Raw genomic sequence first — 115,343 nt, 5'->3', positions numbered from 1 at the left:
GCCGCGCGGCCAGCTGGGTCGCGGTCAGCGAATTGCCGCCTCGGGCGAAGAAATCGTCGTCCAGGCCCACGCCGCCGTCGAGTCCGAGCACCTCCGCGACCGTGTGCGCCACCGCCCGCTCGGTCTCGGTACGCGGCGCACGGAACGGAGCAGCGCGAAACTCGGGCTGCGGCAATGCTCTACGGTCCAGCTTTCCGACCGGGGTCAGGGGCAGCTCGTCGAGCGCCAGCACGCAGCTCGGCACCATGTACGCGGCGAGCGAGCGCGCGGCATGAGCCAGCAGGTCGGCGGCGTCGATCGTGTGGCCCGCGGCCGCGACCACATAGGCGACCAGCGATACCGCACCCGAGGCATCGGTGTGGCCGACGGTGACGGCCGTGCGCACCGTCTCGTGCGCCGCGAGCACGGCGTCGATCTCACCGAGTTCGATGCGCAGGCCGCGCACCTTCACCTGGTGGTCGGAACGCCCGACATAGCGCAGTGCGCCGGATCCGGTCCAGCGCACCAGGTCACCGGTCCGGTACAGCCGTCCACCCGCGGGACCGTAAGGGTCGGCGACGAACCGCGCGGCCGAAAGCCCTGGTCGCGCATGGTATCCCCGGGCCAGGCCTGGACCGCGCAGGTACAGCTCGCCGGTGACGCCGACCGGCACGGGCCGCAACCTGCCGTCCAGCACCACCGCCGACATGCCGTGGATCGGCGTGCCCAGGTCGAGCGGGTCGCCGGGCCGCAGCGCGGCGCTGATCGTCGCGATGACGGTGGTCTCGGTCGGGCCGTAGGTGTTGTAGAACGACCGGCCGGGGGCCCAGCGGCGCACCGTGTCCGGGCCGTAGGACTCGCCGCCGACGGTGAGTTGCCGTAAACAGTCCAGCTCGGCCGGGTCGAGCGTGGGCAGGACGGCCGGGGTGAGGAACGCGTGCGTCACCCGCTGGTCACGGATGAGCGCGGTGAGTTCCGCGCCGCCGTAGACGCCAGGGGGCGCGATCACCAACGCCGCGCCCGCGGACAGAGCCAGCAGCAGTTCCAGCATGGACGCGTCGAAGCTGGGCGAGGCCACGTGCAGCACGCGCGCGTCCGCGGTGACCAAGTGCCGGTCCCGCTGGGCGAGGGCCACTCCGGCGAGGCCACCGTGCGTGGCGACCACGCCCTTGGGCGTCCCGGTCGAGCCGGAGGTGTAGATCATCCAGGCCGGGTTCGCGCACCGCACGGGACGGACGAGTTCGGCGGGGTCGATCGGCGCGGTGCTGTTGCGGCGCATCCGCGCGGCCGTGGACGGGGCGTCCAGCACCAGCCAGTCGACGTCACCGGGCAGCGCCGCGCGGCAGGTGGCGATCGTCAGGCCCAGCGCCGCACCGGAATCGGTCAGCATGTGCGCGATCCGCTCGGCCGGATAGGTCGGGTCGACCGGAACGAACGCGGCGCCGGTCTTGGCCACCGCCCACACCGCGAGCACGGAGGTGATCGAGCGCGGCGCCGCGACGGCCACCACGTCCTCCGCGCCGAGACCGTGGCCGATGAGCATGCGCGCCAGCCGCGACGACTGCTCGTCCAGCATCCGGTAGGTCAGCTGCCGTTCGCCGCCGACCAGTGCGACCGCGCCGGGGTCGAACGCGACGGCGGCGGCCATCAGTTCGGCCAGCGTGCGCGGCGGCACCGGCGCGTCGCCCCGGCGGCCGAGCAGGTCGGCGCGTTCGGCGGGGGCGAGTAGATCGGCGGCGGCGATCGGCGCGTCCGGTCGCGAGATGAGCGTGCCGAGCAGCCTGCCGAAGCGGCGCAGCAGAGCGCGCGCGGTGGCGGCGTCGAAGAGGTCTGTGGCGTAGTCCAGTTCGACGGCGAGGTGGCCGTCGGCGTCGGGCTCGGCGGCGACGGTGAATTGCAGGTCGAAACGCGCCACCTGTTCGTCGAACGCGACGGCGGTGAGTTCGAGACCGGGCACGGTGAAGGCGTCGGCGGCGGCGTTCAGGTAGCTCAGCGCCACGGTGAACAGCGGATGCCGATCCTGGGAACGCTCGACGCCGAGTTCGTCGACCACCCGATCGAACGGCACGCTCGCGTGCTCGAACGCCGTGAGATCGACGGCCCTGATCCGGGCGAGCAGGTCGGTGAAGGACTCGTCGGCGTGCACTTCGGCGCGCAGCACCACGGTGTTGACGAACATGCCGACCAGGTCGTCCATGGCCGCCGCGCCGCGTCCGGCCACCGGGGTGCCGATCGGGACGTCGCCGGAACCCGACAACCGGGACAGCAGGACGGCGAGAGCGGCGTGCACCACCATGAACGGCGTCGCGTCGTGGCGCAGCGCCAGTTCACGGACCCGCGCCGCGATCCCGTCGCCGATCCTGGCCCGCACGCTCGCGCCGCGCTTGCTCGCGACGGCGGGACGCGAACGGTCGGCGGGCAGCTCCAGCTCGCCCGGCAGATCGCGCAGCGTCTCGGCCCAATACGAGAGCTGTTGCGCGGCAGTGGTTTCCAGCTGGGCGTCCTGCCACAGGGAGTAGTCGGCGTACTGGGCGGCGAGCGCGGGCCAGACCGGTTCGGCGCCGAGGACGCGGGAGAGATAGGCCGTCAGCAGATCGCGCAGCAACGGGCTCATCGAATAACCGTCGGCCGCGATGTGGTGCACCACCGCGACCAGCACGTGGCTGGTGGCGTGCTCCCGCAGCAGCGCCGCGCGCACCGGAACGGCGGCGGTGACGTCGAAACCGGCGTCGAGGAACTCGGCGATCCGGTCGTCGGCGGCGCGACCGTCCAGCGCTTCGACCGTCAAGCGCACCGCAGCGCCGTCCGCGGGCAGGATCACCTGATGACCCGCGCCGGTCGCGTCGGCCGGATACACCGTGCGCAAGGTCTCGTGCCTGGCCACGACGTCGGCGAACGCGGCGATCATGGCGTCGGTGTTCAGCTCGCCCTCGATGCGCAGCGCGACCGGGATGTTGTGCGCGGCGGACGCCGGATCGAGCCGGTTGAGGAACCACATGCCACGCTGGACCGGCGCGAGCGGAATCCGTTCCGGTCGCGGTCCGGCGACCAAGGGCACCACCTGTTCGGTCGCGGCGGCCTCCGCGGTGAGCAGCGCGGCCAGCGCGCCTACCGTCGGCGCTTCGAACAGCAGCCGCACCGGGACGCGGCGACCGAGCCGGTCGGCCAGCCGGGCCGCGACCCGGGTGGCGCTGAGCGAGTTGCCGCCGAGGGCGAAGAAGTGGTCGTCGACGCCGATCGGCCCAGCGCCCAGCGCCGTTTCGAAGGCCTCGACCACTACGCGCTCGGCCAGGGTGACGGGGGCGAGATAGGCGGCGCGGTCGAAAACCGGATCCGGCAACGCTTTCCGGTCCAGTTTGCCGGAGGCGTTGAGCGGGAAGGCGTCGAGCGTGACCAGAGCCGAGGGGAGCATGTACGACGGCAGCGTGCGCGCGGCGGCGCGCAGCACCTCGGCATCCGCAGGCACCGTGCCCGGCTCGGTGGTGATGTAACCGACCAGGTGATCGTCGCCGGTGACGGTGGTGACCACCCGGGCCGCCGCCTGCGCCACCCCGGGGGCGGCCGCGAGCGCGGCCTCGATCTCGCCGAGCTCGACGCGCTGGCCGCGGAACTTCACCTGGAAGTCGGTGCGGCCCAGGTACACCAATTCGGCGGTGTTCCCTCGGGTCTCCCAGCGCACCAGGTCGCCGGTGCGGTACATCCGCAGCCCCGGCGCGCCGAACGGATCGGCCACGAACCGGTCCGCGGTGAGGTCCGGCCTGCCGTGATAGCCGCGCGCGAGCTGGACGCCCGCGAGATACAGTTCGCCCGCGACGCCGGGCAGCGTCGGGCGCAGCCGCGAATCCAGCACGTAGACCCGGCTGTTCCATTCCGGATTGCCGATCGGCAGCGCGGTGCGGTCGCTCTCGCCCGTCACATCGCGGTGGGTGATGCTCACCGCCGCTTCGGTGGGGCCGTACAAGTTGTGCACCCGTGCGGCGCTCACCGCGCCGAATGCCCGCACGGTCTCGGCGGGCAGCGCCTCGCCGATCACGAACACCGTGTGCAGCGACGCGAGTGCGGCGCCGCGCCCTGCGGCGGCGACGTGCCCGGCGAAGACGCTCAGCATCGACGGCACGAAATCGGTGACGGTGACTTGCCTTTCGGCGATCACGCCGGTGAGATAGGCCGGGTCGCGATGGCCGTCCGGAGCCGCAAGCACGAGGGTGGCGCCGACCCGCAGCGGCAGGAAGTAGCCCCACAGCGACACGTCGAACGTGGTCGCCGTCTTCTGCAGGTAGACGTCCTCGGCGGTGAGACCGTACCGCGACTGCATCCAGGTCATCTGGTTGACGATCGCGGCGTGCGACACGCTGACGCCCTTGGGTTTCCCGGTGGAGCCGCTGGTGAAGATCACGTACGCCGGGCTGCCCGGGTGGATCGGCGCGCGACGTTCGTCGGCCGCGATCGGGTCGTCGGCGTAACCGTCCAGCGCGACGGCGTCGACCAGGACGGTGGCGACGGAATCGCCGACGTCGATCCGGTCGGCCGCCGTAGTGAGCACGGCCACGGGCGCGGCGGTGTCGAGGATGTGGGCGATGCGCCGCGCGGGGTGGTCCGGGTCGATCGGCACATACGCCCCGCCCGCCTTGAGCACCGCGTACATCGCGACCACCAGCTCCGGTGAGCGCCGGATCGCCAGCGCCACCAGCGCTTCCGGGCCGACGCCCGCCGCGATCAGGTGGCGGGCCAGCCGGTTGGCGCGCCGGTCCAGCTCGCCGTAGGCCACGGTGACGGGAGGCATCGCGCTGTCGGGCACGAACACCAGCGCGGGGTCGTCGGGCGTCGCGGCGGCCTGCGCCTCGAATTCGTCGAGCAGCAGTTCGTCGGCCAGGGCGGTGTGCGTGGAGTCGTTCCACTCGGTGACCACGCGGCGCAATTCGCCCGCGCCGAACAGGTCGATGTCGCCGACCACCTGTTCCGGGTCGGCGGTCACCGCGGCGAGCAGACGGGTGAAGCGCAAGCCGAACGTCGCCACGGTGTCGGCGTCGAACAGGTCGGTGGCGTAGGTGAAGCGCAGCGCGTCACCCGTGACGGTGAGCTGGAGGTCGAACGGCGTTGTCTCGTAGTCGAAGTCGTGCTCCGCCACGGCGACGCCTGCCATGTCCAGGGTGACCGGCCCGAGGTTCTGGAAGAACAGCGCGATCTGGAACAGCGGGTGCCTGGCCTGCGAACGCGGCGGGTCGAGCAGCTCGACCAGGCGCTCGAACGGCACGTCGGCATGGGCGAAGGCGTCCAGGTCGCGCTCGCGCACCCGGCGCAGCACGGCGGCGAAGGTGTCCGAGCCGGGAACCTGCGCGCGCAGCACCAGGGTATTGACGAACATGCCGACCAACTCGTCCAGCGCCGCGTCACCGCGGCCCGCGACGGGCGCGCCGATCGCGATGTCCTCCGTGCCGGACAGCCTGGCCAGCAGGGTGGCCAGCGCGGCGTGCACGACCATGAACGGTGTGGCCTCGTAGCGCGCGGCCGCCTCGGCGATGCCCGCGCCTATCTCCTGCGGGAGAGCGACGGTCGTGCTCGCCGCCATGTGCGAGGCGACGGCGGGGCGCGGCCGGTCGGCGGGCAGGTCGAGCTGGGCGGGCAGAGCCCGCAGCGTCTCGCGCCAGTACGCGAGCTGGCGTGCGGCCACCGAGTCCGGGTCGTCCTCGGCGCCGAGCACCTCGCGCTGCCAGAGCGCGTAGTCGGCGTATTGCAGGTCGAGTTCGGTCCAGACCGGGGCGGTGCGCGTCGCGCGAGCCGCGTAGGCGGCGGCGAGATCGCGGGCCAGCGGGCCCATCGAGAAGCCGTCGGCCGCGATGTGGTGCACCACCAGCGCCAGCAGGTGGTCGCGATCGGACCGGGTCACCAGGCCGACGCGCAGCGGCACTTCGGCGGTCAGGTCGAACGGGGCGGCGACGAACTCCCGCAGCGCGCCCGTCGCTTCCAGCATTCGGATGACGGGTACCTGATCGACGTCGAGGATGCGCTGGTACCCGACGCCCTCGTGGTCGGGGTACACGGTGCGCAGCGTTTCGTGCCTGCCGACCACGTCAGCGACGGCGGCGGCGAGGGTGTCCGGGTCCAGGTAGCCGGTGAGGCGGACCACCACCGCGATGTTGTGCACGGTTTCGGCGGGATCGAAGCGGTTGAGGAACCACATCCGCTGCTGCGCGGGCGAGAGCGGGATGCGCTCCGGGCGCGGCCGGGGCGCGAGCGCCGGTTTGGCGCCCGTCCCCGCGAGCCGTTCGGCCCGCGCGGCCAGCGCGGTCACGGTCGGCGCCTCGAACAGCAGGCGCACCGGGATCTCGGCGTCCAGTTCGGCGCCCAGCCGGGCGGCGACCTGGGTCGCGAGCAGCGAGTTTCCGCCGAGGGCGAAGAAATCGTCGTCCGCCCCCACGCGCTCGACGCCGAGCAGAGCCGCGACGATCCCCGCGACGGTCGCCTCGGTCCGAGTGGCCGGAGCTCGGTACCCCACGGTCGCGAACTGCGGCGCGGGCAGCGCGGCGCGGTCCAGCTTGCCGGAGGCGTTGACCGGGAACCGCTCGAGCAGGACGAACGAGGTGGGCACCATATACGCGGGCAGTTCGGCGCTCAGTGCGGCCCGCACGTCCTCGATGTCGATCGGGTGGCGGCCCGAGGCAACCAGGTAGGCGACCAGCTGATCGCCCAACCGCTCGTCCGAACGGACCAGCACCACCGCCTGGGCAACCGCGTCCAGCGCCGACAGCGCCGACTCGATCTCGCCCGGCTCGATGCGCAGACCGCGCAGCTTCACCTGGAAGTCCGTGCGACCGAGATACTCCAGCTCACCCTTGCCGGTCCAGGAGACGAGGTCGCCGGTGCGGTACATCCGCGCCCCGGCGGGTCCGTACGGGTTGGCCACGAACCGGTCGGCGGTCAACTCCGGGCGCGCCACGTAACCCTGGGCCAGCTGTGCACCGGCGAGGTACAGCTCTCCCGGAACGCCGACCGGGACCGGCCGCATCCGGGCGTCCAGCACCAGCAGGCGGGTGTTGGCCACCGGTCTGCCGATCGGCACGGACACCAGGTCCTGATCGGTCACCTCGTGATAGGTGACGTCGACGGCGGCCTCGGTAGGGCCGTACAGGTTGTGCACCCGCGCTCCGATCACCTCTCGCGCCCGCTGCGCGGCAACCGCGGGCAATGCCTCGCCCGATGCGAAGACGTTGCGCAGCGTAATGCACTTTTCTGTGCGCGGATCCGCCAGGAAAACCGCCAGCATGGCGGGTACGAAGTGCACCGTCGTGACGCGTTGCTCGACGATCAGGCGGGCCAGATAGGCGGGGTCGCGATGCCCATCTGGACGTGCGACCACCAGGCGAGCGCCGAAAGCCAAGGGCCAGAAAAATTCCCAGACCGAGACGTCGAAGGTGGCGGGGGTCTTCTGCAGCACCACATCGTCCGTGACCAGCGGATAGGCCGACTGCATCCAGGTGAGGCGATTCACGATCGCCGCGTGGGTGACGGCCACGCCCTTCGGGCGACCGGTCGATCCTGAGGTGAAGATCACATACGCGGTGTGGCCAGGGGCGGGCGCACCGAGCCGGTCTCCGGCGGTGAGCGGATCGGCGGAGTATCGGGTCAGGTCGAGCCGGTCGACGCGGACCTGCCGCGCCGCGCCCGCGTCCAGGTCGAGGCCCGAGGTGAGCACGCACACCGGCCGGGCGGTCGACAGCACGTACTCCAGCCGCTCGGCCGGATGGTCGGGGTCGAGCGGGACGTACGCGCCGCCCGCGAGGGTGACCGCGTAGATGCCGACCACCAGATCCAGCGACCGTCGCATGCCGAGCGCGACCGGCGCGTCCGGGCCGACGCCCTGACCGACCAGCCAGCGCGCCAGCCGCCGCGCCAGCGCGGCGAACTCGGCGTAGGACAGGGTGCGCCCATCGACCGTGACCGCAGGCGCGTCCGGGGTCCTCGCGACCTGCGCCTCGAACAACGAGATCAGCGTGGCGGCCGGGTCGACGGGGACGGCGGTGTCGTTCCAGCGGTCGAGCACCAGTGCCCGTTCCGCGTCGTCCAGGATTTCGAGGTCGCCGACCCGCACCGAGGGATCGGCCACCGCGGCCCGCAGCACGCGCGTGAAGCGCGCCCCGAACGTCTCGACGGTGGCTCGGTCGAACAGGTCCGTGGCATACCGCAGCACGCCGCGCAGCGCGTAACCGGTCGCGACGCGGTGTTCGGTCAGTTCCACCGCCAGGTCGAACTGCGCGACGCGGTTGTCCAGCGGATAGGCCGTCACCGTCAGGCCGGGCAGGCGCAGCACGGTGTCGTCGCGCTGTTCGAAGGCGAGCAGTGTCTGCACCAGCGGCGAATGAGACTGCGAGCGAATCGGGTTCAGCTCCTCGACCAAGCGCTCGAACGGCAGGTCGGCGTGGGCGAAGGCCCGCACGTCGACCTCCCGGACGCGGCCGAGAAATGCGGCGAACGACGCGTCCGGCGTGATCGGCGTGCGCAGCACGAGGGTGTTGACGAACATGCCGACCAAGTCGTCCAGCGCTTGTTCGCCCCGTCCCGCGACGGGGGTGCCGATGGCGACGTCGCCGACTCCGGCGAGCCGGGCGAGCAGCGCGGCGTAGGCGGCGTGCAACACCATGAACATCGAGACGCCGTGCCGCCGGGCGAGTTCCGCGATCGAGCCGGTGAGGTCGGCGGGAATCGCGAACTCGACGGTGGCGCCGCGACCCGAGGCCACCGCCGGGCGAGGACGGTCGGCGGGCATTTCCAGCGCCGGGGCGAGTCCGTCGAGTTCCGAGCGCCAGTAGGCGATCTGGTTCGACAGCGGCGAGTCCGGATCATCCGCGGAGCCGAGGGCCTCGCGCTGCCAGAGGGTGAAGTCCGCGTACTGCACGGGCAGCGGCGGCCACGACGGCCGCTCCCCCGCGACGCGCGCGGTATAGGCCGTCATGAGGTCGCGGGCCAGCGGTGCGGTGGAGACGCCGTCGGCGGCGATGTGATGGACCACCACGGCCAGCACATGTTCTTCGGGCGCGACGCGGAACAGGCCCGCCCGCACCGGGATACGACTGCGCAGGTCGAAGCTCTCGCCGATCGACGCGAGCACCGCGTCCCGCAGGTTCGGCTCGGTCACCTCGATCGGATGCAGTGGCAGTTCGGGCACATCCGCGCCGGTGCGGACGACTTGGGCGGGGCCGTCCGCGTCGGCGGGGAAGACGGTGCGCAGCGATTCGTGCCGATCGATCACATCGCGCACGGCCGCGCGCAATGCCGCGAGGTCCAACGCGCCGGTGAGCCGGATGGTGATCGGGATGTGATAGACCGCCGAATCCGGAACGAGCCGGTGCAGCAGCCACATCCGGGTCTGCGCCAGGGACAACGGGATCCGCTCCGGCCGTTCGCGGGGAACGAGCGCGGGCCGGGTGACGTCCGGCCGTTCCGATCCCGCCACTCGCAGCGCGAGTCCGGCCACGGTCGGCGCTTCGAACACCTCCCGCACCGTCAGCGCGCACCCGAAGGCCGCGTTGACCCGGGCGACCAGCCGCATGGCCAGCAGCGAGTTGCCGCCGCGGGCGAAGAAGTCGTCGTCCGCGCCGATCCGCTCCGCGCCGGTCAGGTCGGCGACCAGGGTGGCGAGCACCGCCTCGGTCCCCTCCCGCGGTGCGCGGAAGTCTTCCGTGGCGCCGGTGAGCTCGACGGCGGGCAGCGCCGACCGATCGAGCTTGCCGACAGTGGTCAGTGGCATCTGGTCGAGCACGACGATGTGGGCGGGCACCATGTACGCGGGCAGTTGTGCCCGCGCCTCGTCGAGCACCGCATCGGGCGTCGGGTCGGCTCCGGTGACGTAACCGACCAGGCATTCCTGTCCCGCGTTGTCGCGAGCCACGAGCACCGCCGCGTTGGTCACGCCGGTCGCGGCGGCGAGGACGGACTCGATCTCGCCCAGCTCGATCCGCTGGCCGCGCAGCTTGACCTGCAAATCGTTGCGGCCCAGATACACCAGATCGCCGTCGCGGTTCCAGCGCACCAGGTCGCCGGTCCGGTACATCATGCGGCCGGGCACGCCGAACGGATCGGCGACGAACCGCTCGGCGGTCAGTCCGGGGCGGGCGTGATAGCCGCGCGCCAGCTGGTCGCCCGCGAGATACAGCTCGCCCGTGACGCCGATCGGCACCGGGCGCAACCCGTCGTCCAGCACATAGGCCCTGGTGTTCCAGCACGGACGGCCGATGGCGACGTCCCGCCCGGATTCGGCGTCGCTGTCGGTGAATTCGTGGTAGATCGCCGAAATCGCCGCCTCGGTCGGGCCGTAGGCGTTGTGCACCGCGCCGTCGAAGCTGCCGCGCAGCGCGGCGAGCAAGTCCGGGGTGAGCGCCTCGCCTCCGCAGTGCAGATGCCGGAACGACCGCAGCGCGTCGCCCATGCCCTCGCCGATCAGCGCGGCCAGCACCGAGGGCACGTACTCCGCGATGGTGATCCGGTGTTCGCGCAGCAGATCCGCGAAGTAGGCCAGGTCCAGGTGCCCGCCGGGCCGGGCGATCACCAGCGGCGCGCCGACGGCGATCGGCAGGAAGCATTCCCACACCGACACGTCGAAGGTCAGCGGGGCCCGTTGCAGGATGCGGTCGGACGCCGTGACCTGGTAACGGAATTCCAGCCAGCGCAGCTGGTTCATGATCGCGCGGTGGGTCACCGCGACGCCCTTCGGCCGCCCCGTGGAGCCGGAGGTGAACAGCACGTAGGCCGTGTTGTCCTGGCGCAGCGCGGTGATCCGCTCGGCGTCGGCCACCGGTCCGTCGGCGAAGTCATCGAGGTCGAGAGCGTCGAGCTCGAGCACGGGGACGCCGTCGAGCGGGCGCAGCGTCACGTCACCGGCGGTCAGCACCAACCGGGGCTCCGCGCTCGCGACGACCTGCGCCAGGCGTTCGGCCGGGTGCGCCGGATCGATCGGCAGATACGCCGCGCCCGCGCGCACGATCGCGTACATCGCCACGAGCATGTCGATCGAGCGCGCCGCGGCCAGGCCGACGATGTCCTCCGGGCCCACACCTGTCCGGATCAGCTTGCGGGCCAGACGGTTCACGCGAGAGGCGAACTCCGCGTAGGTCACCGCTTCGTTCTCACAACGCACGCCGACACGGTCGGGCGTGGCCGCGACGCGGGCGGTGAGCAGGTCGTCCAGCGTCTCGGCGGGCAACGGGTGCGCGGTGGCGTTGCGATCCGACAGCAGCAGGCCGCGTTCGGCCACCGACATCAGCTCGACCGTGCCGACCCTGGTGCGGGCGTCGCGCACCATGGCGCGCAGCACACGGTCGAAGGCGGCGAGGAACCCGGCGGCGGTCGGTTCGTCGAACAGGTCCAGCGCGTAGTGCAGGTGCACGTCGATGCCGTCGGGCGCGCCGTCGGCGGTGTAGCGGTCGGTCAGCGTCCAGTCCAGGTCGAGCTGGATCGGCGCCGCGCCGATCTCCAGCGCCGCGATGGCCAGCCGGTGCAGCCGGAACTCCGGCGCGGTCTGGTTCTGCAAGGTCAGCGCGACCTGGTACAGCGGAGCGTGCGCCTGTGAGCGAACCGGGTTCACCACCTCGACCAACTGCTCGAACGGCACCGCGGCATGATCGAAGGCGGCCAGGTCGGCCGCGCGCACGGACGCCAGCAACTCGGCCAGAGTCGCGTCCGGGCGAACCTCGGTGCGCAGCACCAGCGTGTTGACGAACATGCCGACCAGCTCGTCCAGCGCTTCCTCGCCGCGCCCGGCGACCGGCGCGCCGATCACGACGTCCTGGCCCGCGCCGTAACGGCTCAACAGCACGGCCAGCGCGGTGTGCAGCACCATGAACGGGGTCGCCCGGTGCGCGGCGGCCAGTTCCTGGATCTGTTCGTGCAGGGCGGCGTCCAGCCGTCCGGTCAGCGCGCCGCCCCGGTTGGTGGCGACCGCGGGGCGGGGCCGGTCGGACGGGAGTGTCAGCACCTCCGGCAGCCCGGCCAGCCGGTCGGTCCAGTAGGACAGCTGGCGTGCCAGCACCGAGGCCGGGTCGGCGGCGGAACCCAGCGCGGTGCGCTGCCAGATCGCGAAGTCGGCGTACTGCACCGGCAACGCTCCCGGCGCGGGAGCCGTGTCCGCGCACCGCGCGACGTAAGCGTTGGCCAAATCCCGGGTGAGCGGCGCGAACGACCAACCGTCCGCGGCGATGTGGTGCACGACGAACAGCAGGACGTGCACCTGGTGGCTGCCTGCCGCGGCGTCGTCCTCCACGCGCAGCAGGCGCACGCGCAGCGGGACCTCGGCGGTCACGTCGAACCCGGCTCGCGCGGCGGCGGCGACGAGTTCGGGCACCTGCGGCGCGGGAACCGGCCGTGCGACCAGCTCGACCAGCTTCGTCCCCGCGGGCAGCACCAGCTGCGTCGCACCGCCGTCCTGCTCGGGATAGATCGTGCGCAAGGTTTCGTGCCGGGCGATCACGTCGGCGATCGCCGCCTCCAGAGCGGGCACGTTCAGCGCTCCGGTGAGGCGCAGCGCGAACGGGATGTTGTACGCGCCGCTGGTGGTGTCGAACCGGTTCAGGAACCACATGCGCTGCTGGGCGATCGACAACGGGATCGACCGGCCGCGCTCCTGCGGCGTGAGCGGCGGCAGCGCGACGGGCCCGATCTCGGCCGGAGCGTCGACCGTGATCCGCCGCGCCAGCGCCCGCACCGTGGGCGCGTCGAAGATCGTGCGCACCGCCACTTCCCCGCCGGTGGCTTTGCCAAGCCGCGCGGCGAGCTGGGTGGCACTGAGCGAATTGCCGCCCAGGGCGAAGAAATCGTCCTCGGCGCCGACCTCGTCCACCCCGAGCAGAGCCGAGAACGTCTCGGCGACGAGTTCTTCCGCCGCACCGCTCGGCGCCTCGAACACCATGCCGGCGATCACGGGCGCGGGCAGCGCCGATCGGTCCAGCTTCCCGGACGCGTTCACCGGGAACCGGTCCAGCACCACGAACGCCTGCGGCACCATGTAGCCAGGAAGCCGTTGGGCCACCGCGTCACGCACCGCCGCGATCTCGACCGGTCCGTCCGTCACCAAGTAGGCGACCAGGCGCTCGCCCACGCCGCGATCGTCCCGGACCAGCGCGGCGGCCTGCGTCACGGCGGGCGTCGCGAGCAGCACCGACTCGATCTCGCCGAGTTCGACGCGCAAGCCGCGGATCTTGACCTGGAAGTCGGTGCGGCCGAGGAACTCCAGCTCTCCCGAAGCGTTCCACCGCACCGAGTCGCCGGTGCGGTACATCCGTTCACCGGGCGGGCCGAACGGGTCGGCGACGAACCGGTCGCCGGTGCGGCCGGGGCGGTCCAGATAGCCGCGCGCCAGTTGCACGCCCGCGAGATACAACTCCCCCGGCACACCCGCGGGCACCGGCCGCAGTCGCGCGTCGAGCACATACGTTCTGGTGTTCCAGATCGGTTCGCCCATCGGCACGGTCTCGAAGTCGGTGTCACGCACCTCGTGGAAGGTCACCTCCACCGCGGCCTCCGTGGGGCCGTAGCCGTTGTGCACCCGCGCGCCGGTGAGTTCGCGCATCCGCTGGGCCACGCCGACGGGTAGCGCCTCGCCGGAGCAGAACACCTCACGCAGCGTCGGCACCTCGAACTCGCCCGCGACGAAGACGGCCAGCATGGACGGCACGAAGTGCGCCGCGGTGACGCCCTCGGCGCGGATGAGGCGGGCCAGATACGCCGGGTCGCGATGCCCGTCCGGCCGCGCCAGCACCATGCGCGCGCCGACCTGCAACGGCCAGAAGAACTCCGGCACAGAGACGTCGAAGGTGGCGGGCGTCTTCTGCAACAGCACATCGCCCGGCCCGAGCGCGGCGTACGCGGACTGCATCCAGCACAACCGGTTCACGATGCCGCGGTGGCTCATCGCGACACCCTTCGGCTTGCCCGTGGAGCCCGAGGTGAACAGCACGTAGGCGGTGTTCGCCGGGCGCAGCGGAGCGCGCCGGTCGGCGTCGGTGAGCGGGGTGTCCGGGTAACCGGACAGGTCCAGCCGGTCGATCCGCGTCTCGGGCACGCCGCAGCTCAGGTCCGCGCCTGCGGTCAGTACGCACACCGGCGCGGCGGTGGCCAGGATGTGGGCGGTGCGTTCGGCGGGGTGGTCGGGATCGAGTGGCACGTATCCGCCGCCCGCGACGGTGACCGCGTACATGCCCACCACCAGGTCGAGGGATCGGCGCATACCGAGCGCGACCAGCGTTTCCGGGCCGACGCCCTGTGCTACGAGCCACCGCGCCAGCCGGTTGACCCGCCCGGCGAATTCCGAATAAGTAAGCGTCGCGGAGCGACTCGTTGAGGGGTGGTGGTCGGGTGACGGGTGGGCCAGCGTCGCAGAGCTACCCGCCGAGGGGTGGTCGGGTGACGGGTGGGCCGGCGCCGCAGAGCTACCCGCCGAGGAGTCGTGGCCGGGCAATAGCTGAGGCAGGACAGCGGAGCCACCCGCTGAGAGGTCCTGGTCGGGTGACGGGTGGGCCGGCGCCGCAGAGCCAGTCGCTGAGGAGCTGTGGTCCGGCGACGGGTAGGCCCGCGTCGTCTCCTCGAAGGTGACCGCGGGCGCGTCCGGTGTGCGTTCGACTTGCGCGGCGAACAGGGAGGCGAGCGTGTCGGATTCGGGGAACGGGCGGTCGGTGGCATTCCACACCCGCAACACCCGTGTGCGTTCGGCGTCCGAAAGCAGTTCGATGTCACCGATCCGCGCACCGGCGTCGACCGCGACGGCGGCGAGCATCCGCTGGAAGCGGTCGGCGAACGACTCGACGGTCGCGGCGTCGAACAGATCGGTCGCGTAGCGCAGGGTGCCCGACAGTCCCGCCGAATCCGCGCGCTCCGCCACCACCAGGTGCAGGTCGAATTTCGCTCCGTTGTCGGGGATCTCGACCGGGTGCACCGACAGCCACGGCACCTCCACGGCTTTCCCGCCGAATGCGGGCGTCGCGGTCTCGAAGCTGAACATCACCTGGAACAGCGGATGCGCGCCCGCGGAGCGATCCACCGCCATGACGTCCACCAGGCGCTCGAATGGCAGGTCGGCGTTGGCGAACGCGGCCAGATCGGCCTCGCGCACCTCGCTCAGCAGCGCGGCGAACGAGGCGTCGGCGGCTACTCGGGTGCGCAACGCCAGGGTGTTGACGAACATGCCGACGAGTGCGTCCAGCGCCCGCTCCCCGCGTCCGCCGACGGGCGAGCCGATCACGATGTCGGCGCTGCCGCTCAACCGGGCCAGGGTGGCGGCGAAGGCCGCGTGCAGCGTCATGAACAACGTCGCGCCGCCGCGCCGGGCCAGCGCGCGCAAGCCGGCGACGACCTCGGGCTCGATCACGAAATCGACGCCCGCTCCCTCGTGCGAGGGGATCGCGGGCCGTGGATGATCGACCGGGAGGGGCAGTTGCGCCGGCGCGCCGGTCAGCACGTCGCGCCAGAAGCGCAGCTGCTGGTAGGCGAGATCACCGGGGACGTCCTCGGCGCCGAGCAGGTCCCGATGCCAGAGGCTGTAGTCGGCGTACTGCACTGCCAGCGGCTCCCAGTCCGGCCGCCGCCCGGTCAGGCGCGCGAGGTAGGCCCCGACCAGGTCGGTGACCAGCGGGACCATCGACAAGGCGTCGGCGGCGATGTGGTGCACGACGAACACCAGCACGTATTCGTCGCCGGTGACGCCGCGCGCCTCGTCGACCCGCTCCACCGCGAGCAGCGCGACCCGGCACGGCAACTCGGCGGTCACGTCGAACCCGGCGCCGACGATGCCTGCCACGGCATCCTCCAGTGCGGAGCGGTCGATCGGCACCGGATGCAGGCTCAGGCCGATGTCGGTGGCGTCGCGAACGGATTGGCAGGGGCCGTCGTCGGTTTCGGGGAAGGTGGTGCGCAGCGTCTCGTGCCGGGCGAGCACGTCGAGTACGGCGCGCTCCAGCGCCGTCACGTCGAGGCGGCCGGTCAGCCGCAGCACGATCGGCAGGTTGTAGACGCTGTCGGCGCCGTCCTGGCTCTCGACGCGGTTGAGGAACCACAGGCGCTGCTGCGCGGGCGAGAGCGGCACCCGCTCGGGCCGTGGACGGCGGACCAGCGGGAGTCGCGGCGCCCCGGCGGCGCCGAGCCGCTCCACGGCGGCGGCGAAACCCTCCACCGTGGGCGCGTCGAACAGCGCGCGCACCGGAACGCGTACTCCCATCGCCTCACCCGTGCGGGCGCTGACCTGGGTGGCGTCCAACGAGCTGCCGCCGAGAGCGAAGAAGTCGTCGTCCAGCCCGGCCCGCTCGACCCGCAGCACTTCCGCGAACACCGCGGCGACCAGACGTTGCGCGGCGCTCACCGGCGGACGGAAGCGCTCGGCCGCGAGCACCGGGATCGGCAGGGCGGCGCGATCGAGCTTGCCGCTGGTGTTGCGGGGGAATTCGTTCAGCTCGACCACTGCGGTCGGCACCAGGTAGCTGGGAAGACGCTGAGCGACAGATGATTTCACGCTGTCGAGATCGAGCGTCGCGCCGGGCGCTGCGATCACGTAGCCCGCCAGGAACTCCCCCGCCGGTCCGGTGACCAGCCGCGCCGCGGCCTGGCCGACCCCGGCCGCCGCCAGCAGCGCTGTCTCGATTTCGGCGAGTTCGACGCGCCGGCCGCGGAACTTCACCTGGAAGTCGCTGCGGCCCAGATAGATCAGCTCGCCGTCGCGGCTCCAGCGCACCAGGTCGCCGGTGCGGTACATGCGGGCGCCCGGCGCGCCGAAGGGATTGGCGACGAAACGATCGGCGGTGAGGTCGACGCGGCCGTGGTAGCCGCGCGCCAGCTGCGCTCCCGCCAGGTACAGCTCGCCCTGCACGCCGATCGGCGCGGGCCGCAACCGTCCGTCCAACACGTAGACCTGCGAGTTCCACTCCGGCTCGCCGATCGGCACTTGCGGCGAGTTCACCTCGGTGACCTCGCGGTTGGTGATGGACACTGCCGCCTCGGTGGGGCCGTAGAGGTTGTGCAGGCCCGCGTCGCACACCTGCCGGAAGGCGGCGACGGTCTCCGGCGGCAGCGCCTCGCCGATGACGAACACGTCGCGCAGCGAGTCGAGTTCGCCCGGCGCGGCGTGCGCGGCGAACACCGCGAGCATCGATGGCACGAAGTCGGTGAGCGTGACGCCGTGGCGGGCGACGGTCTCGGCGAGATAGCGCGGATCGCGATGTCCGTCCGGTGCGGCCAGCAGCACGGTCGCGCCCGCTCGTAGCGGTAGGAAGTAGCCCCACAGCGAGACGTCGAAGGTGCTCGCGGTCTTCTGCAGGTAGACATCGCCGGTGCGCGGACGGTACTCCGCGTGCATCCAGGCCAGCTGGTTGGCGATGGCCTGATGACTGACCGCCACGCCCTTCGGCTTTCCGGTGGACCCGGAAGTGAAGATCACGTAGGCGGGATGCTGCGGGTGCAGCGCGCCGTGGCGTTCGCGGTCGCCGATCTTGCCGGAGGAGTAGGCGGAGAGATCGAGTTCATCCAGGTGATACACCGGAACGGAAACCTGCGCGGCGGCGCGGAAACCGCTATCGCTCGTGGTCAAAACGGCATGCGGTCGCGCGGTGTCGAGGATGTGGCCGATGCGTTCGGCGGGATGTCCTGGGTCCACCGGGACGTACGCGCCGCCCGCCCGCGCCACCGCGTACATGGCGACGACCAGTTCCACCGAGCGCGGCAGGGCCAGCACGACCAGCGCTTCCGGGCCGACGCCGAGCCCGATCAGCATCCTGGCCAGCCGGTCGGCGCGGTCGGACAGCTCGGCGTAGGTCAGCCGCTCGCCGTCGGTGACCACCGCGACGGCATCCGGGGTACGGCGCACCTGCGCGTCGAAACCCTCGTGCAGGAACCGATCGGGCACTCGGTGCCCGCTGGCGTTCCAGCTCGCGGTGACGTAGTCCAGCTCGCCCGCGTCGAGCAGCGGGAGATCCCCGACCGGTGCGTCCGGGTCGTCCACCGCCGCACGCAACAGCCGGACGAACTTCGCGGCGAACTCCCGCACCGTCGCGGCGTCGAACAGGTCGGTGGCGTAGGTGAATTCGGCGCGGTAGCTGTCGGCGGCTTCGGACACCGTGAGCTGGAGGTCGAACTTCGCGAAACCGGAGTCGAAGTCGACCTGCTCGGTGTCGAGACCGGGCATGGTCAGCGCGATCGGCCCGATGTTCTGCATGAACAGCGCGACCTGGAACAGCGGATGCCAGGCGGCCGAACGCGGCGGGTTCAGCGCCTCCACCAACTGCTCGAACGGGATGTCGGCGTGCGCGAAGGCGCGCAGGTCGCGGTCGGCGGCGTGCGCCACCAAGTCGGCGAAACCGCGCGCGGCGTCCACTTCGGTGCGCAGCACGAGGGTGTTGACGAACATGCCGACCAGGTCGTCGAGCACGGCCTCGCCCCGGCCCGCGACCGGTGTGCCGATAGTGATGTCCGCGGTGCCGGACAACCGGGCCAGCAGGGCGGCCAGCGCCGCGTGCAGCACCATGAACGGCGTCGCGCGAACGCGCGCGGCGATCGCCTCGACGCCGGAGCGCAGCGCGGCGTCGACGGCGAACTCGTAGGTGGCGCCCTGGTACGAGGGCGCGGGCGGACGCGGCCGATCGGCGGGCAGATCCAATTGCGCGGGCAGCTCGGCCAATTCGGCGCGCCAGAAGGCGAGCTGGCGCGCCGCCACGGAATCCGCGTCGGTCTCCGCACCGAGGACCCGTTGCTGCCACAGCGCGTAGTCCGCGTACTGCACGGCCAGCGGAGTCCACTCCGGCCCGCGGCCGTCGCGCCGCGCGGCATAGGCCGTGGCCAGGTCGCGCATCAGGGGCACGAACGAGACGCCGTCGGCCGCGATGTGGTGGACGACGAGCACGAGCGTGTGGTCCTCGGGTTCGCAGCGCAGCAGGCGCACCCGCACCGGGATCTCCTCCGCCACGTCGAAGCCCTGGCTCGCCGCCTGGAGGATCGCCGCGGCCAACCGCTCCCGCGGCACTTCGGCGGGCGTCAGGTCGAACACCGCGTGTACGCGTCGCACCGATTGCGCAGGCCCGTCGGCGGTCTGCGGATACACGGTGCGTAGCACTTCGTGCCTGGCCACCAGATCGGTGATCGCCGCCGACAGCGCGGCGACGTCCAGCGGGCCGCGCAGGCGCAGCGCCACCGGAATGTTGTCCACGGCGGCGGCGCCCAGCTCGCGGGCCTGATCGGTGTCGGCGCCGAATCGGTTGAGGAACCACATGCGCCGCTGCGCGGGCGAGAGCGGAACATGCTCCGGGCGCGGACCGGCCACCAGCGGCGGACGCGCCGCGGCCGGGCGCGCCGACGCGACCACCGCGGCCACGGTGGGACGATCGAAGAAATCGCGCACGTCCACGGTCGCGCCGATGGCCGCGGCGATCCGGGCGATGGCTCGGGTGGCGAGCAGCGAATTGCCGCCCAGCGCGAAGAAGTCGTCGTCCGCGCCCACGCGCGGCACGTCCAGCAGTTCGGCGAAAATCCCGGCGACCGCCGTCTCCGCCTCGGTCTCCGGCGCCCGATAAGCCGTTGTCCCGGAATCGAATTTCGGCTCAGGAAGCGCTCTGCGGTCCAGCTTGCCGTTGGCGTTCAACGGCATCGCCGCCAGCGCGACGAGCAGCGTCGGCACCATGTACTCGGGCAGCTCGCGGCGGACGGAATCCAGTACCTCGGCGGTCTCGACTGCGTCGCCGACCACGTAGCCGACCAGATGATCGCCGCTCGCGTGCCGGTGCAGCACCACGGCGGCCTGGGTGACGCGCGGGTGGCGCAGCAGCGCCGCCTCGATTTCGCCGAGTTCGATCCGCAGGCCGCGCAACTTCACCTGGAAGTCCGTGCGGCCCAGATACTCCAGCTCCTCCGGCCCGCCCTCCACCCCGGGCGCCCAGCGCACCAGGTCGCCGGTGCGGTACATCCGCTCCCCGGCCGGTCCCTCGGGGTTCGCCACGAATCGCTCGGCGGTCAGCCCTGGCCGGGCGACATAACCGCGGGCCAATTGCACGCCTGCCAGGTACAGCTCGCCGACGACGCCGCGCGCCACCGGACGCAGGCTGTCGTCGAGCACCAGCAATTCGGTGTCGTCGGCGGCGACGCCGATCGGCACGCCCGCCACGTCCGCGCCGGTCACCTCGTGCGCGGTCACGTCGACCGCCGCCTCGGTGGGCCCGTACAGGTTGTGCAGCGTCGCCCCGCAGACGTCGCGGAAGGCCGCGGCGGTGGCGGCCGCAAGCGCCTCACCCGAGGCGAAGACCAGCCGCAGCGAGTCCACCGCGACCGACTCGGCGACGAAGACCGCGAGCATGGACGGCACGAAATGCGCCACCGTGACCCCATTTTCGGCGATCACACGCGCCAAGTACGCCGGGTCCCGATGACCGTCCGGCTCCGCGACGACCAGCCGGGCGCCGACCTGCAACGGCCAGAAGAACTCCCACACCGACACGTCGAAGGTGAACGGCGTCTTCTGCAACACCACGTCGTCGGCGCGCAGCCGGTACATCCGTTGCCGCCACCGCAGATTCGCCACGATCGCGCGGTGCGACACGGCGACGCCCTTCGGCCTGCCGGTCGAGCCGGACGTGAAGATCACGTAGGCGAGGTCGTCGGCCGACCGGGCGACCGCGGGCGCTTCCGGCGTGGGCGAGCCCGCGAATTCGTCGATCCGCAGCGTCGCGACCGCACCGCCGAAGTCGGGCTCGTCACGCGTGGTGGTCAGCACGAGCACCGGCTCGGCGACCGCGAGCACGTAGCCGATGCGGTCGGCCGGATGGTCCGGGTCGATCGGCAGGTACGCGCCGCCCGCCCGCAGGATCGCGTACATGCCGACCAGCAGGTCGATCGAGCGCCGCACGGCCAAGCCCACCAGCGAGTTCCGCCGCACGCCGAGTTCGACCAAGTGGTGGGCCAGCGCGTTGACCCGGCCGTCGAATTCGGCGTAGGTGAGGGTGATTCCCGCGTATTCGACGGCGATCGCGTTCGGAGTCCGCCACACCTGCTCCTCGAACAGGCTCACCAATGTCTCGACCGGCGCGATGGTGGTCGCCGGAAGATCCGGCGCGGCCGCGAGCGCGTCGACGAGCAGCGCGTCCAGCACCGCGCCGAGCGCGCCGTCACCGGATTCCAGCAGCGCGGGCAGTCGACCGGAGACCACCACCGGAACCAGCGCCTCCGCGCCCACCCCCGCGCCCATGGCTTCGGACAGGGCCGCGAGTTCGTCGGCCAGCGCCGCGTAGGTGACGGTGAGCTCTCCGTGCCGCAACGCCACGCGCTGCGGGTCCAGCCCGGCAACAATCGCGATGAGACCGGGCAGGTCGTCGATGCCGTAGCCGCGGCGCACGGCGTCTGCGTGGGTCATCAGCGGTTTCCTTCCGAATCGAGGGCCGCCGCCGAGTCGGCGAGCAGCGCCTCGGCGGTGGCGGGCAGGGTCCGCAGCAAAGCCGCCAGACCGCTGCCGCCGAGTGCGGCGAGCAGGCCGGGAACCAACCCGGCGAGCGAGACATGGATCAGGGCTTCGGGTTTGGCCGCCGGGCCCATCGCCTTCGCGACGGACGCGAGCTTCGCGTCGAGCTCGCCGAAGGAGACCAGCCGATCGCCGTGCTCGAACGCGGTGGCGGCGGGGACGGCCCGGGCCGCCCGGGCGATCAGCGCGGGCAGGTCCGCCACCGACGCGGTGGGCCGGGGCAGCCGTTCGGCCGCGGAACGGATGTCGATCGCGCGTAGGGCTACCGCCGGATCCGCGGCCACCGCCTCAAGCACCCGCAGCAAGCGGTCACCGAAGGCATGCGCTGTCGGTTCGTCGAAGAGGTCGGTCGCGTAGCCGACGCGCAGCTCCATACCGGCGCGCGCACCGTCGGCGGCGAACCGCTCCAGCACGGTCACCTGGAGGTCGAACTTCGCCTCCGCCGACGTCAGGTCGATCGCCTCGACCGCGAGGCCGGGCAGTTCCACCTCCGCCCGCGGCAAGTTCTGGAAGGTGAGCAGTACTTGGCACAGCGGCGCGTACGAGCCGGAACGGGTGACGCCCAGCGCCTCGACCACCTGATCGAACGGGACGTCGGCGTGCGAGAACGCCGCCAGATCCCGCCGGGTGACCTGGCGCAGCAGCTCGCCGAAACTCGCACGGGGATCGACCTCGGTGCGCAACGCCACGGTGTTGACGAACATGCCGACCAGCTCGTCCAGCTCGCGGACACCGCGCCCGGCGACCGGCACGCCGACCGTGACGTCCGCCGCGCCGGACAGTTTCGCCAGCAGCACCGCGAGCGCGCTGTGCACCAGGGTGAACAGTGTGCCGCCGTGTTCGCGGGCCAGTCGCTCCAGGCGGACGGTGCGCTCGGCGTCGATCTCCCGGGTAACGCTTGCCCCCTGCATGCTTCGCCTGGCCGGTCGCGGTCGATCGGTGGGCAGGGCGAGCAGTTCCGGCGCACCGGTCAATTCGGTGCGCCAGAAGGCGAGTTGGCGCGCCAGCAGGCTGTCGGGGTCCGCGCCGTCGCCGAGCAGCTCGTGCTGCCAGGCGCTGTAGTCGCGGTAACGGATCGCGGGCGGGGCCGAGTCCGGCGCGTGTCCGGTGGATCTGGCCAGGTAGGCGCGCACCAGATCGGCGGTCAACGGCGCGATCGAGTATCCATCCGCACCGATGTGGTGCAGCACGACCACCAAGACGTGTTCGTCGGCGGCGGGGGTGAACAGGGCGGCGCGCACCGGCGGCGCGGAAGCGAGACCGAAGGCGGGGGCCACGAATTCCGCGATCTGCCTGTCCATTTCCGCTCGGCCCACCGGAATCGGTGTCAGGTCGACCGGCGACGCGAGCACCACCTCCTGGACCGGTCCGTCCTCGGTGTCCGGGTACCTGGTGCGCAGCGTCTCGTGCCGGTCGAGCACATCGCCGAGCGCCGCCGCCAGCGCCGCCACATCCAGCCGGCCGCGCAGCCGCAGCGCCGTGGGAATGTGATAGGCCGACGAGTCCGGTGCGAGCCGGTCGAGCACCCAGATGCGCTGCTGCGCGGGCGCGAGCGGCACCGGCCCGGCATCGGCGCGACGGACCAAAGCGGGCCGGGCCACGCCGCGCTCGGTGGCCGCGATGCGTTCTGCGAGTGCGGCGGGCGTCGGGGCTTCGAACACCGCGGCCACCGCGACATGGCCGCCGAGTGCCGCGCCGAGCCGGGCCGCGAGCCGGGTGGCCATCAGGGAGTTGCCGCCCCTGGCGAAGAAGTCGTCGTCGACGCTCACCGCGTCCACGCCGACGACCTCTGCGAACGCGTCCGCGACCAGGCGCTCCAACGCACCGGACGGCGCGCGGAAGGCCGCCTCGGCGAACGGCGGCTCGGGCAGCGCCGAACGATCGATCTTGCCGTTGGCCGTGAGCGGCAGCGCCGACAGCACGACGACGGCGGCAGGCGTCATGTATCCGGGCAGTCGCGCGGCCACAACGGCGCGCAGCGACACGGCCAGGTCGGCGTACGCGACCGGATCCGCCTCCGGCACTGCGGCATACGCTATGAGCCGTGTTCCCGCGCGGTCGTCGGCCTTCGCCACCGCGACGGCCGCGGCCACCCCGGGTTGCCGCAGCAGCGCGGCCTCCACCTCGCCGAGCTCGATGCGGAAGCCGCCGATCTGCACCTGGAAGTCGGCGCGCTCGAGGTATTCCAGGGTGCCGTCGGGACGCCAGCGCACGATGTCGCCGGTGCGGTACATCCGCTCGCCGGCCGCCGCACCGAGTTCCACCGCGAACGGATCGGCCACGAAGCGGTCGGCGGTCAGCGCCGGACGGCGCTGATAGCCGCGCGCCAGCTGCGCTCCCGCGAGGTACAGCTCGCCGGGCACTCCGATCGGCGCGGGCCGCAACCGCCCGTCCAACACGTAGACCCGGCTGTTCCAGGCGGGCGACCCGATCGGGACGGTGTGCTCCGGCTGAGTGTCGAGCGCGAACGCGGTGATCGACACCGCCGCCTCCGTGGGGCCGTAGAGGTTGTCCAGCGCGGTCGTGCCGCTATGGCGGCACAGGAAGTCCACGGCCGTGGCCGACGGCAGCGCCTCGCCGATGGCCAGCACGTGGCGCAGCGTTTCCGGCAGCGCGCCACCCGGCTCGGCCGCCAGCAGCATGCCGATCAGGGCAGGCACCGCGTGCAGCACGGTGACGCCGTGGCGGCGCAGCAGCGCGCGCAGCAGGTCCGGGTCACGTTCGGCGCCGGGCGCGGTGACGATCAGCGACCCGCCGGTGACCAGCGCGGACCAGAACTCCCACACCGACAGATCGAAGGTCGCGGGCGTCTTCAACAGCACGCGATCGTTCGCGCCGAGGCCGTATCTGTCCGCCAGCCAGGCGAGTTGGTTGACGATCGCGGCGTGCGGCACCGTCACGCCCTTGGGCACGCCCGTGGAGCCGGAGGTGAAGACGACGTACGCCGGATGCTCGGGACGCAGCGGACCAATCCGGTCCGCGTCGGTGATCGGCGTCGCGGCCAGCCCGGCGACGTCGAGCCGATCGATTTCCATGACAACGCAGTCGGTTTCGAACGGGAACCCGTCGCGCGAGGTGGTCAGGACCACGACCGGCGCCGCGGTGGCCACGATGTGGGCGATCCGCTCGGCCGGATGATCCGGATCGATGGGCACATAGGCGCCGCCCGCCCGCACCACGGCGTACATCGCGACGACCAGTTCGAGCGAGCGGCGCATCGCCAGCACGACCGTCGACTCCGGTCCGACACCGGACGCGATGAGCCTGCGCGCCAACCGGTTCACCCGCCTGTCGAACTCGGCGTAGCGCAGCTCTTCGCCGGTCGCCGCGTCCACCAGCGCGACCGCACCTGGGCTGTGCGCGGTCTGCGCGTCGATCAGATCCGCCAGCGTGGCCCGCGGGACCGGCCGCCGGGTCCGGTTCCATTCGGCGAGCACCTGCGATCGGTCGGTCCCGAGCAGGTCGATGTCACCCACCGGCAGATCCGGCCGCGCCGCGATCGTTTCCAGCACCCGGCGCAGTTGGGCGGCGAACCGGAACGCGGTCGCGCGCTCGAACAGATCGGTGGCGTAGCCGAGGGACAGCTCGATGCCGTCGGGCGCGCCCTCGGCGTCGTAGGCGTCCACCGCGAACAGGTGCAGGTCGAATTGCGCTACCCCGTTGTCGAACTCGAATTCGCGAATCTCGAGTTCGGGCAGCCGCAGCTGTCTGCGCTCATGGTTCTGGAACGAGTAGCCGACCTGGAACAGCGGGTGGCGTGCGGTGGAGCGCACCGGGTTGAGCACTTCCACCAGACGTTCGAACGGCACGGTCGCGTGTTCCAGCGCCGCCAGGTCGGCGGCCCGCGCCCGGGCCAGCAGTCCGGCGAACGATTCGCCGCCGTCGACACCGACGCGCAGGACGAGAGTGTTGACGAACATCCCGATAACGTCGTCCAGTTCGGCGGCGCCGCGTCCGGCCACCGGCGTGCCGATCGCGATGTCTCCTGCGCCCGACCACCGCGCGAGCAGCACGGCGAACGCGGTGTGCACCACCATGAACAGCGTCGCGCCATGCCGTCGGCCGAGGGCGGCCAGATCCGCGTGCAGCCGCGCGCCGATCGTGAGCGGAACCTTGTCCCCGCGCAGGGTCTGCCTCGCGGGGCGGGGGCGGTCGGTCGGCAGCGCCAGCTGATCCGGCAGTCCGGCGAGTGTCCGGGTCCAGAAACGGATCTCGCGGGCCGCCGCCGATTCGGTGTCGTCCTCGGCGCCGAGCAAATCGCGTTGCCACAGTGCGTAATCGGCGTACTGCACGGTCAGCGGTGTCCAGTCCGGCGCAGCGCCACCACGGCGCGCGGTGTAGGCGACCATCAGGTCCCGCACGAACGGCGCGATGGACGAGCCGTCGGCGGCGATGTGGTGCAGCACCGCGGCGAGCACGAACTCCGGCCGCGCGCCCGTGCCGACCACGCGGAACAACCGCATCCGCACCGGAATCTCGGCGGTGACGTCGAAGGTCGTCTCAGCCAGTTCCCTGACCCGCTGCGGTAGTTCGTCTTCCGGGACATCGATCGGCCGCAGCGCCGGAGCGGTGGCGGGTTCGACGAGTTGCACCGGTTCGCCGTCGATCTCCGGATAGCGAGTGCGCAGCGCCTCGTGCCGGGTGACCACGTCACCGAGCGCGGCGCGCAACGCGGGCACGTCCAGCCGACCGGACAGCCGCAGGGCCACCGGGATGTTGTAGGCGGTGGAGGACCGGTCGAACCGATTGAGGAACCACATGCGCTGCTGCGCGGGCGAGAGCGGGACCCGCTCCGGGCGCGGCGCCGCCACCAGCGCGGGCAGGGCGCCTCCCATGGCCACCGCGCTCGCCGCCGCCGCGAGGTCCGCGACCCTGGGAGCTTCGAACAGCGCGCGCACACCGACCGTCCGGCCCAGCGCCGCGCCGATCCTGCTGACCGCTTTCGCGGCCAGCAGGGAGCTGCCGCCGAGCGCGAAGAAGTCGTCGTCGGCGCCGACGGCGCGCTCCGCGCCCAGCACTTCGGCGAACACCTCCGCCACGACCCGTTCGCTCGGCGTGGACGGCGCCCGGTAGGTGGTCGATTCGAACCGTGGCGCGGGCAGCGCGGCGCGGTCCAGCTTCCCGTTGACCGTCAACGGGATGCGCGGCAGCGGGACGATCGCGGCGGGCACCATGTGCTCGGGCAGGCGATACACCAGGGCTTGTCGTAGCGCGGCGCTGTCGACGGAGTCGTCCGCGACGACCGCGTACGCGACGATGCGCGGTTCGTCCACCAGATCGGTGCGCACCACCACGGCCACTTCCCGGACCGCTTCGGACGCCTCGAGCAGCGCGGCCTCGATCTCACCGAGCTCGACGCGGAAGCCGCGCAGGTTCACCTGCTGGTCCGCGCGCCCGAGATACTCCAGCTCGCCGTCGGCGCTCCAGCGGGCCACATCGCCGGAGCGGTAGGTGAGCGCTCCGTCGCCCGCGTACGGGTCCGCGACGAAGCGGCCCGCGGTCAGGGCGGGACGGTGCAAGTAGCCGCGCGCCAATTGGCCGCCGGATACGTAGATCTCGCCGGGCACGCCGACCGGGACCGGCCGCAACCGGTCGTCGAGCAGGCGGACGGTGAGTCCGGGCAACCCCGCGCCGATCACGCCGGTCGAGCCGGTATGCCCGTCGATCTCCCGATAGGACACGTGCACCGTGGTCTCGGTGATGCCGTACATGTTCACCAGGCGCGGCGCGTCCGGGTAGCGGGCGAACCAACCACCGAGGCGCTGCGACTCCAGCGCCTCGCCGCCGAAGACGACGACGCGCAACGCGAACGCGGCGGGTTCCGGCTCGGCCAGATCGGCGGCGACGAGCTGATAGAACGCCGACGGGGTCTGGTTGAGCACGGTGACCCGCTCGGCGATCAGCAGCTCACGGAACTGCCGCGGCGAGCGCGAGGTGTAGTAGTCGACCACCACCACCGTCGCGCCGGACAGCAGCGGTCCCCACATTTCCCAGACCGAGAAGTCGAAGGCGTAGGAGTGGAACAGGGTCCACACGTCCGCCGGGCCGAAGCCGAAGCGCCGCCGCGTGTTGTCCAGCAGCCGCAGCACGTTGCGATGCGGCACCACGACGCCTTTGGGCCTGCCGGTGGAACCGGAGGTGTAGATGACGTAGGCCACGTGACCGGAGCGCAGCGGGGCGCGCCGATCCACATCGGTGACCGGCTCGCCGCCGAACTCGACGAGGTTCGGTGCGGCGACGTCGATCACCGGTCCGCCGAACCAGCCGCGCGGCAACTCGGTGGCGGCCCCGGCGATCGCGCAGATCGGCCGGGCATCGTCCAGGACGTATTCGATCCGGTCGTCCGGGTAGGCCGGATCGATCGGCAGGTATCCGCCGCCGGCTTTGAGCACCGCGAGCAGGGCGACCACCAGTTCCGCCGAGCGGGGCAGCGCGACGGCCACCAGTGTTTCCGGCCCGACGCCCGCGGCGATCAGCCGCCGCGCCAATCGGTTCGACCAGTCGTCGAGGTCGGCATAGGCCAGCGACCGTGCCCCGTCGCGCACCGCGACGGCGGCCGGGTCCAGCGCGGCGGCCCGCGCGAAACGCTCGGCCACACTGCCGGTGGCATCCGCGACGTCGGGGCCGCCGACCGGCCACTCGTACAAAGCGCGATGCTGCTCCTCGGCGCTGAGCAACTGGATGTCGCCCACGACCACCGTGGGATCGGCGGCGATGGCGGCGAGCACCTGGGTGAACCGCCTGCCGAGAACGGCGACCGACGGCGCGTCGAAAAGGTCGGTGGCATAGCGGATCTCGACCTGCATGCCGTCGGCGCGCCCGTCCGGGTCGTTCGATTCGAGCACGGTGAACTGGAGGTCGAACTCGGCCACCGGCGCGTCGAACTCCTGCGCGCGCACCCGTAGATCAGGCAGCTCCAGCTCGGGCAAGGCGAAGTTCTGGAAGGTCAGCGCCACCTGGAACAGCGGATGACGGTTGCGCGCGCGGGTCGGAGCGAGCATCTCGACGAGCCGCTCGAACGGCGCGTCGGCGTGCGAGAGCGCGTCGAGGTCCTGGTCGCGCACCGCGTCCAGAACGGTCTCGAACCTGGCTCTGGAGTCGACGGCGGTGCGCAGCACCAGCGTGTTCACGAACATGCCGACGAGCCGGTCCAGCGCCGCGTCACCGCGTCCGGCGACCGGGGTGCCGATCGCGATGTCCGCGCCGCCCGACAGCCGGGCCAGCAGTACCGCCAAGGCCGCGTGCACCGTGCTGAACAGCGTGGTCTCGCGTTTGCGCGCCAGCTCGCCCAGCTCGCTGTGCAGGTCGGAATCGATCCGCAGGCGGTGCGTCGCACCGCGATGGGAGGAGATCGCCGGACGGGGACGGTCGGTGGGCAGTTCGAGTTGCTCCGGCAGGCCGTCCAGGGCGCCGCGCCAGTAGTCGAGTTGCCGCTCGGCGTCGGCGAGATCCGCCTGCCAGAGCGTGTAGTCGGCGTACTGCACCGGCAGCGGATCCCACGCGGGCGCTGCCCCGGCCCGGCGCGCCGAGTAGGCGGTCATCAGATCCTCGGCCAGCGGACCGAGCGAGAAACCGTCCGCGGCGATGTGGTGCAGCACCAGGGCGAGCGCGTATTCCGCCTGTGGCGCACCGTCGATCGCGAACAGCGCTGCCCGCAGCGGTGTTTCCGTGGTCAGATCGAAAGGCGCGGCCGCCAGCTCCCGAAGCTGTTCCACCAGTGCGGTTTCGGCCACACGCGTGACCGGGAGGTCGGGCGCGGACTGCGGCAGGACCAGTTGTTCCGGCCCGTCCGAGCCGTCCGGGTAGACGGTCCGCAGGATCTCGTGCCGGGCCGCCACGTCGGCCAACGCCGTGGTCATCGCCGCGACGTCGAGCTCACCGGCGAGGCGCAGCGCGACCGGGATGTTGTCGATCGCGGCGGCGGCCCCGGCCTGCTCGTCGGCGTGGAAGCGGTTGACGAACCAGACGCGCTGCTGGGCCGCGGACAGCGGGACGCGCTCCGGCCGCGGGCGGGGGCGCAGCGGGACGCGACCGCCGTCGCCCCGATGCGTTTCGGCGCGAGCCGCCAACGCGGCGACCGTCGGTGCGTCGAACAGCGCCCGCACCGGAAGCCGGGTGTCGAGCGCGGCGCCGAGCCGGGCCGCCACCCTGGCGGCGGTGAGCGAGTTGCCGCCGAGGGCGAAGAAATCGTCGTCCAGGCCCACCCGGTCGACGCCGAGCAGCTCGCCGAACGCCGCGGCGACGAGTTTCTGCACGGGCGTCGCGGGCGCGCGGAACCGCGCGGGCTCGATCGCGGGCGTCGGTAGCGCTCGGCGGTCCAGCTTGCCGGAGGCGTTGACCGGGAACTCGGGCAGCACGACGTACGCCGACGGGATCATGTACGCCGGGAGACGCCGGGTGAGCGTCGCTTCGAGCGCACCGGGGTCGAGGTCCGCGCCGGACGCGGAGACCAGGTAGGCGACGAGCCGCTCGCCGGTACCGGCGTCGTCGCGCAGGACCACGACCGCCTGGGCGACTTCCTCCAGACCCGTTAGCGCCGACTCGATCTCACCCAGCTCGATACGCAGACCACGCAACTTCACCTGGAAGTCCGTGCGGCCCAAGTATTCGAGTTCACCGCGCTCGGTCCACGCCACCAAGTCACCCGTGCGATACATCCGCGCACCAGGCTCCCCATACGGATTCGCCACGAACCGATCACTGGTCAGATCCGGACGCGCGACATAACCCCGCGCGAGCTGAACGCCCGCCAGATAAAGCTCACCCGCGACACCCACCAGCACCGGACGCAACCGCGCATCCAACACGAACACCTGCGTGTTGAACACCGGCGCACCGATCGGCACCGACTCGATATCAGCATCCACGACCTCGTGGAAGGTGACGTCGACCGCCGCTTCGGTCGGGCCGTACAGGTTGTGCAAGGCCGCGCCGGTCAGCTCGCGCAGGCGATGCGCGGGCTTGGGCGGCAACGCCTCACCCGAAGCGAACACCAGCCGCAGCGAATCACACTGTGCCGCAGCAGCATCCGCGACGAACACCGCCAGCATCGACGGCACGAAATGCGTGACCGTCACCTTCTCGGCGCTGATGATCTCCGCCAGGTAGGCCGGGTCGCGATGCCCGTCCGGCTTCGCGACGACCAGGCGGGCACCGATCTGCAACGGCCAGAAGAACTCCCACACCGACACATCAAAGGCGGCCGGGGTCTTCTGCAACACCACATCAGCAGGTGTCAACTGGTACGCGGTCTGCATCCACACCAGCCGGTTGACGATCGCCGAATGCGAAACCGCCACACCCTTCGGACGACCCGTCGAACCCGACGTGAAGATCACATACGCCGCATTCGACGGCGCGAGAGTCCCGAGACGATCCTCGTCGGTCAGCGGTTCGCCGGAATAGTCCCCGGTATCGAACAGGTCGACGTCCAGCACCGCCCACATCCCGGCGGCCCGCCCGGACAGGTCGAGCCCGTCCGCGGAGCGGCTCAGCACGCACACCGGCCGCACCGTTCGCAGTATGTCGGCGATCCGCCCGGCCGGATGCTCCGGATCGATCGGAACGTAGACTCCCCCGGCCGCGAGCACCGCGTACAGGGCCACCACGAGATCGACCGACCGCCGCATGCCCACCGCCACCGGCTGGTCCGGCCGCACGCCGACGGACACCAGCAGCCTGGCCAGCCGGTGCACCCGGCTCGCGAACTCGGCGTAGCTGAGCGATGCACCGTCGAAGGTCACCGCGAGCGCCTCGGGCGTCCGCGCCGCCTGCGCCTCGAACAGCGACACGAGCGTCGCGGCCGGATCCACCGGGTGCACGGTGGCATTCCAGGTGCCCAGGATGCGGGCACGTTCCCCTGGGCTGAGCAGGTCGATCGCGCCGACGGGCACCCTCGGGTCGGCGGCCACCGCGTCGAGCACCCGGCGCAAACGCAGGGCGAACGACGCGACGGTAGTCGAATCGAACAGATCGGTCGCGTATTCGAAGACCGCGGCGAGACCGGAACCGTCCGCCGCCTCCGTCACCGACAGGTGCAGATCGAATTTCGCCGTCGACGTGTCGATATCGAGCCCGGAAACGGTCAGGCCGGGCAACTCGAGTTCGGTGCGCGCGGTGTTCTGCAAGTCCAGCATCACCTGGAACAGCGGATGCCTGGCCGCCGACCGCTCCGGCGCGAGCACTTCGACCAAACGCTCGAACGGCGCGTCGGCGTGGGCGAAGGCGGCCAGGTCGCGCTCGCGCACCGCCGCGACCAGGCCGGTGAACGTCAACTCGGCCCGCACGTCGGCGCGCAGCACGACGGTGTTGACGAACATGCCGACGAGCTCATCGAGCGCACGCTCGCCGCGACCGGCCACCGGGGTGCCGATCACGATGTCCTGCTGCCCGGTCAATCCGGCCAGCAGCGTGGCGAACGCCGCGTGCAGCACCATGAACAGCGAGGCGTTCGCGCTGTCCGCGATCTCGCGCAACCGGCGCCGCGTCGCGGCATCGATGGTGAAGACATGGCGCGCGCCCCGACCCGACGCGACGGCCGGGCGCGGCCGATCGGCGGGCAGCGTCGTCACGTCCGGCAGACCGGCCAATTCGCCCCGCCAGAACCGGATCTGCTCGGCCAGCATCGCGTCCGGGTCGTCCTCGGAGCCGAGGACCTCCCGCTGCCACAACGCGTAGTCGGCGTAGTGGACGGACAGTGGCGTCCAGTCGGGTGCGCCACCCGCACGGCGAGCGTCGTAGGCGCGCATGAGGTCCCGGGTGAGCGGTGCCAGCGACCAACCGTCGGCGCTGATGTGATGCAAAGCGACGACGAGCACGTGCTGCTCCGCGCCGAGGCGCAGCAGGGCGAGGCGCACCGGCGGCTCGCGATCGACCTGGAAGGGCGTGGCCACCAGTTCGCGAATCCGTTCCGTCAGCCGCCGCTCGTCGACCGATTCCGCGACCAGCTCGACCCGCGCCTCCTCGACCGGGAGCACCAGTTGATACGGAATACCCTCCGCCGCCGGGTAGACCGTGCGCAGCGACTCGTGCCTGGCGAGCACGTCGACCACCGAGTCCGCCAGCGCCGTCTGATCGAGCGCGCCGCGCAACCGGATGGCGGCGACCAGATTGTCCGCCACCGAGGCCGCGTCGAACTGGTTCAGGAACCACATGCGCTGCTGCGCGTAGGACAGCGGGATCAGTGTGGGGCGCGCCCCGGCGACCAGCGGCGCCCGTCTACGCGCCCGGCCGCCGGACAGGTGCGCGGCCAGCGCCGACACGGTCGGGAACTCGAACAGCGCCCGCACCGGCACCTCGGTGTCGAGCGCGTCCGCCAGGCGGGCCGCGATCTGCGTCGCGACCAGCGAATTCCCGCCCAGCGCGAAGAAATCGTCCGCCGAGCCGACCGGATCAATCCCCAGCACCTGCCCGAACACGTCGGCGACGGTCCGCTCCACCGGCGTGCAGGGCGCGCGGAAAGTCTTCGTGACCGGCACCGGGTCGGGCAGCGCCTTGCGGTCCAGCTTGCCCGACGGAGTCAGCGGCATCGCGGTCAGCGGGACGTACGCGGTGGGCACCATGTACGAGGGCAGCACCGGGCGCAGCCGCTGCTCCAGCTCCGCGGCGAGCCGATCGGGGGCGATCGCGCCGACCACGTAGGCGGCCAGCGTCTCGCCGGAGGGCTGCGCGACGATCCGCACCGCCGCCGCCCGCACGTCGTCCATGGCGAGCAAGGCGGCCTCGATCTCGCCGAGCTCGATCCGCTGCCCACGCAGCTTCACCTGGAAGTCGCCGCGGCCCAGGTACTCCAGCGCGCCGTCGCGGCGGCGGCGCACCAGATCCCCGGTCCGGTACATCCGGCTGCCCGCAGGCCCGTACGGGTCGGCGACGAAACGCTCCGCGCTCAGGTCGGCCCGGCCGAGGTAGCCGCGCGCCAGCTGCACGCCGGACAAGTACAACTCGCCGACCACGGCGTCCGGAACCGGTCGCAACCGTTCGTCCAGGACCATGGCACGGCTGCCCGGCACCGGACGCCCGATCGGCGCCGGACCGCTCGCGGCCGGGTCGACCGGGGCGTACGTGGCGTGCACGGTGAATTCGGTGGGCCCGTACAGGTTGTGCAGCCGCGCGGGGCTCACCGCGGCGAACGCGGCGGCGGCCTCACCGGTCATCGCCTCCCCCGCGACCAGCACGGTGCGCAGGGACGCGATCGCACCCGGCGCGGCGGCGTCGGCGAACACCGTGAGCATGGACGGAACGAAGGAGGTCATCGTCACCCGATGCGCGGCGATGGTCGCGGCGAGATACCGGGGATCGCGGTGCCCGTCGTGGTCGGCGACCACGATCCGCGCGCCCCGGGTGAGCGGCGCGAACAGCTCCCACACCGACACGTCGAAGGTGGCGGGGGTCTTGAACAGCACGACGTCGTTCGCGTCGATCCGGTATTCGTCCGCGATCCACCTGATCTGATTGACCGCCGCGTCATGCTGCACCGCCACGCCTTTGGGACGGCCGGTCGAACCGGAGGTGAAGATGACGTACGCGGTACCGGAAGCGCGCAAGGGGGCGAGACGATGCGCGTCGCCGACCGGCGCGGCGGAGTATTCGGCGACCTCAGGGGCGTCGGCCGTGAGCACCGGTGTCGCGGGTAGCTCCGCGAGCGCGCATCGATCGGCGAATTCCCCCGCCTCCTCCCGGGATCGGGTCAAGACGCACACCGGGCGGGCCGCGGCGATCACCTGCGCGATCCGGGCCGCCGGCTGGTCCGGGTCCACCGGCACGTACCCACTGCCCGCGGTCAGCACCGCGTACGCGGCCACCACGAGATCGACCGAACGCGGCATGCCGAGCACGACCAACCGCTCGGGCCCCACCCCCGCGGCGATCAGCCGACGCGCCAGCCGGTTGACCGCGCCCGCGAACTCCGCGTAGGTCAGCCGCCGCTCGGCGTCGAGCACCGCGACCGCGTCGGGGGTGCGCCGCGCCTGTGCCTCGAAGGCGGTGAGCAACGTCTCCGCCGGGTCCTGTGCGCCCGCCACGGCCTGCCCCGCCGCGAGTGCGCGCGCTTGCTCGTCGCGGTCCAGGAGAGGCAGATCGCGCACCGCGATCGCGGGATCGGCGGTGATCGCCCACAAGAAGCCGATCAGCCTGCCCGCGTAACCCGCGATGGTGGCTTCGTCGAAGAGATCGGTGGCGTAGGTGAATTCCGCGGGAACCCCCGCCGGTGCCGAACCTTCCCCGAGTCCGGCACCGGCGGCGTTCTCGGTGACCGTGAGCTGGAGATCCAGCTTGGTCACTCCGGTGTCCAGGGTACTGGTGGCGACCGACAGTTCGGGCAGTTCGAAAGCGATTGCCTCGGCGTTGTCGAAGGCGAGCAGCACTTGGAACAACGGGTGGCGCGCCTGCGAGCGCGGCGGATCCAGCGCCGCGACCACCCGCTCGAACGGCAGTTCGGCATGGCCGAAGGCGGCGAGGTCGTCCTCGCGGACCCGCGCCAGCAAGGCGGTGAAGGGCTCGGCGGCGTCCAACCGGGTGCGCAGTGCCAGGGTGTTGACGAACATGCCGATCAGGTCGTCGAGCGCGCGGTCGCCCCGACCTCCGACCGGGGTGCCGATCACGATGTCGTCGGCGCCGGACAGCCGCGCCAGCAGCGCGGCCAGTGCGGCGTGCGTCAGCATGAAGGTCGAAACGCCGTGCGCGCGGGCGAATTCGTTCATCCGGGCGACCAGTTCGCCGGGGAACTCGAAACCGAACACCGCGCCACGGCCGGAGGCGACCGCAGGGCGGGGCCGGTCGGCGGGCAGGTCGAGCTGGTCGGGCGCGCCCGCCAGCGCGTCGGTCCAGAACGACAGCCGATCGGCCGCGAACGAATCGTCCGCGGAGCCCAGCAACGCGTGCTGCCAGAGGCTGTAGTCGGCGTACTGAATCGGCAGCGGGGCCCATGCGGGCGCGCTGCCGCCGCGGCGCGCCCCGTACGCGGTCATCACGTCGCGGGCCAGCACGCGCAGCGACAGCCCGTCGGCGGCGACGTGGTGCAGGACCAGCGCGAGGGCGTGACTGCCGTCGTCCACCGCGAAGATCCGCGCCCGGATCGGGATCTCACGTTCCAGATCGAAGCCGCGGGCGGCGAACGCGCTCAGCCGCTCGTCGAGGTCGGCGACGCCGATCGCCTCCGGCGCGGCGGCGATCGGCGCCACCGACAACACGACCTGCCGTGCCGCGAGCCCCGCGCCGTCGCCGGGCAGGAGCGCGGGGAAGATCGTGCGCAGCACTTCGTGCCGGAGAACCAGGTCATCGAGCGCCTGCCGCAGCGCGGTGATGTCCACCGCACCGCGCAGCCGCACCACGAACGGCATGTTGTAGCTCGCGCCGGCCCGCTCGAACCGGTTGAGAAACCAGATGCGCTGCTGCGCCGGAGAAAGCGGAACCAGCGGCGGCCGTGGCCGTGCCCGCAGCTGCGCGACCAAGGACGCGCCGCCGGATCCACCGGCCCGCTCGACGAGCCCGGCGAGTTCGGCCACCGTGCAGGCGGCGAACACGTCGCGGACTCCGAGCGGGCAGTTCAGGTCGGCGGACAGCCGCGCGGCGACCTGCGTGGCCACCAAACTGTTTCCGCCGAGTGCGAAGAAGTCGTCGTCGCGACCGACCAGCTCGTTACCGAGCACTTCGGCGAACACCCGCGCGACCGCCAGTTCCACGGGGGTGGCGGGCGCGGTGTAGCCCGTCGAAGTTCTGCTCGGGGCAGGTAGAGCGGCGCGATCCAATTTTCCGGACGCGTTCACCGGCAATGTGTCGAGCACCACATAGGCGGCGGGCACCATGTACCCGGGCAGCGCCTCGGCCGCCACGGCGCGCAGCCGCTCCGGCCGCACCGCGCCGGGCACCGCCGCCACGACGTAGGCCACCAACTGCTCGCCGATCCCCGCGTCGTCGCGCACCACGACCACCGCGCGGGCCACCTCGTCCACCCCGGCGAGCACGGCCTCGATCTCGCCGAGTTCGATGCGCAGACCGCGCAGCTTCACCTGGAAGTCCGTACGGCCGAGATACTCCAGCTCGCCGTGCGTGGTCCATCGCACCAGGTCACCGGTGCGATACATCCGGTTCCCCGCCTGTGCGGGCCCGCCGAACGGATCGGCTACGAATCGTGCCGCGGTCAGTTCTGGTCGAGCCACATAGCCCCGGGCGAGCTGTACCCCCGACAGATACAGCTCACCCGGCGCCCCGACCGGCACCGGCCGAAGCCGCGAGTCGAGAACATGAAGCCTGGTGTTGAACACCGGCGCGCCGATCGGCACCGAGAGGGTATCGGTGTCGGCGACTTCGTGAAAGGTGACGTCGACCGCTGCTTCCGTCGGACCATACAGATTGTGCAGGCGAACGCCGGTCATGGCGCGCAGCCGCTGAGCGAGCGCGGCGGGCAGCGCCTCCCCGGAGGCGAACACCGTGCGCAGCGGCGTGCGGAACGCGACATGCTGATCGGCGAGGAACGCCGCGAGCATCGAAGGCACGAAATGTGCTGTGGTGACTCCGTATTCGTCGATGACCCGGCGCAGATAAGCGGGATCGCGGTGCCCGTCCGGCTGGGCGAGCACCAGCGTCGCGCCGATCTGCAGCGGCCAGAAGAATTCCCACACCGACACGTCGAACGTGGCCGGAGTCTTCTGCAGCACAACGTCTTGCGCCGATAGTCGGTAGGTCTGCTGCATCCACACCAACCGGTTGACGATCGCGCGGTGGGTGATGGCGACGCCCTTGGGCAGACCGGTCGATCCGGAGGTGAAGATCACATACGCCGGATGCTCCGGCCGCAAGGCCGCGACTCGTTCCCGGTCCCATATCGGCCCCGCCCCGACCGTCTCGTCGGCTCGGTCCACCCGCACCACCGGCAGACCGGACAGCTCCGGCGGCCGCTCGTCCCCGGCGATCAGCACGCAGGCCGGACGGGCCGTGGCCAGGATGTGCGCGGTGCGCTCGGGCGGGTGATCCGGATCCAGCGGCAGATAGGCGCCGCCCGCGGCGAGCACCGCGTACATCGCGACGACCAGCTCCGGCGAGCGCGGCAGGCGCAGCGCCACCAGCGTTTCGGGCCCGACGCCGAGCGCGATCAGTGTGCGGGCGAGCCGATTGGCGCGCGCGGCGAGTTCACGGTAGGTCAGGTCCGGCGCACCGGCGGCCCGCAGCGCCACCGCGCTCGGCGTGCGGGCCGCCTGCGCCTCGAACATCGACACCAGCGTCGCCACGGGAGCGAAGGCCGCGGAGCGACCCGGCAGCTGCGCTTCCACGTCGAAACCCGTCTCGTTCCAGATCCGGGTGCTGACCTCGAGTTCCAGCTCGGTCGCGACTTCCACGGCGGCGAGCGCGGTGTCCGGCTCGGTGGCGACCAGGCGCTCCAGATAGCGGAGGAACCGGGCGTGCTGCCTGGCGACGTCGTCGGCGGTGTACAGGTGCGGATTGGCCTCGAAGTCGACGTGCACCCGGTCCCGGTCGCCGTAGTAGACGTTGAGACTCAGGTCCTCGACCGGACCGGTGGACAACACGTGGTACCGCCCCACGGTGGCGCCGAGGGTGAGATCGCTGCGGAACAGCATGATGTTGGCCAGCGGACCGAACAGCCCGCGGCGCGCCGGACCGGCGGCGCGCTCGGTGTCGCGCTGAATGTCCTCGTGACGGTAGCGCTGGTGGCGCAGCGCTCCCGCGACCTCGACGCGGGTGGCGCGCAGCAACGCGCCCCAGCTGCCGTCGACCGGCAACCGCAGCGGCACGATGTTCGACAGCATGCCGGCCGAGCGCCGCAGCGCCGCGGTGGTGCGCGCGGTCACCGGCAGGCTCAGCACCGCCTCGTCCCGGTCGGTCAGTCGTGCCAGGTAGGCGGCGAACGCCGCGAGCAGCACCACGGCGAGCGTCGAATCCTGGCTCGCGGCAAGCGCGTTCATCCGTTCGACGAGTTCCGGCGTGAGCGCTCGCCCGGCGACCAGGTTGGTCGCGCCACGGGGTGCGGAGCGACCGGCGAGGCTGGTCGCGCCGTCCAGCCCGGCCACCCGCCCGGCCCAGTGCGCGCGATCGGACTCGAACCGGGGGCTGCTCCGGTAGGCGAGTTCGGCCTGCGTCAACGAGGCGAGCGTCCCCGGCCGCACGGTCTCGGGTTCGGTGCCGAGCATCCGCGCGGTGTACCGCTCGGCCACCCGCGTGGTGTTGGTGAGCGCGCCGTAGCCGTCCAGCACGATGTGATGAGCCCGCAGGTACCAGAAGTACCGTCGCTCGGCGACGCGCAATAGGGCGCCCGCGAACAGCCGGTCGGTGCGCAGGTCGACCGGCGCGCTCGCGTCCGCGCGCATCCAGGCGTGCGCCGCGGCCACCGGGTCGGTCTGGTCGCGCAGGTCGATCAACGGAATGTCGACCGAGAGGCCGAAGTCGACGTACTGGTGCGGGACGCCGCCGGATTCCCCCAGCCGCACCAGCACCGACTCGTACTCGCGCGCCGCCTCCACCGAGACCTCTTGCAGCAGAACGGCATCCAACTCGCCGTGCACGTCCACGTACTGCGCGACGTTGATCGGCGCGTCCTTGTCGAGCAGCTGCGCGTACCAGACGCCGAGCTGCGCGGGCGCCAGAGCGAACGGTTCGGGTGCGATCCGGGACGACTCCGGCTCGACGGAACGCGGCGGCAACGCGCTGGCCCCACCCAACTCCGTATCGTGCACCAGAGCCTCCTACTCGGCGGAACAACGGCTGTCCGAACGCTTTCGAGCAGCACGAACAAGCCGCTGCACCCGGCTGCCCAGCCCGGGCGCATGGCGTCGACCACCACGTGCGATTCGATGAGAGCGCGAGCGGTGCTCGGGCACGCTCGCGCGGAAAGCCGCCAATCCTCCAACGTCATCGCCGTGGAGCGGGCGCCACGGCTATGTCAGCTACGTCACACGGTCGTGATCCGTGCATTGCGAACATTAGGCGCTTCGTTAATAAAAGGGAACAATTTGCACTAAAAACTTCTGGACGCTTGTCCAACGCGGCTACCAGGGCCGGAAGTCCAGGGCAAAGCGTAATGCGCGATCACATTCGACCGCGGCGACGCCGATGGCTGTGCAGACTATGAGCCGAAACGTTGCATTCGCGTTGCATCGGCGCCGAGGCGGCGATCCAGTACCCGGATCTTGGCCTCGATCTGCGCGTACAGCGGCGAGTCACGATCGACCGTGGCCCGGTAGGCCGCCCACGCCGCGGCGTCGTCGCGCCCCTCCGGACACGCGGTCCACCGGCGCAGCACCGCCGGGTCGCCCGAAGCCAGCACCGCTGTGCGCAATCGAACCCGCAGTTCGTCGCGAATATCGATGATGCCCGGCGCGGTCGAACGCGGCAGCACCGGCCCGGCATAGAGCCGTAATGCGGAATCGACATCACCGGAGTCGAGCGCCGCGCGCAAAGCCTCCACATCGGTTGCGACCGGAACGCGCAAACGGTAAGGCCGCGAACCGAACACGGTCGGACCGACCACCGAACGCAAGCGGGACACGGCCGCGCGGATGGTGCCGTTGTCCAGATCGGTGTCGTCGAGCAACAGCGCGAGATGATCGGCGCCGAGTCCCTCCGGATGTTCGGCCAGCAGCAGCAGGATCTCGGCATGCCGCTGCGACAGGGGCACTCGATCATCCGCGACGCTCAGTTGCGGCTGACCGAGGCCGAGCACGTCGAGCGCGAGCCTGCCCGCCGGGTGCGGCTGCGCCGGGTCACGCCTGCCGCGACCGTCGTTCCGACGCTCGCCGGACCGTATCGCGGTGAGCAGCAGGTCCATCTCCGCGGCCGTGGCGGTGGCTTTGATCAGGGCGAGAATCTCCGGCTTGGCCACCCGGACGCCGCCCGCGATCATCAGCACTCCCACCAGCCTGCCGTCCGGATCGTGCACCGGGGCCGCGGCTCCGGTGATCTGGTGCATCCGGTGCAGGAAGTGCTCCGGGCCGTGGATCCACGCGGCGCGCCCGGTACGCACCACCAGGCCGACCGCGTTCGTCCCGATGCGGCGCTCGCTCAGGTCGTCACCGGCGCGCAGGCCGATCTCCGCGGCGGCCGCGACCTGTTCGTCACCACCGTGCACCGAGAGCACCCGGCCGAACTGATCGGCCACCACGACGATCAAACCCGTTCTGGCCGTGTCCTGTACGAGCAATTTGTCGATCAGCGGCATCAGCGCGGCGATCGGATGTGCCTGGAGATAGCGCTGCAGATCGGCGCCGCGCAGACCGCGGCCGTCGACCGCGTCCATCGGATCGACCCCGCCGCGCAAGCTGCGCAGCCAGGACTCCAGCACGGCGGGACGCAGCAGACCGGCGAGGCGGGCAAGTTGATCGCCACCCGCGCCGAGGTATCCGTGCGCCTGCGCGGCGTAGACTTCGAGCGCACCGAGTTGGGCGCCCGGCTCCACGCCCGGCCGTGGGGGTCGCCCACCTGCGATGTTGCTGACCATTTGCCTTTCTTTCCGCCCCAAACTGTACCGGCGCACTCAGGGCGGGAACGACCGATGTTCGGCTTTGTCCGCCAGGTCACACCCGGTGCGCATCCCGGCAAATTGTGACCGAACCGTCTTTCACTTCACGAGCACAGGTGTGCGGCCGCCTTTTCCGCGATCACCATGGTCGTGGCCTGCGGTCCACGACCGAGCGGCACCGGCACCACGGACAGATCCACCACGGACAACCCGGTAACTCCGCGCACCCGGCAGCGCTCGTCCACCACGGCGGCCGCATCGTTTTCCCGGCCCATTCGACAGGTTCCGGACAAATGTTGCGAAGTGGCGAGATTCGCGCGTAACCAGGCATCGAGATCCGCGGGCCGCGGAATCGGATCGACCGGCCGCGCGTTCATTCGTCGCAGCAGCCCGCCCGCGGTCGCCACCGCGTCGCGTAATCGGGCGCGATCCTGGTCGGCGGTCAGGTAGCGGTAGTCGATCAGCGGCGCGGCGCCGGGGTCGGCCGACCGCAAGCGGAGCACGCCGGAGGATCGCGGCCGCATCAGTGTGACGCCGAGCCTGCGCACCCCGGGTGTGAACGACACGGCGTACGGCCGGATTTCGACATCGTCCACCTCGAGCACCGTCTCCAGCGGGACGCTCGGCGGTTCGGCCAGGTGCAGCAGATAGGAGATGCCCACTTCCGGATGGTCGCTGAGCCAGGAGCCCACCGGGGCGGCGTGCACGACCGGGATGCCGAGGGGGCGCAGCCGTTCCGGGTCGCCGATGCCGGAGCGCAACAGCAGCGTGGCCGACTCGATCGCGCCCGCGCAGAGCACGATCCGGTCGGCCCACTCGATGCCGCTCTCGCCATCGCGTACGTACTCCACGCCGACCGCACGGGTTCCGTCGAAGCGGATGCGCGTGACCGACGTTTCCCCGGCGACGGTCAGGTTCGGGCGGGCCAGCGCGGGCAGCAGATAGCCGATCGACGGGCCGATGCGCCTGCCTCGGTCGCAATTGCACGGCACCGCGCCCACCCCCTCCCCGCTGCCGGGGGCATTGAGATCGGGCACCTCGGCGAACCCGGACGCGAGGCAGGCCTCCGTGAACGCCGCGCTGACCGGCGAGGGATCCGAGCTGCGCACCACGGGAATCGGGCCGCGGTCGCCGTGCCAGGGCTGTTCGCCGAAGTCGAGGTCACGCTCGATCCGGCAGTAGAGCGGAAGCACGGAATCGAACGACCAGCTGTCCGAGTCGCCGAGCACCCGGCTCCAGGCGTCGAAATCCGCCACCGTGGCACGGACGAAGTAACCGCCGTTGACCGCCCCCGAGCCGCCGATCACCTTGCCGCGCACGATGGTTGCCTGCACCGGCGGGTCGTCGGCGAGGACCACCTCGTAACGCCACAGCCACGGGGCCTCCGGACCGATCGGCAGCGACGCGGCGTCCAGCAACTCGGCGGGCATCGCCTCGCGACTGCTCCACATCCGACCGGCTTCGAGCAGCCGCACCGTGTGCGCCGGATCGGCGCTCAACCGCTCCGCCAGGACACACCCGGCGGTACCGCCCCCGACGATGAGCGTGTCGGCCATTCGGACTCCCGTTCAGTATCTCGGCGCGGTCCGCGTAGCCGGACGGCGGCGCGGCGAGGGTGCGGGCAAGAGCCAGGTCATCGCGGGTGATTCGGGTCGATCAACGGGATGGTGTGGTGGGTTTCAGCGCTTCCACGCTGCGCGCGCGGAACGCGCCGAGCCACAGGCCGGTGCCGTAGGCGATGTCGTCAAGGCGCTTGTAGACCGTGTAGCGGACGGGATCGAGGCCGCCCGAGTCGCGGTGGGTGAACCAGTCGGCCAATCCGTCCGCGACTGCCATGGTGATCGCGATGCGCCGCACCCGACGGGAGAAGAACATCGCCAGCACCGTGATCGGCCAGTAATGCCTGCACATCGCCGAGGCCAGACGCCACAGTCCGGCGAAGAAGCCACGCGCCAGATAGATCGCGGCGATCCGGGTGGAGTTGTCCAGCCCGGCGAAGACGCGGCGCAGCCGGGCCAGCGCGGTGATCAGGGTGACGATGCCGCCGAACAGTCCCCACTTGGTGAGCGTCGCGAACAGGAACGCGGCCAGCAGCGTCCAGGACGGCACCGACAGCGGTGACACCGTTCCCGCGTGCCGCTCGCCCAGCGGCGCCGCGCCGGTGCCGTAGAACAGCTTTCGGCCGAACCAAGCGCGGAAGCACACCCGGTGGTCGTGCGCCACGTGGGCGGCGGGTTCGTAGCGCAGCCGCCAGCCCGCCCGCTCCAGCCGCCAGCACAGGTCGACGTCCTCGGCGACGTGCATCGACTCGTCGAAGCCGCCTTGTTCCAGCAGCGCCCTGCGCCGCGCCAGCAGCGCCGCGCTCGGCACATAGGACACCAGCCCGCGCGAGTGCACCGCAGCCTCGCGCCTGCCCAGGTCGAGCGAGGAGCGGGTGTGCTCGTAGCGCGCCAGCGCATTGGACTCCGGGTCCAGCGCGACGATCCGCGGGGCGACCAGCGCCACCCCGGGGTCGCTGAAATGGCCGAGCATCACTTCCAGCCATCCGCTGCGCGGCACCACGTCGGAATCCAGGAATGCGACGAAGTCGGTTGTCGCCGCCCGCAAGCCGGCGTTGCGCGCGGCCGCCGGTCCCTGCTTGCGGTCGTGCCGCAGCACGGTCACCCGGCACCTGGTGCCACGGTTGCGCGGTATCCGCACCGGCTGGTCGGACCCGTCGTCGACCACGATGACGTTGTGCCCGCGCAACGCGGCGAGCAGCCGCGCCAGTCCCTCGGCGTTGTTGTGCAGCGGCACGATGACGGTGACGTCGTCCGGCGAAGGCAGCAGCCGGGGGCGGGGGTTGGCCACTCCGGAGTCGAGCAGCCGTCTGGCAACGACGGCGGACTTCGGGCCGGTCACCTCGAGGTACCCGTCGCCGATCATCTCGGCGGCCTCCGGGGCAAGTCGCAGCAACCTGGCCGGCGAACCGCCGATCAGAACCCGCCCGCCGGAGTATGCGCGTACCCGGGGATCGATCCGCACCCCGAATCCATCGGGCAGGCGATCATGGCGCATTCCTGGCATGCTAGGCGGAGTTTCGCGGGTAGACATCAACAGTCCGGAAAAAACGGCAGATTTCCGGGCGAAACCGGCCCGCCACCGGAACGGCCGCGCGCCGTACCCGATGCCGAGTGTTCGCTCGCACCGGTTTCCCAGCATCCGGCAACGGAGCGGCTATCGCCCGGTCGACGACCGGACGATAGCCACACCCGCGCTCTCGGCATACTTTTGGCAAACTTCATGGCTTCACGCCAGCGGGCTCTCGTCGCAGGCCCGCGCCGGGCGGCGTTCCGGCGTGAATCCGGCCGGGCGCGTCGCGCTCAGCGTCAGCGGAACCGGTCCGCTCTTGCGCCCGCCCGCGCGCGGGGCGACCCGGCGGGAATGGTCGACCGACGAACGCGGGATCATCCGCGCCGTGTCGGCCAGCGCCGCTTCGCCGTACCCCTGGACGCACTCCGGATCAGGCCCGTCGGCGGGCAGCCCGGTGAAGAACTTCGCCGCCATGCAGCCGCCGCGGCAGGCGTCGTAATGGCTGCACGACGCGCACGCGCCGCCGCCACTGGGCTCGCGCAGCTCCCCGAACAGTTCCGAGGATCGCCATACCGCCTCGAAACCGCCATCGGCCACGACGTTTCCGGCGTGGAACCGATCGTGAATGGCGAACGGGCAGGCATAGACGTCACCCACCGGGTCGACCAGACAGACCACCCGGCCCGCGCCGCACATGTTCAGCCCCGGCAGCGCCGCGCCGAACGCCGACAGGTGGAAGAACGAGTCGCCGGTGAGCACGCCCTCCCCGTTGCGCAGCAGCCAGTCGTAGAGGACGCGCTGCTGATCGGGCGTGGGATGCAAGTCGTCCCACACGTCCGCACCCCGGCCCGACGGCCGCAACCTGGTCAAACGCAAGGTGGCGCCGTACTTTTCGGCGATGGCGCGGAACTCGTCGAGCTGTGCGATGTTGTGCCTGGTCGCCACCACCGACAGCTTCGCGTCCCGGAAACCCGCCGCGGCGAGATTCTCCAGCGCGCGAATGGCCATGGCGTAGGAGCCAGGACCGCGCACGGCGTCGTTGACCTCGGCGTCGGCCCCGTCCAGCGACACCTGCACGTCGACGTAGTCACTGGCGGCCAGCCGGGCCGCGACCTCGGGCGTGATCCGCACTCCGTTGGTGGAGAACTTCACGCCCACATGGTGCGCGGTCGCGTAGTCGACCAGTTCCCAGAAGTCCGGGCGCACGGTGGGCTCGCCACCGCCGATGTTCACGTAGAACACCTGCATACGCTCGAACTCGTCGATCAGCGCCTTGCACTGCTCGGTGCTCAGCTCGCGCGGATCCCTGCGCCCCGAAGACGACAGGCAGTGCACGCAGGACAGGTTGCAGGCGTAGGTGAGTTCCCAGGTCAGACAGATCGGCGCGGCGAGACCGGACTCGAAGCGGTCCACCAGGCGAACCGCCGCGTCCGACGGCGGGACCACCCCCGCCGTCGACGGCGGCGCCGTGGCCGCGCTCGCGACGGAGGGCGCCGTCGGTGCGCCGGCCGGCGCACCGATGATCATGTCGGATTCGGCGAGCTGTGTCAGCGCTTTGACGTAAGCCGCGGCGTTCTTCTCCGGCACGCCCGCCGCGCGCAGGGCGGTGCGCGCCGACGTGTGCTCCGGCAGCGACCGGACGATCTCGACGATCCGCGGATTCTTCAGGAAGGAGAGCTTGCGCGTGCCGAAGTGGTAGAGCAGCGCGCCGAACGGCTCCGGACGCAGCGCCACTCGCGGATGCAGCTGCCAGCGGGTATCGAGATCGAGCATCGTCATCGACCGCCCGTCAGTAGACGCCGCACATGCCGTCGATGGACACCTCTTCGATGAGGCTCTCCTCGACCAGCGGCGCTTCTTCGGCAGACCGCGCGGCGGCGGCCTCCATCCGTCCGGTGTTGTCGGTGTCTGCGTGTCCGGTGGACCCGTATTCCGGCATGGCTACCTCCGCGAGGACGATCCGTGTGCGAACTGCCCGGTGCAGTCCGTGCTCACACAATAACGTCATAAACTGACAAAAGAACAGGTTTCATTTGTCGATCCGGGAGGTCCCCGCGGCCCCACGCTCCGAGCGAGGAGCCGATTCCGCCGCAAGCCGAGAGGAACAGGCGGCGACGGGACCGATGCCCGGCGCTCTAGACTGCGGGTGGCAAGCAGCTGAACAGAATGTGACGGGCAGCACGCCCGCAGTGGTAGAGGTGGCATGGGAGTCGGACGAATGCAGACGAACGGGGGCGGCAGCACGCTGTCGGAGTCCGAGATCGTCGAGGCCGCGCTGCGGGTGGTACGCGAGGACGGCGTGGAGAAACTGTCGATGCGGCGACTCTCCCGCGAACTCGGCGTCTCCCCGATGGCGCCCTACTACTACGTCGCCGACAAGCGCGAGCTGCTGGATCTGGTCGCCAGCGCGGCCCTCACCGGAGTGCGCACGCCACCGGCCGAATCCGGCACGTGGCAGCATCGGCTGCGCGATCTCGTCGACCAGATCGACGAGAAGCTGCGCAAGCATCCCGGCCTCGGCGACATCCTGATCGAGCAGATGCTGGGCAAACAGCTGGATCTGATCGCCGCGATCATGGACATCCTCGACGACGCGGGGTTCGGCGATCGCAACATCCTCGCCGCCTACGCCACCATCCACACCTACCTGTTCGGCCGCAGCCGGGTGAACCCGCGCGACCGCTCGGCGCCTGCCGATGTCACGCTGCCACCGGTTGTCGATCGGGCCACCCGGTACATCGGTGACCTGCGCGGACGCTACTCCTACGACTTCGGCATGGAGGTGCTGATCGCCGGTCTGGAAGCCCAGCTTGTCCGCCAGGCGACGACCGACGTACGATGAAACTGAAACACGTTCTAGTTTTTGCGTCGCGGGTTGCCCGTGCCAGGTTCGAGAGGACGACATGACCACTGTCGAGGTTCCCCACGGCTCGCGCTCGGTCGTGCTGCGGGTGTCCGCGGTCATCGCCGAGACGGCCGACACCCGCTCGCTGGTCTTCGACGTTCCCGACGAGCTGGCCGAGAAGTTCCGTTACCAGCCGGGACAGTTCCTCACCCTGCGCATCCCCAGCGACCGGACCGGCTCGGTGGCGCGGTGCTACTCCCTGGCCAGCTCGCCCTACACCGACGACCGTCCGAAGGTGACCGTCAAGCGGACCGAGGGCGGCTACGGGTCGAACTGGGTGTGCGACAACGTGAAAGAAGGCGACCAGATCGAGGTGCTGCCGCCCTCCGGCGTCTTCACCCCGAAGGATCTCGACGACGACCTGCTGCTGTTCGGCGCGGGCAGCGGCATCACGCCGGTCATGTCCATCCTCAAGTCGGCCCTGGCCCGCGGAAACGGCCGCATCGTGCTGGTCTACGCCAACCGCGACCACGAGTCCGTGATCTTCGCCGGTGAGCTGCGCGATCTGGCGGACAAGCACCCGCAGCGGCTCACCGTGATCCACTGGCTGGAATACCTGCAGGGCCTGCCGACGGCCGACGCGCTGGCCACCCTCGTCGCCCCGTATCGCGGCTACGACGCGTACATGTGCGGGCCGAAGCCGTTCATGGACCGGGTGCACGACGCGCTCGGGCAACTGGGCGTGCCGCGCACGCGCACGCACGCCGAGGTGTTCAACTCGCTGGCCGGCGATCCGTTCGCCGATCAGGCGCCGGTCGAGGTCTCCGACGAGGAGGCGGCCGACGCGGCGACCGTGGAAGTCGAACTCGACGGCGAAGTGCACGAACTGAAGTGGCCGCGCAAGCAGACGCTGGTGGACATCATGCTGGCCAAGGGCTTGGACGTGCCCTACTCCTGCCAGGAAGGCGAGTGCGGCTCGTGCGCGTGCACGGTGCTGGAGGGCAAGGTCGAAATGGACAACGCCGAAATTCTCGACCCGGAGGATATCGAGAACGGTTACATCCTCGGCTGCCAGGCGCACCCGGTGACCGACCACCTGAAGATCCAGTTCTGAGCGCGCTCGCCTGAAATAATTCGCCGATCGTTTGCTTCGCCTATCGCGCGCGGTATTCCGCGCGAGCCCCGGGCGGCAGCTGCTCGGTCGCGTAGCTCAACGCGGTGCGCCCCATGACCGGGGCGTGCCGGTCGAGGAATCCGGTCAGCAGGCCGCGGTCGACGCGCTTGCCGACTTCGCGCAGCATCCAGCCCAGCGCCTTCTGGATCAGGTCGCGCCGGTCGTCGAGCAGCAGTTCACACAGCGCGAAGGTGGTCGAGGCATCACCCGCCTTGATGAACGCGAACGTGGACAGCAACGCCACCCGCCGCTCCCACAGCGACTCGGTGGCCGCCAGCTCGAACAGCAGGTCACGCGGTTTGTCCAGCAGCCACGGGCCGACGATGTTCTCCGCCGACACGTCCACCAGATCCCAGTTGTTCACCCGTCCGCGGCGCACGGCCGCCAGATACAACCGCACCATGGCGGCGCGGGCGGCGTCGTCGAAGGAGCGCGGCTGGGACGCCTCGGCGAATCGCGCGTTCAAGATCACCAGCGCGGCGAACCGGTCTTCGTGCACGTCGCTGTCGAGCAGCCGGTCGATCTCGTCGAGCGGAAGTGCCGCGAAGCGCTTGGCGACCCGGCGGCTCGCCGGCACCCGGACGCCGAGGAACACGTCACCCTCGCCGTATTCGCCGGGACCGGTCTTGAAGAACCGCTGTAGCTGCGTCGCATCAGCCGGATTCGCCAGTTCCCGCAACGCCGCCCGCACGTCGGCCGCGGTCACCGAGTCGGTCACCCCTGCGCGCCCAGCACGCGGCCGGACTCGAAGGCGGCCGCGCTGGTGGGCAGCGCACCGGGCCGACCGCTGTTGAGCACCCGGATCACCCCGGTACCCGTGGTGGGGCGGCCCAGCGCCTCGATGCGCCGAATGGTCTGCGCGGCAACGGCTTGCGCGCTGTCGAAGAGCCGGACGCCGTTCGGCAACGCGGCCACGATCGCGTCGGTCACCAGCGGGTAGTGCGTGCAACCGAGCACCACGCCTTCCACGCCGGGCGGCGTCCGCTCCGCCGCGCTGCCGATCGCTTCGTGGGCGGCGGTCAGGTCGCCACGGTCGATCGCGTCCGCCAACCCGTGACACGCCACCCCGACCACATCGGCGTCGCCGCCGAATTTCGCGATCAGATCGGCCTGGTACCGGCTCGCCGTGGTCGCCGCGGTGGCCCAGACCGCCACCGACCGGCACACGGCCGCCGCGGGCTTGATCGCGGGCACGGTGCCGATCACCGGCACGTCGGGCCCGACCTCCGCGCGCACGTGCTCCAGCGCCGTCACGCTGGCGGTGTTGCACGGCAGCACGATCACCTCCGCGCCCGAACGAAGCGAGGTCCGCGCGGCGTTCACCACCCGCTCGACCACCCAGTCCTCCGGCTTCGGCCCCCACGGCGCCCCGTCCGGATCCAGCTGCAGCAGCAGATCCACATCGGGCCGCAACTTGCGCAACCAAGCGGCAGTGGGCAGCAACCCCAGACCCGAGTCGATGAGCGCGACGATCACCGCACCACCGTATTACAGCCCCATGACACCCCCACACGCCGTGCGCGCCGCGGCGCACGCTCCGCAACCGGCGCGCGCACGCGGGCCACGGCGGCCATAGTCGCGGAGGATTCGGCGACGAGCACCCGACCTGCTCGATGCCGTAGCCGCCGTTCCGCGGCTCCCGCCGGGCGCGCCCTCAGCTGGGTGCGAGCAACTCGGTCACCGGCGCACCGGACGCGATCTTGGCGCGGGCCTTCATCACCTGGGCCGTCATGCCCGCGCCGACGACGCCGGTGAGGTTGCCGCCCTGGGCGTAGTAGGCGAGGAATTTGCGGCCGTCGTCGGAGGCGATGTGCACCTCGTCGGTCGCGCCGGGAGTGCCGAGGGCCTGGATCTTGACGTCGTACTGGTCGCTCCAGAAGTACGGGACGCGCGCCGCCGTGGGCGGTTCGGCGCCCAGCAGCGCGCAGGCGACCAATTTGGCCTGTTCACCGGCGTTGGTCCAGTGTTCGACACGCTTGCGGAGTCCGGTCTCGTGCAGCCAGGCCGCCACGTCGCCGACCGCCCAGACGCCGTCGGCGGAGGTCCGTCCCACCTCGTCGGCGAGCACGCCGCCACCGGCCGACGGTTCGGCCAGCGCGATCCCGGAATCGCTCAGCCATTCGGTCACCGGCCGCGAACCCACGCCGATCACGACGAGGTCGGCGGCGATCTCGGTACCGTCGGACAGCCGCGCACCGCGCACCCGCCCCGACTCGTCGCCGAACAGGGTGTCCACGCCGATGCCGCAGCGCAGATCCACCCCTTCCGCGCGATGCATCCGCGCGACCAGTTCGCCCACCGCTTCGCCGAGCACCGAGGCCAGCGGCGTCGCCTGCGGTTCGACCAGCACGACATCCACTCCCGCCGCCCGGAAACTCGCGGCGAGTTCGCAGCCGATGAAGCCGGCGCCGACGACCAGCGCGGTGCTCGCGCCGCTCAGATCGGCGCGCAGGGCTACGGCGTCGGAATGGCCGCGCAGCACGTGCACGCCGCGCAACTCGGGCAGGCCGGGCAGACGGCGCGGGCGCAGACCCGTGGCGATGATCAGCTGGTCATAGTCCAGCGTGGCGCCGTCGGCGAGGCGAACGCGGCGCGCACCGGTGTCGACCCCGACGGCTTCGGTGCTCAGGCGCAGATCGATCTGCTTCTCGGCGTAGAACTCGCTCGGACGCAGTGTGGTGTCATCGGTTTCGCCGCGTACGAACTGCTTGGACAGCGGCGGCCGGTCATAGGGCAACCGCGACTCGTCACCGACGAGCACGAGGTCGCCCGCATAGCCCGCGCGGCGCAATTCCTCCGCGGTGCGCAGGCCGGCGAGGCCGGCTCCGACGATCACGATCGGCGCGGTCATGCGGCCATCCCTTCAGTGGAATCCGGCCGCCGATTCCGCGGAACCGGCGGTGCGACGAAGCTCACCCTAACCTCTGCTTGGTTCATTCCTCTGTGAGGACCGTCACGCGGAGCGGCCGGTCAACCGTCGCACAACCGTGTCCGTTCCGATGTTGATCGGGCGGTCAATCAGGACTAGACCGAGGTCAGGACATACGCACAGCCTGAGGAGGTACACATGTTCACCGAGAGCCGCGCGCAGGATCTCCTGGCCGTCGTGCTCGGAGCCTTCGCCGCACTGTCACCCCTGTGGGTCGACCACAACAACAACGCCATGTGGGCGCTGATCGTGCTCGGCGTGCTCATCGCGCTCACCGGTCTGGCGCAGATGGCCCGCCCCGACATGGCGTCGGCGGACTACGCGATGGGCCTGTGCGGCCTGCTGTTGTTCATCTCGCCGTGGGCCATGGACTTCACCGCGTACCGCAGCGCATCCTGGACCGCATGGGTAGTCGGGGTGGTGACGGCGGTGGTCGCGGTCGCGGCGCTGCCGACGGTGTCGGGGCGTCTGCACGACATGGCTCCGCATCACTGATGCAGCGACCGGGAACCCGGCGCGCCGGACGCCGCCGCAGCGCGAAAGCCGACGGCGACGCTCGGCAGTTGATCCTCGACGCCGCGGAGGACCTCTTCGCGGCACAGGGATACGACGCCACCGCGACGGCGGCCATCGCCGCCGCGGCCTGCGTCCCCAAAGGACTTGTCTTCTACTACTTCCCGACCAAGGATTCGATCCTGTCCGCCTTGATGTCCGAGCGGGTGCCCGCGCGGCCGATCGACGACATCGGCACCGTGGTTACGCCGGGAGATCCGGCGGCGAGCCTGGTCAACCTCGACGCCGCGCTGAACCTGCGCGACCACCACTCGTCGGTACTGCGGGTGATCCTGTGGCGGGAGGCCGACACCCATCCCGACGTGCGGCGGCAACTGCGCCGCCTGCGCGACCAGATGCTGGAGGTGACCGCGAAGGTGCTCCAGGCGAGCGCCCCCGGCCCGGTCCGTCCCGGAACCCTGCGCGCGTGCGCCGCGGCCTGGGTCTCGGCGATGTTCGCGATCGCCAGCACCGACCGGCTGCACGCGCTCGACGGCGTGCCGCTGCCCACCGCCGACGAAGTGCTGAACGTAGCCCAGGTGGTCGCGGCCGGAATGACTCAGATGGGCTGACTCCCCGGAGTTGTCCACAGCCCGCGCGTTGTCCACATGCGCCGCCGCGCGGGGGTTTCCCGGATCGCCGGTCGATCACGATCGTCGGTATGGAAGCACCGCAACTGATCTCGCGTCAGCAGGCGCTGGCATCCGGTCTGTCCGACAAGACATTGCACCGGCTGTGCAGAACCGGGAAATGGCAGCGGCTGCGCGCCGGGCACTATCTGAGCGCGCCGGGCTCCGGTCTCGGCGCCACCGGCAGGCATCTGCTGATGACGCTGGCCACCGCGGAGTCCACGTCCGACTCCGCCGTCACGAGCCACTGTTCGGCGGCGGTGCTGCACGGGATGACGACCTGGGGCATTCCGCTCGACCGGGTCCATCTGACCAGGAACCGGATCAACGGCGGCCGGCTGAGCCGACGGGTGGTGGTCCATTCGGCCCGGATGGAGCCCGACGAGATCACCTTGGTCGACGACATACGGGTGACCACCCCGGCGCGGACGGTCTTGGACATCGCGCGCTCGGAAGGATTCGAACAGTCCGTCGCTCTCGGGGATTCCGCGCTACGCCAGGGCTTGACCACCACGGCGGAACTGCGGGAACACCTGCGCCGGGCCCGGCGCAGGCCCGGATGCCGCCGTGCCGCCCTCGTCCTGGACTTCCTGGACGGGCGCAGCGCGAACGTCGGCGTGTCCCTGAGCCGGATCCTGCTGCACCGGGCGGGTCTTCCGGCTCCCGAAGTGCAGGCTCGGGTCTTCTCCGATGACGAGATCTGTGTCGGCCGTGTCGATTTCCTGTTCCCCGATCTCGGTGTGATCGGCGAATTCGACGGAAGCGAGCACCGCCGAGCCGCGCCGCCCGCCGCTCGGGTGGTCACGGCGGAGAACGTCCGCGCGGATGGGCTCCGCGCACTCGGCTGGGTGGTCGTGCGCTGGACCTGGGGCGATCTGTCCGCTTCCGCCCAGTTGACCGATCGTCTCCGCGCGGCGATCCGCACGGCCGCGGTACACCACCGTGCCGGCTACTGGACTCCTACCCCCGAACCGTGAACGCGCCGAACCCTTTCAGCGTCCCGCGGGCCGTCACCCGACCCAGCCGAGAGGAACAGCCGACGACTATCCAGGCGCACAGCGGTGGCGAGTCAGGGCTGGTCGAGAAAGTTGACGACGTCGATGGCGAAGCGGGGGCGCCTGAGCGCGCTCACGTGCCCCGCCCCCGGATAGATGGCGAGGTGGGAATCGGGGATGCCGTCGGCGGTGCGGCGGAAAGTGGCGAGGCTGTAGGCGGCGTCTCGTTCGCCTCCGATGACGAGCGTCGGGGCCTGGATCTCACCGAGGCGCTCGGTGATGTCGAATTCGTCCTCCGCGCGGAGAAAGGCGTACGTGTCGGCAGGGTCGCGCGGGCGGCTCAACGGGTCCAGCAACCACATGGCGGCCGCCGCGAGACGAGCGGCGGCGGGCGAGGAGACGCTGCTCGACGCCAGGTGGTGCATCGCGCGGCGCCCGTGCAGAATCGCTTCGGCGTAACGCATCTGGCCTTCCTTGGCGACCGGATCCAAACGGCATCCGGACGACGCGACGACGAGGCGGCGCACGACCTCGGGATGGTCGGCGGCGAGTTGCAGCGCCACCGACCCGCCCGAGGAGATGCCGAGCACGTCGACCGGCTCGCCGAACTCGGCGCGCAGCGCGTCGGCGTGCTCGGCCGCGATCTCCGCCATCGTGATGCCCTGGGCCATGCCGGGCGCGCGGCCCACCGCGTAGACCCGGAAGCTCCGCGCCAGCGGCCGCAGAACTCTCACCTCGGAGTCGAGCATCCGACCGCGGGGATTCGCGTGGTCGGGACTGAACCACCGGAGAAAGACCAGCGGCCGACCGGAACCGATCGCGAAGTACGGCATGCCGTGCTCGAGCACGCCTTCGGTGATCTCGGGCCGCGCGGCCCGCCCGGTCCCGACCACAGCGCCCTCCGCTCAGATCTCCGTCCGTCTTCCCGACGCTAGCGGAGCATGCCGCGAGCCGCGATTACCTCGGTGGTCAAGTCCCACCGTGATGTTCTGCACAGCCTCGCGGATGAGCGCACGGAGCATACTGGCCCGGTGAGTCAGGAGCCCTCTTCGCGTGGAGCCGAGACGCGGCCGTTCCCGCTGGATCCCACGCCTATTCATGTATCCGACGACGTGCTCGCCGACCTGCGGCGGCGATTGGAACTGACCCGCTGGCCGGTCGACGCGGAAAACGACGACTGGTCCTACGGCGTGTCCCGCGACTATTTGCAGGAGCTGGTCGAGTACTGGCGCACCGATTACGACTGGCGTGCGGCCGAGGCCGCACTCAACGCCTATGACCACTACTTCGTCGAGATCGAAGGGGTGCCGGTGCATTTCCTGCGGAAGCCGGGCGTCGGACCCGACCCGACGCCGTTGATCCTCACCCATGGTTGGCCATGGACCTTCTGGCATTGGGCCAAGGTGATCGACCCGCTGGCCGACCCGGCGGCGTTCGGCGGCGACCCCGCCGACGCCTTCGATGTGATCGTCCCGTCGTTCCCCGGATTCGGATTCTCCGCACCGCTGCCGAAGAACCCGGACATGAACTTCTGGAAGGTCGCCGACCTCTGGCACGTCCTGATGACCGAGACCCTCGGGCACGCGAAGTACGCCGCGGCGGGCTGTGACGTCGGCGCGCTGGTCACCGGGCAACTCGGGCACAAGTACGCCGACGAGCTGTACGGCATCCATATCGGCTCCGGTCAGAAGCTGACCCTGTTCAGCGGCGACCGTGCCTGGGATATCACCGGCGGCAATCCCATCCCGGAGGGCCTGCCCGCCGCCGTACACGACCGGATCCTCGAACTGGAGCGACGTTTCGCCGTCCACCTGACCGCACATGTGCTCGAACCGAGCACTCTCGCCTACGGGCTGTCCGACTCACCCGCCGGGTTGCTGGCCTGGATCTTGCAGCGCTGGGTGAGCTGGAGCGACAACGGCGGCGACATCGAGTCGGTCTTCGGCAAGGACGACCTGCTCACCCACGCGATGATCTTCTGGGTCACCAATTCCATCGGCACGTCCATCCGCACCTACGCCAACAACAATCGCTATCCCTGGACGCCGTCGCACGACCGGCAGCCGCCCATCGAGGCTCCGACCGGCATCACCTTCGTCGGCTACGAGAACCCGCCGGGCGTCGACACCGACCGGCGCGTGCAGGCGTTCCTCGACAGCGACCGCGGCGATTGGTACAACCACGTCAACCTCACCGCCCACGACCACGGTGGTCACTTCATCCCGTGGGAGATTCCGGCCCAGTGGGTCGACGATCTGCGCCGCACCTTCCGCGGCCGCACCCCGTCCACTGCCGGGTGAGCAGCCACGCGCTGCGCGGACGGCCTTCGCCGGGATGCGAACGCGGCCGGAGGGACCGAACCCGCGCGTTACGGCGGCGGCAGTCCGGCTGGATCGCGGAGGGCGTGCATGTTATCGGCGCGGCACCGGAATCGACGTGGCGTAGGAGAGGTATGTGAACTCGCCCAATGGAAGCCGCCTCGTCGGATCCGGGCCGTAAGGTACCGATCATGGTGCCCAGCGAGAGGTCCCAGTCGGTGCAATCGGTCGTCGAGTCCTATCTGCTCGACGGTGCGCGCCGGTACAACCGCACCGAGGTCGCCGAACAGTCGGGGACGACGACGGCGCTCACCCGGCGATTGTGGATGGCGCTCGGTTTTCCGTCGAGCATCGGTGACGAGGCGGTGGACTACACCGACGCCGACGTCGCGGCGGTGCGCAACTTCGAGCAGCTGACCGTTTTGTCCTCGGCCGACACCCGGCAGCAGTCGGCGACCGCGCGCACGCTCGGCCAAGGGATGGCGCGCCTGGCGGAGTGGCAGGTCGACCTGGTGCTCGCGGAGATCGAGGAGCGCATCGCCCGCGCCGATCCCGGCGCCGACCCCGAAGAGACGGTGCGCACCGCCACCGAGGGCGCCATAGCCACGTTGGAGCAGCTGAACACCTATGCCTGGCGGCGGCACCTGGCCGCGTCGCTGTCGCGGTCGCTCGACCCGGGGACGAGCGCGGGCGAGTCGGTGCGCGAACTGGCCGTCGGTTTCGCCGACATGGTCGGCTACACCAGGCTGACCAGGCATCTGCATCCCGACGAGCTGTCCATGCTGCTCGAGGCGTTCGAGTCCACCACCACCGCCGCCATCACCGAGAACGGCGGATGGGTGATCAAGAACGTGGGCGACGAAGTCATGTTCGCCACGGAAAGCGCCGCCGAAGCCGCGCGCATAGCGCTGGCCATCCAGGAGTCCACCATGATGGTCGGGGGCACGCCGGAGTTGCGCGTCGCCCTCGCTTACGGCCCGGTATTGCAACGGTTCGGGGATCTGTACGGCTCGGTGGTGAACATCGCCTCCCGGCTCACCGGCGTCGCGCGGCCGGGCACGGTCCTGATCGATGACCACGCCGCCACGGAGTTGAACGGCGACCCGGCATTCGCGATCAAGCAGTTGCGCAGCGTCCGAGTGCGCGGCTTCAATCGCCTGCGTCCGCACCTGCTGCGCCACAACGGCAGGAACGGCGGATAGCCCCGATCTCCGCCCGACGCCGACGGCCGCCCTAGGCTCGTCCGGTGGACAAGGACTGGTCACAGCTGCGCGCGCGTTGTCTCGTCGAGGAGGACGCGGCGATTCTCGCCCTGCACAAACCCGCCGGGATCTCCGTCATGGGCGAGCGCCACGACACCGATCTCGTCGAGCTGGCGGCGGCCGAGGGAGAAACGCTGTATCCGGTGCACCGGATCGACAAGGTGACCTCCGGCTTGATCCTCTTCGCGAAGGAGCTGTCCGCCCACGGCGAGCTGACCAGGCAGTTCAACAAGCAGACCGCCGACAAGGCGTACCTGGCCGTCGTCGCGGCCACCGGCTTGCCCGATACCGGCGTATTCGATCTGCCGCTCAGCGTGGGGCGCAAGAACCGGGTGCGGATCGCGGCGCCGCGCGAAAGCATCCGTCAGGAGGCGGGCCGCTGGTTCGTGGACGACGCCGACTTGCTGCCCGCCAAGAACTACCCCTCGCTCACCCGGTTCGCGACGGTGCTGCGGGGTCCCGCGCATACCGTTCTCGCGCTGCGCCCGGTGACCGGCCGTCGCCACCAGATTCGCGTCCATTTGGCCTGGACCGGCCATCCGATAGTCGGCGATCCCCTGTTCGACCGCTCCGGCGCCCCCTCGCGGACCTACCTGCATTCCTGGCGTCTCGGCCTCACCGCTTCCTGGCGCACCCCGCCGGAACTGGTCTTGGCCGCCGAGCCCGACGCGGGCTTTTGGGCCCCGCTGCACGAATCCGCCGACCCGGCGGCCTTGGAACGCGCAACCGACCTGTTGCGGACTCTCGACTAGCCAGGCCGCCCGATGCGGTCTTCGCACAGCCCGTTGCCTGGAAGCGTCGACCGCTGCGAAGAACGTCGACACTGTGCCCCGGCACGATAACCGCGCCGAATCTCGGCCAGGGCCGTACGGGAATCGGCCCCACAGCCAGCGCCTATGGGGCGCGCTCGCATAGAGCGGCAAACAGCGCGCGAGTGACATCGAGGTCGCTGCTCACCACTGGCGCCATCGCGGAGCACGCAAACCGTCGCCGCTCCGTCGCGCTCGCTCGGCGGCAGATACCGGCTCGCTGTTCGTCCACAGTCATCCCCAGGCGGTCTGCCCCGTGTGCACAGAGCCGATGCACCAAGGAGAAACGGTCTATCGGGCCGCTCGAGCAGATCAGTTCGGCCAGCTCGGCGCACGGCCGAGGAGCAAAAGGATGCGGTCGAGGGTCGGCGTGTGTTCCGGAACGGACAGTGCCGGTGCGAAAGCCGCGCCCGGGACGGAGCGCTCCGGACCATCGGGGACGGCGAGGGCGATGGCCAGCGCCGCCTCGGCCACGTCGGGATCGGGTGTGATGGTCTCGCCGATCGAGCGCGCGACATCCCAGGCGTGCACGACGCTGTCAACGAGGTGGAAGCCGATCACGCGAACGGCGGGAATCCCCTGGTCGGGCAAGATCTCCGGCAGCAGCAGCGAGCGCTCGAGCACGTCCTCGGCGGCGAACGCGGCGAGGACGTCGTCGGCGGAGGCGCGATAGTCGGCGACCGGATCGGCCGACGAGCGCACGGTCCAGACATCGAGATCCTCGCTGCCCCGCGCGGCGGCGGCGAAGCCGTGGTTCTGCGTGATCATGTGTTCCAGCAGGTCACGAAGACGCCAACCCGCGCAGGGTGTCTCGGCGTCCAGCGCATCGGGACGGACGCGGTCGACGACGTCCACGCTCAGTCGGACAGAACGGGCATGCCGGTCGCGCAATCCTTCGGCAGATGCAGTAAGCATGAACTTATCATATGCGCAAGCTTACGATTTGCCAAGCAGTATCGTCGATCCATGTCCAACGCCCGCCCCGATCTCGCCGCGATGATCGTGCCGCTCGGGCGGGCGCTCATGGCCCTCGAACTGCCCATCCTGGAGCGGCACGAACTGTCCATGTGGGGCTACTCCGTATTGCTCGGCCTCGACGCCGAACCCGTCTACACCCAGGCGGCGCTGGCCAAGGCGATCGGCGCGGACAAGACCCGCATCATCGGCGTCCTCGACGAACTCCAGCGCCGCGGCCTGATCACCCGCGAACCGGACCCCACGGACCGCCGGGTGAACCTGCTGTCGCTCACCGACGCGGGCCGCGCCCTTCGCGACCGCACCCAACGCGACATCCAGGCCGGGGAGGACCGACTGCTCGAGCGGCTGCCAGCGCCGGATCGCAGCGCGTTCCTGCGCGCTTTGCGCACCCTCTCCGACACGGTGTCCGAACGCCCCGCCACTTGACTCCGACGAGTCCACGCAATGTGATCCAGCACACAATTCGACGGGCACCGCTCGTACGGTGGCGAGCGTCATGACGACGCGTAATGCGCAGGTCAACTAGCCTTATGAGGTGCCGCGGACGCGACGCGCGCGCAATCTGACGCAATGCAGCGAACCCCTAGCGAAAGCGAATGCCGATGATCCTGGTTGCTCAGGTCAGCGACACCCATTTCGATCTCGGCACCCGTAACGCCCAGCGTGTGCGGCGGGTGATGGACTTCGTCGCGGGGCTGCGCCGCAAGCCGGACGCCATCCTGGTGACCGGCGACGTCACCGATTCCGGCAAACCGGAGCAGTTCGCGGAGGCCAAGGCCGCTTTCGACGGCGAGATCCCGGTGTACGCGATCCCGGGCAATCACGACGACCGCGCGGGCTTCCGCACCAGCCTGCTCGGCGAGCCCGCCTCCGATGCCCCGATCAACCACGCGCATCGCATCGGCGATCTCACCGTCGCGCTGCTGGATTCGAGCGTTCCGGGGCAGCCGGGCGGGCAGCTCGCGGACGAGACCTATGACTGGCTCGGCGGCGTCCTCGACGCGGCGCCCGCGGGCAAGCCGATCCTGCTCGCCTTGCACCACCCGCCCGCGCACCTGTTCAGCCCGATCGTCGACGTGATCTCCCTGGCCGATCCGCAACGGTTCGCCGACCTCGTGGCCGGTGACGACCGGATCGTCGGCGTACTCACCGGGCACGCGCACTCCGCCGCGACGACCACCTTCGGGGGACGCCCGCTGCTGGTGGCCCCCAGCACCGCATCGGTGCTCAGCGGCGAGTGGGAACTCGACCTGCCCGACCACGTCATGGACTACGCGCCGGACCCGGCGGTGGCGCTGCACGTCATCGGTGACGACCACCGCCTCACCAGCCATTTCCGGGCGGTTCCGATGGGCGGCCGGATCGGCGTGCAACCGGTCTGACAGCGGTTTACCCGGCACGTGCCGGGGCAATCGGGAGGCACACGACGCCTACCGGGAGGATCCGCCATGGTCGATCTACCAGCCGCAGTGGTGAAGAACGCGTTCGCGGCCGGAGCCCGGATCCGGCACGCGCGGGTATTCCACCCCTCGGGCTTGCACCTGGCCGGCCGTCTGCACGCGGAGCCCGAATTCGAGCCGCTGTTCGGCAGCGGCGATCGCGCGGTCATCGCACGGGTGTCCAAGGGCATCGGGTTGCCGAACGGCCTGCCCGATGTGCTCGGCCTGGCGTTCCGCGTGCTCGATCGCGACGAGCAGCCTTGGGATTTCGCGCTGGCCACCACCGGCCGGGGACCGCTGGGCCGGTTGGTGATCACCCCCGCGCGCGGCTGGGCCAGCGCCCGGTACGGCTGCCTGATGCCCTATCGGATCAGCAACTCCTCGCCCACCTGGTTCTTCGCCGAGCCGGACAGCGTGCAGCCCGCGTCCGCGTCGCTGGAGGCGATGCAAGCCCACCTCGGCGAGGATCTGGTCAGCTTCACCCTCACCGCGGGCCGCCTCGGCGGGCCGACTTGGCGAGTCGCGGAACTCACTCTGCGTCCCGCCGACTCCGCCGAGTACCGCACGGATTACTTCGATCCGATGCTCAATCACCCGGACGAGGTGGAGTTGTTTCCCAAGGCTGTCGGCAAGATTCGCGAGTTGGCATACATCGGCAGCAGGAGCGGCCGCGGCGAAGAGGGCTAACGCCGGACGGCGCGTTCGCGGCGATAGGCCGCCGGGGTGTTACCGGTCCAGCGTTTGAAGGCGAAGATGAAGGTCGACGCTTCGGCGTAGCCGAGACGGATGGCTACGTCGCTCACCGATAGCGGTGTGGCGGTGAGCATTTCCTCCGCAAGCGCACGACGCACTTCGTCCAGCAGCGCGCGATAGCTGGTACCCGCGGCGTCCAGGTGCCGCCGCAGCGTGCGGGTGCTCATGTTGAGATCGTTCGCCACGGCGTCGATGCCGGGCGGAGCGGCGAATCCGTCCGCGCCGCCGCGCGGCACAAGACGTTCGCGCACCTCGGCCGCGATGCCGGTGCGCGCCCTGCGGCGGTGCACCAGTTCCCGGCACTGCGCCAGGCACATCGCCCAGGTCTGCTCGTTGGCCTGCGGCAACGGTTGTTCCAGCAGCATCGGTTCGATCGCGAACAGGTTGTGCGGCATGCCGAAACGCGGCGGCACGAGAGTCACCTCGGCGATCCGCTCCGCGTAGCCGGGATCGGGAAAACGGAATTCCGCCCTGGTCAGCGGCAGGCGTGTGCCGAGCAGATCGCTCATCACCTGGTGCATCGCGGTGACGTCGCGTTCGACGAGGAACTGCCGCACGTCCGTCGGCACCGCCTCGTCGCGCACCACCGCGACGAACTCGCTGGCACCCCACTCGGCCACGGGGATGCAGAAGGTGAAGCTGAGGTCCAGATAACGCAGCGCGAAGCTGATCGCCTCCCCGAGTGTCGGGCTGCTGACGCAGGCGAAGCCGAAGATGCCGAAGGTGGTGATCCGGTAGCGGCGACCGACCTCCACACCCAGCGCGGGCCGGTCGGCGAGTTCGCGGACGAGATTGCGGATGACCGCCAGTTCGGTGTGCGCGTCGATCTGGACGTCCGGATCGCGCAATTGCTGCTCACCGAGCGCGGTGCCGTGCAGCATGCGCGCCGAGGGCACGCCGTGTTCGGCCGCGTATCCGACCATCAGCGCCACGCTGGCCACGCCGCGCGGAAAGTTCCAATCGCGGATATCCGGATCCTGTATCCGCTCCACGCGGACATTATGGCCGAAATTCTCTATACGACGGCACCGCGGCTCCTACAGTGGAGTCATCTACGGTCGTAGTGAGGAGTCTCACATGACAGCGCGCAATCGGCCATCCATACTCATCATCGGCGCGGGCTTCGGCGGCATCGGCATGGCGATCGAGCTACGCCGCAACGGCTTCGACGACATCACCATCCTGGAGCGGGCCGCCGACATCGGCGGGGTGTGGCGGGAGAACACCTACCCCGGCGCGGCCTGCGACGTCCCCTCACCGCTGTACTCGTTTTCGTTCGAACCCAAGCCGGACTGGCCGCAGCGGTACTCGGGACGGACCGCCATCCACGCCTACCTGCGCGCGGTCGCCGAACGTCACAACGTGCTCTCGGCGATCCGCTTCGGCACCAGCGTCAGCGACGCCGAATTCGACGACGCCACCGGCCGGTGGACCGTGCGCACCACCGACGGCAAGAGCTGGATCGTCGACGTGCTGATCTCGGCGGTGGGCCAGCTGTCGCGTCCGTCCCTGCCCGCCATACCCGGCATCGACACCTTCGCGGGCCCGTCGTTCCATTCGGCCGAGTGGGACCACGAGGTCGACCTCCACGGCAAACGCGTCGCCTGCGTCGGCACCGGGGCGAGCGCCGTTCAGTACATCCCGGAGATCCAGCCCGAAGTCGACCGGTTGACACTGTTCCAGCGCACACCGGCCTGGGTGGTCCCGAAGTTCGACACCGACTACTCGCCGGTCCAGCACAACCTGTTCGCACGGGTGCCGGGCGCGCTGCTGGTGGAGCGGTTCGGGTGGTGGTCGATCGCGGAGTTCATCTCGCTCGGGTTGGTCGAGGTTCCCGCCATCGCCCGGTTCGTGGCCCGCATCGCCTCCCGGCACCTGGCCGAACAGGTCGAGGACCCGCAGCTGCGGGCCAAACTCACCCCGGACTACCCCATCGGGTGCAAGCGCGCGCTGTTCTCCAACGACTACTACCCCGCGCTCACCCAGCCCAACGTGCGGGTGGAGACCACCGCCATCACCGAGATCACCCCGCAAGGCGTACGCACCGCCGACGGGACGACGCACGAAGCCGACGTGATCATCTACGGCACCGGCTTCAAGGGCACGGAGTTCCTCTGGCCGATGGAGATCTGGGGTCGTGGCGGGCGCAGGCTGGCCGACGCATGGGCCGACGGCGCGCACGCGTATTACGGCATGACGGTGCCGGACTTTCCGAATCTTTTCCTCGTCTACGGGCCGAACACCAATCTCGGCGTCGGCTCGATCATCTACATGATCGAATCGCAGGCCCGCTACATCCGCCAGGCCGTGCAATGGCTCGCCGACCACCCCGGCCATTGCGCCGAAGTCCGCGCCGACCTGGAAGAGGATTACAACACCGCGCTCCAGCAGCGGCTGGCCCGCACTCCGTGGAACTTCTGCTCGAGCTGGTACCGCAACTCCGCGGGCCGCATCACCAACAACTGGCCGGGATCGCAGACGAGCTATCGTCGCCGCACCCGCCGCTTCGACCCCAGCGCCTACACCCTCACCCCCGTCGCGTGACGAAGCGCGCCTCGGCGAGCGGGCCCGCCCGGATTCGCCTCGACCCGCCGCCGCCCGCCGGGCTGGCAGACTTGTGCTGTGAATGAACTGGCCCGTCCGGGCGGATCGGATGTGCGCGGCCCGCTGCGTCCGATCGAGTTGGCCACCGGCGCCGTGCTGGGCGGAGCCGCCGTCGGGCTGGTGACCATCGGATCGGTCATCCCGTTCGCCGCCGCGCTCCAGCTGGTCGGCGCGGTCCCGATCGGGCTGATCGCGCATCGTTTCCGGCTGCGCGCCCTGGCCACCGCGACGATCGCGGCGACGCTGGTCACCTTCGTCGCCGCGGGCATGGCGTCCGCGACAGCGCTGGTCGCCTCGGCCACCGTGGGCGGGATCATCGGCGCCGTGAAGCGGCGTGGCGGCGGTGTCGTCGCCGCGTTCGGGCTCTCCTTGCTCGCCGGGCTGGCCTGGGCCGCGTTCGCCGTCGGATCGCTTGCCCTGCTGTCGACCACCCGCGAACTGCTGTTCGACAACATCCGCAACGCGTCGCGCGGCTTCCAGGATCTCGCGGCGCGCCAAGAGCAGCTTGCCCCGCTCGGGCAGCTCGCCGCGGACCTGACCGACTCGGTGCTGCGCTGGTGGTGGGCGTGGGTCGGCGGCAGCGTCGCGCTCGGCATGGCGGCCACCGGCGTCTTCTCCTGGTACGTGCTCGGCTCGGTGCTGGACCGGCTGGCCTGGCTGCCCGGCCGGGACCGGCTCGACGCGCCGCAAGACGACCGGCCCGTCGATCCGCTTCCGGTCACGCTGCGCGACGCGGGTTTCCGCTATCCCGGAGCGGCGCGCGATGCGCTGAGCGGCATCGATCTGACCGTGCGGGTCGGCGAATTCGTCGCCGTGGTCGGACACAACGGTTCGGGCAAGTCCACGCTGACCCGCTTGCTGGCCGGGCTGCCGCCCACCTCGGGGTCGGCGCAGCGGCCCGGGTCGGCCGGGCTCGGCAAACTCGGCGGGACGGCGCTGGTGTTGCAGCGGCCGGAGAGCCAGACCTTGGGCGTGCTCGTCGCCGATGACGTCGTGTGGGGATTGCCCGCCGATCTCGCCGCCGCGGTGGATGTCGACGCGCTGCTCGGCGAGGTCGGGCTCGCCGGAATGGGGGCGAAGGAGACCGCCACGCTCTCGGGCGGACAGCAACAGCGGTTGGCGGTCGCCGCCGCGCTCGCCCGGCGGCCCGCGCTGCTGATCGCCGACGAGGCGACGTCGATGATCGATCCGGACGGGCGACGGGAACTGGTGGAGCTGCTTGCCTCGCTGCCGAAACGACACTCGATGGCCGTGGTGCTGGTGACCCACCACGAGGCCGACGCCGCGGTCGCCGACCGGGTGGTGCACCTGGCCGGGGGACGCACCGTGGCGCATCTGCCCGCGTGGCCGCGTCCGGCGCAGGACACGCGACGCAGGCCGATGGGCGCGCCGGTCCTCGAACTGCGCGACGTCCGGCACACCTACAACCGCGCGACGCCGTGGGAGGCGCCCGCCCTGCACGGCGTCGACCTATCCGTGTGCCAGGGCGAGGCCCTGCTGATCGTCGGCGGGAACGGCTCGGGCAAATCGACCCTGGCCTGGATCATGGCGGGCCTGATCGAACCGAGTTCGGGTCGGTGCGAGCTGCGCGGAAAGCCGATCGGCAAGCAGATCGGCCGGGTCGGACTGGCGTTCCAGCACTCCCGGCTGCAACTGCAGAAGCAGACCGTCGGCGCGGAGATCGCGGACTGGGGCGGTCGCGCGACCGGCTCTGGCGCGGTCGGCCGCGCGCTGGACGCGGTCGGGCTGGACCGTTCGCTGGCCGCGCGCTCGGTCGAGGAGCTCAGCGGCGGCCAGGCCAAGCGAGTGGTGCTCGCGGCGATCGTGGCCAGCCATCCCCAAGTGGTCGTGCTCGACGAGCCGCTGGCCGGTCTCGACCCGGAGGGCCGGGCCGACATCGTGGAACTGCTCGCGCGGTTACGGGATTCCGGCTTGACGCTGATCGTCATCTCGCACGACGTGGCCGACATGGCGGCGGTGTGCGATCGGACGGTGCGATTGCAGTCGGGACGCATCCTGGGCGCGGAATCGGCGCGGCAGACCGCGCCGGTGCCGAGTGACTCCGCCACGCGAGCCGATTCCGGACGGAACCCGGTGCGCGCGCCCGGAGAGACCGCGTGGCGGCTCGAGCACGGAGGTCGATGATGAGCACCGTTCTGCTGCGTCAGGTCCCGGTCGACAGTCCGGTCCACCGGTTGTGGGCGGGCACCAAGATGATCGGGGTGTTCCTGATCAGCCTGCTGCTGATGTTCCTGCCGTCCTGGCCGGTGCTCGGTGTGATGGCGGCGTTCCTCGTCTTCGTGGGCGCGGTCGCCCGGCTGCCGCTGGGCACTCTGCCACGGCTGCCGTGGTGGTTCTGGGCGCTGCTCGGCGCGGGAGCCCTGATCAACGTGCCGGTCGGCGGCACGGCGGTGCTGCGCTATGCCCAGGTTCTGGCCTTCGGCCTGATCCTGGTGGCGGCCTCCTTCCTCATCGCGTGGACCACGCCGATGGGCGACATCGCGCCCGCCCTGGCCAAGCTGGGCGCGCCGTTGCGCCGGCTCCGGATTCCGGTGGACGAATGGGCGGTCGTCGTCGCGCTCACCTTCCGCGGTCTGCCGCTGCTCATGGAGGAGATCCGGGTGCTGCGTGCCGCTCGCAGGCTGCGCCCCAAGGACGGCATGATCGCCCGCGCGGCCGACAACCCGCTCATCGACATCCTCACCGCCGCCATGGCGGTATCCACCCGCCGCGCCGGTGAATTGGGTGAGGCGATCACCGCACGCGGCGGCACCGGGCAGCTCACCGCCCGTCCCAGCGCACCCGGCCTGCGCGACGCTGTCGCGCTCGTGCTGGTAGTCGGCGTCTGTCTCGGTTCCATCGCGCTGCACGTGGTGCTGTGAGCGCGGTGAAAGGTGGGCGTAAATGCGGGGTCGAACGGGATCCTGGTCGGTTGCGGCCCCTGATGGCCGTCGGGGGAATTCCGGCAGGTCAATTCGCTGACCATTTGCAGACCGACTGGTACCTCTCGAAAAGACCCCGCAGGGACCCCGGATGCGCCTCGCGCACAACGCATACGTCTCGAACGCATAGCAGCCGGTTCCGATACGGCGCACAGAGCACCGATCAGCACCACCGGCTGGGTTACCCGGTTCGCAGTCGCACCCCCGCGACCAGGACCTGCCGCCACGCCCCAGTGCGACACCAGCGAAAGCGCTTGTGGTACTGCGGCTTACACCTATCGGCGACGCGATGTGAAAGGCTCGGAATCGATGCCCCGATTCGGCGCATCACACCTTCATCCACCCGCGCGGAACCGACCGGTGCGATCAGAGCACCCCGGACCCGCACGAATGAATAGCCGATAGCTATAACTGATCAGGTGGCAAAAGTCGACAGAATACCCTCTGAAATCGTGTCCCAAACCCCAAGGGCCACAGTACAGTTATCACTCGGAAGTAACTGTCTTTTGGATCACATCACGGATGGACACGTCGGCGGGGGAAGGAATTTCGGCGTGTGTCGCGTTCTCTAATGCTTGTAACCTGATGAAGATTGGATACCGAGAATGATTCTCCGGAGAGTCACCGCCGCCGCCGCTCCACTCGTCGCCGCACTCACGGTCGGGGCAGGCATCGCGCACGCGGAACCGGCTGCGGCACCGGTCCCGGATATCGGGTACCAAGCCCAGCTGCTCGGCGACAAGATCGTCACGACACTCACCGCAGGCACGTTCGACGTGCGCGGCGACGCCGTGGACATCAAAGACGCCGCAGGCAATGTCGCGGTCACGCTGCCGCTCGCCTTCCGCCAGGACGGGCTCGAATACCCCATGCCCCACCTCGTGCGGGACGCGGGCCGCGTACTGGAACTGACCGTCGTCAAGGACGCGGCGCAGGCTCACCCGGCGGCAACGCCGGTCGCGTCGCCGTTCGAGAACCAGCGCGCGATGGATGCCTTCCTGTCGCAATTCGGCATCGCCACCGCGGTCGGCGGGTTCATCGGCACGGTCATCGGCGCGCTCGTCGGATTGACCGGCCTCATCGGCGGTCCCATCGGAATCGGCACCGTGGTCGCCGGTGCGGGCATCGGCGGCATCATCGGCACGATCGTCGTCGGCGGTCCGGCCTTGATCATCGCGGGCATCGATCTGATCAGCACGCTGGCCGCCCAGCCCGGCACCACCAAGTGGATGGACACCACCGGGCGTTCGCAGAACTGACCGACGCCAGCGAGCACGACGCGCACCGAATCGGACCGGATTCGGTGCGCTTTCGTCTGTGCGCACCAGTCGGTGCCGCCCGGACGCGATGCCGCGACTCGCGATCACACATCCGGCTCCATCGCCGGGCGTACCGCGGTCGACCTTCGAGGCGGTCGTCCACCTACCGCTCATGGCATCCAGGAGCCGCCGGCAGACCGGCGAACCGGTCGGCGAGGAAGTTCATCGCGCCCGGCGCCTCACCGATCGCCGTCGGGTTGTGGGTGGGCAGCATCGAGTGCACCGAGGTGACGGTCGCGCCCAGGGCGCAGTACCGGCCGACCAAGTCGGTGAAACCCGCTACGGGGATCACGTCGTCGGTGCGGCTGTGGTACAGGTACATCGGCGCCTCCGGCGCGCTGCCGCCGAGTTCCTCGACTGCGGTGGCGGCGCGAAATGCCGGGTGCGAGAACACATCGGGCACAGCGGCGAAGTCGGCGACCTGCGCACCCGCGTATATCGGCACCAGATCGGACCCGCAGGCCGCGCCGTGCTCCACCAGCGCCGCGAGCCCCTGCTCGTTGAGCAAGTCCAGCACGCCCCCGGCAGGATCGTTGCGGGCGAGCGCGAACAGGATGAGCAAAGCGAGCCCGGTCTGGATAGTGCCGTCCGCGTCGGCGGCTATGGCGGGCCAATCCGCGGGAATCCCGCCGGAAGTGATGCCCGCGAACCGAATGTCCGGCGCGTACCACGGCTGCAGCTGCGCGGCCCACAGCGTGGCGAACGCTCCGCCGGAGTAGCCCCAGGTGCCGATGGGCGTCGCGGGCCCGAGCCCGGCTTGCGGGAGATCACGGGCCGCCCGGATGCCGTCCAGCACGCCGCGTCCGGAGTTAACGCCATCCAGGAAGCGGGACCGCGGCCCCTCGTAGTCGCTGACCACCACCGCCCACCCGCGGCGTAACGCCTCCGCCATGAACGGCGTGTCGATCAGCGTGTTCACCGCGCCGGAATCCCAGCCGCCGCGCAGCGCGAACGACGGCGCGCAGCGCGTGCCGAGACTGTCCTCGGCCACCTGGTACGACAGCAGCGGCCGGGAGCCGGGCCCGAACCACGGCAGCATCGGGACCAGCACGGTCGCCACGTCGGCGACGGGATCTTCGCTCGAGTCGGTGCTGCGGTATTTCACCTGCCATGCCGAAATCGGCAGGGGCAACCCGAACAACGCGATCGGCCGGGAATCCAGCACGGCGCCGTCGTGGTAGCGCGCGAGATCCGCGGGGGCGGCGTAGAACGGGTCTCGATCCGGCGGCGGTAACTCGGCGTGTGCCGCAGGTGCGGCGGCCAGACAGGCGGCCAGCACGAGTAAGACGGCCAGCAGAACCCGCGGGATCGTCGTGCACACAGATCGGTCGCGCGCCTGCGCGATGACAGGCACTGCATCGGCGTCCTTCATCAGAGCCTCCCCAGTTCCGGCGAGGCGGCAGATGTCCCGGCGCGGTCAGCGGCGGCTCACCTGACCTCCAGGCTTTCCACGGTACTGCCGGGCCGACCGACCCGGCAACGGTCTATCGCAGGTCACACCCACCGCCGCCGCTGTCCGTGCGGCTGGTTACAGTGTTGGCCAAAACACCCCCAGCGCAAGCGAATAGCTGTCCGGCGCGACCCCGCCCGCAGCGCGAGCGCAACGAAGAGGAGTAGCCGAGCATGCGGCATGGCAACGGACTGGACATCCCCGAAGGACTCGCCGATGTGTGCGCCCCGGACCGGATGGCCGTGATCGTCTACGACATGCAGGTCGGTGTGCTCAGCCAGTTGCCGGACGGCCCGGAGATCATCGAGCGGGTGGTGGGGGTGGTCGACGCGGCGCGTTCCGGCGGCTACCCGGTGGTGTTCCTACGCCATTTCTTCCTGCCCGAGCGGCTCAGCGGAACCTTCGCGCTGCGGATGGCCATGAGCTGGCAGCAGGTGGATTCGGTGGACAAGGTGCGCTTCATCCTGCAGCGCGACACCCCCGCCTTCGAGCTCGTGCCCGAACTGCGGCCGCGCGCCGACGAGGTGGTGTTCGACAAGACGTCGATGTCGGCCTTCGAAGGCACTCCGCTGGCCTCGATGCTGCGCGACCTGCGCATCGGCGCCTACGCGATCGCGGGCGTCGCGCTGGAGATCGGCATCGCGCCCACGGTCACGCATTCCACCGATCTCGGATTCGTGCCCGTGGTGATCAGCGACGCGGTCGGCGGCCGGGACAAGGAAGCCATGGCGCGGGCTTACGACGATTTCGAGTTCCAGGGCCACGCGCTCGTCACCGATATCGCGACCATCACCCCGCTGCTCACGGGCGCGGGCTGAGCCGCGAACGGGACCCGGCCGGTGCCGGGTCCCGTTCGACGATCACTGCTCCCGCAGGGCTTTCTTGGCCGCGTCCTGGGCGGCGTCCACCTGGCCGGAGTACTTGTTGCCCGTCTTCTCGTCGACGAGGTCGCCCGCCTTGTCGATGACCGCGTCCAGCTTGTCCGCGTTCTTCTGGGCCAGGTCCATCGCCTTACCCGCCAGGTTCTTGAAGTCCACCGTGCACTCCTCGTTTCGAGCTGGGAACAACCGCGCCCCAACCCTACCCAGCGCCGGGCGCCGGCCCGAGCCATGCGGGGTGCCACAAACGACCCATCTCGGTCCAGTTCATGAACCGCACGGTGCCACCGAGTTTCGGCGTCACCCACACCGCTTCCTTGCGTTCTTCGGCGGTGAGCTCGTTGTCGAACGGCGAGGTCTTGCGTTCCAGCTTGCGCAGCCGCGCGGCCAGCTCCCGCATGTCCGGCTCGCTGAACCCGGTCCCGACCCGGCCGACGTAGTACAGCAGACCGTCGTGGGGAATGCCGATCAGCAGCGACTTGAACTCCCGCGCCACGCTGCGCCGCCACCCGCCGATCAGCACCCGCTGGGTACGCCAATTGCGCTGCTTCACCCAGGCGTGCCCGCGTTTGCCAGGTAGGTACACCGAGTCCTTGCGTTTCGCGACCACGCCCTCCAGCCCGTGCTCCTGGCTGTAGCGCAGGGCATCGGCGCCCGAGCCGTCCAGTCGCGGCGGCACCACCAGCGACGGCGCGTTCGCCGCGAGCGCCTCCAAGACCCTGCGGCGATCGGCATATCGTTTGCGCAGCAGCGACGTACCGTCCAGGTACAACACGTCGAACGCGACGAACACCGCACGCGCCGCGTCGGCTTGCAGCAGACCGAGATTCGCGACCCCGTGATCGTCGAAGACGACGGCCTCGCCGTCCAGCACCACCTGGTGTGCGGACAGTTCCCGCCGCAACGCCGCGATACCGGGATAGCGGTCGGTCACCACGTTCCCCGCCCGGCTGCGCAAAGTCAGCGCGTCGTTGTCGATCTCGGCGATCAGCCGGAAGCCGTCCCACTTCGTCTCGAAGCACCACTCGCCGGCGCCGAGCTCGGCGACCTCGCCGTGCGTCGCGAGCATCGGCGCCAGACCGCGCGGAAGCGTCGCGGGCCCGTTCGACGGACGGATGATCCGGCCCGGCGGCTCGTCCGGCTCCTCCCGCGGTTCGGCGCCGTTCCGCGCGCGCATCAGATGCATCAGCCACTGGTTGCCGTTGGTCTGGATCAGCGCGTACCGGCCGTTGAGCCGCTTGCCGTGGAATCGCACGATGACCTCGTCGTCGCGCCACTTCTCGGTCTCGTAGGTGCCGGAGTCCCAGATCGTCATCTCCCCGGCGCCGTACTCGCCTTTCGGGATGGCGCCGTGGAAGTCGAGATACTCCATCGGATGGTCCTCGGTGTGCACGGCCAGACGGTTCTGGTCGGTGGAGATCGGCGGCCCTTTCGGCACCGCCCAGGACACCAGGACCCCGTCGCGCTCCAGCCGCACGTCCCAGTGCAGGCGTCGCGCATGATGTTCCTGCACGACGTAGCGGTTGTTCGTCCCCGGCGCGGGCGACTCGGCGGGTACCGGTTCGGGCGTGCGGGACGGATCGCGCATCGACCGATACTTGGTCAACGCGTCGGGCGAGGACGAGGCGTCCGGCGCGATCCGCGGATCCAGCTCGGCGAGCAGATCGCCGTCGGACCGGTACCTGGCCAGTACCTCGTCGAACCGCAAGTGCCGCAGCTTCTTCCGGTTCTCGATTTCCTTCCACGTGCGCGGCGCCGCGACGTTCGGCTCGGTCCGTCCCCGCATCGAATAGGGCGCGATGGTGGTCTTGGCGGGGTTGTTCTGGCTCCAGTCCAGGAAGACCTTGCCGCCGCGCGCCGCCTTCGCCATCGTCGCCGTGACCAGGTCCGGTTGCAGCCGTTGCAGATTCGTGGCCACCTGTTTCGCCACCGTGGACGCGCCGCCCGAACTCAGCGCGCGATCCAACGGCACGTACAGGTGAATTCCCTTGCTGCCGCTGGTCACCGGGAACGCGTGCAGCCCGATGCCCTCGACCATCTCGCGCACCGCGAGCGCCACCTCGGCGCATTCGGCGAGCCCGACGCCCTTGCCCGGGTCCAGGTCGAACACCAACCTGGTCGCCGGGCCCATGCTGTCGTCGTCGAAACGCCACTGCGGCACATGGACTTCCAGCGCGGCCTGTTGCGCCAGCCAGGCCAGCCCCGCTTCGGAATCGATCAGCGGATAGACGACCTTGCGATCGGAATGGCGCAGGGTGCGCCGCTCGATCCAGGAGGGCGCGTGCGACGGGAGATTCTTCTCGAAGAAGGAGGGTTCGTCCACCCCGTTGGGCCAGCGCTTCCGGGTGACCGCCCGCCCGGCGATGTGCGGCAGCATGGCGGGCGCGATCGCCGAATAATAGGCGATCACTTCGCCTTTGGTCGTTCCGGTGGCCGGGTACAGCACCTTGTCGAGGTTGCTCAGGTCAACCTCGATACCACCGAACTCGCGGCGGGCCGCCATATCCGAAGTGTAGCGGCGGAGGCCGCGGTGCGGCCTCCGCCGTGGGCTCAGGCGTGCGGTCCGGACTGATCCGGCGGAACCACCTTCTTGGCGGCCTCTTTGCCCTTGGCGATCTGGTCCGAGTACTTGCCGTGCGTCTTCTGATCGATGAAGTCACCGGCCTTGTCGACCGCTTGATTGATCTTGCCTGCGTTCTTGGCCGCCGCGTCCTTCCCCTTGTCGACCAGGCCCTTGACCGTATCCGCGAAACTCATCGCCGTGATCCTTCCTGTCGCCGATTGTCCGGAGTCGTTCAGCCGATATTCTCCCACCACGTATCCGCGGGTGGGGCGCTCGACGGGTCCACACGCTGTCCCGGCATCGGCACCGCGACGTCGGTGCCCGCCGCCCGCGCCGCGGCCACCATGCGCGCGACCGGCTCGGACCAGCCGTGGAAGGCGAGATTGAAGGTAGCCCAGTGAATGGGCACCAGCAATCCGTGGCCGGGATTCCCGCCGCACAGGTCGGCGTGTGCCCGGACCGCCTCCTCGGGATTCATGTGCACGTCCGGCCAGCGCTCGTCGTAGGCGCCGATCGGCAGCAGCGTCAGATCGAACGGACCGAGCGCCGCACCCGCCTCGGCGAACGCCTTGGTGAAGCCGGTGTCGCCGCCGAAGTAGGCGCGCCGGGTCGGACCTGCGATCGACCACGAGGCCCACAACGTCGTGTTGCGCAGCAGTCCGCGCCCGGAGAAATGCCGTGCCTCCGTGCAGGTGATCGCCAGATCCACGCCGTCGCGGTCCCGGCCGAGCTCGGCGAGCGTCACCGAACCGCCCCAGTCCAATTCGACGATGCGATCCTCCGGGACACCCCAGTGCCGCAAGTGCGCGCCGATACCGATCGGCACCAGGAACGGTGCGCTCTGGCGGGCCACCAACTCCCGGACGGTCTCCTTGTCCAGGTGGTCGTAGTGGTCGTGGGAGATGAGTACCGCGTCGATCGGCGGCAGGTCGGCCAGCGGCTGCGGCACGGGATGCATGCGCGCCGGGCCGACCAGCGGCGACGGCGAAACGCGCTCGCTCCACACCGGATCGGTGAGGATCCGGTACCCGTCGACCTCGATCAACGTCGTGGCGTGGCCGTACCAGGTGACGGTGAGAGCGGCCGCCGTGTCCGGTTGCTGCGGCGTCCGCAATGGGATGCTGCCCCGCGGCCGGCCCACGTTGCGCTGGGTCAGCGCCGAGACCAGCAGCGAGGGAGCCGAACCGGCGACCACTTGGCTACTGGGCTCGGTGTTGTGGAACTGTCGATCGCGATAGGTGGTCGCACCCACCGCGTACGGCTGGATCGCCGAGATCGAAGCGCCCATCGCCGATGGGATGTCCCACACCGCCCGCACCACCCAGGTGAGGCCGAGCGCGCCTGCCGCGGCGCCCGCGATCCGTCTGATGTCCATCATCGCCCCACAAACTTCGCGGGGCGCTTTTCCTGCCTGGCCAAACGACCCTCCTTGGCATCCTCGCTCGTCCACGCGGCCTCCAGTGCCGCGCGCTGCTGCGCGGTTTCCGGATCGCGTGTTCCGTCGTCATTGAGCACCAGCTTCATGTGCCGCAGGGACAGCGGGGCCAGCGCCGCGATGTGCTTGGCCCAAGCCTGCGCGTCGGCCACGGTGCCGATCCGGTTGGCGAACCCGAACGCGTAGGCGTCGTCGGCCGATATCTGTTCGGCCCCCAGCAACACCGTCCGCGCCGGACCGCCGCCGATCAAAGCGGCGAGCCTGCGCACGGTCCACCGATCGACGGTGATGCCCAGTTTCGCCGCGGGGACCGCGATGTACGCCTCCGGCGCGATCACCCGCAGGTCGGAAGCGAGCGCCAACTGCACACCGGCGCCGATCGCGGCGCCGTTGATCGCCGAAATCACCGGGACCGGGGCCGATTCGATAGCGTGCAACATTTCCAGCAATCCGGACAGGAAATCGCCCGAATACACCCCGGACAAGTCGGCGCCCGCGCTGAACACCGGGCCCCGCCCGGTCAATACGATGGCCCGGGCCTGGTCGGCGACCGCGGCGAGCACTGCCTCGCGCAGCAGTGTCACGAGTTCGTGATTGAGCGCGTTGCGGCGCTCCTCCCGCTGAAGTTCGATGGTGACCACGTCACCATCGCGGCTGACCCCGAGCATGCGACCTCCCCGACTGAACGGTCCGTCTGTTCTCTTCACTCTGCCACAGCGGACTACCCGTTCCACGCCGGGCGATACGATCACCGGCTGTGCCGACCGACTTCGACATCCTGGTGATCGGCGCTGGTCAGGCGGGACTCTCGGCCGGATACCACCTCCAGCGCCTCGGACTGCGTCCCGAGCGGCACTTTCTGCTCGTCGATCGGTCGCCCGGCCCGGGCGGCGCTTGGCAGTTCCGCTGGCCCTCCCTCACCCTGGACACGGTCAACCGTGTGCACGATCTGCCCGGTATGTCGTTCGCCGAGACCTTGCCGCCCGGTTCGTCGACCGTGCCCGCCGCGACCGCCGTGCCGCACTACTACGAGCTGTACGAGAAACGATTCGACCTGCGCGTGCACCGGCAGGTATCGGTCACCGTGGTCTGCGACCGGACCGAGGAAGGCGCCCCCGCCGAGCGAGGTGCGGTGCTCAACGCGGAGACCGATACGGCGGGCACGATCCGGGTACGCGGCCTGATCAACTGCACCGGCACCTGGGAGCGTCCGTTCGTTCCGCACTACCCCGGGGCGCAGACCTTCGCCGGACGCCAGCTGCACACCCACGACTACCGCACTGCCGAGGAGTTCGCGGGCGAGCACGTCGTGGTGGTGGGCGGCGGCATCTCGGCGGTCCAGCTGCTCGACGAGATCTCCCGTGTCACCACGACGACCTGGGTCACGAGGACACCGCCGCGCTTCCGCGAGAACACCTTCACCGAAGCGGCCGGCCGCGCCGCGGTAGCAATGGTCGAAGACCGGGTGCGGCGTGGGCTGCCGCCGGGATCGGTGGTCTCGGTCACCGGACTACCGCTCGATGACCGGCTACGGGCGGCGCGGGCCCGCGGCGCGCTCACCCGCCTGCCGATGTTCGAACGCATCGAGCCCGACGGGGTGCGGTGGGCCGACGGAACCTTTCAGCGCGCGGATGTGATCCTCTGGGCCACCGGCTTCCGCAGCGCGCTGGACCACCTCGCGCCGCTGCGGCTGCGCGGTCCCGGCGGCGGCATCACCATGTCGGGACGGCTGGCCACCCGTGTGGCCGCCGATCCGCGCATCCATCTGATCGGGTACGGACCGTCGGCCAGCACGATCGGGGCCAATCGAGCGGGGCGCGCGGCGGCCCTCGAACTCACCGAATACCTCGGACTGCGCTGACCGGCCCCGGCGATTCCCGCGATCAGTCGATCAGGCCGTAGGTGAACCGGTCCGGGTCCGGACCGATGCGCGCACCGGCATCCAGGCCGTTGATCGCGTCCATCTGCTCCGGCGTCAGCTCGAAACCGAATACGTCGAAATTCTCGGCGATCCGCGACGGTGTGACCGACTTGGGAATGACGATGTTGCCCAATTGCAGGTGCCAGCGGATGATCACCTGTGCCGGGGTGCGGCCGACCTCGGCGGCCACCGCCGAGATGGTCCTCTCGTCGAGCAAGGTGCCCTGCCCGAGCGGGCTCCACGCCTCGGTGGCGATCGCGTTGCCCGCGTGGTACTCGCGCAGCTCGCGTTGTGCCAGCCTCGGGTGCAGCTCGACCTGGTTCACCACCGGGATCTCACCGGTCTCGGCGATGAGCCGTTGGATGTTCGCGACCGTGAAGTTCGAGACGCCGATCGACCGCACCCGGCCATGCGACTTCAGGGCCTGGAAGGCACGGAAGGTATCCACGAAGCGGTCGGCCTCGGCCACCGGCCAGTGGATGAGGTACAGGTCGAGGTAGTCCAAGCCGAGCCGCTGCAGGCTCGCATCGAAAGCGCGCAGCGTGGAGTCGTAGCCCTGCTCGGCATTCCACAGCTTGGTCGTGACGTAGATCTCATCCCTGGGCAGGCCGGATTCCCTGATCGCACGGCCGGTGCCCTCTTCGTTTCCGTAGATCGCGGCCGTATCGATACTGCGATAGCCGACCTCGAGCGCAGTGGTGACGGCCGAGAAGACGTCCTCGGAGGGCACTTGGAACACGCCGAAGCCGAGCTGCGGGATCACGTTCCCGTCGTTCAGCACGATCGAGGGAACGGTGCTGGTCTCGCTTTTGAAGGTCACATTCCGACGGTAGAAGTGTGGCGGCGAACCGTCAATCACGCACTCGGGTGTGTTGGCTTGTAATTTGCTGGGAACGGGAGCTTGCGGACCCCGGACTTTCCGCGTTCACCGCGGTCAGCTCGTCGAGCCGGGCAACCCGAGCCGCCGGTACCGCGTCTGCCGAGCCGTCGGCAACTCCGATTCCGGACGGGCGCGCAAGGCCGCCAGTTCGTGCGCGATCGCGGCGACCATCCGGCGGGCGAAGTCCACCGGCTCGTCCGCCGCGTCGGGCAATTCCGGCACGATCCGGTCGACCACGCCGTCGGCCAGCAGATCAGGGGCGCTGATCCGTTGCGCCGCAGCCAATTCCGCAGCATGATCGGTGTCACGGAAGACGATGGCGCTCGCCCCCTCCGGCGGCAGCGGGGCCAGCCACGCATGTGTGGCGGCGAGTACCCGGTCGGCGGGCAGCAGCGCCAGCGCGCCGCCGCCGGTGCCCTGGCCGAGCAGCACCGAGACGGTCGGGGTATCCAACGTCACCAGATCGGCTATGCAGCGAGCGATCTCGGGCGCCAGCCCGCGTTCCTCGGCCTCCTTCGACAGCGCCGCGCCTACGGTGTCGATGACCAGAACCAAAGGCAGCCGCAACTCCTGAGCAAGCGCCATACTGCGCCGCGCCTCGCGCAGCGCCGCCGGACCCATGGTGTTCTCACCCTGCTGTCCTCGCCGATCGTGCCCGAACACCACACACGGCTGCCCACGGAAACGGCCGAGAGCGAGCACGGCGGTGCGATCGGACTCGCCCTGACCGGTGCCGCTGAGCGGAACGCGTTGCGTCACATGACGAAGGAGATCCCGAATGCCGGGACGCTCCGGGCGGCGGGAGATGAGGACCGACCGCCACACCCGATCGTCCGCGGCGCGATCACATTCGACATCGGACTGAATCGACTCTGTCGCAACGTCGTTCGAATGCGGAGCAGATACCGGCCGGTGCGGCTCCGATGCCGCGATCTGCTCGGAACTCCGTCCAGCAGCCGAATCCGGCAATTCGATGCCGCTGAACACACTCAACGCGCGATGGGCGATACGGCGGAAGACCGGAATCGTCAGAACGCCGTCGATTACGCCGCGCCGATACAGGTTCTCCGCGGTCTGCACGCCTTCCGGGAAAGGTCTGCCGTACAGGGCCTGATAGACCCGAGGGCCGAGAAACCCGATGAGCGCCCCGGGTTCGGCGAAAGTGATGTGCCCCAACGAACCCCACGACGCGAAAACGCCGCCCATCGTCGGGTTGCGAAGGTAGACGACGTAGGGGTACCCCGCCGACTTGTGCGCCGCCACCGCACCGGCGATCTTCACCATCTGCACGAAGGCGACGGTGCCCTCCTGCATCCTGGTCCCGCCGGAGGTCGGCGAAGCGACCAACGGCAGCCCGAGTTCGGTGGCGCGCTCGACCGCCGAGACGATCCGCTCCGCCGCCGCGACACCGATCGAGCCGGCCAGAAATCCGAACTCGCAGGCGATCACGGCCACGCGCCGACCACGCAGCAGCCCTTCGCCGGTGAGCACCGATTCGTCGGTGCCCGCCGCGACGGCCGCCTTCCGCAAGGCATCGCGGTACCGCGGAGAAACGGCCACCGTCACCGGCGGCCGGTCCCAGCTGACGAACGAGTCCTTGTCGAGCAGTTGCTCGAGTAACTCTCGCGCCGAAGTACGCACCGGGCGAGCCTATCCGGCCCTACCCAATGCTCCGGCGAGCCGCGCGAGCACTCAGTAGCCCTGCATCACCTTGCGCAGCGCGTACTCCGTGAGCGCGACCAGGGCCTGCTTGGCCGGCTCCCGGCGACGGGCGTCGATGGACATGATCGGCACATCGGCAGGCACGGCGAGCGCCTGCCGGATGTCCTCGATCGGGTAACGCGGCGCGTCGTCGAATTCGTTGAGCGCCACCAGGAACGGTAGGCCGCGCGCTTCGAAGTAGTCGACGGCCGCGAAGCTGTCCTCCAGCCTGCGGGTGTCGACCAGTACGACGGCGCCGATGGCGCCCCGGATCAGGTCGTCCCACATGAACCAGAATCGGTACTGGCCGGGCGTGCCGAACAGGTACAACACGAGATCGTCGGCGAGACTGATCCGGCCGAAGTCCATCGCCACGGTGGTGGTCGATTTCATCGGGATGCCGGTCAGATTGTCGATCCCGGCGCTGGCATTGGTCACCAATGCCTCGGTGCGCAGCGGAACGATCTCCGAGACAGCACCGACCAACGTGGTCTTCCCGACGCCGAAGCCACCCGCGACCACGATCTTCGCCGATGTTGGCTTACTGGTACGAGTGTCGACCTGCGCCGTCGAATCAAATACGCCGGAGTCCACTGAGAACCCTTTCGATCAGCTCGCGACGCTCATCGTCGCTGGAATCGTCTTTCAAAGTCGCCGAAACGCGCACGTGCCCGGCCTCGATCAAATCGGCCACGAGCACACGGGCCACCCCGATAGGGATACCCAATCGGGCTGCTACCTCGGCAACGGACGGCGATTCTCTGCACAACTCCACGATTGACGTCTCGATGTTGGTCAGTTCGAACTGCCGCTCCAGGGCGACCGGATGCGATGCGACGAGAGCCTCCAACGCCAACTCGACCGCGGGCCTGGTGCGGCCTGCGGTCAGCGAGTACGGCCGTACGAGGCTGGGCTCGACGCTTCCCACGCGGTGATCTTCTATGTCCATCCCACCATCAGGAACCCATCGTGACGCGTGGTGTGGCCTGAACAGTCTGGCCAACCCGCTCGACCAACAGAGCCATCTCGTAGCCGACCTGACCGATGTCACACGAAGTGTTGGTCAGCACAGCGAGATAGGAACCGTCGCCGACAGCCATGAGTAGCAGGTAACCGTGCTCCATCTCGACGACGGACTGCAGCACGGTGCCGCCCTCGAACAGGTTCGAGACGCCGACTGACAGGCTGGCCAGACCGGCCGTGACGGCCGAGAGCTGTTCGGCGCGGTCGACGGGCAGTTGGGCACTCGCGGCCATGAGTAGGCCGTCAGCCGAGACCAGGACAGCATGGGCTACGCCAGGAACCTCGTTGGCAAAGTTCGAAACCAGCCAATCCAGCTGACGATTCGTACCACCTAGATCGGGGTTCATCGGTCTCCTTTATCTCCGGTTAGGTTCATTGCTCTCATTGCGCGGCCATCCCGGACGCCCTGCTGGTGACGACTCAAGCTGGACCTGATCGTTTCTGGGTCGCGGCGCGGCGCCCGATCCGCCGCACCGCTGACGCCGCCGGGGACAAGCCTTCCGCCCGGATTGCGTTGCGGCAACCCCGCCGCCGTTTTCGTCTCCGGCTGCGCCTCGCTGGCCCGGCGAGCCGCTTGCCAACCCTCGTCACCCGGCGATTCGAAGGAGGCAGCCACCTGGGACCTATCCGTGTTGGGATCCGACAGCCACGCCGACATCATCTCGGCGAAGATCGGCGTTCCGCCCATCGACGCTCCCGACTCGTCCGCGGGCTGCAACCTGGTCTGGAAGAACGACGCCGTCTTGGCCGGGTTGGACCGGAAGCTGTGCTTGCCGGGATCGCGCCCCGGCGAGGCGGCAGGCTGCTCTGGGCTCGCGGCGTGCTGGCCACCGCGATCGCGCTGCGGGAGCGCGATACCCGGCGGCACGGGCTGGCGCTGCGGCGCCTGAGCGCCCGGCTGCCGCTGCGGCAGACCGGTCAGCCCGCTCTCGCGCTGCGGAAGGCTCGACGGCGCTGGCGGACGCTGCGGCAGACCGCTCGCCGTCGCATCTCGTTGCGGCAGACCGTTGCCGACGGCAGGCAGCGCGCCGGAGCCCGGCTCCCGCTGCGTCAAGCCGTTGGCGGACTCACGCTGCGGCAGACGGTGAGCACCGGCATCCCGCTGCGGCAGACCGTTGCCGGGTTCACGCTGCGGCAGACCGGTGGGCGCCGCATCGCGCTGCGGCAGGCTGGGCGTGGGCTGCCGCGATGGCAGACCGGTAGCACCCGATTCACGCTGCGGCAGGCCGGTAGCGCCCGGCTCACGCGACGGCAGACCCGTCGCGCCCGATTCACGCTGCGGCAGACCGGTAGCACCTGGCTCACGCTGCGGCAGGCCGATGGACGGTTCACGCGACGGCAGGCCGGTAGCACCCGATTCACGCGACGGCAGGCCGATGGACGGTTCACGCGACGGCAGGCCGGTGGCGCCCGGTTCACGCGACGGCAGACCCGTGACACCCGGCTCACGCGACGGCAGACCACCCGCCGCCGACTCACGCTGCGGCACACCGTTCGAACCCGGCTGCCGCTGCGGTAGGCCGGTGGCGCCCGGTTCACGCGACGGCAGACGCGTCACACCCGGCTCACGCGTCGGCAGACCACCCGCCGCCGACTCACGCTGCGGCAGGCCGCCAGATGCGGACTCACGCTGCGGCAAGCCACCCAAACCGGAGTCGCGCTGCGGCAAGCCACCCAAACCGGAGTCGCGCTGCGACAAACCACCCGCGGCCGATTCCCGCTGCGGCAGACCGCCGGAGGCGGACTCACGCTGGGGTAGACCCCCCAAACCGGATTCCCGCTGCGGCATGCCCTTCGAAGCGTCTCGCGGCGGCACGCCGTTGGTGCCCGGCTGGCGCTGCGGCAGACCGGTGCTCGGCTGCGGCACGCCGTTGGCGCCCGGCTGACGCACCGGTAGCTCGCCCGAGTTCGGCTCACGCGACGGCAGGCCGGTACCGGACGACTCGGCGGGCCCACCGGGCTGGCGCGGCGGCGGACCGCCGGGGCTGAGGTTGCGCTTGGGCAGGCTGGCCGCTGCGAGCTTGCCACGCTGCGGACCACTCGGCGCGGGCTGCCCCGGCGTGGGCCGCAGACTCGTAGCCGACTGCTGGTTCTCCGAGCGCATACCGGACGACGTCATCGCCGAACCCGGCTGCCGCTGCGGCAGTCCACCCGGTCCCGTGGGGATCGGTCCGCTGGACGAAGCGGTGGGCTTGGCGCTCACGGCCGGAATCGGGCCGCTCACCCCGGGATCGACGGTGACCATGACATTGCCCCCAGGAGTCCGCTGGACGGCCCGCATCTGCATGGACGACGGCGCCGACGGACGCTGTGGAGCGGCGGCCTGCGGCGAAGGCTGCGGGGTGACGGGCTGCCCCGCGCTCGGTTTGCCCGCGACGATGAGTCCGACGGGCACGTGCACGGTCACCGTCACGCCCGGATCGCGCGCGGTGTCGAAGGTCGGCCGCAGCCGCACGGTGAGACCGTGCCGCTCGGCGAGCCTGCCGACCACGAACAGACCCATGTGCCGGGCCGTGTCCGGCCCCGGCTCGGCGGTCTGCTCCAGACGGCGGTTGATATCGGCCATCTCGGCGGGCGGCATACCGATGCCGCGGTCGGCCACCTCGATGAGCAGTCCCTGATCGTGCGCCTGCGCGAACGTGAACTTGACGTCGGTCTCCGGCGGCGAGGCGCGCAGCGCGTTGTCGAGCAGCTCGGCGAACAGATGCGCGAGGTCGGAGGCGGCGGGTTCCTTCAGCGAACCGCGCGGCGTGGCGCCGAGCTTCACGCGCTCGTAGTCCTCCACCTCGGAGATCGCGGCGCGCAGCACGTCGGCGATCTCGACCGGGGCGGACTTGGCGCGGCGCTGCCTGGTGCCCGCGAGAATCAGCAGGTTGTCACCGTTACGGCGCATACGGGCGGCGAGATGGTCCAGCCGGAACAAGTTCTCCAGCAGGCGCGGGTCCTTCTCGTCGTACTCCATCGCCTCGATGAGCGTGAGCTGATGGTCGACGAGCGACTTCGACCGCCGCGCCAAGGTCTCGAACATGTCGTTGACCTGCGAACGCATCTTCGCCTGGTCACTCGCCAGGCGCAGCGCCTGGCCGTGGATGTCGTCGACCGCGCGGGCGAGCTGACCGATCTCCTCGGTGCTACGCACCGGCATCGGCTCCAGCGGCACCTCTTCCGGCGAGGCGCCGGTGCGGAGCTGGGCGACCTCGTGCGGCAGGTCGCTCTCGGCCACGCGCAGCGCGGCCAACCGCAGCCGGTGCAGCGGGACGATCATCGAGCGGGCCACGAAGACCGCGAGGAGCAGCGCGGCGAGGATGGTCGCGATGACGACCGCGGTATAGGTCCACGCGTCCCGCTGGGCGGTGGTCACCAGCGAGTCCATAGCGGAGTCGATGTCCTTGGTCGCCTTGCCGACGACGTGCTCGTACACCGCGAGGCTGTCGGTCAGCGACTTCTTCAGGTCACCGACCGGAAGCTGGCCCGCCTGCGACTGCGGGCTGGTCAGCAGCGCGATCCTGGTGTCGATGCCCGCGCGCAGGTCGGCGATCGAGGTGTCGCCGTCGGCGAAGCGGTGCGCGAGCACGTTGAGCAGCGCGCGCTCGGTGTTGGAGGCGATGAGGAAGTTCTGGACGCCGGACTGCTGGGCGCGCAGCACCTCGGGAAAGGCGGCGAGCTCACTGACCAGGGTCGCACGGGTGTTGAGCGAGTCGACCAGCCGCAGTTTGGCCGCGTCCACCGCGGTGTCGCTGACCTGGCCGACCGTCGTCTCGACGATCCGGACGCTGTCGCTGCGGACGCGGTCGATCAGCGCGAGGGTGTCCGACGGCGGTCCGGTGGAGACCGACTTGCCCTGAGCGCGCACCCCCTTGGCCTGGGTGAGCATGCTGTCGATGGCCGCGCGCGCGCCCGGTACGCCGTCGAGTTTGCCGACCGCCTTCTCGGCGTTGGCGATCGCCTTGTCCAGGTCCGCCAGGTTCTGGTCGGTCACCACGGACTGGTTGGATCCCAGCGAGATCATCTGCGAGCCCGCTGTGGTGGCGGTCTGCGCGCTGAGCGCGGTGACCGAGGGGATGGCGGCGACGTTGTCCGAGATGTCGGCGAGCCGGTTCGAGTCCGCGAACTCCGACGAGATCCTGGATACGCCGAGGCCGACCGCGACCGCGAGAGGCACGGCGAGGACCGCCGTCACCTTCCAGCGCAGGTCCCAGTTGCCCAGCGCCCAGCGGCTACTGCCGGAGCTAGCGGCGTCACGCATCTCCCACTCACTTTCCAAACTGGCCTCTACCACGCGCCATCAACCGAACCTCCACAATCGCGTGCTTGGCTCGACAGGTGGAGCTGGCCGAGAGCTGCGGCTGGCCGAGAAATTGCGTCTACGACGGCCCAAATAAGTGACATCAGATTCTAACGGATCAATAACTTCTTGGGTGACGGGGCGTGATGTCGCGATCATTGACCTGCCGGTTCCAGGCAAAACCAAAGGTAGCGGCACCCACCCGGGCGTCGCGTGAAGTCTGCCACAATCAACCAGATCTATCGAGGCGGGCATCGAGGCGAGGCTAGGGAGTCACGGGGTTGAACGTGCGGCACGAGTACCGACCGGCCTACCAGACCAGCTTGGTGGATCCAGCCGAGTTCTGGGCCGGCGCGGCCGAAGCGATCGACTGGGACGTGCCGCCGACGCAGATCGTCGACAGCGGCGCCCGCCCGGTAGCCAGGTGGTTCTCCGGCGCCCGGCTCAACACCTCCTTCAACGCGCTCGACCGTCACGTCCACCCCACCACCCCCGACTCGCCGAGCCGCGCCGATCAGCCCGCACTGATATACGACTCGGCTATGACCGACGCCACCGTTGTCTACACCTACGCCGAGCTGCTCGACGAGGTGTCGCGGTTCGCGGGGGCGATGGCGCGGCTGGGCGTCGCCGCGGGCGATCGCGTGGTGATCTACCTGCCGATGATCCCCGAAGCGGTGATCGCGATGCTGGCCTGCGCCCGCATCGGCGCGGTGCACTCGGTGGTGTTCGGCGGCTTCGCGGCCCCGGAGCTGGCCGCGCGCATCGATGACGCCGAGCCGGTGTTGATCATCACAGCGTCCGGTGGCCTGGAACCGGGCAAGCAGATCGAATACCCGCCCATCGTGCTGCACGCGCTGGATCTCGCCGAGACGACCGCGCCGCGCACGGTGATCGTCAAGCAGCGGCCGCAGTTCGACACGATCCACTTTCCCGCGCCGCAGCCCGCCACCGAGTACCTGCCGAGCTCGGCGGAGACCGTGGCCGCGCAGTGGCTCGACTGGGACGACGCCGTCCGCGACGCGCCGCGGGCCGACCCGGTGTCGGTCGCCGCGACCGATCCGCTCTACATCCTCTACACCTCCGGCACCACCGGGAAGCCGAAGGGCGTGGTCCGCGACAACGGCGGGCACGCGGTCGCCCTGGCCTGGTCGATGCGCAACATCTACGACGTCGACGCGGGCCAGGTGATGTGGGCCGCCTCCGACGTGGGCTGGGTGGTCGGGCACTCCTACATCGTCTACGCGCCGCTGTTGGTCGGAGCCACCACGCTGCTGTACGAAGGCAAGCCGGTCGGCACCCCGGACGCGGGCGCGTACTGGCGGGTGGTGGACAAGCACAAGGTCGACGTGCTGTTCACCGCCCCGACCGCGCTACGCGCCATCCGCAAGGCCGACCCCGAGGCCGAGCTGGCCCACCGCCACGACCTGTCCTCCCTGCGCGCGCTGTTCTGCGCGGGCGAACGCCTGGACCCGGCCACCTACGCCTGGGCCGACGAAACCCTGCTCGCGGGCCGCTCGGACTGCCCCGTCGTGGATCACTGGTGGCAGACCGAGACCGGCTGGCCGGTCTGCGCGAACCCGCTCGGCCTGCAGCAGCTGCCGATCAAACCGGGCTCGGCCTCGGTACCGGTGCCCGGCTATCGACTACGCGTGCTCGATTCCTCCGGCAACGCGGTGGCGCCGAACACCGAAGGCAACATCGTCATCGGTCTGCCGCTGCCGCCCGGCACGCTGACCGGCCTCTGGCGGGACGAGGCCCGGTACGAGCGCTCCTATCTCTCCGCGTATCCCGGCCACTACCTCACCGGCGACTCCGGCTACTTCGACGAGGACGGCTACCTGTACGTCCTCGGCCGCAGCGACGACGTGATCAACATGGCCGGGCACCGGCTTTCGGCGGGCAGTATCGAGGCGGCCATCGCGGGGCACGAGGCCGTCGCAGAATGCGCCGTCATCGGGCTGCCCGACGAACTCAAGGGGCACCGGCCGCTGGCGTACGTGGTGCTCAAGTCCGGCGTCGACATCGATCCCGACCGGCTGCGCGACGAACTGATCGAGCGAGTGCGCACCCACGTCGGCGCGATCGCCACGCTGCACGACGCCATCGTCGTGACCGCGCTGCCCAAGACCAGGTCCGGCAAGATCTTGCGCAAGACCATCCGGCAGATCACCTCCGGCGAGACTTTCGAGGTGCCTTCCACCATCGAGGATCCGGCGGTGCTGGTGGCGCTGGAGCAGCAGATCCGCGCGGCGCGTCCCGAATGGCGGGACCCGGCGCACAGCACGGAGAACACCGACGACGTAGTGGCGCCGGACGTGGATCCGGTTGCGCCGTCCTGAGTTTCCGCACCGCCGTTAACGTCCTCAGAGTTTCCTCAGAGGATGTTCATGTCGGTGCCAGCAGTTCGAAATAGCCTCGAGACCGCCCGAAACCCCTCGATGATCTGGAGGCAGAGACATGAAACGTTCCGTATGCCGCCCCGCCGTCGCCGCCGCGGCAGCAGGTGGAATCGCCACGGTCACGTTGCTACTGAGCCCCGCTATCGCCGCCGCGGGCCCGATGGAATACGCCGAGCCCCTGCTGACCTCGGACTGCTCGTTCGCCCAGGTCGACGCGGCCCTGCACGACAAGGCGCCGCAGCTGGCCGCGATGCTCGACGCGAACCCGAACCAGAAGGCCGAGTTGCAACGCAAGTTCGACCAGCCGGTCGAGCAGCGCAGGGCCGAATTGCGGCGGGCCATCGACGAGAACCCGGACGCGGCGCGCCAGGCGGAGAACGACCCGCGGACCGCGCAGTTGCGCGACACCATCCGCGTCGTGGCGGAGACCTGCCACAACTACTGATCCCGCGGAAACACGGGTGACTCGCCGGGCATTTCCGTATTCCGGCGGGTCATCCCCTGGTTCCGAACGCGAGTCCGCGCGCCGACTCACACGACCGAAGATTCACGGAGGCGGGGAGCAGAATGGACGACGTGACCTCGACCTCGAACCCGACGGTTCTCGTCGTCGACGACGACGAGGACGTGCTCGCCTCGGTCGAGCGCGGGCTGCGTTTGTCCGGCTTCCAAGTCCTGGTGGCCAGGGACGGCGCACAGGCGTTGCGCAGTGTGAACGAGAACGCGCCCGACGCCATCGTGCTGGACATGAACATGCCGGTGCTCGACGGCGCGGGCGTGGTGACCGCCTTGCGCGCGATGGGCAACGAGGTGCCGATCTGTGTGCTCAGCGCCCGCGCGTCGGTGGACGACCGCATCGCTGGGCTGGAGTCCGGCGCCGACGACTACCTGGTCAAACCATTCGTGCTGAAGGAACTGGTGGTCCGGATCAGGGCGCTGCTGCGCAGGCGGTCGGACGTACCAGCCCCCGCGACCCCGGGAGCGGTCGCCATCGGCCCGCTCGAGGTGGACGTCGCCGGCTACCGCGCGCTACTGCACGGCCGCGAGATCGAACTCACCAAGCGGGAATTCGAACTGCTGTCGACGCTGGCCAGGAACGTCGGAGTGGTGCTGAGCCGGGAACGTCTGCTGGAACTGGTGTGGGGCTACGACTTCGCCGCCGACACCAATGTGGTGGACGTCTTCGTCGGCTATTTGCGCCGCAAACTCGAGGTGGACGGCACTCCCCGGTTGCTGCACACGATCCGCGGCGTCGGGTTCGTGCTGCGAGCGCCGAAATGACGGTGCCCGCCGCCGCACCGCCGAAAACCCGTCGGCGCCGATCGTTTTCGCTGCGCACCCGCGTCGCGGGCGCGGCAGCCGCGGGCGCGATCATCATCGTGACGCTGATCAGCCTGATCAGCATCCGCGCCATCGAGCGCAACAACGTGCGGCAATCCGACCAGCAACTCGACGTCGCGGCGCGAATCGTGCTGATCGAGCCGCAGATCGCCGTCCGGTTCATCAGCCTGACCGGCTTGAACAGCAACATGGCGGTGACCGTCCGGGACAACGGCGAGGTGGTCGCGAGCACGCCCACGGAACTACCCGAGTTGCCCACCGGCTCCCGCACCGTGCCGGTGGGCGGCACCCCCTACCGGATCCTGACCACCACCGAGAAGCAGCCCGCGGGCCGCGTGGTCGCAATCGGCATACCCGCCGCGGACGCGGCCGAGGCCACCGCCGAGCAGCAACGATGGGTGCTCGGCGGCGCGCTGCTGGCCATCGCCGCCGCCGCCGGGCTCGGCTGGTTGCTCGCGGGCGCTGCGGTGCGCCCGATCGTCCGGCTCACCCGGCAGGTGGGCGCACGCAGCGCGTTTCCCGATCCGAGCAATCCGCAGGCGCCGGTGGAGGGTGCGGGCGTGCACGAGGCGGAGCAATTGGCCGACGCGGTGAACACCATGTTGCATCGGGTGGACCAGGCGCAGGCGCAGACCGCCGCCGCACTGGAGACCGCCCGCGACTTCGCCGCCGTGTCCGCCCACGAACTGCGCACCCCGCTGACCGCGATGCGCACCGATCTCGAGGTACTGCGCACACTCGACCTGGACGAGTCGCAGCGGTCGGAGATCCTGGGCGACCTGCAACGCAGCCAGGGCCGGGTGGAGAGCACGCTCGCGGCGCTGGAGCGGCTGGCCACCGGCGACCTGACCAATGAGCGCGACCACGTCGCTACCGACGTCGGCGACCTGTGCGACCAAGCCGCGCACGATGCCATGCGGCACTTCCCCGGCCTGGTCGTGCGCATCGATTCCGACGCCGAGCTGGTCACCCGCGGCCTGCCCGCCGGGCTGCGGTTGGCGGTGGACAACGCGCTGGCCAACTCGGTCAAACACGGCGGAGCGACCGAGGCCCTGGTCTCGGCGCACCGTGCGCCCGACGGCCACATCGTGATCTCGATCGATGACAACGGGCGCGGCATCCCGCCGCAGGAGCGCGAGGCCGTCTTCGACCGCTTCTTCCGCGGCAGCCAGGCGAGCAAGGGTGGGTCCGGACTCGGCCTCGCTCTGGTCGCTCAGCAGGCCCAACTCCACGGCGGCCGGGCCTATTTCGACGCGGGTACGCTCGGCGGCATCCGCTTGGTCCTGGACTTACCAGAGCGGTCGGCAACTTAGACAACTCTCAGAGAAACGCCAAGGAGGGCACCATAACTCGCGTTTAGGGTCTGCGGCGTGATCGGAAAACGCGCCCGCTGGGGCCTTCTCGTCGTCGCCCTCGTCGCAGCTGGAGCGCTCGGCGCCGGGCTCACCGCATGGACCGGGACGGATCGGGGGCCGACGGGGATCGCGCTGGTCAATGCCGATGCCGGGCCGACAGGGGCGCGCGTGGTCAAGGCGTTGCAGGACGCGGGCGGCTACGAATGGACCGCCGCGGCGCCGGGTGAGGCGAACACCGACGACTACGCCGCGGTGATCACGCTGCCCGCCGACCTCACGGCGTCTATGGGCACTTTGGCCGGGCCCGAACCGAGGCGGGCCAAGGTCACCGTGGACACGAACGAACACGCCGACGCCGACTTGGTGCACGGCGCGATGACCGCGGTGACGCACCGGATCGGCGCGGCAGGCGTCGACGCCGCGCTCACCGCCGTCGCACAGGCCAGGTCGCAGATGTCGCAGGTGCAGTTCAGCGCCCAGTTGCTCAACGCGGGCGTCGAGGCGGCCGCCGCGGGAGCCGACCAGTTCAGCTCCGGCGCCGATCAGTTGCTCGGCTTCCTGGAGTTCGCGAAATCCGGATCGGCGCAACTCACTTCGGCCATCGCGTTGCTGAACTCCACCGTCGACGGCGCCGCCGCGCAAGCGGGCCGGCTCGCCGCGGCCCTCGATTCGACCGGAATCACGATCGCGCAGGTGGAACGAACGGCGAACACGGTGAGCGGCGGACTCGACCAGATCCTGCCGCTGCTGCGCGCGCTGCCGTTCGCGAGCGACCCGGCACTCGCCGATATCATCGGGAAGCTGGAAGCGCTGCGCGGCGTGTCCGCGCAGGCGGGATCCCAGCTGACCGGCCTCGGCTCGCTCGTCGGCGGCGCGGTCGACCCCGACACCGATCTCGGCACCCTGCTCCGCACCGTCGTCGACCGCCTGACCAGCGCGAGCGCGCAACTGTCCGAAGGCGCGAAACTCGCCGAGGGCCTGCCGCAGCTCGCCGAACAGGGCGGCGCTCAACTGGTCGGCGCCATCGGCCAGCTCACCGGCGGTGTGAGCCAGCTACAGAACATCGTGCGCAACCTGAGCACGCAAACCGACAAGGCGGTGGCCGCGCTGCCGCAACGCAGCAGCACCCAGCAAGCAGCGCTGGCAGCGGCCCTGACCGACCCGGTCGAGATCGTCAGGAAGTAGATACGACGATGGCCCGTCTTCTTCTAATAAGACGGGCCATACGCGAGCCATAAGAGGGCCGCGAACACGCGGCGCCGCCAGACTAGTTGGCGTTCAGCAGGTCGATCACGAAGACCAGCGTCTTGCCGGACAGGGGGTGACCGCCGCCAGCCCCGCCGTAGGCCAGCTCCGGCGGGATGGTCAGCTGACGACGACCGCCGACCTTCATCCCGGGAATGCCGTCCTGCCAGCCCTGGATCAGGCCGCGCAGCGGGAAGGTGATGGACTCGCCGCGGTTCCACGACGAGTCGAACTCTTCGCCGGATTCGAATTCGACGCCCACGTAGTGCACTTCCACGGTGCCGCCGGGCACGGCTTCTTTGCCCTCGCCCTCGATGATGTCCTTGATCACCAGCTCGGTGGGCGCGGGCCCTGCCTGGAACTCGATCTCCGGTTTGGTCATTCGGCTATCCCCTTCGATAGATGGTGGATGGATTTCGTCAGCGATTGTTGATCTCGCGGTAATCGCGAGCGCCGTAGCCGGTGTAGATCTGCCGGGGACGGCCGATCTTCAGCGGCTCGCTGTGCATTTCGCGCCAGTGCGCGATCCAGCCGGGGAGCCGGCCCATCGCGAACAGCACGGTGAACATGCGGGTCGGGAAGCCCATCGCCTTGTAGATGACGCCGGTGTAGAAATCGACGTTCGGGTACAGGCGGCGCTCGATGAAGTAGTCGTCGGTGAGCGCGGCCTCTTCCAGGGCCTGGGCGATGTCGAACAGCTCGTCGTGGCCGCCGAGCTTGCTCAGGATGGCGTCGGCGTGCTTCTTGGCGATCGAGGCGCGCGGGTCGTAGTTGCGGTAGACGCGGTGACCGAAGCCCATGAGCTTCACCCCGTCTTCCTTGTTCTTGACCTTGCGGATGAACTCCTTGACGTCGCTGCCGCTGGCCTTGATGCCGTCGAGCATCTCCAGCACGGCCTGGTTCGCGCCGCCGTGCAGCGGGCCCCACAGCGCGTTGATGCCGCCGGACACCGAGGTGAACAGGTTGGCGTCGGACGAGCCGACCAGGCGCACGGTCGAAGTGGAGCAGTTCTGCTCGTGGTCGGCGTGCAGGATGAGCAGCATGTCCAGCGCCGCGGCGACCTCGGGGTCCACCTCGTAGGGCTCGGCCGGGAAGCCGAAGGTCATCCGCAGGAAGTTCTCCACCAGGCTCAGCGAGTTGTCCGGGTAGAGGAAGGGCTGGCCGACCGACTTCTTGTACGAGTAGGCCGCGATGGTGGGCAGCTTGGCCAGCAGCCGGATGGTGGACAGCTCGACCTGTTCGGGGTCGCGCGGGTCCAGCGAGTCCTGGTAGTAGGCCGACAGGGCGTTCACCGCCGAGGACAGCACCGGCATGGGGTGCGCGTTGCGCGGGAAGCCGTCGAAGAACCGCTTCAGGTCCTCGTGCAACAGGGTGTGCCTGCGGATGCGGTCGGTGAAGTCCTCGAGCTGGGCCTGCGTGGGCAGCTCGCCGTAGATCAGCAGGTAGCTGACCTCGATGAAGGTCGAGGCCGCCGCGAGCTGGTCGATCGGGTAGCCGCGGTAGCGCAGGATGCCCGCCTCACCGTCGATGTAGGTGATCGCCGACTTGGTCGGGGCGGTGTTCATGAAGCCCGGGTCGTACGTCACATACCCGGTGCTGGCCAGCAGCTTTCCCAGCTCGATCCCGTCGTTGCCCTCGGCGGCCCTGGTGACCGTCATCGGGAACTCGCCGCCGGGGTAGGAAAGGACCGGCTTGGCGTCGTCGTCGACGTTGATGATGTTCTCAGCGGGCACGGAAGGATCCCTCTCAGGCTAGAACCACAGGCACCGGCGCGGTGGCGCACGATGCGCTTGCCTCAACGCTAGCCGTTGGCCGACGCGGACAATACCGGAGGGTAGTCCTGCGGCGGCTCACAAACACGTCCCGGCGCGGTGAGGTCCGGTGGCTACCGCGAAACGCGGTCGCCAAGCGTTAGCACTGCACGTCACACGGCGATTTCGGCAGGAGCGCGACCGACACGGTAACGCGTGAAGGCCGGAAACGCGACCGCCGCGATCAGTACACCCACCACCACGAGCGCACCGCCGCCCGCCGCGGCTACAGCGGTACCCAGGCTCGCTGCCGCGAAACCGTGGGCAACATCACCGATGCGCGGGCCGCCCGCGACCACCACGGTGAACACCCCTTGCAGCCGCCCGCGCAGCTCGTCGGTGGCCACCGTCTGCAGCATCGTGACCCGCAGCGCGGCCGAGACCATGTCCACCGCGCCGCCGAAGGCCGAGCACACCAACGCAATCCACAGCCCGGCGCCGAGACCGAGACCGTGGCCGGTGAGCCCGACGGCGAGGCCGAAGCCGACCATGGCCAGCCCCCACAGCGCGATGCAGACCAGCACCGCGAAGCCCTGCCTGCGGATGCGCGGAATCCACCCGGAGAACACGCCGCCGAGCACCGCGCCCGCCGACATAGAGGCGAACAGCAGGCCGAGCGCGACGCCACCGGTCGCCGGGTCGCCGAAGGTCTCGTGCGCGATCTGCGGGAACAGCGCGCGCGGCATGCCGAACACCATGGCGATCACGTCCACCGCGAACGACGCCAGCAGCACCCCTTGCGTGGCGAGGTAACCGAAACCGTCCAGCACGGTGCGGAATCCGGCGCGGCGCACCGTTCCGGTCGGCGGCAACTCGGGCAGCCGCCAGACCGCCCACAACGTGGCCAGCAGCGCGACCGCATCGATCAGGTAGAGCGTGGCGAGTCCGACGACGGGAATGAGCACCCCCGCCAGCACCGGACCAGCGATGGCGCCGAATTGCATCACCGTCATGTTCAGCGAATTCGCGGCGGCCAGTTGGCCTTCCGGCAACAGGCGGGGGATGGTGGCGCTGCGGGTGGGCTGGTTCACCGCGAAGAACGCTTGCTGCACGGCGAACAGGCCGAGCACGAGCCACACGTTGTCCGCCCCTGCCACCGCTTGCAACCAGAAGGCCAGGGCGGTGAGGCCGGTGCCCGAGTTGGTGATCAGCAGGAGCCTGCGCCGATCCAGCACGTCGGCGAGCGCGCCGCCCCACAGGCCGAACACGATCAGTGGCACCAAGCCGAACAGACCGGCCAAGCCGACGTAACCGGAACTGCCGGTGATCTGGAAGATCTGCTGCGGAACCGCGACCACGGACAACTGCGCGCCGATCATGGTGACGATGCCCGAGCTCCAGAGGCGTCGGAAGTCCGGATTGCGCAGCGGAGTGGTGTCGGCGAGCAGTTTCACCGCCGCAGCGTAATCAGTCCTCCCCTCCGGATCGACGCGAGAATTCTCACGCCGGCGCTGGGAATACGTCAGGGCTGCAAGCGCTCGACCGTGGTCCCCGCGTCCCGGATCCGCACCCGGATGCGGTTGTGCAACCGGCCGCGCCGTCCCTGCCAGAACTCGACCTCGTCGGGACGGACCAGGAAACCGCCCCAGTGCGGCGGCACCGGGATCTCGTCGGTATCGGCGAATCGCGCGGTCGTCTCGGCCAGCGTGCGATCCAGTTCGGCCCGGGAGCCGATCGGCTGGGACTGGCGCGAGGCCCAGGCGCCCAGCTGCGAGTCCCGCGGCCTGGAACGCCAGTAGGCCACCGTCGTCTCGGCGGAAACCCGCTCGACCGCGCCGCGCAAGTGCACCTGCCTGCCCAGCGCGGGCCAGACGAAGGTGACCGCGGCATACGGGAGGGCGGTCAACTGAGCGCCCTTGGCCGAGTCGTAGTTCGTGTAGAAGATCACACCCTCCGGAGAGAGCCCTTTGCACAGCACCGTCCGCGCGACCGGCCGCGGCGTGCCGTCGGCCAGCGACACCGTGGCCAGCACCATCGCGTTGGGTTCGGCGATGCCGACCGCGGTGGCCTGTTCGATCCAATGTCGCAGCAGCGGCTCCCAGCCGCCGGCGAGCCAGGTCTCGTCCAAGTCGACGTCGTCGTTGCCGCCGTGCGGTAGGCCGCCGTAGTCGACCCGCATGGCCGCGAGATCCGATGAATTGTCCAGGTCACGCATGGGGCAGACGTTACTCTTCGGTAGCGGGGAGCTAAGGTTTTGATGATCGGCATGTGCTCGTCAAATCCGACAACTTCCCATCGGCGAGAACATGCGACCCAAGTGCAAGGAGAGTCGCGACATGACTACCAGCCCCGCGGTTTCCGGTGGGCAGGCCACCGTTCCCAGCGATTTCGTCAGTGGCCTCGAGGGCGTGGTGGCTTTCACCACCGACATCGCCGAACCGGACAAGGACGGCGGCGCGCTGCGCTACCGCGGAGTCGACATCGAGAACCTGGTCGGGAGCCGGGTGACCTTCGGTGACGTGTGGGCGCTACTTGTCGACGGATCGTTCGGGCGCGGTCTACCGCCCGCCGAGCCGTTCCCGCTCCCGGTGCACACCGGTGACGTGCGCGTGGACGTGCAGGCCGGGCTGGCCATGCTCGCGCCGATCTGGGGCTACCAGCCGCTGCTCGACATCGACGACGAGACCGCTCGCGAGAACCTGGCCCGCGCCTCGGTGATGGCCCTGTCGTACGTCGCGCAGTCGGCGCGCGGCATCTACCAGCCCGCGGTCCCGCAGAAGAAGATCGACGAGTGCACCACGGTCACCGAGCGCTTCATGACCCGCTGGAAGGGTGACCCGGACCCGCGCCACACCGAGGCCATCGACGCCTACTGGGTCTCCGCCGCCGAGCACGGCATGAACGCCTCCACCTTCACCGCCCGGGTGATCGCTTCTACCGGGGCCGACGTCGCGGCGGCGCTGTCCGGCGCGATCGGCGCCATGTCCGGCCCGCTGCACGGCGGCGCGCCCGCGCGCGTGCTGCCGATGATCGAAGAGGTCGAGCGCACCGGCGACGCGCGTGCGCTGGTCAAGGGCATCCTGGACCGCAAGGAGAAGCTGATGGGCTTCGGTCACCGGGTCTACCGGGCCGAGGACCCGCGCGCCCGCGTGCTGCGCGCCACCGCGAAGCGCCTGGCCGCGCCGCGCTACGAAGTCGCCGCCGCACTGGAGCAGGCCGCCCTGGCGGAGCTGCGCGAACGCCGTCCGGACCGCGCCATCGAGACCAACGTGGAGTTCTGGGCCGCGGTGATCCTGGACTTCGCCGAGGTGCCCGCGCACATGATGCCCGCCATGTTCACCTGCGGCCGCACCGCGGGCTGGTGCGCGCACATCCTGGAGCAGAAGCAGCTGGGCAAGCTGGTCCGCCCGGCGGCCATCTACACCGGCCCCTCCCCGCGCAGGCCCGAGGACGTAGCGGGCTGGGCCACGATCGCGCACACGTAGCGCGACCACAGCGTCACGACCGCGAGCCGGACGTGACGGCGGAAGCTGTTGTCCCGCCGTCACGTCCGGCTCGCGTAGCATCCGGGAGGGGAAGCTAGAGGACTAGAGGGATGCTGGACGAAGGAATATCGAGGCGGCGGATGCTCGGCGTCGGCGCCGCTCTGGCCGCAGGATTCGCCGCCACCGGGTGCGGCACCACACAGAACACGGCTCTCACGCAGGCGCGCGCGTCGGTCGCGCCCGGCGCCACCACCGGGACGCGGGCCGCTCCGGTCTCCGCGTCCCTGGACGCGGGCACACCGGTCGCCGTCGCCGCCAGGCACGCCGGGATCTCGCCGAAGCGGTGGGGCGTCGAGATGGCGGGAATCACAAGTGCTTTCACCGCCGCGGGCAAACAGATGGCGCTCACTTTCGACGCCTGCGGCGGGACCGGCAACAACGACATCGACGAGTCGCTGGTGAACTTCCTGATCAGCGAGCGAATTCCGGCGACGTTGTTCCTCAACAAACGCTGGATCGATGCCAACCGCGCGCGTGCCGCGCAGTTGGCGGCGAATCCGCTCTTCGAACTGGCCAATCATGGTGTGGCGCACAAACCGCTGTCGGTGAACGGCCGCGAAGCCTATGGCATCGCGGGAACCGCTTCGGCGCGGGAGGCGGCCGACGAAGTGTGGGCCAACCACGAGTTGCTCACCACGATCACCGGCAAGCCGCCGCGTTTCTTCCGCGCGGGCACCGCGCATTACGACGACGTCGCGGTGTCCATCGTCAACGAATTGGGCGAAACCCCGGTCGGTTTCAGTATCAACGCCGATTTCGGCGCGACGGCGTCGGCCACCCAAGTGCAATCGGCGATGAATGCCGCCGCGCCCGGCGCTATTTCACTGGCCCATATGCATCGGCCGCGCTCCGGAACCGGAGCGGGCATGATCGCGGCGCTGCCGAAGATTCGCGCCATGGGTTTCACCTTCGTGCACCTGTAGCCGCTCGACCGTATTCGCCAGAGGTTTACTCCTCGAGCGAGGCGACCCAGTCGACGGCGACCGTGTCGCCGCGGTCCACTTCGAAGAAGGCGACCTCCAGATGCCTGCCCAGGTCGACCAGCCGGAGGGCGTGCAGCGGCACCGGCTGGACCAGCCGTACCCGCCACGGCTTGGGTTCGTCCCAGGCGCGCAGTTCGAGGTCCAGCCGCAGCACCGGGTCGTCACGACCGGAGTAGTCGGCCGCGACCGGCGCGGCGGCGAGCACGGTGGCGTCGGCGCGGCGGCCGTCGGCGAGGATCTTCGCGATGCTCGCCCGGCCCGCTTCTTCGAGGTCGGGCACGTACAGGACCAGGCGATCGCGGTCGCGCGGGTCCACCCGGCAGCACACCATGTCACCAGGCCGCATCCATTCCAGGTCCGCGTCCGGCACTCGCTGCCGCACCCGGCTCTCGTAGGGGAACTCGCCGGCCAGCTGCACGCGGACCCAGAACACGTGTCCCGGTTCGGTGCGGCGCGGACGCACGCCGAGGATCGTCGCGGTTCCCGCTTCCCCGCGGATCAACAACTCCCGCCGCATCGCGTCCGAGACCGTCGCGCCGCGCAGGCGGAAATTCCGCGCCCGCCGGCGCAGGCGCCACCCCGAGTTAGCTGACGGCATGCTCATGGGCGCTTACGTTAGCCGGAGTGTGGGCGTCGCCACAGCGACACCACCGACTACCCTGTTGGCCATGACCTCTGCGTTTCCGACCATTCCCGACGACCTCAAGCCCGCCGACGGACGGTTCGGCTGCGGCCCCTCCAAGGTGCGCCCGGAGCAGCTGCAGTCGCTGGTGAACGTCGGCGCCTCGGTGTTCGGAACCTCGCATCGGCAGAAGCCGGTCAAGGACGTGGTGGCGCGCGTGCGCTCCGGCTTGCGCGAGCTGTTCGGCCTGCCGGACGGCTACGAGGTGGTACTCGGCAACGGCGGCACCACCGCTTTCTGGGACGCGGCAGCGTTCGGCCTGGTCCGGGAGCGTTCGCTGCACCTGACCAACGGTGAGTTCAGCTCGAAGTTCGCCGCTGTCACCAAGGGCAACCCGTTCATCGGTGACCCGATCGTGGTCTCGGCGGAGCCGGGCAGCGCGCCGGAGCCGGTGTCGGACCCTTCGGCGGACCTGATCGGCTGGGCGCACAACGAGACCTCCACCGGCGTCTCCATCCCGGTGCGACGTCCCGCGGGCTCGGACCACGCGCTCATCGCCATCGACGCCACCTCCGGCGCGGGCGGCCTCCCGGTGACCATCACCGACGCCGACGTCTACTACTTCGCACCGCAGAAGTGCTTCGCCTCCGACGGTGGCCTGTGGGTCGCGCTGATGAGCCCCGCCGCGCTGGCGCGGGTCGAGGAGATCAAGGCGTCGGGCCGCTGGACGCCCGATTTCCTGTCGCTGCCGATCGCGATCGACAACAGCACCAAGGATCAGACCTACAACACCCCCGCGTTGGGCACCCTGCTGCTGTTCGCCGACCAGATCGAGTGGCTCAACAACAACGGCGGCCTGGACTGGGCGGTCAAGCGCACGCTCGACTCCTCCTCGCGCCTGTACTCCTGGGCGGAGTCGAGCGAATACGCCACCCCGTACGTCACGGACCCGGCGCACCGCTCGCAGGTGGTCGGCACCATCGACTTCGCCGACTCGGTCGACGCGGCCGCGGTCGCGAAGATCCTGCGCGCCAACGGCATCGTGGACACCGAGCCCTACCGCAAGCTGGGCCGCAACCAGCTGCGTATCGGCATGTTCCCGGCGATCGATCCGGACGACGTCAGCCAGCTGACCCGCGCCATCGACTGGGTCGTGCAGAATCTCGGCTGAGCGCCGCCTATTTCGGTCCGGAGTGCGCAACACGCCCGGGATCGACACGCCGCAGAATTAGCCATAGCGGAACGAACAGAGCAGATTAGCGGGGCACGGACGTCTCCGAGGAGATTTCCGTGCCGCGTGTCCTGCCCCATGAATCTCAGATGTGCACTACTGTTTCGGAAAGTGGGCGGTGTCGCGAGTCGACGCGATAAGGAGGTAACGGTGCGTGAACTTCGAGTGATCGGGGTGACGCCCGACTCCACGCACATCGTGTGTATCGACACCGAGTCCGGTCAGAAGTTCCGGCTGCCCGCCGACGACAAACTGCGAGCCGCCGCGCGCGGAGACCTTGCCCGATTCGGCCAGATCGAGATCGAAATGGAAGCAACTATGCGTCCCCGCGATATCCAGGCCCGTATTCGAGCAGGGGCCTCAGTGGAACAGGTCACCGAAGAATCCGGAATGCCGGCCAGTCGCGTCGAGCGATTCGCCTATCCGGTGCTGTTGGAGCGAGCCCGCGCCGCCGAACTCGCCCAGAAGGCCCACCCGGTCCGTCCCGACGGTCCCGCCGTCGACATCCTCATCGATGTGGTCACCGCCGCGTTCACCGCGCGCGGGCACAACATCGAGGGCGCCGAATGGGACGCCTGGAAGGACGAGAAGGGTTACTGGGTCGCCCAGTTGCAGTGGCAGAACGGACGATCCGAGATCGCCGCGCACTGGCGCTACCAGCCCGACGCGCACGGGGGTTCGGTTTCTCCGCTCGACGACCCGGCCTCCGATCTGATCGATCCGGATTTCGGACGCGCGCTGCGCGGACTGGCCACGATCGTGCCTCCGGAACCCGAGCCCGCGCCGCCGCAGCCGGAGCCGGTGGCCGAACCGCGTCCCGCCCCGGCCGCACCGCCCGCGCGCACCGCGAGCCGACAGAGCCAGCCGACGCTGGACGAGTACTACGAACAGCGGGCCGTCGCGGCCGGTGGCAGCGCCGCCGCGATCCCGCCGGGCAACGCCACGGCGCCCGCCGCGGCTACGCCTCCCGCGCCTCCCGCGGCCGCCGCCAACGCGACGCCTACCGCCGGTGCCGCCGCGCCACCGGCCGTCACCGTGGACACCCCCGCGCCGACGCCCGCCGTGCCCGAAGAGCCCGCGAAGCCCGCGGCCAAGGCTCCGGCGAAGCCGACGCGCAGCAAGCGCGGCAAGGCCCCGATGCCGTCCTGGGAGGACGTACTGCTCGGGGTACGCAGCTCGGGTCACTGAGCGCCGCCCGCCACCGCGGGTCTTCGTCGTACCGATCAGTCACGTCAGCGCGGTTCCAGGTGTCCATCGCGGGACGCGTAAGCGCGCGAAATCAGTGGTCACGAACCGGCGTTCGTGGTGCGAAGCCGCACCGAGGCCGGTGCGGTGCGAGTAGATTTCGGTGTGGTCGACGACGAGCGCCGACGGTGACCGCAGCGATGCCGCGGCCTATGCCTTCGTGCGTTGCTCGAAGTTCGCTGAGTTCGATTCGTGCGACTATCGGGAGGTGCCGGAATGCTGTCCAAGGCTTGGTCGCTCTGGTACGTCGACGCACCGGACCCCCTGGCGGTACTGCGCGCGAACCACAACCCGGACCCCCAAGCCGCGCTGGCACTGGCCAAGCAACTGCACCAGGACCGCGACGTGCAGCCGATCCTGGCAGGCACGCTGGCTGGTTGCGCGGGCCCGGCGATCGACGAGGTCTGCATCGGCTGCTTTCCGGGCGTGACGGTGCTGTGCTCGGCCCAGGCCGCGCGCATCCACCCGACCGAGATCCCGGAGTTGCTGGTACGTCCGCTGGCCTCGGAGCACACCTACCTGGTGTCGTTCGACGTCGAGCACGGCTGGGGCGCGTTCGCGCACTGGGAGCGCGGCGAGTTCCGCAGGTCGTTCAGCTCGACCCGGGTGTACATCCTGGAGGACGAGGGACTTCCGCTGGTATGGGAACGGTCCTACTGGGCCGGCGAGCATCCGGTGCGCTGGCGCGCGGGCGAACTGCCCGACCCTCAGTCGCTGCCGTTCGATCCGCCCGACTTCGCCGACGCTGCCAACAACGAATGGCTGGGTTTCCACTACCGCGGGGCCGCCGCATCCGGCGCGCTCGGCCCGGGGGACATACCTATCTGCAAGTTCGCACTGCACCCGAAGGGCAAGCTGCCCACCTCGGGGCTGCGCGGCTCAACCGACGGCGGGGCGCACACGACCTCGCGCAAGCGCGGCCTGTTCGGCTGGCTGCGCGGACACGACCCCGTCGGTTAGCCGCGTCGCCCCGCGGCACCGGCCGTGTCAACCGAATAGTCCGCCCAGCAGCAATATGACCCACCCGAGCAGCACGCCCGCCGCGCCGCCTCCGATCACCCACCGTGTCACCGGTGCGAAACGCCAACGCCATGCGGTGGGCGCGGCGCCGCCGGCCGCGACCAGATTCACCGCCACCGCGAGTAACGGATGCACTTCGGCCAGCGCGGCCCCGAAGGCATAGACCGCGACCGCCGACAGCAGCGCCACCAGGAATGCCACGGTGAGGCCCGCGCCCCACGGTGTCGGGTCCTGGTAGGACGGATACGGCCGGTACGGTCCGGTCACGCCGTCCTCACCCGCTCATAGAACGCCATCGCGGCCGCGGTAGCCACATTCAGTGAATCGGTGCCCGGCGTCATGGGGATGCGCGCGCGGACGTCGGTGGCCCGCATGGCCTCCTCGGTCAGTCCCGGTCCCTCGGCTCCGAGCAGCAACGCCACCCGCTCCCCCGTCATCGCCGCGGCCAGATTCGCCGCCGCCGGGTCGGGCGTGAGGGCGATGATCTGGAATCCCTTGCGCCGCAGTATATCCAGACCATCCGGCCAATCCGGCACGGATGCGAACGGCACGCGCAGCACATGTCCCATCGACACCCGGACGGCGCGGCGGTACAGCGGGTCGGCGCAGCGGTCGCCGAACAGGATCGCGTCGGCGCCGAGCCCGGCGGCGTTGCGGAACATGGCGCCGAGATTCTCGTGGTCGTTGACGCCTTCGAGGACCGCGACCGTGCGCGCCTTCTCGATCACCTCGTCCAGGCCGAGATCGGTGGGGCGGCGGGCGACGGCAAGCACGCCGCGGTTGAGGTGGAATCCGACCACCTCGGCCATCACCTCGGCCGTGGCGCGGTAGTACGGCACGTCGACGGTCACCAGGTCGTCGGCGAGTTCGGCGCGCCTGCGCTCCACTCCGAGCAGGGCGGTCGGCACGAAACGCGAATCGAGCATGCGCTGGACCACCACGACGCCCTCGGCGATCACCAGCCCTTTGCGCCCGGGTAGATCGGGCCTGCGATCGGCCGACTTGAGATCGCGGAAGTCGTCGACCCGTGGGTCGGCGGGGTCATCGATGTCGATCACTTCGGCCACCGCTCCATCCTGCCGGGCGGCCGCGGCCGGGTCCGAATCGGTGTTCGCCGCGCGGTCGCGGACGGCGAAAATGCGGTGCGGGCAGGTACGCGGGCGTGGGATGGTCGAGGCATGACCCTGCCGGGAATCACCATTCGGTCGGCCACCGCGGACGACGCGGCCGCGATCACGACGCTGGTGGAGACCTCGTTCGGCACCCGCTACGACCCGGCCGAGGTGGACCCGAATCCACTGCTGTTCCCACCGGAGAACTCGATAGTCGCGGTCGAGGGTGGAGAGGTCGTCGGGCACACGCAGTCCACCACCATGACGGTGACCGTGCCCGGCGAGCGGACCGTGCGGGTGTGCGGCATCGCGGGCGTCGGCGTCGCACCGACGCACCGGCGGCGCGGCATCCTCCGCGCCATGTACACCGAACAGCATCGACGCGTCGAGGCCGACGGCTTGCCTCTGACCATGTTCACCGCGAGCGAGGGCGGCATCTACGGCCGATTCGGTTACGGTCCCGCGACACGGGAGAACGCGGTGGGCATCGAGCGGCGCTTCGCCGAATTCCTCCCCTCGGCACCCGATCCCGGCGGTGTGACGCTGCGCCCGCCGAGCGAGCTGCGCGCGGCGGCGGAGGCGATCTACGACCGATGGCGCAGGCTGGTGCCCGGCGCGCAGGTACGTCCTGCGGCGGCCTGGGACATCGTGTTCGATGATCCGCAACGCTACCGGGAGGGCGGGACCACCCTGTTCGGACTCCTGCACGCCGACGGCTACGCGCTGTATCGGTACCACGCGGACGGCAGGGCACGGACGGTGGAAGTCGCCGAGATGCGGACGGTCACGGCCGAGGCACACGCGGCCCTGTGGCGGGCCTTGCTCGGACTCGACCTGGTGCGACGGGTGGATGCCGTGCTCACCGACCACGACCCGCTGCCCTATCTGCTGACCGATCCCCGCCTGGTGCGCACCACCGCCCGCTACGACGGGCTGTGGCTGCGACTGATGGACGTCCCGGCGGCACTGACAGCACGCGCTTACGCGAGCGACTTGGACGTGACGCTAGAGGTGACCGATCCCTTCCGGAACGCGGGCGGCACGTTCGCACTGCGCGTGCGGAACGGAGAGGCCGAATGCGAGCCGACCGATCGCGCGGCCGATATCGAGCTGGGCATCGACGTGCTCGGCAGCATGTATCTCGGCGCGTATCCCGCGCGAGTGTTCGCCGCGGCGAACCGGTTGCGGGCGAAAGACGCCGCGCAGCTGCGTACCTTCGACGACGCCTTCCGCGCGGAGCGGGACGCGATGCTCGGTTGGTTCTTCTGACGACGCGCGGCGGGCCGCGGGCTGGCATGCTGGTCTCATGAAGCCGATTCAGCTGATCCTCAACATCCTGTGGCTCGTCTTCGCTGGATTCTGGCTGGCGCTCGGCTACATCGCGGCGGGGATCATCTGCTTCATCCTGATCATCACGATTCCCTTCGGCATCGCGTCGTTCCGGATCGCCGCCTACGTGCTGTGGCCGTTCGGCCGGACCACCGTGGAGAAGCCCGGCGCGGGCGCGGGCTCGCTGATCGGCAACATCATCTGGTTCATCGTCGCGGGGTGGTGGCTCGCGCTCGGGCATCTGCTCACCAGCATTCCGCTGTTCCTGTCGATCATCGGCATTCCGTTCGGCTGGGCGAACCTAAAGTTCATACCGATCTCGCTGTTCCCCCTGGGGCGGGAGATCGTGGACAGTGATCGGCCGTTCGGCGCGCAATAGCAGCAGGTCCACCAGGGTTTCCATCGCTCGAGGCCGTGGAAGAAGAGCTGCGCCATCTCGCGACGACACTGTGATCCGCATCACAGTGTGTTAACGAAATCACACCTCCATGCGAAGGTTAGCTAGAAGGTAACTGATTTATTTCCAGTGCCCACAGCGTCCCGAGCGGGCGCCGAGCCGACCGCACGGAGGGCTCCACCATGACCGACCGAACCGCCCGCCGGGCCGACTCGGACACCGCGCCACTCGCGCCGATCGCGGTGACTTTGGGAGTGCTGCTGCTGATCGGCGCGGCCACCCAGCTCACGCACCTGCCCCGATGGGCCGACGACTACGGAGTTCTGGTCTATCCGGCCTTCGTCCTGTGCCTGGCCATCGCGGGCGGCCTGCTGTGGTGGGGCGCCGGAATCATCCGGGCCAAGCGTTGATCCGAGCCTTCGGCGGCGTATGCGACGAACTCCGTTGCGGCCGTGGCGCTACTCGGATTCCGCGACGATCTGCTTCATGATCGCCACGGCACGGGTGAGCACGACGAGTTGGTCCTCGGTGAGCGTCGACAGCTGCTCGGTCATCCATGCCTCGCGGGCGCTGGCTTCGTCGGCGATGAGCGCGCGCCCCGCCGGGGACAGCGAGACGATGATCTGACGGCCATCGGTCGGATGCGGATTGCGCTCTACCAGATCCAGGTCGGTGAGCGAGGCGATGACACGGGTCATCGACGGAGGCTGGACGCGTTCCTTGGCGGCGAGTGCCCCCGGGGTCATCGCGCCCTCGCGCGCCAGCGTGGCGAGCGCGGAGAGTTGAGTCAGCGAAATCTGCGAGTCGGCACGACGGCCGCGCAGGTGTCGCGTCAGTCGAACGACCGCCAGCGAGAGCTCACCAGCAAGGGCTCTGACATCCGATGGCGTTGTCACAGTGGCAAACGATACGGGACCGAGGGCGGCCGGTCGCGGCTTCCCGCCATGGTGCGGCCACCTCGTCTTCGCGCGGGCGGCGGACTCCTCCCAGCCGGGCCGATTAGGCTTGACCCGTGACACAGAACGTCCCGCAGCTTCCGCCGCGCCTGACCGACCCGCGCCCCGTGCTCGCGGTCGGCAGCGCGCTGTGGCTGATCGCCACCGTGGTGGTGTGGGCGGGCGGCGACCGGTGGGCGTCGGCACGTCCGGTCTGCCTGATGGGCCTGGTGGTGGGGCTGATCGGACTGGTCATCTATCTGGTTCAGCGCCGCGGCGCGCGGCGCGGGGACAAGGGCGCGCAGACGGGCTTGTAGCCGACCTGGTTACCTTCGGACCAGCTCGAATTCGTCGGTCGTGCCGGTGAGCGGGTAGAGCGCGCCGCCGGGATCCAGACGGGTGGCGTAGTGCTGGAAGCGATAGCGTCCCGGCTCGGCATCGAGAGGGATGTCCCAGGTGAACCGGGCCACCGACTCGGCGAGCCCGCGCTTGCTCCAGTGGTATTTCACCGCCCACTCGCCCTCGTTGGCCACCCGCACCCATTCGCCGGAAGCATTCCTGCGCTGCACTTCCAGGAATGTCCCGTTACGCCGATTGTCGTGTTTCGGGTGGGCCGAGACGAATTCGGCCAGCACTTGGTCTCCGGGACCGTAGGACGGGTGCGGTTGCACGAGCACGTCACCGAAGTCGCGACCCGGCGCGGCCGCGTCCGGACCCGCGCCCGGCTGGAAGTTCGGTTGCAGCTGGGACACATCGCGCGGGGCCGGGCCGCGCGGCACCGGTCCACGGGCGGCGAATGCGGTAGCCAGACGGGTGAACTCCTGCTGATAGGCGCACAGCGTGTAGCGGCCGAACAGCGTCGAAGCGCCCTCGTACTGCTGGGAGTCGTATTCCTCTGGCGTGGTGACGTATTCGTGGTAGGCGTTCGCGTATCCCTGCATGAGCACCTGCTCCAGCGGGACGCTCAGCGCCGCGGCGACAGCCTTGCGAATGCGCAGGCCCGACGTGATGGTGAACTCGCCGCCCGCGGCGGCCAGATAGAGCTCGCCGATGCGAACGAGCTGAATCGGCACCACATTCGGCACCCATGGCACCGGAGGCAGCAGGCCCAGCGGCACGGCGATCGCTTTCGGCGCCTGCGCGTCCGCCAGCCAGGCCGGCGCGGGCTGGGCCGGATCGCCGAGCGACTCGATAAACGGGTTGCGCACGCCCTCCGGGATCGGGCCGCCGGGCAGACCCGGGCCGTCCTCGACGCTTCCCGCGATCAGCGAGACTCCCGCCGCGGCCGGTGCGGTGCGTCGCGGCAGGCCGTCCGGCGTGAAACGGCCGTCTACCGCGATGTCCGCCAGGTCGATGTAGCAGAGCGTCCCGTCGACCGGGCCGGAGATCGACCGAGCCTGGGCCACCGCTTCTTTCGACGCCGCGTACTGCCGCTCGCCGAGGATGCGGGTGTTCTCGAACTCGTCCTCGGTGGGACCGGAGCCTTGGCGCAGGTTCAGGTTCGGGGACATGTCACCGGCGTTGGTCTGCGCGAAGGCAGCGACGAACGCGGGTTTGCCGTCCAGGTAACGCACGCCGTGCTCGATGTGCTCGGCGGAGAACGCGGCGTAGCCCTTGTTGTCCGAGCTGATCAATCGGTTCGTGTTGGTCATGGACGTGTTGTGCGTGGCGAACCAGGTGATGGTCCCCGCCGTTCGCCCGCCCTTGCGCAAGACGAGAGTGGTCACGGCGGGGTCTATGGCATCCGGGAAATGCTGTTTGTCCGCAGGCGGATTGAGCTCCCAAGCCACGCGCGACCGATTCACGCTCGCGTTGTGCAGCTCGGCGCGGCCGAGGGACAGCGAGCCGGGGCCGAGATCGGCGTGCGCGGCGGCGATCGCCTCGACGATCCCGTTCACCTCGGCGTCGTACACCTGCTGCTGGAAACCGAGGATGGACAGGTTGTAGGCGTAGTCGTTGCTGGAGCCGCCGCAGGTCGCGTGCGAATGGGTCGATGTGAGCAGGACGTTCTGCTCGGTGTACAGGTCGCCGAAACGCCGGGCCAGTTCGGTCAGCACGCCGCGGTGCACTGACTGGAAGATCATTCCGTTCTCGGCGACCACGAAGACGATCCGCCGCCCCGCGCCGCCGATGATGAACGCCCGCGCCCGCGGGCGCAGGTGGATGCCCGCGGTCTGCTGCTCGAGCTGGGAGTAGCCCATCATTCCGCATTCGGCGGCCGGGCCGGTGATGTCGGAGAGTCCGACACCGATCTCGTAACCGCCGGGATCCGGTGCGGCGGCCGCCGGAACGCCGAGTGCGTCGCTCATCCCGGGCACCGTCGCGGCCGCGAGCGTGGCGGACCCGATCGCCGTCCGAGTCAGAACAGTTCGGCGTGACACCGGCATACCCGTCTCCTTCTGTCCCGATGCAGCGAACCACACAACTGGTCACTCGTCCAGTCCAGATTTTTTCCACCCTTGAATTGACTGCACGAGCCGTGGGCGCTTAACTCCCTTGGGTGTCCTCCCGATTGAGCGTCGAAGAACGACGGGCCCACCTTATCGAGGCCGCGATCGGCCTTGCCGAGAAAAAGGGTGTTGCGGGCGTGACCACGCGTGATGTCGCTCAGGCGGCCGGCGTCTCGCTCGGTGTGGTGCATTACTGTTTCGAAAACAAGGACGCGCTGATGACCGAGCTGGTCAAAGCGTTGTCGATGGAATTGCGCGATTCCGTCGACGCGAACGAAACAGTTTGGCAGGACGTCGGAAGTGGAAAAGAAGCCCTTCAAAAATTGATCCGCGCGGGTCTGGAACTGATGTGGCTGAACATTGAAGCCACTCCGGAACGACAGCTGCTCACTTACGAAACGACCACTTACGCGTTGCGCGAGGGCGAACAAACCCCGGCGAAACTCGCGATCGCGCGCGAGCAGTACAACTTCAACGACTCCACGGTCGCCGACATCCTGGAGCACGCGCGCGACGCGACCGGCAACACCTGGTCGGTCCCGGTGCAGACACTGAGCCGGTTCACGCTCAACGTCATCGACGGTGTGGTGCTGCGCTGGCTGGTGGACAACGACAGCGAGAGCGTGCGCGGACAGCTCGATCTGCTGAGCGAGATGCTCACGGGGTACGCGGCGCAGTAGCCGAGCTCAGCCACCCGGCCGCGGCGCGCGGACGTGCACGGCCGAGCCGGTCTGCCACCAGGGCACCGCGACCGTGGCCTCGATCGCGCCGCTCAACCGCACCGTCAGGTCGTGGTGTACGACCAGCTCGCCCGCTTGCGGCGGCAAAGCGAACAGCTGCCGCAGCACGACTCCCAGCGGCTCCGCTGCCCAGGTCGTGCGACGGCCGACGCTCACCACCTCGCCGGTGACGGCCTCCGACACCAGCCGCAGATCGAGCAGAGCGGCCAGAGACGAGGCCGTTCCGGCGTCGCCGACCACCAATCGATCCGGCGGCACCGCCAGGCCGAACCACGGTCGATCGAGGACGAACGCGTCTTCCGGATCGACCACGGCGCCGGTGAGCGCGCGCACGCGATCGGGTGGCCGCAGGTCGGCGAGGTCGAGTAGGCCGGCGGCGACAGCGGCGGCCAAGCGGGCATGAGTGCGGGAAACGACTTCCGGCGAGGGAGTTCTCGACGTGTCGGCGAGCGCCTCCAACAAAGCGGCGGCCAACTCGTCGGTGATCGTCGCGGGATCGGCGAGAACCGCGCGACAAGCGTCCGGGTCGACACCGGCGACGGCGAACGCCGGTAACAGCCCGTCGAAGTCGGTGTCGGCGGGATGGCGCAGAAGTCCCAGCGGAGTGCCGTCGACCCGCGCGTATCGGCGCAACCACCACGCGGTGTAACCGTCGGCGTCGGTGAGCAGGCGGCGGGTGCGCGGCGACCCGGCCAACTGCCGCAACGCTTCCGGCCAGGCGGCGTCATCGATCAGGTCCAGGTCACGGACGGCGACCAGCTCGGGCGGATCGTCCGGAAGCGTGGACCACCAGTGCTCCTCGTCGTCCAGATCGTGGTCCGGACCGGTCGGATCGGCTTCGACGATCACACCGAAATCCCAGCCGACGCCGACGGCGCGCAGCGCGTCCGCGCCGTAGCCTTCGACCAGTTCTGGGTCGACGGTGCCGAACGGCGCATCGGGCACCAGCAGCTCGCGTAGCGGCGCGCCGGGCAGCAGCAGTTCGTCGGCGGGCCGCGAGTCACCTTCGGTGTCGGGCAATTCGAGCAGCCCCAGCCAGGAAGGCAGGGCCTCCCGGTCGGCATGCGCGGCGAGACGCAGGATGGCATCGGCGGTGTCCGGATCGCCCGGATGGTCCTCCAGATCGGCGCGCAAGCCCGGGTCGGTCAGGAGATCCTCGGCGGTGGCCGACCGCGCGCCGAGCCGAGCCAGCAGGGGATGCGCGGCCTCCGGATGCGCCAGCCTGGCCCAGTGCAGCGGGATCGCGACCTCGAGCTGATCGTCCAGCACCACGGTGCGCGGCCCCGTGACGAGTCTGCCGTCGGCCAACGGCACCGCCAGCGCGCCCAACTCCTCCGCCGCGAGCGGATCCACCACGAACGGTTCGAGCGCGGCGTAGAACGATCGCCACCAACTCGGCGGCCGCTCCAAGCCCCCGGACAACTCCGCCAGCCGAGCCAATCCGAGCCGGTGCACGTCCAGCGCGCCCATGGCCTCGGTGTGCGCCCGTCTGGAGAGGTCCGGGATCACCAGGGGACCGACCACTTCATCGAGCAGGTCGGCCAATTCCGCGGTCAGGCCGGCCAAGACATACGCGCGGGTGGGGACGGCGATGTTCCCCGCTTCGACGTCGGCGACGGCACCGGATTCTCGGCCCCGCAGTTCGTCGTCCGCACCGGGAAAGGCGGGAGTGCCCGACCCGAGGTGGTCCGCGGTCAAGGGCTCGGGGTCGCCTAGACCTTCCGGGTAGGCGTGCCGGTGGGTGGTGACTACCGGCAACCAAGAACGCGTTTGCAATTCGCGCAGCAGCGCTTCGCGCAGCAGACCATCGGCCTCGCTGCGAGCGAACCCGGGCGTTGGTACCAGCACGAGCCGGTCGCGTGGCGGAAGAGCACGAGCGAAATCCGCGTAGCCGCGGGCCAGTTCGCCGAGCCGCGCGCCGGGCAGCAATCTGCGCCGATCCGGCTGCATCGGGATGTCGGCGATGAGCAAGGCGGGCAGGGACAGTTCCTCGTCCGATCTGGTCGGCGCGCGCAGCACATCGGGGGCGGCGGCCACCGGCCTGCCGTCACGCACCGGCAGCAACCAGCGGGCGCGCGGCGCGCGGTACTGCCACCAGGTCCGCTGTTCGCTGCCGGGGCCGTCGACATAGACCTCGTGCATACCGTCGCCCATGTCCTCGGCACTGCTGACGAATTCGTCCGTGCCGATCCGGATGCGGTGCAGGGCGGGCAGTTCCAGCAGCAGATCGACGGCTTCGGCGCGCATCGCGGCCAGCAGTGCGTCGGCGTCCACGTCCGCGCGCAGCCGCAGCACCACCTCGGTGTCGAGACCGTCCGCCGGTCGCGCCTCGATCCGCCAGGCCAACCGCAACACCGGTGGGACGAATTCGCCCGCATCGACCGCAGGTAAACGGATCTCGTTGCGGTGCAGAGCGTTCCGGGTCTCGGCACGCGAGAACCACAGCGACCCGGAGGCCGACCGCAGCTCGATGTCGTCGCTCACCGCGAGCACCGCGGTGAAACCGACACCGAATCGACCGACGGTCCCGCCGTCGGACTTCCCCGACGCGCGCAATGCGGTGAGCGCGTGCACACCGGAGACGTCCAGCGGCGCACCGGTATTCCCGATGTGCAGGTCACGACCGTCCAGCCAGACCACGACGGCGCCGTCCACGCCCGCCTTGCGTGCGGCGTCGGCGGCATTCTGCGCCAACTCGGTCAGCAAGCGATCCCGATAGCCCGCGCGCACCAGGTCGTTCTCGGTAGCGGCGTCCTCACGCAACCGCGTCGGCGAATCACGCCATGCGGCGAGCACCGCCGCTCGCAGCGCCGAAGTGCCGAACGGGTCGGCGGCGTCGCTCAGTTCCGCGGCGATGACCAGAACTCCGGCCGTGCCTCGGAACCCGGAGCGTCAGCGATACCCGACTCGGATCGCGCCTCGGCGTCATCGGCGACCGGCGTAGCGGTGGGTTCCGGTGCGCCAGGCGTGTCCGCCTGGGACGACGATGCGGGCTCGTGCGCCTGCGACGCGGCGTCGGAAGCCTCGGCCACATCCGGATCGGCTGCGCCGGATTGCACCGGGGTCGACTCGACGGCCTCCGTCGTCGCGTCACTCGATCCGGCTGCTTCGCTCGACTCGACAGCGTCCGGTTCGGTCGCGCGCGCGTCGACGGCATATCGATCGTCAGAACCCGGCGACGCATCACCGCTCGTTACCCCGGGTGCACGTGATCCCGTCGTGCCCGACTCGGACTCCGCCGCACCGGCCTCGCGATCGGTCGCCACCGCGGGACGCGTGGCGGCATCGGCGTTTTCCGTATCGGCCGGCGTGACATCCGAACCGCTTTCACCGGCGTCCGCCGCTTCGTCCGTTCCGAGAGCCGGACCGGTGGCTGCGTCGTCCGTCGCCACGCTCGGCTCATCCGCGACCGTCCCGGCAACCGTGTCGGCAGAGGCGGGCTCGTGGCCGGTCGGTGCTTCGGCGGCATCGTCCACGCTCGGCGTCGCACGCACGGCGGGCGGGATGCTCGATTCGGTGAACGCGGCGGCGGCGTCGATTTCGCCGACCTCGGCGGCGCTGACCTCGACGAACTCGACCACATCGCGGTGCGTAGCCGCCGTGCTGCCCGCGGGCTCGGCGGTCGCGCCCGAGCCCTCGACGGTGGTGCTTTCCTCCGAGGCGGCGGTGTCCTCCGTCGCCTCGTCACCTTCGACAGCCGCGAGTGCTTCCGCGATGCCGGAATGCTCGCCGCCGGCGGCGATCGCGGCGGCGTCGTCTTGGGCGAAGACCGCATCTCGAGCGACGACTGGGTTCTCGGTCACCGCAGCGTTCTCGGCGACCTCTTCGTGCCCGATCGCCGCGGTTTCCTCGATCACCGCGGCGCGCTCACCGAGTGCGGCATCCTGGCGGAACGCGGGATCGCCGGTCGTGGCGGTGGTCTCGGACCGGTCCTCCGGCGCGATGGCAGCTTCCCCGGAAACCGCAGGAGCCCGCACGTCCACAGCATTCTCGACGACCGCGGCACCCTCGCCGGTCGAGACGTCTCCAGCAGGCGCAGCGGCCACGGCGGCATCCCCGGCCACGGCTGCGCCTTCGGCGACTCCCGGGTCGGCGGCCACCGCGACATTCTCGGCGGCCGCACCGTGCGGATCGATGTCCTCGGTTGTCGGCGCTTCGTCGGCGCCCTGCGGGGCCACGCGAGAGTCGGCGGTTTCGAGCGAGATCACCTCTATGGCCGCGTCGTCGTACGCCTCGAACAGCGGCGACCCGTTACCGGCTGGAACCTCGGTATCCGAGTGCGCGCCGCAGCCGTAGGCGACGTGGACAACGCGCCCGTCCGCGCCCATGGCATTGCCGCAGACACCGAACGCGGCGCGCAGCGACCCGGCGAGTGGCAGATAGAAGCCGCAGGTCCCGCAGGTGGCGGGCGCGGCCTTGGCCATCTCCGAGTCGGGTCCGTGTTCGGTGTACCACCGCTCGGCGGCCTCTTCGCGGCCTTCCCTGCTCATCACCTTGGTACGGCCGAGACCGACCTCGTAGGCCACCTCGTCCACCACCGGATCGCCGGTCGCGACGTAGCCCGGCACCAGGCGCGGGTCGCCGGCGGGCGGGGCGAGCAGGTCCCCGGGCGCGAGATCCCCGGGGCGGACGCGCTGCTCCCAGGGCACGAACTCGGGCGCGACCAAGGCATCGGGCCCGGGCAGCAACGCGGACTCGCTGACCGTCGCGTGGTCGGCGTCGGGCGGGGCGGCCACCACGACCGCCCACTGCCACCCGCGGTAACCGGGAAGCGTGGCCTCGAATCGGTGGGTCGCCGCACTCTCGTCCTCGGCGATCACGCCGAGGTGCGCGCCGACGGCCGACGGTTCCAACTCCAGGAGCGCACGGCGGGCCAAATCGACGGCATCGGCCAGAATCGGCCGCACGCCGGACTCCGAAACAGAAACTGCGCTCACGGCCTACATTTTGCCGTATGGAACGCAATCGGCGTGCGTTGGCCATCAGTGTGCTGGTCGGTCTGCTCATCGTGGGTGGATGCGGCGGCGTAGCGGACCAGGCACCCAGCATGAACATCGAGGTGATCGCCACCCGGCCGCACGATACGAATGCGTTCACCCAGGGCCTGGAGGTCGACGGCGACGTGCTCTACGAGGGCACCGGGCTGGTCGGCGCGTCCGGTGTACGCGCGTCCCGGCTGACGACCGGGGAGGAGTTGGCCAGGACCGAGTTGCCCGCCCCGTACTTCGGCGAGGGCATCACCCTCGCCGGCGCCACGCTCTGGCAGCTGACCTGGCACGACGGCGTGGCCATCGCCCGTGACCCTGCGACGCTCGCCGAACGCGGCCGGGTGAGCTACGACGGCGAAGGCTGGGGTCTGTGCGCCGGAAACGGACGGCTGGTGATGAGCGACGGCACCGACCGCCTCACCTTCCGTGATCCGGTCACCTTCGCCCCTACCGGCTCGGTCGAGCTCGACAGTCACCCCGGCGCACGCCTCAACGAGCTCGAATGCGCGGCGGACGGGTCGGTCTACGCCAACGACTGGCCCACCGACACGATCCTGCGCATCGACCCGGACTCCGGCGCCGTGCTGGCGACCGCCGACGCCGCCGGTCTGCTCCCCGCGACCGCACGGGCAGGCGCCGACGCCCTCAACGGCATCGCCCAACTGCCCGGCACCGACCGGTTTCTGATCACGGGCAAGAACTGGCCGACCATGTTCGAGGTCCGCTTCGCCCCCGCCTGAGCGTGATCGCGGGTCGCGACGACGATCACTTTCCGCCGCCACCCCGGAGCGCGCGTGAACACCCGGCCCGAGAGTGCGCCAGAATTGGAGTCGTGACTACTCCCCGCGAACCTTCCGGTCCCGACCGTGATCGGCGGGAAGGCGAGGAGGTCCCGCCGTTCGATCGGCATCCCGGTTTCGACCGATATCCGCCACCCAACGGGCCGCGGCGCCGCAGGCCGCTACCACCGCTCGGACCGGGATCCGGACGCGCCGCCGAGCGTCATGACCAGCCGGGACCGCCGCCGAGCCCGCGACGCGACCCGCCACGGCCCGCGCAGCCTCCGCCCACCAAGCCGCTCCCCGTCGGGCCCGACGCCGAGCAGCCGAAGGCCTCCGACCGCGCGGCTCGGCACGTCTTCCCACACCGTCCGGAGCCGCCCCGGTACAGCGAGACACCGGCCCCCGCCGAAGGCGACCATCCCGAGACCGCCGCGCAGGATCAGGGCCGGCAACCCGAGAGCCCCGATGCCGCCGGCGCGCGGCGGATGCCACGCAAACTCACGGTCACCCGCGTGGCCGCCATGCGCGGCAGGGAACTCACCGAGAAAGGCATCGCGACCTTCCAGCGCGCGGCCAAGGCCGACGGCGCGGACAAGTCCGGCCTCACGGCGCTCACCTACGCCACCATGGCGAACTTCGCCCTGGACGCCGCCATCGCGGTGGCGCTGGCCAACACCTTGTTCTTCGCCAGCGCCACCGCGGAGAGCAAGACGAAAGTCGCGCTGTACCTGCTGATCACGATCGCGCCGTTCGCGGTGATCGCCCCGCTGATCGGACCGCTGCTCGATCGCCTGCAGCGCGGTCGCCGCCTCGCGCTGGCGACGTCGTTCGCGGTGCGCGCGGTGGTCGCGGTGGTGCTGGTCTTCCAGTTCGACACCTGGGCGCTGTATCCGCTCGCGCTGTGCATGATGATCGGCAGCAAATCGTTCTCCGTGCTCAAGAGCGCGGTCACGCCCCGGGTGCTGCCGCCGGACATAGATCTGGTCCGCACCAACTCCCGCCTCACGGTGTTCGGGCTGGTCGGCGGCACCATGGGCGCCGGAGCGCTGGCCGGGTCGGCCGCGGCGATCGCGGGCTCCAACGGCGCACTGGTCTTCGCGGCGCTGATCGCTTGCGGTGGGGCGTATCTGAGTCTGCGCATCCCCTCCTGGGTGGAGGTGACCGAGGGCGAGGTGCCCGCGACGTTGAGCTATCACGGCGCCGACGCGCGCACCGAGGTGCTCTCGTCCGGCGCGGAGTCGTCGATCCCGCCGCGCAAGCGCAGGCAACCGCTCGGCCGCGCCGTGGTGACCGGGCTCTGGGGCAACAGCGCCATTCGTGTCCTGACCGGGTTCCTCACCTTCTACGTCGCGTTCGTCGCCAAGGCGACAGAACACCGGCCCGCGCAGCAGGCCCTCATGCTCGGTGCGGTCGGCGCGGCCGCGGCCATCGGCAATTTCGCGGGCAATGCGACGGGCGCCCGGCTGAAACTCGGCAAGCCCTCGCTGGTCGTGCTCGGCTGCACGGCGGCGTGCGCGCTGGTGTCGCTGTTCGCGACGTTCGCCGACAACCTCCTCGGCGCGGCGACCGCGGCCCTGGTGGCGGCGGGGACGAGCGCGCTGGCCAAGGTGTCGCTGGACGCCTCGATCCAGGACGACCTGCCGCCGGAGTCGATCGCCTCCGGCTTCGGGCGGTCGGAGACCGTGCTGCAACTGAGCTGGGTCGTCGGCGGTGCGGCCGGTGTGCTGCTGCCGACCGACTACTGGAAGGGCTTCGCGGTGGTCACCGTGATACTCGTCCTCGGCTTGGTGCAGACTTTCCTCAGCTTCCGAGGCCACTCGCTACTGCCCGGCCTCGGCGGCAACCGTCCCCAGCACGCGGAGCAAGAGGTGCCGACGACCCGGCCGCACGGATATCCGGCGAGCGCGCCTCGGGCGGAGGACCCGGCGCCGCGCGACGGTGACGCCGAACGCTTTCGACGAGGGCAAGGAGACCCGATCTGGTGAGCAAGCTCAACGCACGCACGATCGCCGCGCTGGCCGCGGTCGCACTGCTCGTGCTCACCGTCGCCTTCGTGGGCGTGCTGGCGGTGCTGGTCCACGACGCCGAGAAGCCCGACGTCACCCTCACCGCCTACGCACACGGCAAGACGGTCACCGTGCGGCCGTTCAGCTATTGCTCGGTGACCATGCAGGACTGCAGCATCCTGCCCGAGGACAATG

General features: G+C 70.2%; 70 protein-coding genes and 2 pseudogenes (2 of these 72 cut by a window edge). 35 read left to right on the top strand and 37 right to left on the bottom strand.

The window, feature by feature from the left end:
- From ABZ824_RS15450 to mftA, 8 genes and pseudogenes are all read right to left on the bottom strand, one after another.
- Window positions 1-21,343, bottom strand: partial view of a non-ribosomal peptide synthase/polyketide synthase gene (locus tag ABZ824_RS15450; RefSeq protein ID WP_356963740.1) — the 5' portion only. The gene continues 4,106 nt to the left of window position 1, outside the view; only the first 21,343 of its 25,449 coding nucleotides appear in the window; its start codon is at window positions 21,341-21,343; its stop codon lies off the left edge, out of view.
- Complete coding sequence (locus ABZ824_RS15445; protein WP_356963739.1) at window positions 21,343-39,132, bottom strand: non-ribosomal peptide synthase/polyketide synthase; 17,790 nt, start codon at window positions 39,130-39,132, stop codon at window positions 21,343-21,345. Before ABZ824_RS15445 ends, ABZ824_RS15450 begins: the two co-directional genes overlap by 1 nt.
- Window positions 39,133-39,521: 389 nt before the next feature.
- The gene (locus ABZ824_RS15440) at window positions 39,522-40,892 is read right to left on the bottom strand and encodes a GAF domain-containing protein (RefSeq protein ID WP_356963738.1); all 1,371 of its coding nucleotides are present in this window, start codon (window positions 40,890-40,892) and stop codon (window positions 39,522-39,524) included.
- 125 nt (window positions 40,893-41,017) lie between these two features.
- Window positions 41,018-42,469, bottom strand: a complete 1,452-nt coding sequence (gene mftG, locus ABZ824_RS15435) for a mycofactocin system GMC family oxidoreductase MftG (RefSeq protein ID WP_356963737.1) — start codon at window positions 42,467-42,469, stop codon at window positions 41,018-41,020.
- A gap of 100 nt (window positions 42,470-42,569) precedes the next feature.
- A complete protein-coding gene (gene mftF / locus ABZ824_RS15430) occupies window positions 42,570-43,970 on the bottom strand; it encodes a mycofactocin biosynthesis glycosyltransferase MftF (protein WP_355074850.1) in 1,401 nt (466 codons plus the stop codon).
- 231 nt (window positions 43,971-44,201) lie between these two features.
- The gene (gene mftC / locus ABZ824_RS15425) at window positions 44,202-45,512 is read right to left on the bottom strand and encodes a mycofactocin radical SAM maturase (RefSeq protein WP_356963898.1); all 1,311 of its coding nucleotides are present in this window, start codon (window positions 45,510-45,512) and stop codon (window positions 44,202-44,204) included.
- Window positions 45,513-45,515: 3 nt separating this feature from the next.
- Window positions 45,516-45,758: pseudogene (mftB, locus tag ABZ824_RS15420) on the bottom strand (mycofactocin biosynthesis chaperone MftB); the annotation flags it as partial.
- 16 nt (window positions 45,759-45,774) lie between these two features.
- Window positions 45,775-45,873, bottom strand: coding sequence for a mycofactocin precursor MftA (gene mftA / locus ABZ824_RS15415; RefSeq protein WP_157170973.1), 99 nt, complete (start codon window positions 45,871-45,873; stop codon window positions 45,775-45,777).
- A 330-nt stretch (window positions 45,874-46,203) separates the two neighbouring features.
- Here mftA and mftR2 point away from each other — a divergent pair, with 330 nt between their 5' ends.
- The gene (mftR2, locus tag ABZ824_RS15410) at window positions 46,204-46,827 is read left to right on the top strand and encodes a mycofactocin system transcriptional regulator MftR2 (RefSeq protein ID WP_355074852.1); all 624 of its coding nucleotides are present in this window, start codon (window positions 46,204-46,206) and stop codon (window positions 46,825-46,827) included.
- A gap of 61 nt (window positions 46,828-46,888) precedes the next feature.
- On the top strand, window positions 46,889-47,944 hold the full coding sequence (locus ABZ824_RS15405; RefSeq protein WP_356963736.1) for a ferredoxin--NADP reductase: 1,056 nt from the start codon (window positions 46,889-46,891) through the stop codon (window positions 47,942-47,944).
- A 40-nt stretch (window positions 47,945-47,984) separates the two neighbouring features.
- Here ABZ824_RS15405 and ABZ824_RS15400 read toward each other — a convergent pair whose 3' ends face one another.
- The 3 genes from ABZ824_RS15400 to ABZ824_RS15390 all read right to left on the bottom strand — a co-directional run bounded on the left by ABZ824_RS15400 (window position 47,985) and on the right by ABZ824_RS15390 (window position 50,855).
- Window positions 47,985-48,722: a DNA alkylation repair protein gene (locus ABZ824_RS15400; RefSeq protein ID WP_356963735.1), complete on the bottom strand. Its 738-nt coding sequence runs from the start codon at window positions 48,720-48,722 to the stop codon at window positions 47,985-47,987.
- The gene (locus ABZ824_RS15395) at window positions 48,719-49,480 is read right to left on the bottom strand and encodes an aspartate/glutamate racemase family protein (protein WP_355074858.1); all 762 of its coding nucleotides are present in this window, start codon (window positions 49,478-49,480) and stop codon (window positions 48,719-48,721) included. The genes ABZ824_RS15400 and ABZ824_RS15395 overlap by 4 nt, the downstream gene beginning before the upstream one ends.
- 178 nt (window positions 49,481-49,658) lie before the next feature.
- Window positions 49,659-50,855, bottom strand: coding sequence for an FAD/NAD(P)-binding oxidoreductase (locus tag ABZ824_RS15390; protein WP_356963734.1), 1,197 nt, complete (start codon window positions 50,853-50,855; stop codon window positions 49,659-49,661).
- A gap of 216 nt (window positions 50,856-51,071) precedes the next feature.
- Between ABZ824_RS15390 and ABZ824_RS15385 the strand changes: the two genes are divergently transcribed.
- From ABZ824_RS15385 to ABZ824_RS15375, 3 genes are all read left to right on the top strand, one after another.
- Window positions 51,072-51,428 carry an SPW repeat protein gene (locus ABZ824_RS15385; RefSeq protein ID WP_355074862.1) on the top strand — a complete coding sequence of 119 codons (357 nt, stop codon included), beginning with the start codon at window positions 51,072-51,074 and terminating at the stop codon, window positions 51,426-51,428.
- Window positions 51,428-52,057, top strand: a complete 630-nt coding sequence (locus ABZ824_RS15380) for a TetR/AcrR family transcriptional regulator (RefSeq protein WP_355074864.1) — start codon at window positions 51,428-51,430, stop codon at window positions 52,055-52,057. The genes ABZ824_RS15385 and ABZ824_RS15380 overlap by 1 nt, the downstream gene beginning before the upstream one ends.
- A gap of 89 nt (window positions 52,058-52,146) precedes the next feature.
- Window positions 52,147-53,091 (top strand): type IV toxin-antitoxin system AbiEi family antitoxin domain-containing protein, encoded by a 945-nt coding sequence (locus tag ABZ824_RS15375; protein WP_356963733.1) that lies wholly within the window; start codon window positions 52,147-52,149, stop codon window positions 53,089-53,091.
- A gap of 92 nt (window positions 53,092-53,183) precedes the next feature.
- Here the strand turns inward: ABZ824_RS15375 and ABZ824_RS15370 are convergent, their stop codons facing one another.
- Entirely contained in the window at window positions 53,184-54,002 is an 819-nt protein-coding gene (locus ABZ824_RS15370) for an alpha/beta hydrolase (protein ID WP_356963732.1), read from the bottom strand.
- Window positions 54,003-54,140: 138 nt separating this feature from the next.
- Here ABZ824_RS15370 and ABZ824_RS15365 point away from each other — a divergent pair, with 138 nt between their 5' ends.
- The 3 genes from ABZ824_RS15365 (at window position 54,141) to ABZ824_RS15355 (ending at window position 57,441) form a co-directional block, all read left to right on the top strand.
- Entirely contained in the window at window positions 54,141-55,409 is a 1,269-nt protein-coding gene (locus ABZ824_RS15365; RefSeq protein ID WP_356963731.1) for an epoxide hydrolase family protein, read from the top strand.
- 209 nt (window positions 55,410-55,618) lie between these two features.
- On the top strand, window positions 55,619-56,629 hold the full coding sequence (locus ABZ824_RS15360) for an adenylate/guanylate cyclase domain-containing protein (protein WP_355074872.1): 1,011 nt from the start codon (window positions 55,619-55,621) through the stop codon (window positions 56,627-56,629).
- A gap of 44 nt (window positions 56,630-56,673) precedes the next feature.
- Window positions 56,674-57,441: an RNA pseudouridine synthase gene (locus ABZ824_RS15355; RefSeq protein WP_356963730.1), complete on the top strand. Its 768-nt coding sequence runs from the start codon at window positions 56,674-56,676 to the stop codon at window positions 57,439-57,441.
- A 369-nt stretch (window positions 57,442-57,810) separates the two neighbouring features.
- On the opposite strand, the gene ABZ824_RS15350 is transcribed toward ABZ824_RS15355, so the two are convergent.
- Entirely contained in the window at window positions 57,811-58,413 is a 603-nt protein-coding gene (locus tag ABZ824_RS15350; protein ID WP_356963729.1) for a TIGR03086 family metal-binding protein, read from the bottom strand.
- A 51-nt stretch (window positions 58,414-58,464) separates the two neighbouring features.
- On the opposite strand from ABZ824_RS15350, the gene ABZ824_RS15345 reads away from it, so the two are divergent.
- The 3 genes from ABZ824_RS15345 (at window position 58,465) to ABZ824_RS15335 (ending at window position 60,602) form a co-directional block, all read left to right on the top strand.
- Entirely contained in the window at window positions 58,465-58,902 is a 438-nt protein-coding gene (locus ABZ824_RS15345) for a MarR family transcriptional regulator (RefSeq protein WP_356963728.1), read from the top strand.
- 170 nt (window positions 58,903-59,072) lie between these two features.
- On the top strand, window positions 59,073-59,858 hold the full coding sequence (locus ABZ824_RS15340) for a metallophosphoesterase (RefSeq protein WP_355074880.1): 786 nt from the start codon (window positions 59,073-59,075) through the stop codon (window positions 59,856-59,858).
- A 66-nt stretch (window positions 59,859-59,924) separates the two neighbouring features.
- Complete coding sequence (locus ABZ824_RS15335; RefSeq protein ID WP_356963727.1) at window positions 59,925-60,602, top strand: phosphodiesterase; 678 nt, start codon at window positions 59,925-59,927, stop codon at window positions 60,600-60,602.
- Here ABZ824_RS15335 and ABZ824_RS15330 read toward each other — a convergent pair.
- Window positions 60,599-61,660 carry an AraC family transcriptional regulator gene (locus ABZ824_RS15330; protein ID WP_356963726.1) on the bottom strand — a complete coding sequence of 354 codons (1,062 nt, stop codon included), beginning with the start codon at window positions 61,658-61,660 and terminating at the stop codon, window positions 60,599-60,601. The two genes, ABZ824_RS15335 and ABZ824_RS15330, sit on opposite strands and share 4 nt — an antisense overlap.
- An 85-nt stretch (window positions 61,661-61,745) precedes the next feature.
- Here ABZ824_RS15330 and ABZ824_RS15325 point away from each other — a divergent pair, with 85 nt between their 5' ends.
- The 4 genes from ABZ824_RS15325 to ABZ824_RS15310 all read left to right on the top strand — a co-directional run bounded on the left by ABZ824_RS15325 (window position 61,746) and on the right by ABZ824_RS15310 (window position 67,473).
- The gene (locus ABZ824_RS15325; RefSeq protein ID WP_356963725.1) at window positions 61,746-63,212 is read left to right on the top strand and encodes an NAD(P)/FAD-dependent oxidoreductase; all 1,467 of its coding nucleotides are present in this window, start codon (window positions 61,746-61,748) and stop codon (window positions 63,210-63,212) included.
- 78 nt (window positions 63,213-63,290) lie between these two features.
- Window positions 63,291-65,417, top strand: coding sequence for an ATP-binding cassette domain-containing protein (locus ABZ824_RS15320; RefSeq protein WP_356963724.1), 2,127 nt, complete (start codon window positions 63,291-63,293; stop codon window positions 65,415-65,417).
- Complete coding sequence (locus ABZ824_RS15315; protein ID WP_355074890.1) at window positions 65,417-66,154, top strand: energy-coupling factor transporter transmembrane protein EcfT; 738 nt, start codon at window positions 65,417-65,419, stop codon at window positions 66,152-66,154. The genes ABZ824_RS15320 and ABZ824_RS15315 overlap by 1 nt, the downstream gene beginning before the upstream one ends.
- 665 nt (window positions 66,155-66,819) lie before the next feature.
- Entirely contained in the window at window positions 66,820-67,473 is a 654-nt protein-coding gene (locus ABZ824_RS15310) for an ammonium transporter (protein WP_356963723.1), read from the top strand.
- Window positions 67,474-67,636: 163 nt separating this feature from the next.
- Here the strand turns inward: ABZ824_RS15310 and ABZ824_RS15305 are convergent, their stop codons facing one another.
- On the bottom strand, window positions 67,637-68,905 hold the full coding sequence (locus tag ABZ824_RS15305) for a lipase family protein (RefSeq protein ID WP_356963722.1): 1,269 nt from the start codon (window positions 68,903-68,905) through the stop codon (window positions 67,637-67,639).
- A 251-nt stretch (window positions 68,906-69,156) separates the two neighbouring features.
- Between ABZ824_RS15305 and ABZ824_RS15300 the strand changes: the two genes are divergently transcribed.
- Entirely contained in the window at window positions 69,157-69,801 is a 645-nt protein-coding gene (locus tag ABZ824_RS15300; RefSeq protein WP_355074896.1) for an isochorismatase family cysteine hydrolase, read from the top strand.
- 42 nt (window positions 69,802-69,843) lie between these two features.
- Here the strand turns inward: ABZ824_RS15300 and ABZ824_RS15295 are convergent, their stop codons facing one another.
- From ABZ824_RS15295 to ABZ824_RS15275, 5 genes are read right to left on the bottom strand one after another with little or no spacing between them, the layout of a single operon-like run.
- Window positions 69,844-70,020, bottom strand: a complete 177-nt coding sequence (locus tag ABZ824_RS15295) for an antitoxin (protein ID WP_355074898.1) — start codon at window positions 70,018-70,020, stop codon at window positions 69,844-69,846.
- Between the two features lie 43 nt (window positions 70,021-70,063).
- The gene (locus tag ABZ824_RS15290) at window positions 70,064-72,364 is read right to left on the bottom strand and encodes an ATP-dependent DNA ligase (RefSeq protein ID WP_356963721.1); all 2,301 of its coding nucleotides are present in this window, start codon (window positions 72,362-72,364) and stop codon (window positions 70,064-70,066) included.
- Window positions 72,365-72,411: 47 nt separating this feature from the next.
- Window positions 72,412-72,618, bottom strand: a complete 207-nt coding sequence (locus ABZ824_RS15285; RefSeq protein ID WP_355074902.1) for an antitoxin — start codon at window positions 72,616-72,618, stop codon at window positions 72,412-72,414.
- Between the two features lie 38 nt (window positions 72,619-72,656).
- Window positions 72,657-73,802: an MBL fold metallo-hydrolase gene (locus ABZ824_RS15280; RefSeq protein WP_356963720.1), complete on the bottom strand. Its 1,146-nt coding sequence runs from the start codon at window positions 73,800-73,802 to the stop codon at window positions 72,657-72,659.
- Window positions 73,799-74,527: an enoyl-CoA hydratase gene (locus ABZ824_RS15275; RefSeq protein ID WP_356963719.1), complete on the bottom strand. Its 729-nt coding sequence runs from the start codon at window positions 74,525-74,527 to the stop codon at window positions 73,799-73,801. Before ABZ824_RS15275 ends, ABZ824_RS15280 begins: the two co-directional genes overlap by 4 nt.
- A gap of 89 nt (window positions 74,528-74,616) precedes the next feature.
- Here ABZ824_RS15275 and ABZ824_RS15270 point away from each other — a divergent pair, with 89 nt between their 5' ends.
- Window positions 74,617-75,720: an NAD(P)-binding domain-containing protein gene (locus ABZ824_RS15270; protein WP_356963718.1), complete on the top strand. Its 1,104-nt coding sequence runs from the start codon at window positions 74,617-74,619 to the stop codon at window positions 75,718-75,720.
- A 22-nt stretch (window positions 75,721-75,742) separates the two neighbouring features.
- Here the strand turns inward: ABZ824_RS15270 and ABZ824_RS15265 are convergent, their stop codons facing one another.
- The 6 genes from ABZ824_RS15265 to ABZ824_RS15240 all read right to left on the bottom strand — a co-directional run bounded on the left by ABZ824_RS15265 (window position 75,743) and on the right by ABZ824_RS15240 (window position 83,630).
- A complete protein-coding gene (locus tag ABZ824_RS15265; RefSeq protein WP_355074910.1) occupies window positions 75,743-76,600 on the bottom strand; it encodes an aldo/keto reductase in 858 nt (285 codons plus the stop codon).
- Window positions 76,601-76,714: 114 nt separating this feature from the next.
- Complete coding sequence (locus ABZ824_RS15260) at window positions 76,715-78,301, bottom strand: carboxyl transferase domain-containing protein (RefSeq protein ID WP_356963717.1); 1,587 nt, start codon at window positions 78,299-78,301, stop codon at window positions 76,715-76,717.
- A gap of 51 nt (window positions 78,302-78,352) precedes the next feature.
- Window positions 78,353-78,955 (bottom strand): ATP/GTP-binding protein, encoded by a 603-nt coding sequence (locus tag ABZ824_RS15255; RefSeq protein WP_355074914.1) that lies wholly within the window; start codon window positions 78,953-78,955, stop codon window positions 78,353-78,355.
- The gene (locus ABZ824_RS15250; protein ID WP_039795171.1) at window positions 78,936-79,310 is read right to left on the bottom strand and encodes a DUF742 domain-containing protein; all 375 of its coding nucleotides are present in this window, start codon (window positions 79,308-79,310) and stop codon (window positions 78,936-78,938) included. The genes ABZ824_RS15255 and ABZ824_RS15250 overlap by 20 nt, the downstream gene beginning before the upstream one ends.
- 7 nt (window positions 79,311-79,317) lie before the next feature.
- On the bottom strand, window positions 79,318-79,731 hold the full coding sequence (locus ABZ824_RS15245) for a roadblock/LC7 domain-containing protein (protein ID WP_011207200.1): 414 nt from the start codon (window positions 79,729-79,731) through the stop codon (window positions 79,318-79,320).
- Window positions 79,728-83,630 carry an ATP-binding protein gene (locus ABZ824_RS15240; protein ID WP_356963716.1) on the bottom strand — a complete coding sequence of 1,301 codons (3,903 nt, stop codon included), beginning with the start codon at window positions 83,628-83,630 and terminating at the stop codon, window positions 79,728-79,730. The genes ABZ824_RS15245 and ABZ824_RS15240 overlap by 4 nt, the downstream gene beginning before the upstream one ends.
- A gap of 320 nt (window positions 83,631-83,950) precedes the next feature.
- Here ABZ824_RS15240 and ABZ824_RS15235 point away from each other — a divergent pair, with 320 nt between their 5' ends.
- From ABZ824_RS15235 to ABZ824_RS15215, 5 genes are all read left to right on the top strand, one after another.
- Window positions 83,951-86,011 (top strand): AMP-binding protein, encoded by a 2,061-nt coding sequence (locus ABZ824_RS15235; protein ID WP_356963715.1) that lies wholly within the window; start codon window positions 83,951-83,953, stop codon window positions 86,009-86,011.
- Window positions 86,012-86,129: 118 nt separating this feature from the next.
- Complete coding sequence (locus ABZ824_RS15230; protein ID WP_356963714.1) at window positions 86,130-86,516, top strand: hemophore-related protein; 387 nt, start codon at window positions 86,130-86,132, stop codon at window positions 86,514-86,516.
- A 122-nt stretch (window positions 86,517-86,638) separates the two neighbouring features.
- Complete coding sequence (locus tag ABZ824_RS15225) at window positions 86,639-87,352, top strand: response regulator transcription factor (RefSeq protein WP_355074922.1); 714 nt, start codon at window positions 86,639-86,641, stop codon at window positions 87,350-87,352.
- A complete protein-coding gene (locus ABZ824_RS15220) occupies window positions 87,349-88,725 on the top strand; it encodes a HAMP domain-containing sensor histidine kinase (RefSeq protein ID WP_356963713.1) in 1,377 nt (458 codons plus the stop codon). Before ABZ824_RS15225 ends, ABZ824_RS15220 begins: the two co-directional genes overlap by 4 nt.
- Before the next feature lie 57 nt (window positions 88,726-88,782).
- A complete protein-coding gene (locus ABZ824_RS15215) occupies window positions 88,783-89,952 on the top strand; it encodes a hypothetical protein (RefSeq protein WP_356963712.1) in 1,170 nt (389 codons plus the stop codon).
- A gap of 82 nt (window positions 89,953-90,034) precedes the next feature.
- Here ABZ824_RS15215 and ABZ824_RS15210 read toward each other — a convergent pair whose 3' ends face one another.
- From ABZ824_RS15210 to pdxH, 4 genes are all read right to left on the bottom strand, one after another.
- On the bottom strand, window positions 90,035-90,394 hold the full coding sequence (locus ABZ824_RS15210) for an FKBP-type peptidyl-prolyl cis-trans isomerase (protein WP_355074928.1): 360 nt from the start codon (window positions 90,392-90,394) through the stop codon (window positions 90,035-90,037).
- Between the two features lie 37 nt (window positions 90,395-90,431).
- Window positions 90,432-91,745: a citrate synthase gene (locus tag ABZ824_RS15205; RefSeq protein ID WP_083880375.1), complete on the bottom strand. Its 1,314-nt coding sequence runs from the start codon at window positions 91,743-91,745 to the stop codon at window positions 90,432-90,434.
- Between the two features lie 191 nt (window positions 91,746-91,936).
- Window positions 91,937-93,217 (bottom strand): MFS transporter, encoded by a 1,281-nt coding sequence (locus tag ABZ824_RS15200; protein ID WP_356963711.1) that lies wholly within the window; start codon window positions 93,215-93,217, stop codon window positions 91,937-91,939.
- Between the two features lie 68 nt (window positions 93,218-93,285).
- Complete coding sequence (pdxH, locus tag ABZ824_RS15195; protein ID WP_355074932.1) at window positions 93,286-93,978, bottom strand: pyridoxamine 5'-phosphate oxidase; 693 nt, start codon at window positions 93,976-93,978, stop codon at window positions 93,286-93,288.
- Between the two features lie 121 nt (window positions 93,979-94,099).
- Here pdxH and ABZ824_RS15190 point away from each other — a divergent pair, with 121 nt between their 5' ends.
- The gene (locus tag ABZ824_RS15190; protein WP_356963710.1) at window positions 94,100-95,248 is read left to right on the top strand and encodes a citrate synthase 2; all 1,149 of its coding nucleotides are present in this window, start codon (window positions 94,100-94,102) and stop codon (window positions 95,246-95,248) included.
- Between the two features lie 110 nt (window positions 95,249-95,358).
- Complete coding sequence (locus ABZ824_RS15185) at window positions 95,359-96,231, top strand: polysaccharide deacetylase family protein (protein WP_356963709.1); 873 nt, start codon at window positions 95,359-95,361, stop codon at window positions 96,229-96,231.
- A 25-nt stretch (window positions 96,232-96,256) separates the two neighbouring features.
- Here ABZ824_RS15185 and ABZ824_RS15180 read toward each other — a convergent pair whose 3' ends face one another.
- Window positions 96,257-96,895, bottom strand: coding sequence for a hypothetical protein (locus ABZ824_RS15180; protein WP_356963708.1), 639 nt, complete (start codon window positions 96,893-96,895; stop codon window positions 96,257-96,259).
- Window positions 96,896-96,959: 64 nt separating this feature from the next.
- Between ABZ824_RS15180 and serC the strand changes: the two genes are divergently transcribed.
- The 3 genes from serC (at window position 96,960) to ABZ824_RS15165 (ending at window position 100,349) form a co-directional block, all read left to right on the top strand.
- Complete coding sequence (gene serC / locus ABZ824_RS15175; protein ID WP_355074939.1) at window positions 96,960-98,084, top strand: phosphoserine transaminase; 1,125 nt, start codon at window positions 96,960-96,962, stop codon at window positions 98,082-98,084.
- A 210-nt stretch (window positions 98,085-98,294) separates the two neighbouring features.
- Window positions 98,295-99,332, top strand: a complete 1,038-nt coding sequence (gene sepH / locus ABZ824_RS15170) for a septation protein SepH (RefSeq protein WP_356963707.1) — start codon at window positions 98,295-98,297, stop codon at window positions 99,330-99,332.
- Between the two features lie 273 nt (window positions 99,333-99,605).
- Window positions 99,606-100,349 carry a hypothetical protein gene (locus tag ABZ824_RS15165; protein ID WP_356963706.1) on the top strand — a complete coding sequence of 248 codons (744 nt, stop codon included), beginning with the start codon at window positions 99,606-99,608 and terminating at the stop codon, window positions 100,347-100,349.
- Window positions 100,350-100,376: 27 nt separating this feature from the next.
- Here ABZ824_RS15165 and ABZ824_RS15160 read toward each other — a convergent pair whose 3' ends face one another.
- Both ABZ824_RS15160 and ABZ824_RS15155 read right to left on the bottom strand, forming a co-directional pair.
- A complete protein-coding gene (locus tag ABZ824_RS15160) occupies window positions 100,377-100,676 on the bottom strand; it encodes a DUF2537 domain-containing protein (protein ID WP_355074945.1) in 300 nt (99 codons plus the stop codon).
- Window positions 100,673-101,476 carry an RNA methyltransferase gene (locus ABZ824_RS15155; protein WP_356963705.1) on the bottom strand — a complete coding sequence of 268 codons (804 nt, stop codon included), beginning with the start codon at window positions 101,474-101,476 and terminating at the stop codon, window positions 100,673-100,675. The genes ABZ824_RS15160 and ABZ824_RS15155 overlap by 4 nt, the downstream gene beginning before the upstream one ends.
- A gap of 111 nt (window positions 101,477-101,587) precedes the next feature.
- Between ABZ824_RS15155 and ABZ824_RS15150 the strand changes: the two genes are divergently transcribed.
- From ABZ824_RS15150 to ABZ824_RS15140, 3 genes are all read left to right on the top strand, one after another.
- Window positions 101,588-102,790 (top strand): GNAT family N-acetyltransferase, encoded by a 1,203-nt coding sequence (locus tag ABZ824_RS15150; RefSeq protein WP_356963704.1) that lies wholly within the window; start codon window positions 101,588-101,590, stop codon window positions 102,788-102,790.
- A 37-nt stretch (window positions 102,791-102,827) separates the two neighbouring features.
- Entirely contained in the window at window positions 102,828-103,229 is a 402-nt protein-coding gene (locus tag ABZ824_RS15145; protein WP_355074951.1) for a YccF domain-containing protein, read from the top strand.
- A 200-nt stretch (window positions 103,230-103,429) separates the two neighbouring features.
- Window positions 103,430-103,657 (top strand): hypothetical protein, encoded by a 228-nt coding sequence (locus ABZ824_RS15140; protein WP_355074953.1) that lies wholly within the window; start codon window positions 103,430-103,432, stop codon window positions 103,655-103,657.
- 48 nt (window positions 103,658-103,705) lie between these two features.
- On the opposite strand, the gene ABZ824_RS15135 is transcribed toward ABZ824_RS15140, so the two are convergent.
- Entirely contained in the window at window positions 103,706-104,143 is a 438-nt protein-coding gene (locus tag ABZ824_RS15135) for a MarR family transcriptional regulator (RefSeq protein ID WP_355074955.1), read from the bottom strand.
- Between the two features lie 116 nt (window positions 104,144-104,259).
- Between ABZ824_RS15135 and ABZ824_RS15130 the strand changes: the two genes are divergently transcribed.
- Complete coding sequence (locus ABZ824_RS15130) at window positions 104,260-104,499, top strand: DUF2530 domain-containing protein (protein ID WP_355074957.1); 240 nt, start codon at window positions 104,260-104,262, stop codon at window positions 104,497-104,499.
- Window positions 104,500-104,508: 9 nt separating this feature from the next.
- Here ABZ824_RS15130 and ABZ824_RS15125 read toward each other — a convergent pair whose 3' ends face one another.
- Window positions 104,509-106,569: a neutral/alkaline ceramidase gene (locus ABZ824_RS15125; protein WP_356963703.1), complete on the bottom strand. Its 2,061-nt coding sequence runs from the start codon at window positions 106,567-106,569 to the stop codon at window positions 104,509-104,511.
- Between the two features lie 125 nt (window positions 106,570-106,694).
- Between ABZ824_RS15125 and ABZ824_RS15120 the strand changes: the two genes are divergently transcribed.
- Complete coding sequence (locus ABZ824_RS15120) at window positions 106,695-107,312, top strand: TetR/AcrR family transcriptional regulator (protein WP_228829715.1); 618 nt, start codon at window positions 106,695-106,697, stop codon at window positions 107,310-107,312.
- Window positions 107,313-107,318: 6 nt separating this feature from the next.
- On the opposite strand, the gene ABZ824_RS15115 is transcribed toward ABZ824_RS15120, so the two are convergent.
- Together ABZ824_RS15115 and ABZ824_RS15110 are read right to left on the bottom strand one after the other, a co-directional pair.
- On the bottom strand, window positions 107,319-110,168 hold the full coding sequence (locus ABZ824_RS15115; RefSeq protein WP_356963702.1) for an ATP-binding protein: 2,850 nt from the start codon (window positions 110,166-110,168) through the stop codon (window positions 107,319-107,321).
- Between the two features lie 1,406 nt (window positions 110,169-111,574).
- A pseudogene (locus tag ABZ824_RS15110) lies at window positions 111,575-112,279 on the bottom strand (DUF3027 domain-containing protein); the annotation flags it as partial.
- Between the two features lie 47 nt (window positions 112,280-112,326).
- On the opposite strand from ABZ824_RS15110, the gene ABZ824_RS15105 reads away from it, so the two are divergent.
- The 3 genes from ABZ824_RS15105 to ABZ824_RS15095 all read left to right on the top strand — a co-directional run.
- Window positions 112,327-113,100 (top strand): glutaminyl-peptide cyclotransferase, encoded by a 774-nt coding sequence (locus ABZ824_RS15105; protein WP_356963701.1) that lies wholly within the window; start codon window positions 112,327-112,329, stop codon window positions 113,098-113,100.
- 92 nt (window positions 113,101-113,192) lie between these two features.
- Complete coding sequence (locus ABZ824_RS15100) at window positions 113,193-115,127, top strand: MFS transporter (RefSeq protein WP_356963700.1); 1,935 nt, start codon at window positions 113,193-113,195, stop codon at window positions 115,125-115,127.
- On the top strand, window positions 115,124-115,343 hold the 5' end (the start) of the coding sequence (locus ABZ824_RS15095) for a DUF2771 domain-containing protein (protein ID WP_355074967.1). The gene runs 362 nt beyond the window's last position; only the first 220 of its 582 coding nucleotides appear in the window; it begins with the start codon at window positions 115,124-115,126; its stop codon lies off the right edge, out of view. Before ABZ824_RS15100 ends, ABZ824_RS15095 begins: the two co-directional genes overlap by 4 nt.

Origin of the sequence: Nocardia sp. NPDC047038, assembly GCF_040644075.1 — a bacterium.
Lineage (GTDB): Bacteria > Actinomycetota > Actinomycetes > Mycobacteriales > Mycobacteriaceae > Nocardia > Nocardia sichangensis.
The sequence above is the reverse complement of the archived record's forward strand: the minus strand, read 5'-3'. Positions and strand labels throughout refer to the sequence as shown.

Excerpts from the sequence above, each read along its gene's own strand:
- ABZ824_RS15440 (WP_356963738.1), bottom strand. The coding sequence starts at position 40,892 with ATGGTCAGCAACATCGCAGGTGGGCGACCCCCACGGCCGGGCGTGGAG.
- mftG (WP_356963737.1), bottom strand. The coding sequence starts at position 42,469 with ATGGCCGACACGCTCATCGTCGGGGGCGGTACCGCCGGGTGTGTCCTG.
- mftF (WP_355074850.1), bottom strand. The coding sequence starts at position 43,970 with ATGCGCCATGATCGCCTGCCCGATGGATTCGGGGTGCGGATCGATCCC.
- mftC (WP_356963898.1), bottom strand. The coding sequence starts at position 45,512 with ATGATCATCGGTGCGCCGGCCGGCGCACCGACGGCGCCCTCCGTCGCG.
- mftA (WP_157170973.1), bottom strand. The coding sequence starts at position 45,873 with ATGGAGGCCGCCGCCGCGCGGTCTGCCGAAGAAGCGCCGCTGGTCGAG.
- mftR2 (WP_355074852.1), top strand. The coding sequence starts at position 46,204 with ATGCAGACGAACGGGGGCGGCAGCACGCTGTCGGAGTCCGAGATCGTC.
- ABZ824_RS15405 (WP_356963736.1), top strand. The coding sequence starts at position 46,889 with ATGACCACTGTCGAGGTTCCCCACGGCTCGCGCTCGGTCGTGCTGCGG.
- ABZ824_RS15390 (WP_356963734.1), bottom strand. The coding sequence starts at position 50,855 with ATGACCGCGCCGATCGTGATCGTCGGAGCCGGCCTCGCCGGCCTGCGC.
- ABZ824_RS15385 (WP_355074862.1), top strand. The coding sequence starts at position 51,072 with ATGTTCACCGAGAGCCGCGCGCAGGATCTCCTGGCCGTCGTGCTCGGA.
- ABZ824_RS15380 (WP_355074864.1), top strand. The coding sequence starts at position 51,428 with ATGCAGCGACCGGGAACCCGGCGCGCCGGACGCCGCCGCAGCGCGAAA.
- ABZ824_RS15375 (WP_356963733.1), top strand. The coding sequence starts at position 52,147 with ATGGAAGCACCGCAACTGATCTCGCGTCAGCAGGCGCTGGCATCCGGT.
- ABZ824_RS15360 (WP_355074872.1), top strand. The coding sequence starts at position 55,619 with ATGGTGCCCAGCGAGAGGTCCCAGTCGGTGCAATCGGTCGTCGAGTCC.
- ABZ824_RS15350 (WP_356963729.1), bottom strand. The coding sequence starts at position 58,413 with ATGCTTACTGCATCTGCCGAAGGATTGCGCGACCGGCATGCCCGTTCT.
- ABZ824_RS15345 (WP_356963728.1), top strand. The coding sequence starts at position 58,465 with ATGTCCAACGCCCGCCCCGATCTCGCCGCGATGATCGTGCCGCTCGGG.
- ABZ824_RS15340 (WP_355074880.1), top strand. The coding sequence starts at position 59,073 with ATGCCGATGATCCTGGTTGCTCAGGTCAGCGACACCCATTTCGATCTC.
- ABZ824_RS15335 (WP_356963727.1), top strand. The coding sequence starts at position 59,925 with ATGGTCGATCTACCAGCCGCAGTGGTGAAGAACGCGTTCGCGGCCGGA.
- ABZ824_RS15325 (WP_356963725.1), top strand. The coding sequence starts at position 61,746 with ATGACAGCGCGCAATCGGCCATCCATACTCATCATCGGCGCGGGCTTC.
- ABZ824_RS15315 (WP_355074890.1), top strand. The coding sequence starts at position 65,417 with ATGAGCACCGTTCTGCTGCGTCAGGTCCCGGTCGACAGTCCGGTCCAC.
- ABZ824_RS15310 (WP_356963723.1), top strand. The coding sequence starts at position 66,820 with ATGATTCTCCGGAGAGTCACCGCCGCCGCCGCTCCACTCGTCGCCGCA.
- ABZ824_RS15305 (WP_356963722.1), bottom strand. The coding sequence starts at position 68,905 with ATGAAGGACGCCGATGCAGTGCCTGTCATCGCGCAGGCGCGCGACCGA.
- ABZ824_RS15300 (WP_355074896.1), top strand. The coding sequence starts at position 69,157 with ATGCGGCATGGCAACGGACTGGACATCCCCGAAGGACTCGCCGATGTG.
- ABZ824_RS15290 (WP_356963721.1), bottom strand. The coding sequence starts at position 72,364 with ATGGCGGCCCGCCGCGAGTTCGGTGGTATCGAGGTTGACCTGAGCAAC.
- ABZ824_RS15285 (WP_355074902.1), bottom strand. The coding sequence starts at position 72,618 with ATGAGTTTCGCGGATACGGTCAAGGGCCTGGTCGACAAGGGGAAGGAC.
- ABZ824_RS15280 (WP_356963720.1), bottom strand. The coding sequence starts at position 73,802 with ATGATGGACATCAGACGGATCGCGGGCGCCGCGGCAGGCGCGCTCGGC.
- ABZ824_RS15275 (WP_356963719.1), bottom strand. The coding sequence starts at position 74,527 with ATGCTCGGGGTCAGCCGCGATGGTGACGTGGTCACCATCGAACTTCAG.
- ABZ824_RS15250 (WP_039795171.1), bottom strand. The coding sequence starts at position 79,310 with ATGGACATAGAAGATCACCGCGTGGGAAGCGTCGAGCCCAGCCTCGTA.
- ABZ824_RS15245 (WP_011207200.1), bottom strand. The coding sequence starts at position 79,731 with ATGAACCCCGATCTAGGTGGTACGAATCGTCAGCTGGATTGGCTGGTT.
- ABZ824_RS15240 (WP_356963716.1), bottom strand. The coding sequence starts at position 83,630 with ATGCGTGACGCCGCTAGCTCCGGCAGTAGCCGCTGGGCGCTGGGCAAC.
- ABZ824_RS15230 (WP_356963714.1), top strand. The coding sequence starts at position 86,130 with ATGAAACGTTCCGTATGCCGCCCCGCCGTCGCCGCCGCGGCAGCAGGT.
- ABZ824_RS15225 (WP_355074922.1), top strand. The coding sequence starts at position 86,639 with ATGGACGACGTGACCTCGACCTCGAACCCGACGGTTCTCGTCGTCGAC.
- ABZ824_RS15220 (WP_356963713.1), top strand. The coding sequence starts at position 87,349 with ATGACGGTGCCCGCCGCCGCACCGCCGAAAACCCGTCGGCGCCGATCG.
- ABZ824_RS15210 (WP_355074928.1), bottom strand. The coding sequence starts at position 90,394 with ATGACCAAACCGGAGATCGAGTTCCAGGCAGGGCCCGCGCCCACCGAG.
- pdxH (WP_355074932.1), bottom strand. The coding sequence starts at position 93,978 with ATGCGTGACCTGGACAATTCATCGGATCTCGCGGCCATGCGGGTCGAC.
- ABZ824_RS15190 (WP_356963710.1), top strand. The coding sequence starts at position 94,100 with ATGACTACCAGCCCCGCGGTTTCCGGTGGGCAGGCCACCGTTCCCAGC.
- ABZ824_RS15185 (WP_356963709.1), top strand. The coding sequence starts at position 95,359 with ATGCTGGACGAAGGAATATCGAGGCGGCGGATGCTCGGCGTCGGCGCC.
- ABZ824_RS15180 (WP_356963708.1), bottom strand. The coding sequence starts at position 96,895 with ATGAGCATGCCGTCAGCTAACTCGGGGTGGCGCCTGCGCCGGCGGGCG.
- serC (WP_355074939.1), top strand. The coding sequence starts at position 96,960 with ATGACCTCTGCGTTTCCGACCATTCCCGACGACCTCAAGCCCGCCGAC.
- ABZ824_RS15165 (WP_356963706.1), top strand. The coding sequence starts at position 99,606 with ATGCTGTCCAAGGCTTGGTCGCTCTGGTACGTCGACGCACCGGACCCC.
- ABZ824_RS15150 (WP_356963704.1), top strand. The coding sequence starts at position 101,588 with ATGACCCTGCCGGGAATCACCATTCGGTCGGCCACCGCGGACGACGCG.
- ABZ824_RS15145 (WP_355074951.1), top strand. The coding sequence starts at position 102,828 with ATGAAGCCGATTCAGCTGATCCTCAACATCCTGTGGCTCGTCTTCGCT.
- ABZ824_RS15140 (WP_355074953.1), top strand. The coding sequence starts at position 103,430 with ATGACCGACCGAACCGCCCGCCGGGCCGACTCGGACACCGCGCCACTC.
- ABZ824_RS15125 (WP_356963703.1), bottom strand. The coding sequence starts at position 106,569 with ATGCCGGTGTCACGCCGAACTGTTCTGACTCGGACGGCGATCGGGTCC.
- ABZ824_RS15105 (WP_356963701.1), top strand. The coding sequence starts at position 112,327 with ATGGAACGCAATCGGCGTGCGTTGGCCATCAGTGTGCTGGTCGGTCTG.